Raw genomic sequence first — 82,152 nt, forward strand, 5'->3', positions numbered from 1 at the left:
CATTAAAAAGTTCATAACCATCCCCTCAATACAGGAACGGTCGGTGGGTATCATAAAACCCATAGAACCAAAATCAATAAAAATAATTTGTCCTCTTCTATTTACAAATACATTTCCAGGATGCGGGTCGGCATGGAAGAAACCATGTTGCAGCACCTGCTCCAAGTACAGATCCAAACAAGACTGCGCCACAACTGCCGGTGAAAATCCAAATTCCTTCAATCCCTCCAGATCATTAATTTTCACACCCGACACAAACTCCATACATAAAATATCATCGTTCGAATACTGCCTATATACCTTTGGCACATACACCGCTTTATTACCGGCAAAGTTTCTTCTAAAACGATCAATATTGTTTAGTTCACTTACAAACGAGAGTTCGCTCAATAAAGAGGCCGTAAAAGACTGTACAATTTCGTAAAGATTCATACGCTGTACAGATTCATATTTTGTACGCAAGAACTTTACCAGGTCACTTATAAAATCAAGATCCGCCTCTACAACCTCCCTAATTCCTGTCCGTTTCACTTTCAGCACCACCTCTCTTCCATCGAGCAACTTCGCCCGATACACCTGCCCTATAGAAGCGGCAGCAAGTGGCAGGCTTTCTACTTCGGCAAAATGCTCATCCACTACAATCCCTAAAGACTCTTCTATCTTCTGCCGGATATCCAGTTCTTCTGCCGGCACATTATCCTGTAGCTTGATAAGCTCCGCCCTCAGGTCAGCCGGAATAATATCCGCCCGGTTGCTTAACAATTGCCCGAGCTTAATAAAAGTAGGCCCAAGCTCTTCTATTGCCAAGCGCACGCGGACATTAAAATCATCCTGAAAAATTTTCTTTGTACTTTCATTCCATAAAAGCACACTATCCGGAATAATTCGGTCTATATTACTTCTTGAAAGAATTTCATCAAAACCATGTTTTGATAAAATCGTCAAAATCTGCCCGACCCTCTTTATCTTCTGTATACCGTACATAAAACGCCACTCGTCATTATTGTTTATTACTTTTATTCTTTAAAACCACCCTTGCGTAGCAGCCTAGAAAAAACGCATAGCGCCAGCCGACGCTTTCTTGTTACATGAAACAATAAAAGTATACGAATGTTTGCTTTTTATCCCGCTTATCAGTAAAACTAAAGGTAGCTCTTACTTTGCGGCCCTTGATTAAACAGAAGGTCAATAATACTTAAATCAGGAATAAAACCCGTCATACTTTCAAATACCTGATAATAGGGTGTATGCTTCTCCCACACACTATTTTTCTTCGGATGAATAGCTGTACGGTATTCATTCTCCGCTTTCATCGGGTGGAAGCTTTCCGACAAAGATATGGTGCGGTTTATCTTCAAACATTTCAATATCAACTCCAGTTGCTGTAGATTGAAATCCATCAAATACTCATATTTTGTTTCATAAAAACGTGCGAAGTCATCTTCATAAAACTCAAAGTAAGCAGAGCTTCTATAGGCCGTCTGCAAACTTAACCAATGCAAACGCTGCCAGTCAAACTCATAATTTATCAACGTATCTTTCATTGCCCTGCGCTCTCTTCTTCCGTGTACAATTGGCACAATAAGATCCAGCCGTCCATTTGCTGTACCTATTGTTGTTCGGGTTCGGTATGTCTGTTTCGGAAAATGTTCATGCTGATCCAATACAATAGGACTATCAGTCGTGTGAATAACATGAAAATACGAAACTGGGGGTAAATATAAAGCAGGTAAAAGCAACTGTGATTCCATCAAATTTAACTATTTTAGACAAAACTAACTTATTTTAAAGATATTTGTAAGAATAGCAAATAGAATTCGCCTTTTTCATGAAGCAAAAATTATTATCTATAACATTATACATAATCTCTTTACTCCCATTTTGGATCTTATACCGCTTCTCCGATCTTGCGTATCTCCTTTTGTACTATGTTATTGGCTACCGCAAGAATGTCGTTTACGAAAATCTAAGAAACTCATTTCCTGAAAAATCAGCATCAGAAATAAAATCCATTGCGAAAAAGTTCTACCGCTACTTCCCCGACATCTTGATTGAGGCTATCAAAATGAAATCCATGAGTGCCGCTCAAGTTAAGAAACGCATGGAACTCATTGATGAGGATGAAATATACAGGCATTTAGAAAAAAATAAAGGTGTCATCGGCGTTACAGCTCATTATGGAAACTGGGAGTTGGGCATACACCGTCTATCGCTGATGACCGATGCACCGGTTCTTATTATCTACAAGCCTCTAAATAATAAAGTCGTCAACAATGTATTCAACGAGCTTCGCTCTCGTTTTGGTGCTTTGATGATTCCTATGAAGCAAATATTGAGACATGTCATACGTTTAAAAGGCAAACCACACATCAGTATGTTCGTAGCCGACCAGACACCCATATATCAGGATTCAGACTATTTTTTAAACTTTTTAAATCAAGACACCCTCGTCTATACGGGTACCGAAAGGATAGCGCGTCTCACAAAAGACCCGATCGTATACTGCCATATCGGTCGAAAACAAAAACGCGGCCACTACTTCTGTAAATTTACTACCCTTGTCGAAGATCCAGATGTATACGAGGAACACGAAATAACAAAACTGCATAACAAATTTACAGAAGATATTATTAGAGAAACTCCGGAGTATTGGTTATGGTCGCATAAACGCTGGAAAAGAAAACGTAGAAAATGAAGTACTATCCAAAAGTAGCAGTTGTTATACTTAACTGGAACGGAATCTTCTTCTTAGAAAAATTTCTTCCTTCGGTTTACAACAGCACGTACCCTAATATTGAGTTCATCATTGGCGACAACGCCTCTGAAGATGGGTCTATCAAATTTATAGAAGACACTTACCCTTCTATTACCATTATACGCAATAGCGAGAACTTAGGCTTTGCAGGAGGCTATAACGCTGTTTTAGAACAGGTCGAGGCCGACTACTACGTGCTTCTCAACTCCGATGTGGAAGTTACTCCATCTTGGATCGAGCCCGTAATTGACTACATAGAATCAGAGCCCAATATGGTTGCTGCACAACCAAAGATTCGCGCCTACCATGCACGTGATTATTTTGAGCATGCGGGTGCTGCCGGCGGTTTTATCGACCGTTACGGCTATCCTTTCTGCCGGGGCCGTTTATTTCAGTCTGTAGAAAAAGACGAGGGCCAATACGACCAAAATATAGATATCTTTTGGGCCACGGGAGCCGCGCTATTTATCAAGTCCAGTGCTTGGAAAGCTGCCAAAGGCTTTGACAGCGATTTTTTTGCGCATATGGAAGAAATCGATCTTTGCTGGCGCCTTAAGAAAATGGGTTGCCGCATAGGTTACGTCCATAACTCCACCGTTTACCACGTCGGTGGTGGTACCTTAAACACCAGCAACCCTAAAAAAACATACTTAAATTTCCGCAACAACCTTGTTATGTTGCAGAAAAACCTCGCTTTTCTACCTGCTCTCTGGGTAATTTCCGTGCGCTTCTGGTTAGATTTTGCAGCCCTGTTTAAATTCCTTCTTGAGCGCAAACCTCAAGATGCATGGGCAGTGAGCCGAGCTCACCAATATTTTCTGATCAATATCTTCAGAAATGCTAGAAAAAGAAAGCAACCCAACAAGCAATTTAACGCAACCGGTTTTTATAAAAAATCTATAACATGGCAGCACTTTGTGAATAAAATACAGCGGTTCTCTGATTTAAAAGCGAATAATTTCAAATAAAAGACCTCTCATAGAACTTTACTAAAGCACGTTTTTCTCAACACTCTAGCTTGCGCATCCTTTGCAATAATTTCTTTTGTTTTATTGAAGCAAAGGACTTTTAAATGCTTATTTTTGTCCATTATGCTAGCAGATATTCAGAAAAAAATAGTCCAACTTACTGACGAACTTCATACATATAACTACGAGTATTATGTATTGGCAAATTCAGTAGTATCCGACTATGAATTTGACCTGAAACTAAAAGAACTGGAAGCATTAGAAAACCAATACCCCCAGTTTAAAGATCCCAATTCGCCAACACAAAGAGTAGGCGGTGATATCACACAAAAATTCAACACTGTCGCCCATAAATGGCCTATGCTGTCTTTAGGTAACACCTATAACGAGCAGGAGCTACGGGACTTTGACGAGCGTGTCCGCAAAATCATTGGTGACGATGTGCAATACGTCTGCGAATTAAAATTTGATGGGCTTTCAATTTCTTTAACCTACGAGCACGGAAAACTCATACAGGCAGTAACCCGTGGCGATGGGGTTCAGGGCGATGAAGTAACTGAAAATGTAAAAACAATCCGTAATGTCCCCCATCAGTTAAAGGTAGGTAACTACCCTGATCTCTTTGAAATAAGGGGCGAAATTTTCATGCATCATGCAGCCTTCAAAAGGCTCAATACCGAGCGGGAGCTCGCCGGCGAACAAACCTATGCTAACCCAAGGAACTTTGCATCCGGCACCATAAAACTACAAGACCCAAAAGAAGTGGCTAAACGTCCGCTGGACTGCTACCTCTACTTTTTATATGCCGACAACAGAAGGCAACTTTTTGCATCACATTGGGAAAGCTTAAAAGCTGTTGAAAACTGGGGCTTCCATGTCTCCGAGCACAGTAAACTTTGCCACAATGTACAGGAGCTTCTCGACTTTGTCCATTATTGGGACACCGCCCGTCATCAATTATCTTACGATATTGACGGTATTGTCATCAAGGTTAATGATTACGCACAACAGGAAGAACTAGGCTTTACCGCCAAATCTCCGCGCTGGGCGATATCCTATAAATTCAAAGCCGAACAGGCCGAAACTCAACTAATCGGGGTCAGCTATCAGGTCGGCCGCACGGGTGCAGTCACGCCTGTTGCCAACTTAGCAGCGGTTTCACTGGCCGGCACAACCGTCCGCAGGGCATCGTTACATAATGCCAACGAAATAGAACGATTGGGGCTGCACGAAAACGACTATGTATTTGTCGAAAAAGGTGGTGAAATCATTCCTAAAGTTATTGCCGTCAATACAGAAAAAAGGCTACCTACAGCGGTTCCTATAATCTATCCGACGGTGTGTCCGGAATGCCACACCCCATTAATTCGTGAAGAAGGTGAAGCTGTACACTATTGCCCCAATGATGAAGGCTGCAAACCGCAGATCGTCGGCAAACTACAGCACTTCATCGGTCGTAAGATGATGGATATTCAGGGGCTTGGTAATGAAACTATCGAAACATTTTTTAATCTGGGTTTACTGCGCAGTTTTTCAGATCTCTACCGTCTCCACGAGCAGAAAGAGCAACTGGAAACAATTGAACGTTTTGGCGAAAAATCCATTAAAAACATGCTAGAGGGCTTAGAGCTTTCCAAATCCAAACCTTTTGAAAAAGTATTATTTGCGCTCGGTATCCGTCATGTTGGTGAAACAATCGCTAAGAAACTTGCCGTACACTTTAAAAATATAGAAGCCATGTCGGCCGCCAGCATAGAGGAAATGTCCAACGTACCCGATATTGGCGAGCGAATAGCCCAAAGTGTGTACGATTACCTTCGTGATCCGCACCATATAGCCGAAATAGCCCGTTTAAAAGCAGCTGGCCTGCAGTTTGAAACTCTCGTAAACGAAACTACACCGGCTGGAAACAGCTTAGCCGGAAAAACATTTGTTATTTCAGGTGTCTTTGCCGACATTTCAAGAGAAGAACTAGCCGAGCTCGTTGTGGCTCACGGCGGAAAAATGGTAACCAGCATCTCCAGCAAACTCAGCTATTTGATTGCCGGCGATAAGATGGGACCATCAAAACTAGCAAAAGCAGAAAAATTACAAATCCCGATAATATCAGATCAGGATATATTAAACATGATAAATTAAATACATTAAAAAAATGAATGAGCTTCAAGGAGCAGGTGTAGCTTTAGTTACTCCCTTTAATGCAGATGGGACAATTGATTTCGATTCATTGGGCAACCTCATTGACTATCAAATCAACCAAGGAATGAACTACCTGGTATCTTTAGGTACTACCGGTGAAACAGCAACATTAAACGAGAAAGAACGAAAGCAGGTGTGGGATTTTACAGTGAAGCAGGTCAATAAACGGGTACCTATCGTTGCAGGCATAGGGGGCAATAATACGCAGGAAGTTGTTCATCAAATAAACAACTTTGACACCAATGGCTTTACCGCCTTATTATCTGTATCTCCATACTACAATAAACCTGTCCAAGAAGGTATTTATCAACATTATAAAGCGATAGCCGAAGCTTCAAAACTTCCTATCATCTTATACAACGTGCCTGGGCGCACCGGCAGCAACATGTCGCCGGCTACAACAGTCCGTTTAGCCCAAGACTTTCCAAACATCGTGGCTACAAAAGAAGCCTCTGGCAACTTCGCCCAATTCAACGAGATTATGCGTGATAAACCAGCAGACTTCTCCTTAATTTCTGGCGATGACCCCGTAACATTGCCTATGATGGCAATCGGTGCGATCGGAATTATTTCCGTTGTTGGTAATGCTTTCCCTAAAGAAGTCGCTGCACTAACAAAGGCTGTTGCTGCAAATGATTTCATTACCGCACGCAAACTCCACAATGCCTTACTAAAAATCACCGATTTATGCTTTGTCGAAGGCAACCCCTGTGGTGTCAAATACATCCTTCAAGCAAAAGGGATCATTAAACAGGATACTGTACGTCTACCCCTTGTTCCGGTTACAGCACAAACAAGGAAAGCAATAGACCAAGAGCTTACCAAGCTTCAATAAAACACAAAAAAGAGACTGCCTTTTTGAGACAGTCTCTTTTTTTATAGCATGGCGGTTACTGCTCTGTACTAGAACCCCGCTTTTATATTTTTATCAGCTGCCAATAATCCCTTGCAAATATTCCCCACCAAAGCAGGTCCCTCATAAATAAAACCAGTATACACCTGCACCAAACTAGCTCCTGCATTCAGTTTATCTATAGCATCCTGCGCCGAATGAATACCTCCTACCCCAACAATCGGAAAAGCCCCATTTGCTTTACGTGCAATATACTGTATCACCTCTGTTGATCTTTTGGTCAAAGGCGCACCGCTCACCCCACCTGCCTCACTCACCAATTTCGGGTCACTTCGTAACCCCGCTCTAGAAATGGTAGTATTTGTTGCAATCACCCCTGCGATCCCCGTATCCTGTACAATATCAACGATATCATCCAATTGCGAGTTTGTCAAATCTGGTGCAATCTTCAATAAAATAGGGCGTTGTATATGTTTCGTATGGTTTAGATCCTGCAATGTCCTTAACAGTTTTGTCAGCGGTTCTTTTTCCTGCAAATCGCGTAAGCCCGGTGTATTGGGCGAACTGACATTTACAACAAAATAATCTACATACTCAAACAAACTATTGAAACAATAGGTATAATCATGAATAGCCTCTTCATTGGGCGTATCTTTATTCTTCCCTATATTTCCACCTATAATCAGTCCGTTCCGTTCTTTCAAGCTCTTCAAACGAGCTGCTGCCACATCTGCCCCTTGGTTATTAAAGCCCATTCTATTAATGAGTGCATTATCAGCTACCAAACGAAACATGCGAGGTTTATCATTCCCTGGTTGCGGTCTGGGCGTTACCGTTCCTATCTCGATAAAGCCAAATCCCAGCCCGGCCATCTCCGAAATATACTCTGCATTCTTATCAAAGCCTGCAGCCAAGCCTACCGGATTTTTAAACTTAATACCAAACACCTCACGCTCCAAGCGCGGGTCTGTTACACTATAGATGGATTTAACAGCAGATTTAACACCCCAAATCTTATTTGCTTTACGCAAACCACCTGTCACTTGGTGATGGGCAGTTTCCGGATCCATGCTAAAAAACAAAGGCTTGACTAATTTGTACATATAGGGTCAAAAGTAACAAGTTAAGAGCTAAAAGCCAATAGCAATATCTAAAAACCGTTAACAATTAATTTCCCTACTCGCTTTGTTTTTATAATAATCATTTACAGATAATCGTTACTTTTGCTCACATAATGATATCTATTAATAATTTAACTTTTGAAATTGGCTCACGTGCTTTATACGACGAAGCCAGTTGGCATATAAAACCAGGAGACAAAACAGGACTTATCGGGGCCAATGGCACCGGAAAATCCACGCTGCTCAAACTGATTGTAGGCGACTACACCCCTACTTCAGGCAGTATATCTATGGCTAAAGATCTGAAAATCGGATATCTAAACCAAGATCTTTTGTCTTACCATTCTGATAAGAGCATTCTTTATGTAGCAATGGAAGCCTTTGAACGCCAAAACCAGCTGCATACAGAAATCGAAGCACTATTAAAAAAATTAGAAACTGATTACTCAGATGATATTTTAAATAAGCTCAGCGACAAGCAAACCGAATTTGAAGCCCTAGACGGCTACAGCATCGAGTTCCGGGCGCACGAAATTTTGGCAGGTCTGGGTTTTTCCGAAGAAGAGCAAAAGCGACCACTGGCGACCTTTTCCGGCGGATGGCGCATGCGTGTCATGCTGGCCCGTATTCTGCTCCAAGCGCCTGATATTCTTCTGCTCGATGAGCCGACCAACCACATGGACTTACCTTCCATCAAATGGCTAGAAGGCTATTTACAAGCTTTTGAAGGCGCCATCGTCATCGTTTCTCACGACAGGTATTTCCTCGACCGGATTATCAACAAAACAGTAGAATCCAGGAAAGGAAAACTCACACTCTATGCAGGCAATTACTCGTTCTACTTAGAAGAAAAATCTCTCCGTGAGGAAATCCAAAGCAATCAATACAAAAATCAGCAAGCAAAAATCAAACAGGAAGAGCGTTTAATCGAGCGTTTCCGTGCGAAAGCAAGTAAAGCTAAAATGGCACAATCGCGCATTAAAGCACTGGACCGTATGGAACGTGTTGACGATGTAGATGACGATAACCCGGAAGTAAACTTCCAATTCAAATTTTCCAAACCTTCGGGCCGACATGTGGTCACGTTAGAGAATATTTCTAAATCTTACCCTAATCTACCTATCCTGAACGAAACCGACGGACTGATTGAGAAAGGCGATAAGATAGCTTTAATAGGTGCCAATGGTAAAGGAAAATCAACGTTACTGCGCATCATTGCCGATGCCGACCCTGAATACACCGGCAAAAGCATCAAAGGCCATAACGTTTCGCAAACCTTCTTTGCGCAGCATCAGCTAGAAGCGCTTCACCTTGAAAACACCATCATCCAAGAAATGATCAACTTTGCGCCCAAGCATACCGAAACAGAGCTACGCTCTATTCTAGGCTGTTTTCTTTTCACGGGCGACGATGCTTTCAAAAAAATCAAGGTACTCTCTGGAGGCGAAAAATCACGTGTTGCGCTTGCAAAAGCTTTAACCGCCGATGCCAACTTTTTGGTACTCGATGAGCCGACCAACCATTTGGACATGGCCTCTGTTAATATTTTAATCCAAGCTTTACAGCAATACGAAGGAACCTTTATCGTCGTGTCCCACGACCGCTATTTCCTTGACCACGTAGCCAACAAAATCTGGTTTATCGAAAATCAGGAAATCAAAGAATATCCGGGCACCTACGAGGAGTATGAAGTATGGAATGCGCAACGTGTTGTAAAGCCCGAAGTTAAAAAAGCAGAAAAAAAGCCTGTGGTAAAAGAAGAACCCAAAGCTATAAAAGAAAAGTCGGCTGAAGACCCTTCCAAAACCCTGCAGCGAAAAAACAGAGAACTGACCAACCTGGAACAGCAAATAGCCGAAAAAGAAAAGGTTGTCAACAGTTTAGAATTAGACCTAGCGACAGAAGAAGTCTATAGCGACCCGCAGAAGCTTCAAGAGGTCACCCGAAATTACAACAGTGTAAAAGCCGAATACAAACAGCTGCAAACAGCTTGGGAAGTATTGGCCGAAGAAATAATGGGTCTAGAATAAGCCCTCACTTCCATTGCCTTTCCTGGTTTTTAAAGAAATCAGGAAAGGCAATTTTCGCTATAAAAAAACTATTACTATCTTGGTCCTGTTAGTTGCTGTATGTTTTTTTAAAACATACACTTATCAAATGTAGCCATGAATAGAAAAATCCAGTTTGCCTTCTTTCTCCTATGCATTGTCAGCCTGCAATCCTGCAAGTATGGCCGTTTCGCCTATTACAACTTTGCCAACATCACCGATCATAAAATATTCCCTGCGCGCCCACTGCACGCCAGCGCCGCACCTTTTGTTTTCCCTGAGGCTACCTCTCCTCTAGACAGCGAGTCGATTTATAGCGATAGCACGGGCAAAAGCTTTGATCAGGTATTAAAAGACAACCATAGCGTCGCTTTTCTAATCATCCAGAACGACAGCATACAATACGAGCGCTACTTTAACAAATACGATGAAGCATCTATTGTTGCTTCCTTTTCTATGGCCAAATCCATCACCTCTATGCTTATCGGTATTGCTATTGATGATGGTTTAATCCGATCGGTCGACGAACCTATCACCAACTACATACCCGAATTTAAAGCCAATGGCCTAGAAAATGTCACGATAAAACACCTGCTCCAAATGACAGCTGGCTTAAAATTCACGGAGAGCTACAGCAACCCTTTTGGCGATGCAGCCAACTATTACTACGGCACCAACCTGCGCAAAGCCTTAAAAAAAGTACATGCCGAGACTGCGCCCGGTCAGAAATTTGCCTATAAAAGTGGCGAAACCCAAGTACTGGGTCTTGTGCTAGAAAGAGCCCTAAAAGACCGCAGCATCACCAGCTACCTCGACGAAAAAGTATGGCGACCTTTAGGAATGGAATATGATGCCAGCTGGAGCTTAGACCGTAAAAAAGAGGGGCTCGAAAAAACTTTTTGCTGTTTAAATGCCCGCGCGCGCGACTTTGCCAAACTCGGGCGCTTATACTTACAAAAAGGCAATTGGAACGGCCAGCAGATTGTTTCTGAGCAATGGGTAAAAGAATCTACCAAAGTCGATACCACCGAAGGAAGTTCTTGGCGTTATCAATACCAGTGGTGGTTGCCCAGCAAAGACGGAGACTTTTACGCCGACGGTATGCTTGGGCAATACATCTATGTCCATCCTGAAAAGGATCTAATCATAGTGCGCTTAGGTAAAAAAAGAGGGGATATTCATTGGACCAAATTCATCCCCGAGCTAGCAGCTAAGCTTTAACAGCTGGCTTATTCTTTACATATACTGCTTTTTAGCTAGGCTTGTCAATCAGCTATACGCTGCTTTACTAGTAAAAACAAATTACCTTCCAAAGGCAGGTAACCATACTCGTATACAAAAAAGTATACCTGTCCTTTCGCTGTTACTAATTGTCCGGTAAACAGGTCCGTTCGAAAACCTTTTGCCAGCAGTTTGTCCTTATTCACTTTCACCATCTTCTCCTCCCCCAAACTCTGCTTCAGGATCCGCCTGTTCTTCTTCAAATCCCTATCCACTTTCCGCACGTAATTATTTGCCTGAACATGCAGCTGGTTATTATATAAATTACGGCAGTCACTATCACAAAAGCGTTTATCTATACGCCCCCGTAACACCTTTTCACAGGCTAAGCAAAATCGTTCTTCTATCATAATTATCCGTTTTCAAACGTTTTCAAACGCTTATAACCGTTTATAAGTGTTTAAAAACGATTATTTCCAAAAACACGCAACATCTTTGTATCAGTCAATCAGTTAGCTTTATTGACATATGAAGATAAGATATTAAACAGTGATGTACAATTAAATTCAAGAATATGCAATCATTAGTAAACTCTGTACAACTGATCGGTCGTCTAGGTAACGACGGAGAAGTCAAAACAACAAATTTAGGCTCTAAAGTGAGTAATGTCCGTTTAGCGACGCAGCAATTCTTTAAAAACAGATCCGGCGAATGGGTTCAGGATACCAAATGGCATAGCCTCGTATTTTGGGGAAAGCTTGCCGAACGGCTGGAAAAAAGTGCTAAAAAAGGAAGCCGCATTGCTGTTCAAGGGGCTTTATTGCAGCGCAGCTACATGGATAGCAACGACATTGAGCGTGAAGTCTATGAAATTAGGGTCAACCGCTTTATTGTTTTAGATAACGCAAAGGCAAAAACCGCCTCTGCAGCACTCCCAGAGTCTCAAACAGCCTAGTTAAAAAAGTCTGCCCTTTATTATTTATATAATCAAGGGCAGACTTTTATCCTTTACGCACCATGGCTAACCTATTAGCGCTATGTATCTTTAGCGCAATCGTGCCTGTGCGCAATTTTCATTTCTTTTTATGCTTTTTTTCTTCTTTCTTTTAACTATAAATCCAGACCAGCTAACTCCGCTATTTTTTTCGGAATATCTGTATTTTCCATTTTGTGCGTAAACACCTCCGCACCTGCTCCGATAGCAAATACAGGTATATAAGCAGCCGAGTGGTTTCCTGATGCCCACGCTACAGAACCTTGCTTATTCAATATTTTAATAGCTTCAGTCGCCAATTTACTATCTGTCGCATACAAACTTTTAGATGTCTCTTCCTTATGGTTTACAAAGCTTTTCTCATACAGTTCTTTCAACTCTTCTGCATCATCCTCTTTCACCTCTATCGCTGTAAACAACCCTAGATTAGCACTTAATAAGTTTTTCACCTCTTCCCAGCTCACTTCATTTTTAGACGCTCTCAATGTTGCTAAACGCTTGGATAACTCGCCTTGCGAGACCCGCTGATTGGCCAATTTTTTAGTATCCAGTCTGCTGCTGCCATTTCCTATAGCTATACCACCTGTTTCATGGTCTGCTGTTACAATAATCAAAGTCTCCTCGGGGTGTTTTAAATAAAACTCATAAACCTTTTTTACGGATTCGTTAAAGTCCAACATTTCATAAATCGTCGTTGTGGCATCATTGGCATGCGAAGCCCAATCAATCTTCCCGCCCTCTACCATCAAGAAGAAACCTTTGTCATTGTTTTTTGTCAAAGTCTCAATAGCTGCTTCTGTTATCTGTGCCAAGTTTAGATCGCCTTCTTCTTGGTCTATCGCAAACTTCAGCGCATCTGCTTCTGTTCCTTTATCGTTCATCAGGATAATGCGGTCTGTTTTATTTTTCACCGCTTCATACTCTTTCAATCCATACGCCAATGTATAGCCTGCTTTCTCAAACTGCGGGAATAAAGAAGGTGCTTGGCTGTTATCTGCTTTTCTATCCGGACGGAGGAAACTTGATCCTGCAAAAAAATCAAAATCCGACTTCAACAGATCCAATCCTATTTCATAATAATTATTTCTACTGGCCTGCTTTGCATAAAATGAAGCTGGTGTGGCGTGGTCGATACTTACAGAAGTCGTAATTCCTACTTTCATCCCTATTTCTTTTGCTGCTTCGGCAATACTTTTATAAGAAACTGTGCTTGCACTATCCATGCCCAACACACCATTTTTAGTCTTCTTCCCTACAGCCAAAGCTGTTCCTCCAGCTGCCGAGTCGGTCACTCCGTGCGACAGAGAGTAAGAAGTCGCAAATGTCGCATAGGGAAATTTAGAAAAAACCAAAGGAAACACGGTATTCCTATCTTCCTGCGCTGCCAAGAATACTTCTGTCAAATTAATCTGATTGAGGCCCATTCCATCCCCTATCATATAAAATATATACTTAGGCTTTTCAGCAGCAAATCCTGCAACTAGGAATATAAAATAAAAATAAAAAACTAATAGTGTCTTTTTCATATGTTTATTATTTCATGAGCATGCAAGCTCGGTTTGTTTTTTTTCACCTCCGTAAAGATAAACAGTTCATATAAACTTAATGTTAAATCAGGTTATTCACTGTCAATTCTAAACATACATATAAAAGTCGAAAGCTTTCGTCACTTTGTTGACACATCATCTATCATGTCAATGAACAAGAAATCACTTCATAATTTTAAATTAATAAGTATTTTTGCGTCATGACAGATACGCAACACGCCATGATTATCGGAGATTTTGAAAAATACATGCGCCATATATTAGCTAGCCAACATGCTTTCAGTTTAGAATCTTTTGTTACTTTTTCCTCCTCTTTGGTTAATTTTTATCAGGGCAGCAACTTAATAACAGAATCCGAGCGCATCGAAACCGCCCTGATACTCAGCCGCTCTTTTAATGCAGGCATGAGCAACCGCATCACTACAGATGATTTAAACAGCATTGCCGAACTAATTATTTCTGATTTATCGATTGATTATTCCGTTTTAAATCCTATATTTGTCTAAATTCTAAAAAGGGGGATTAGCTCAGCTGGCTAGAGCGTTTGGCTGGCAGTCAAAAGGTCATCGGTTCGACCCCGATATTCTCCACAAAGCCTGAGAAAGTTTCTCGGGCTTTTTTTATATATCAATTTATCCCCCATGGCAATAGTGCCGCACATATTTCATTGCCTCCACCCTACAATCCCTATACCTTGTAAGCCTCTTCGCGTTCCTCTTCTACCCAACATACCGTTCAAGTCAACAGCCAGTCACTCTTTATTCTCAATTTAGAAAAAGTTTACACCTTCAACTCTAATCCATTTAGTTAGGATTAAACCCTCACAACCGAACATCTACAGCATTTTTTAATAATTAAAATATTTTTTCAAAACAATTATTATCTTCAATTGTATTTAAACTACACCAATTTAATGTCAAACATATGTAATTGTGAATTGGCCTATGAAAAACAGTTTTATTTATTTAGCGGCAGTTTTACTCGCCGTGCTGCTTCCGTTTTCAAAAATTTACGGCCAGGTGCCCGATAGCACCTGGGGCAAACATTTTGAAAACTACCCTACTTTTAAATTTAAGGGACTGTTTCAGGCCCGTTATGTAGTAAGTGCAAAAGACGATGTAGATGTGGGCGGGCTCCATCATGCCGACCATTCGGGTGTCAGCAATTCATTTGCGCTCAAATATATGCGGGCGCAGGTGCAGGCTCGGGTCAGCCAGCGCACCGAGGTTGTCGCTTTAGTCAACTTGGCCGATTTCAAGAACGACCCCAAAACCAGAGTTTTAGAAAATGCTTACCTCAAATACACCTTCAGCCCTAAAGCAGCCATCACGGTCGGGCAATTTAGACCCTGGTTCGGCATCGAAGAAACCTACCCTGCCGACATTATGAAATCTCTCGATTGGTCTAACCAATACAGCGAATTTGGAAAAAACGGGTGGACAAGCTTCCAGATCGGAGCTTCCATCGGCGGCACGCTACACTTGGGCAAAATGCCCTTTCAATATGCGGTATCGGTGGTCAATGGAAACGGAAAAAACCAGGTCTCCGACAACGATAACGGCAAACAATACATGACACGCATGGTATTTGGTTTATCCAAAAAATACGGCGTCAATATTGGTCTCAATGGCGGTGTCGGCGAGGTCATCAAAAAACAAGTATACGCTTGGGGCGCAGATATAGTGGGCAATATTCCCTTTTCTCAAAAGTGGTACCTCGATCTGCAGCTCGAAGGCAAGCAAGCAACAAACCATGCGCTTTACCTCTCGACCCCCGAAGCAGAAAGAACCGACAACATCAACAATTACCTTATGCGCGGTTTTTATTTTTTGCCCAATCTTCGTTACCAGATCCGTCATAAAAACCTAGGTTCTATTGAAGCATCCTGTCGCTACGAATATTTAGATCGCGACTTTAACCGTACTTCCAACCCCAGACAAACCATCACCCCTATGTTGGGTTTAGAATTTCTAAAGGACTACGGGGCGCGTATACAGGTAGGGTTACAAATGGATCGCTACAAACATCAATATGCAAATACAACGACCTACAATGGCAACTTATTTATCATACAGGTACAGAGCAGGCTTTAACAAAAACAACTTTAACAATATAAACCACCAACTATGAAAGAAATTAATATTAAAAAGGTTGGCATCACCTTTTTAGTTGCCTTGGTTCTCTGGTTCATCCCCACTCCTGAAGGGGTCGCTCCGGAAGCCTGGCACCTATTCGCAATCTTTGCTTCTACCATTCTGGGCATCATCCTTAAAGCTGCTCCTATGGGCACTATGTGTATGATGGCTATAGGCTTTACCGCCTTGACACAGGTCTTAGCGCCAGGCAACCCAGGGGCTTCTATTACCAAATCCCTCAGCGGTTTCGGCGATAAAGTAATCTGGCTTATCGGTATCTCCTTTTTCATCGCCCGTGGTTTTATCAAAACGGGTCTGGGCAATCGGATTGCTTTCCTTTTTATCAAAATTTTCGGCAAAAGCTCTCTAGGTCTTGCCTACGGTTTAGGCCTAGCCGATATGTGTCTTGCTCCGGCAATTCCCAGCAACACGGCCCGTGGCGGAGGTATTATCTACCCCATCATGAAATCTATGGCCATGAGCTTTGGTTCTGTCCCAGACAATCCTGCTACACACCGAAAACTAGGTTCGTTTCTAACACTCAACAGTTACTACATGAACCTCATCACCTCGTCGATGTTTTTAACGGGCACAGCGAGCAACCCCATGTGTCAAAAATTTGCCGCCAACCTGGGGGTAGACATCACCTGGATGTCCTGGGCTGTTGCGGGCTTCGTCCCCGGCCTTGCGGCATTTATTATTGTTCCTTTGGTGCTGTACAAACTTTATCCACCTGAATTAAAAAAGACGGGCAACGCTGCAAAAATGGCCGACGACAAACTCCGGGAAATGGGACCCATCACTACCCATGAATGGTTGATGCTCGTTGCTTTTTTTGTTCTACTTTCGCTCTGGATCTTTGGTGGTTCGCTATCTATCGATGCTACGACCACTGCCTTTATAGGCTTAACGCTTCTCTTACTCACCTCGGTATTAACCTGGGAAGATGTCAAAGCCGAAAAGGGAGCTTGGGACACCATCGTTTGGTTTGCTGTTTTGGTCATGATGGCCAGCTCGCTCAATGAACTTGGCTTCATCGGCTGGTTCAGCGATTTGGTTAAAGTCCAGATCGGCGGGTTGGATTGGGTGGTTGCTTTCCCAGTTATCATCCTGGTGTACTTCTTCAGCCATTATATTTTTGCCAGCGCCACTGCCCATGTTGCAGCCATGTATGCTGCCCTGCTTGGCGTGGGTATCTCGCTCGGTATTCCGGGCATGCTTCTAGCCATGATGCTGGGCTTTATGGGCTCTATATACGGCGTGCTAACGCACTATGGCCATGGTCCGGCTCCTGTGTTTTTTGGTAGCGGCTATGTCGACCTTAAAGCCTGGTGGCTCCGTGGTTTAGAGATCGGGATCGTCCTGTTGGTCATCTATATGGCTGTAGGCGGTTTATGGATGAAAGTAATCGGTTACTATTAAAATTACACGACTATGTTAACGACCTTATCCCGTAAAATGCTTTTATGCCTTACCGGACTATTTCTTGCCTTCTTCCTCCTTATCCATCTATTGGGTAACCTGCAACTTTTCCTGCCGGCCGAAGAAGCGCGCTTACAATTCAACTGGTATTCTCAATTTCTCTCGGGCAACACCTTCATAAAGCTTGTGTCATACATCTTATACCTGAGTATTATTGTGCATGTTATCGACGCTTTGCTTGTCACGATAAAAAACAAAAAAGCGACAGCCCCTTATAAAAAAGATAGCAGAGGCCGTGCTAGCAAATGGTACAGCCGCAATATGGGCGTACTTGGCACACTTGTTCTGATCTTTCTGGTCATACATTTCCAAAACTTCTGGTATGTCTATAAATTCGGCACGCTTCCGCTGGATAGTGCCGGCAAGAAAGATCTTTATCAGCTCGTTGTTACTACATTTCAGGAGTGGTGGTACGTCATCATCTACGTTTTATCCATGGTTGCGCTGTGCTACCATTTAATTCATGGTCTGCACAGTGCTTTGCGGACTTTGGGTGTGTTCCATCCAAAATATGTGCGCTGGTTTAAAATTATCGGAGGTGTCTACGCTGTACTCATCTGTACAGGCTTCGCCTTGATGCCCATCTATATCTATTTTACAACGAATTAAAATTAAAGCAAATGAAATTAGATGCTAAAATTCCTGCAGGTTCGTTAGAACATAAATGGGATAATTTTAAGAAAAAAGCCAAGCTGGTCAACCCCGCCAACCGCAAAAAGCTCGACGTCATTGTCGTAGGCACGGGATTAGCCGGTAGCTCCATTGCTGCCTCTCTGGGCGAAATGGGCTACAATGTCAAATCCTTCTGTTTTCAAGACAGCCCACGCCGTGCACATTCAGTCGCTGCTCAGGGCGGAGTCAATGCTGCCAAAAACTATAAAAATGACGGCGACAGTGTCTACCGTATGTTTGTCGACACCTTAAAGGGGGGCGACTTCCGCGCACGCGAAGCCAACGTATACCGCATGGCAGAATGTTCGCTTAACCTCATTGACCAGGCCGTGGCGCAGGGTGTCCCTTTCGGCCGAGAATATGGAGGCTACCTCAACAACCGCTCGTTTGGCGGTGTGCAGGTGAGCCGCACTTTTTACGCACGTGGTCAAACCGGGCAGCAGCTACTTTTAGGAGCCTACCAAGCCCTCATGCGCCAGGTAGGTAAGGGTGCTGTCCAACTATTTGCCCGCCACGAAATGCTCGACCTAGTCGTTATCGACGGGAAGGCCCGCGGCATCATCGTCCGCAACCTCGACAATGGCGAAATAGAAAGACATGCCGCACATGCGGTTGTCCTGGCTACGGGCGGTTATGGAAAAATCTATTACCTCTCCACCTTGGCTATGGGCTGCAACGGTTCTGCTATCTGGCGGGCCCATAAAAAAGGCGCTTTAATGGCCAGTCCAAGCTGGATACAGATACACCCCACTTCGCTGCCACAATCAGGCGACTACCAGTCTAAGCTTACGCTTATGTCCGAATCGTTGCGTAATGACGGCCGTATCTGGGTACCTACAAAAGCGGATGAAACACGCGAGGCAAATACTATCCCCGAGGACGAGCGCGACTACTACTTAGAACGCCGCTACCCTGCTTTTGGCAATCTGGCCCCTAGGGATATTTCTTCTCGGGCCGCCAAAGAAAGAATTGATGCCGGCTTCGGGATCGGCCCTCTTAAGAACGCCGTATACCTTGATTTTGCTAAAGCCATCAAAGAACAGGGGCACGACAAGATTAAAGAAAAATACGGTAATCTTTTCGACATGTACCGCAAAATTACCGGTGTCGATGCCTACAAAGAACCCATGATGATTTCGCCTTCAGCGCATTTTTCTATGGGCGGTCTGTGGGTCGATTATGAACTGATGACCACCCTGCCCGGGCTGTTTGCCCTTGGCGAAGCAAACTTTGCCGACCATGGCGCAAACCGGCTGGGTGCCAACTCCTTGCTGCAAGCATCTGTCGATGGCTATTTTATCGCTCCTTATACAATTGCCAACTACCTCTCGGGAGATATACATACCGGCAAGATCAGCACAGACCATCCCGAATTTGCCCGTGCACACGAGGCCGTAGAAGGCAGCCTACAGCAATTAATAGGCATTAACGGCAGTAAAACAGTAGATTATTACCACAAGACATTGGGTAAAATACTTTACGATTATTGCGGACTGGCCCGTCATGCTGCCGGCTTAGAACTGGCCATCCAGGAAATCCGCAAGCTGCGGGAAGACTTTTACAAAAATGTAAAAGTACCAGGCAACTTAAGCAGCATGAACAGCGAGCTGGAGAAAGCCGGCCGGGTGGCTGATTACCTCGAAATAGGCGAGCTCATGTGCTTTGATGCATTAACCCGCAACGAATCGTGCGGTGCACATTTCCGTGAAGAATATCAAACCGAAGATGGCGAGGCACTGCGCAACGACAGCGAATATCAGTTTATTTCGGCCTGGGAGTGGCCGGGTATGCAGGGTGAGCCCATTTTACATAAAGAAGAACTAACTTTTGAAGTTTTACAGCCTATAGTACGTAGTTATAAATAATGTATGAGCTACCCTATGCAGCCTAAGCTTCGAAAAGAGAAACAAACGCCATTTGGACACTCCAATTGGCTATTGAAAATCAAAACAAACTACAGATGAAACTTAACCTTAAAGTCTGGCGCCAAAAAGACCGAAATTCTCAAGGTCAACTGGTTGATTATACCTTAGATCATTTAAACCCCCATATGTCCTTTTTGGAAATGATGGACACCTTAAATGAAACCCTAATACTCAACGGTGAAGAGCCCGTGGAGTTTGACCACGACTGCCGAGAAGGTATATGCGGGCAGTGCGGCATGATGATCAACGGCATAGCCCATGGCCCTTTAGAAAACACCACCACCTGTCAATTACATTTGCGGTCTTTCCAAGATAACGAAACGATCTTCATCGAGCCCTTCCGCTCGGCGGCATTTCCTGTCAAGCGTGACCTACGGGTGGATCGGTCGGCATTTGACCGCATCATTTCCAGTGGCGGTTTTGTATCGACCAATACCGGACAAGCGCCTGATGCGCATAGTCTGCCCATAAGCCACCAACTCACAGAAGAGGCTTTTGACGCTGCGGCCTGCATAGGTTGTGGTGCCTGTGTTGCTACCTGCAAAAATGGAAGTGCGGCATTATTTACTTCTGCCAAAATCAACCATTTGGTCTTGCTTCCGCAAGGTAAAGAAGAACGGCAAGAAAGGGTCATCAACATGGTGCAACAGATGGATGCTGAAGCTTTTGGGCATTGCTCCAACACCGAGGCCTGCGAAGTAGAATGTCCACAGGGTATTTCGGTTCTGAATATTGCACGTATGAACTATGAATACAACCGTGCATTAATTACCCGCAAATAAGCCGGTTTTACCTTATAACAGCACAAGACGCCTTTTATAGACGTCTTGTGCTGTTATATTTATTAACGATAGTTATTTTAATCCTGCGCGTTAATCCTGCACGGTCCACACCAGCTTATCAATATTATAGCCCGATCGCTGTGCAAAATCCAGGTATTTATCTTTTACCTCTTTTCTTATTGTTTTCTCTCTGGATAGTATCCACATATAATCCAGGTTATCGCCAAAGACCAGCGCCGACTCATAATCGCCATCCACCATCATGACATTATACCCTGAATAGAATGGGCCAAAGAACGACACTTTCAACCCCCCTCTATCTTCACTTCCCACAAAATTGGCTTTGCCCACACTTTGCTTCCTCTTCTTTTTCACCATATCATAGCCTTGATTATCCACCCTGATCAAGCCATCTTCACGCATGCTATACGAAGCCATCACGTTTTTAAGATTTTTCTCCCAAAAAAAATCAAGCCTAGCTATTTCATACCAATCGCCCAGGTAGCGGTTTAATTCAAACCCCTCCATGGCTTCCACGTTAGACTTTACGGGTTTTAGAATATTGTATAGTGTTGCTCCCGCTGCTACGGCAGTCAAAAGTAAAAGCGACTTTTTCTTATCCATCATATTCTTCTAACAAAATTATGGCGCTAAAGTTTATGATTTATTGATAGTTTTGCAAGAAAAAAAGTGTATTCACGAGAAGAGGCAAGAAAATTAAAAGAAAAATTCTGGACCAGCTACGGCCAATACATGAACCCCATTCCGTCCGATGAGGGTGGCAAAGCCAATTGGCTGAACTACAAAACAGGTATCAAACATCTGTATTTCCGGCTTGACGCCGATAATAAAACAGCAGCCATCTATATCGAAATCAGCCACCCAGACGCCGGTATACGGCAGTTGTTATTCGAGCAATTCCTCGAATATAAAAACCTCCTGCACGCCGAGCTTGAAGAGGAATGGATATGGCATCCGCTTTACCACGACGCTCATGGCAAAGCCACTGCCCGTATCATGTATACACTAGATAAGAAGGTTTCTGTTTTCAAACCAGAAGACTGGCCTGTGCTTATTTCTTTTTTCAAGCCGCGCATGCTTGCGCTAGACCGCTTTTGGTCATCCGCTAAATATGGATTTGATATTTTTAAATAAAAAACAAAACACCTATGCAAACTATTTTTCAAAAACTCACCTTCTTTTGCATCTTAGTCCTTTCCTACAATTCTGCAGCGGCCTGGGGTATGACCGGGCACAGGATTATTTCGGAAATTGCAGAAAGGCACCTCAACAAAAAAGCACGCAAAGAGATTAAAAAAATTATCGGCGACCAAAAACTTGCCTACTGGTCCAACTGGGCCGACTTCATCAAGTCTGACCCCGACCCTGCCTTAAACAGCACCGGCACCTACCATTACATCAACACCTCGGCCAACCTATCCAAGGCAGACTTCGTGCAGGAACTTCAGGCCTCGCCCGAAGAAAACCTTTATAAAGCCTACCAGCGTATCCGTAGAGAAGCCCTGCAAAAGAATACAGACCTACAGACGCGGCAGCAGCAGCTTTACTTTATCGTGCACCTACTGGGCGATGCGCATCAACCCATGCATGTGGGGCGTGCAGAAGACTTGGGCGGTAATAAAATAACGGTCGACTTCTTTGGCAGAAAAGCAAATATCCACCGCATCTGGGACTCGGACCTCGTGGACAACGAAAAATACAGCTATACAGAATATGCAGATGTGCTGGACATACACCCCAAAAGCCACTACCGTCGCTATTTAGATAGCGACTTGGACCAATGGCTCTATGAATCGCACGAACTTGCCAATATAATATATGCAGAAGTTGCCCACAATGCCAACTTAAGCTATAACTACATTTATAACAACAAGTACCGTATGGAAGAAGCACTTCTTAAAGCGGGCTTACGCTTAGCCCAGGAGCTTAACGCTATTTACGGGAAGTAAATTTAAGCAGCCAGCGGGGCAGCACATACTCTTCGAGCAAATGTGCCATTTTATACTGTTTGTAGTTATGGGGAGTCAGCCAGACGATCTCTTCAATTTCTGCCTGCGCTTTCGCTATTTCCTTTTCGGTTATAGCTAAAGCATATACATAGCCTTTTATCTGCGTTTTCTGTTCGTTCACAGCCTCAGTTTGGTGTGTCCCTAAAAATTGCAGGTCATGCTCTTCCGCCGCTATACCAACTTCCTCTTGCAGCTCGCGTATTAAAGCCTGTACCGGCGACTCTGTTTTCTCTATTTTGCCGCCCGGCATCATATAAAAAAGCGATCCTTTTTTTCTCACCACCAGCAAATGGCCTTCCGCATCTGTCAGCATAGCGCCTGCAAAATATATTTGATTCATGGGTTTCACCTGGATATTACATGTCCAAGGTACAAAAAAGCCATAAATATTGAAATACGGCTCATAAAAACAGCTCTAGCTGAATCATTTAAAGGCAACAAAACAAAGTATTTAGTTCTTTTTTCTTTTCTCTTATAAGAATATGAATGTGTTTGTTATTTTTGCAAGCAAGATGTCAGATTTAAAATACAACCAAAGAGGTGTTTCCGCTGGAAAAGAGGATGTACACAATGCTATCAAGAATATAGATAAAGGTCTTTATCCAAAAGCCTTTTGTAAAATCATTCCCGATATATTAGCCGGCGATGAATCTTGGTGCAATATCATGCATGCTGATGGGGCGGGCACAAAATCATCTTTGGCTTATGTTTATTGGAAAGAAACGGGTGATGCATCAGTTTGGCGCGGTATTGCGCAGGATGCTATTATCATGAACCTCGACGATTTATTGTGTGTAGGTGCCATCGATAATATCTTATTATCTTCTACCATTGGGCGAAATAAAAACCTGATTCCGGGCGAGGTTATTGCCGAAATCATCAACGGCACGGAAGACGTCCTTGCCGAACTACGTGACCTAGGTATAGGCATTTACTCGACCGGTGGCGAGACAGCCGATGTGGGTGATATCGTACGCACGATCATCGTTGACAGTACTGTTACCTGCCGCATGAAACGTGAAGACGTTATCTCGAACCACCGTATACAAGCGGGCAACGTTATCGTAGGTTTGGCTTCTTATGGGCAGGCGACTTATGAGCAAGCTTATAATGGCGGTATGGGCTCAAACGGGCTTACTTCTGCTCGTCATGACGTTTTTCATAAAGCCGTAGCCGAAAAATACCCAGAAAGCTACGACCCTGCTGTTCCATACGAGCTTATTTTTGCGGGCAGCTGCGGTTTAACCGACAAAATAAAAGTAGAAACAGGCGAAGAGATCGATGCAGGGAAGCTCGTGCTTTCTCCTACGCGTACGTACGCTCCGGTTATCAAAGCTGTTTTAGACAAATACCGTAAGCAGATTGACGGTATGGTACACTGCTCGGGCGGTGCACAAACTAAGGTTTTGCATTTCATCGACGAGAACCATGTCATCAAAGACAATTTATTCCCTATTCCGCCGCTTTTTGACCTGATACAGAAACAGTCCAATACGCCATGGGAAGAAATGTATAAAGTATTTAATATGGGGCATAGAATGGAGCTTTACGTTCCGGAAGCTATCGCTGCCGATATTATTGCTATCTCTGAATCATTCGGTATTGCGGCGCAGGTTATCGGCCGTGTTGAAGCTTCAGCGACGAAAAAAGTAAGCATACGCTCTCCGTACGGCGAGTTCATTTACACCTAGATGGCTATTCTAAAGGAAAAACGGATCATCGGCAGTATTGAAACTGTTGACTTACCGGAAATCGGTCTGTACCAAATTTTGGCTAAGATCGATACCGGCGCTGAGACGTCCGTTCTTCACTGCGAGCGTTATGTTGTTTTTGAAGAAAACGGACATCGTTTTATCCGCTGCTTTATTGATGGTCATCCCGAAAACCATTCGGGGCAGCTTATCGAAGTTACGTTCCCTATATACCGGGAACGTACCGTTAAAAGCTCGTTCGGTCAAGCGGAAACCCGTCATATATTTATTACCAAAATAAAATTGCACAACGAGCTTTTTGATATTAAATTATCCGTACGTGACCGGTCTTCCATGACCTACCCCATGTTACTGGGCCGGAACTTTATCAGCGGAAAATTTCTTGTTGATGTTTCTAAGAAGAACTTGTCTAAAAAATCATTATAAAAACTAATATCAGATTCATCTGTTTAATTAATAAAACTTTACGTGAATATCGCCGTATTATCAACGAATAGAAACCTCTATTCTACCCGACGCTTAGTAGAAGCAGCACAATCGCGTGGACACAACTGCGAAGTTATTGACCACAGCAAATGCTATGTAGGCATACAGCAGGGTAAGCCCACTATACATTACAAAGGTCTAGACCTTTCGCACATCGATGCTGTTATACCGCGTATCGGGGCTTCACTTACTTTTTATGGGTCGGCGATTGTCCGTCAATTTGAAGTTATGGGTGTTGTCTCTGCCAACCCCAGCCAAGCCATCACCCGCTCGCGGGACAAGCTGCGCTGTATGCAGATTTTATCAGGTGCCGGTTTAGGCCTGCCTATTACGGGCTTTGCACGTTCTGTATCGGACGTGGACGACCTCATCAATATGGTAGGCGGTGCGCCACTGGTTATCAAGCTACTGGAAGGCACGCAGGGCATCGGGGTGGTTCTTGCCGAAACAAAAAAGGCGGCATCATCTGTTATCGAAGCTTTTTACGGCCTGGGCAATAACATACTGATACAAGAATACATCAAAGAAGCTAAGGGCACCGATATCCGTGCTTTTGTGGTGGATGGTAAAGTCGTGGGCGCTATGAAACGGACTGCCAAAGAAGGCGAATTCCGCTCTAACCTGCACCGTGGCGGTACGGCCGAGATTGTCAAACTTACGCGTGCCGAGCGCGCCACTGCTATATCGGCAGCCAAAGCTATGGGCTTAACCGTGGCGGGCGTGGACATGCTGCCATCGTCGCGTGGGCCTTTGATTCTGGAGGTCAATTCTTCGCCAGGCCTAGAGGGAATAGAAACGGCTACTGAAAAAGATATCGCCATCGAAATCATCAAATATCTGGAAACGCAGCACGAAATCAATCAGGCGTTAAAATTAACAAGCAAGAGAAAAGTTAAAAAAGAAAGCAAGCTCTAAACATAAGTTTAGCCTAGGCTACGGCTTCAAATGCTAAAAAATGTTAAAATAGTTGCACAACATACAATTAAGCCTTATATTTGTGGTATCATAATTTAGGTTTATAATTGGTTAGTTTAAAAGGTTTTCATTCTCCCCGTTTGAAAACCTTTTTTCGTTTATCAGCCTATTTTGCCGCTCCCGTTTAGCACTTTATTCATCTTTATTTTTAGGTTTATGCAGCTGTTTGTTGAGCAGGTAAAACACTACTGTACCCGAATAAGCGCCTGTAATTCCTTTTAAAAATCTCGCCATTTTTTGATTCTTTTAAACTGTTAAACCATCGTCTACCTGTAAACTACTTCTTGACATCAACAGCGAAACTAGGCTCTTATCACCTAAAACATAAAGCAATGGAACAACATGGGACTATACGGGACAGATTGTCCCAAAAACAAAAGAAAAAACTGTTCTGTAAGTAGATTCATACAACCAGCTTCGACTATCCTTCGAGTGGCCTTCGAGTGCAAGTCGCAGAAAAAGTCTATAAGCTTAATTAGATTCTACCTTGTCGACCAATGCTAAAATAGATTAACTTTATTTCTTTTTAGACAAAAAAAAGATATCAAAAAAAAACGTAACAATCAATAAATCTAGCACCTTGAATAGACAGAAAAGTAATGCATATATTCGATCTGTGAAAATAAAAGTGCTTGTTTTCTCAACATATTTTCTCTTTTTGGCAAGAGTACTGTGAATTTTGGTCAAAATCCGCTGTAACCGAAGTACATATTCTTGTACTTCGACCATTTTGCCTACCTGAAGCCATTGTAACCAAAAGATACTGTTTTTAATTTTGACAACACAGACTTTATTCCACCTACTTTGTAAAACAGTCATCTATCCACATTATGAAAAAAAGTTTACATATCAATTTACGCGCTTACTTTGGCCGAGCTCTAAACCCGAGCACAGTCGGTCTTAGAAAGCCCGAAGTGTTAATCCGTCATTCGAAACAAAAGCACTATAAGAAAGATTCCGATTGGGCCATTACGCAAGAGTTCGATGGCAGATATGGCTATCTATATTGCCATGAAATAAGCCTAGAGCAAGAAAAAACTATTCCTATCAAGATCAAGAAAAACGATCTACATGTGCTCTACCTAATACAGGGCCAAGGGATTGAATTATATGCTAAAAATAAAAAAGACACAAAAATAGTTTTATCTGCAAAACGTGCCCGCTACTTCTACCTTCCGACAGGGCGATATTACCTTGTACTGTCCAAAGGCAGAAGCCTACTCTTTGGTTTCTATTTTGACGGTAAGATATTCCGCAGAAATTATGAATTACAATTTGATTTTCTTCTGCCCCTACTGCATGCACAGCGCCAGCAACTCTCAGCGCCTGTTGCCAGCATTGATTTTAAAGTAGCTGAACGAACACATGCTTATATCGAGCAACTCTGCGATGAATTGACCGATGTTGACCTATCCAACGAAAGCACCATATTGACACATTATATTGCCTTGATCAAACTTTCGAAAGAAAAGGTGTTTGATGAGTATAAGATAGAAAGCGCAGACAAAAATTTGGCCACTAAAGCACACAAACTACTTGTGCAAAAGGTACAACACTTGGGGCAAGAGTATCGTGTGCATGAGCTTGCACAGTTACTGGATCGAAATGTCGACTATCTCAACAAAATCCATAAAATATATTACGGCTGCTCGTTAAGCGAACTAAAAGACACCACATTACTCGCTATGGCAAAAAAGCTATTGGCCACCTCGCCCTCCATAAGCTCCTGCGCCTACGCTTGCGGTTATAGCTCGGTGTCGGCCTTTACACGTTTTTTCCAGAAGCAAACAGGCAAGACGCCCAGTGAGTTTCTTAACTATACTAAAAAAATGCGTTAACTAAGGGAGCCTAACTTTAAGGAATATGACAAGCAAAACCTCTTATTGCAGAATTGACGCAAGGAAAGGGAAACGGGATATCCACCAAAGAAAGAATACTATCTTTTATAAGCCTATAGTACGCCCCTGAGCGCTACCACGGAAACTGTATACTCAAGACCACGGATTTGGTCAACGCTAGCCCAACAACTGCTATTATCTTTGCTTTAGCTACATACAAGAAAACCACAAGATTTTCTTGGCTGTATAAAAACAAAAAGACAAAGAAACATGAAAGTATTAGCAGGCGATATTAACAAACATTTCAGGCAGCATCTGACAATCTATCTAGACGCCCTGGCGGTGCTCTGTGCTGCTCTGCTGATCTATCTTTTTGTACAAACAGCTTTGAGCAAAGTATTGCACCATGCGGTGTTTCGTATTCAGATGGGCAAACAACCGCTCCCGGGCTGGTCAAAACCATTATTGGTTTATGCACTGCCAGTTATTGAATGGGCGACGGTGCTGCTGCTCTTACTTAGGCGGACACGCCTTTGGGGGCTTCTGCTTGCAGGATCTCTGCTATTTGCCTATACCGTATATGCCTACCTGGCTTATAAAGAAGTGTATGGCTATGTGATCTGTGCCTGCGGGAAAGTGTTTGAAGATATGGGCTGGCGCGAACACTTTTATTTTAACGCCATACATACGCTGGTGGCGCTGGCAGGATTTTATTTCGTTTATAAAAGCAAAACATTAAAAGCAAACAACAAGAAAGAATAAAAACAAACTATGCATAGTGGCTTTCGACGGGAAGCCGCAAAAAGGGTCTTGAGGACCGGGGAAATAAAGGTAGAACCTTTTGGAATTGCGACAATTTAGGTATCAATCTCCGCAAGGAAAAACATAAGAACAGGCAAGTTGCTAAAACGTTCTACCAGGCTTTCCCGCTCTCTGACCAAATATTATAAACAATTAAATTTTTGAAGCTATGAAAAAGCTCATTAAACTTGTGCCTGCGATGGCACTACTATTAGCATTAGGTGTTTACACAGTAAACGCTAAAATGAAAGCAAATGTTGCGCAGACGGAAGAAAGTTGGGTTTTAAAAAATCACGATGACGACCCGACCGAACCGTCAAATTACGAACGCTACAATGGTGATATCTCGCAGGCCTGTGGTGGTGATACCAAAGTTTGTGGTATAAAGGCACCGGAAGACGGAACTACAGACATGCCTGAAATATCTCCGGAACTGTTGGAGGAAATTAATTCTGGCAGCTCTACTTTACGTGTTTTCCTACAACCCTTACCGTAAAAAGTAACGTACGGTTTGTTAGTAGAAAAAGAGGGAACTGCAGGATTGCAGTTCCCTCCTTTTTATTATCTATCATTTTGAATTAGTCCTCCCAATTGAATTACATTTCTTGGAATCAGATAAACGAAACGATTGTCACCAGCAGGTAAGTCGTAGAAATTGCCTTCCACCTTTCTCCTTAAGCTGATCTTAGCATCATATTGTTCATTCAATCTTTTAATATCGCCCCATCGTATACCCGCTCGAAAAGCTAGTTCTTTCTTCCTCTCCTCTAATACAAAAGATATCAGGTCCTGCTGTGGGAGATCGATGTTCGGTATATGATCTATGGCATAGCGATGCTCTAAAAACACTCTTAAATAATTACGTGCTTCTTCTAACAACCCCAACCTTGATGCAGACTCCGCTTTGATTAAAAACATCTCGCTAACCGATATACCACTAAAAATCAAACTGTTATTAACTCCAGAATAATTACCCTTAAAAGCATATCCATCATCATTCATCTTCTTATAAAAAACCTTCTTTCTAAAATCCGAATCGAGATAACTGGCATATAATACACTATCGACCCTCACATTTGCATCACTAAAAAGGTTATTATTTGAAATCATCGTATTATGTAAAATAACTTCGTCATTGAACTGACTAAAGGGAAGTATAGCTGCTGCGTCAATTTCAGCATAATCAATTAAACTACTATTTATTTGCAAGCAAGAGTCTGCATATAAGTGTGCCTGCTGATTATCTCCCATGTATAAATATGCCCTGGCTAATGCGCCATAAGCGGCCCCGCGGGATGGACGGGTCGGTTTTACCGGAACGTGAGGTAGCAAAGACACAGCTGTTTTCAAATCATCTGTAATTCTCAAAAATGTTCCTTTTAAGCTAGCTCGCTGAAAACTGACATTGATATCGGCCGTTGTTCTAAGCGGCAAGCCCAACCTGTTATCGGCCGTTGTTTCTTCAAAGGCAGGTGCATAGATTATCGCTAATGTTAAGAAAGACCAACCTCTAATAAAATAGGCAATTCCCTTCACTCTATCCCGATCCACTTCGCTCAAACCGTTCAATTCCACATTATCTATTTCTTCAATGACCAAATTAGCATTGAATATTTTTTTGTAACCATCAAGCCAATCCGCATCGTAACTCTCCGTTCCGGTAAACAGATACCCTTCCTGAATTCTCGCTGGTAGTGCCTGTAATCTCGTATCATTCACATAGTGGTAGTCAGCTCCCACATCACCTGCCATCGGATAACTTAATACCGAGTTTAATTCAGTGTCCATAATTGCTTGGAGGTCTTTCACGCTTGACGGTATTGCGAGCGACATATCCGACTTCTTGTCCAGATATTGTTCACAACTCGAAAAAAAACATATCATTCCTACTAATGCTATAAACTTTTTCATTCTTAATTTCTTTTAAAATATCATGTTAATACCCATAGATAAATGAAGTGGTAATCGCATACTGATGCTATTCGGGTCGACAGGTGTCTTCGTATGTTTCCATATAATACCAAGATTCTTTGCGTATGCCTGTAGCACTAAGCGATTAAACATACTTTTTTTTGGAGATAGTGAATAACTTATACTGACATCGTGCAGCGTTATGTTATCCCCTTTTTCGACCAATATATCGGCGTAGGCATATATCTGATCCCGTCTGGAATCATTTGGATAAACAAAAGAGGGGATATTAGTCGACTTTTCATCTCCTGGTTTTTGCCATCGATCATAGAAGTCAATATGGGCTGCCTCACCCCCAATCATCGTTGCATAATTTATCGATTCCCTCCTAAAGAAGTGTCCAAATCGATATCCTATCAACGCTGATACACCCCAAGGACCGTAGGAAAAACTATTTCTAACGCTTCCATAATGTTCCGGAATGGCAGATCCATGAAATACCAGATCAGAAAGAGACACTTTGTTCCGTAAATCAACGTAATTCGAGTATGCTTCCCCATCCACACTGAACTGCGGATTACCTTCTTCTGGTGTAAGCCCCATATAACGATAGCTAACCAAATTGTAAGCTGAATGCCCTTCGATAGCAATCAAGTTACTTCCTTGACTAACCAAACTGTAGGGCAGTGACGTAACGTACAGAAGTTTTTTAACGGTACTCTTATTATAAGCATACATCCAATCCGTCTCCCAATTTAATTTACCCGATAGATTGGAAGTCGTTATCTGTGCTTCCCAGCCATGTGTTTCCATCGTCGCACTATTTTTATTAACAACCGAGAAGCCTATAGTCGGATCAGCATTGACAATCGCTAAAAGATCTGTTGATAGTTTATTGTAGTATTCTATCGATCCCCGTATGCGGTTATTTTTAGTACCAAACTCTACCGCCCCATTAATCTGCCTAACATTTTCCCATCGCAGATCGGGATTAGGTGGACCATTTACATAAGCATTTATAAATTGTCCTGTACTCGTAGCAAAGGAGTTATACGTAATTGTCGTTTGCGCTGGTACACTATTGTTGACGTTTCCACTGTGTCCATACGTGAGACGCACCGCTAATCGCGGCATGGCGTCCCATTTGTAAAAGCTCTCCTTATCGATATTCCAAAGTCCCCCGACAGACCACAAAGGTTTCCATTTGTTATTCGTGTTCACTCCGAACAGATTGGATGCGTCTCGACGGGCGGAAAAAGATAAAGTATATTTCCTGCCCCAAGCATAGGCACCATTTAGATACATAGAAACAAACCGGTCACTTAACTTTCTATCCGCATGGAGGTAGGGTATTGTTCCCGATCCCAGTTCTCCATAGTAATTATATCTAGTTGTATAATCTACAGGTTGCATAATCAGTGTCTCAGCGTCGTAACCATACCAGCGTATATTACCAGCTGCCGTTACGTTCTCACGCATCTCTCCCCCCGCCAATATATTTAACTCACTATTGATGAAACTTTTTTGATAAGTTAGTTGCCCCCGGATAGCGTGTGATCTCCTTTCTGAATTCGCTCGATCTAATATCGAACCAAGCGGTATTGCACGTTCAATGGTATTACCATTAATCTCACTATATTTATTGATCAGATCACGAACAAAAAAACTCTTTTCATCTTGCAAATGATCTTTTATGCTGTTTGAATACTGATACTGATATCGAAATTCGGAAGTCAAGCCCTCTAGTAGCTCATACTTTGCCCCTAGATTCATTGTCAACGCTTTAGAACGCGTATGGTTATTGTTCAAATCTCGGTCTGCTAATGGAACGTAGGTCCAATCCAATAGCTGCCCCCCTCCGACGGTATCTACAAAACCTGTTCGATAATTCTGGACAAGACGAGCTGGATTTCCGTTGTCGTCGACTAATTTTGCATATGGATAAAGCGAACCTGTGAGACCTGGCCTGACGGATGTTATACCATTACTTTTTGCATTAACAGCCGAATACAGCACTCCAGTTTCCAGAAATAATTTATCCACTGGTTTCCAGCTATGTGATAATCTCATTGTTAGGCGATCATTTCCGTTTCCAACAACTTGGTCTCGGTTTTGATCATATCCAATCGAAGCCAACGTTGACGTCTTTGAGCTACCTCCGCTAAGTTGAACGACGTATTGCTGATTAATAGCCTTTTGCCTTAAATATCTGGATATATCACTACGGATATCACCTTCCCTTAGCTTCTTTAACCCTTCTAATAATACATCTTCAGTAATGTCTTCTTCACGAAAACTATTTAATAATTCTACAGCAGGGCTTACGACAGGCCATGTACGTTGATTATTCAAATTTGAATCATAATATCCCCTATCAAAAAGAAATCGTTCCATTTCGATATACGTATCGTTAGTTACCTGTTTCCGATAAAACGCATCTTCTTTATCAATTATAGAAAGATTACTTTTCGCCGTAAGCCGAAAAGGAGAGTCGGTTCTGCCTTTCTTTAATGTAATCACAACCACACCATTTCCTGCCTTTGCTCCCCAAATTGATGAGGCCGCAGCATCTTTCAAAACCGTAATATTTTCAACGTCGTTCGGATTTATATCGTTGATGTCCCCCTCGTACGGAAAATTATCTACAACGACCAGCGGTGCTTTCATACTACTCGTGATCGTACTGAGTCCGCGGACGCTAAAGTTTCCTTCGGCTCCATTTCTTTTGTCAAAAAGTATTGCGGGACTCAGCCCTTCCAGTTTACTGATAATATCCGGTGCAACCTGTCGCTCGAGGAGACTATTTTCTATAAAATCAAAAGATCCAGTAACACGTTCTTTTGAAATCATTTGATATCCCGTAGAAACGAGGACTTCTTCCAATTCCTGTGAAATCTCGTGCAGCCAAACCTGACCAGCTTGTAATTCAAGCTGTCGGAAACTTATTGTATCCCGGCCATAACCAATTAAATGAAAAGCAAAACAATCCTCGCTCTTTTTCTTATCCAAAAGGTATCCCCCTTTCGAATCTGTTCTACCGACATACTGACCGTCGCAATCCGATATCGACACGCTGGGAAGAGCTTCCCCGGAATTACCATCCCTTACAACCACCCTTATGGACTGGGCGTACGATCCTGAGACATATCCCACATATAAGACAATCAAAACTACAATCGCTCTCATAAACCTACCTCCTCTTGGTTACGGTATACATACCCGCTAGGTGTCAATGCCAATTCTGCAGAGGGTCTTTGATAATTTGGATCTTTCAAAACGAACATCATGAGTTCGCGTTCTTCTTTTTCTATTTTAATTCCCTGCAGAAGTAAGACCTCCTCTAGTTTATCGAAATCGGATAGCTCGTCAACAATATCAAGATCTAGGTTTTTATAGACACCTGTCTCATCGATTACGAATGGTGTTTTTCCATCACCTAATTTGTTTAACATATAAACCAGTTGCTTGATTGGATAATTCTGCATATACGACGATGATCGAGTTCGAATAGGGTGATCAAGCACTTCATAACCTTCATTAAGTACAGTTACCCCTCTCCTTACAAGCTTTCTCTGGCTTCCTTCTTTTGCATAGGGCAATCTAGATGTATCCGATACCGTCAGGACTAGACACGGAACTTTGATTTTTTCTAAACCTGCTTGTAGAGCAAATTGGAACTCTAGGTCATTCTTCATCTTCCTTTTTGCTTCGGTGATCGTCGTTTTGAAGGGCATGATCGATTCATACGTGAATATTACCTTCTCTAGAGGATATTCATTATTATTTTGGTCGTATAGTGCAGGTTCTGCCACTTCCAAAATCCGTCGTGAAGGTAGTAGATGGATACCTGTGTGTTTTACGTTTTCATCTCCAACAAAAACGGTTTGCCCAAATAGCTTAATAAGCCGCGTATTTAGCGAATAATAATGAGCATGGCCTTTTGCACTATCTGTCCTGAACGACGCGGTGAAAGGCATAGCCGCGTTATAGGCCAGGAACGCACTATAGTAGATACCGTTCGTACCTGCAACATCACTCAAAAGAGGAGAATCTATGGTATTCACCCGTTGACGGACTGGCTGTGCATTTCCATCTGCTATCATTTCTTCCAAATTCTCCACGTTCAATGCCGACGGCACGGAAATAGCTCTTACAATCCCTTTTGCATCTAAAACGACAACATGGGGTATACTTTTGCTTGGAAAGTAGGCATCTAATACCTTACCGTCTACGATAGAACTAAAACTACTTTTTATAGCGGTAATAGTTGGAGAAATACTTTTATTTAAAAAATCAAGAATCGTCTTATTATCTTGAAAGGTAATAGGTAGCACTTTTGCCTGTTCCCCCATCTCGGTCTGTAGTTCGTGCATATAAGGCATACTTGCCAAACAACTCCCACACCATGTCGCCCAAAAATCGAGTATGATCAGTTTCTTATCTCTATATTCATTTAGCGTAATAGTTTCTTTCCCTTCGGGGTGGTTCACTACCTGCAAAGGCATATTCCATATTTCCTCAGGTACGGTATCCCCTATTTCTAAAGGCTTGATCTCCCCTATCCCAGTTGCCCCGCCTGGGCGGAGCTCCTGAGCTTTCACTTCCATAGTGGAAGCAAAATTAAACAACACACAAAATATCGCTATAAGCTGTAAGCCATAGACCATAGGTCTTTTAATATCGTCAGCTCTTTCTTTATCAAGCAGAAAACCACCCGATTCATTTAAGCCGTTTTGAGAGCTCCTTTTATCTTTAACTAACATAGACCCCACTTTACCTCTAACCACCCCGCAAAACGACTCAAACCACCTTAAAACCAATTGATTCATATAGAGATCATTCACGATCTTCCCATCATTGCAAGTAAAACGTGGTGGTCTATTCGCCAGTTCTTCGACTCGGCTTCGGGAGTTGTTCGGCAATCCTTCGAGTGCTCTTCGACAGTCCTTCGACTGGGCTTCGACTCGGCTTCGACACTTGTTCGACAATCCTTCGGGTGCTCTTCGACTCGCCTTCGACTGGGCTTCGACTCGCACTCGAACAGCACTCGAACAACACTCGAACAGCAGTCGAACACCAGTCGAACAAATGTGCACCAAAGTACGACCCAATCTCGAAGCCATCCCGAACCATCCGGCTACCCTAGCCGAAGCGGTCTTAGTGTATGGCCTAAGTATTCTCCAAGTATGCGTGAAGTAGTAACAGTGTATAAGGAGTGTATTAAAAGACATTACACTAGCCATGCTCCATGATGGCTTCATGACTGCTTGTTTCTTGCTCTTTTCCCCCTCGCCAGTTGTCCCGCGGGCGCGGGACAACTGAACATTACAACTAAACTGATAATAAATTGTGCCGAGAGGCAGCAATAAACATTGAAAGCTATTTAGAGATAAGTAATATCTTTTCTTTATAGGTTTTTCTAGGGCATAACAATCCCCTTTGCGTAAAAATCGCATCATAGTAACATAGATTTATAAAATTCATAAATGGTTTATAAAAAATAAAAATCCTATATCGGGGCGCCCTCTTCCATAGGAATACATCATCGTAGTCTAGCAAATAGACTACGATACCCCATTATTCTGGAGGGCAAAAAATCTTTTGAAGGAATTGTTTTCTTTCCATTGTTCATCTTGGTTAGGGCATAAATGAACAACAGTATCTATATAAGAAGAGGTGCTATCTGAAAAGAGATGGGACTTACCTCATTCCTTCAGAAGGCCGTAGGAAGCCCGGAGAAAAGAACAAGAGCAAGCACCCATCTCTCCTCACAAAGATAAGAGAATGGGGCTTCGACTCCTGAGCCTTGTTTCTCCTGAAAATTTCCTACGTTTTCTAAACAAGATGCAGCGTCATTCGCCTAGTTATTAGCAGAAATACAAATAGTTAATCAGCTAACAACAATACAAATATAACACATATAACACAAAATTACAAATTCATTACTTCACCATGTTGTTTTGCTAAAAAAGGTTATTTGCGAAATGAGACGAGTAACACTTTCAGCTATATACAGCATAAATAAGGTTAAGTTTTGTCGACTTGTTAAAAACCTTTCTGCAAGAGCACTTTCAACAGCCATTGGTAAAGTTCCTGAATATGTAAGTAATGTAGAAAGCAATTCAAAAAAGACTCAATACCCACACGATGTTTTAATAGCTATTTCTAATGTTTTCGATTGTGATGTAAGAGACTTTTACCCTGCTGACGAAGAGCTGCTGGAAAGTGATGGGAGTAGATTTGTCAAAGAGATTATCAGCCTATCTAATTTTGATGATTGCATTTTAGTTTTAAATGGAATGATAGTGGCCGACTGTTTCAAACATGGGATGAGTTTTGAAGAAACAAGTATCCATTTACATGAACAGGGGAAGCCCAACTCTTTAGTTATCGAGAATGCCTTAGAAGCATTAGAGAAGACCAGTAAATTAAGCCTTCGCAACGGCAAATACTTTTCTAAATAAAAAGCTTTATTGTCTCCCATCGGATAAAACCTTATTTTAGGGTTTTATTAATCTAAATTGGGGAACGTAAAGAAAAATACCAGAGTAAAAAGTCCGCTTGTCATCATGCTCCGGAGCGATTTCGAGGTGCTTCGCAACGTGTACCATCTTTTACAAGATTCAATACTGTCAGATGAGGACGTCTCATTTCTATTGGGGAAAACTGATGGTTATCTTTTTGAAATATTAGATCCAACGAACAAGAAGAGATTCAAGCAAGATCTGTGGACGCTTTTTGTCCCGATATTCCAAACTTCTTTTACAAAGGTTATGCCACCTCCTTATGTAGGATCACAAGAAGAAGTAAAGCTTAATAGTGCAGCCAACCATAATAAAAAAACGACTATATACCGTTTTACGGTAAACTATGAAGATCGTACGGAGGATAAAAATGCTGTTGAACACAAGATAGCCGTAGAACCTGAATACCTGAAATGGAAAAAGAAGGTGGTTACGGGTGAACGAAAAGTTGAAAACAAACCGCTGACTGATTACTTAAAGTTTTTGATCAGCGAGGGGTTCTTTTTTACACCCAAGGCTTCCCTATTCATTCTTATTCATCTACGTAAGTACTTTGATAAACCATTCACAGCTGAAGATCTAGGCGTCTCTATTAAAAAACTGTGTAGACGGCAGGCCGGAATTGAGACATTACTCCAACGGAATACAGATAACTCCAGATACTCCTACTCTGAGCTTTTTGGCATTTCGGCTTTGGATAAAATATCAGAGCTTCCAGAAGTACTACTTGAAATGGCTAGTAGCTCCACCGTTACTGCCCGATTCAAAATTACACATGCAGCACGTGGTATATTAGGCTTTATTGAGCTTAACGAGCGAGAACTGGTGAATGTAGCTGTCCATCCCAATTTTAGAGAGATGCGTATGGCAGCTAGATTACTTGATTATGTCATGGCTCTAGATAAAAAGTCGCCATTGACGATCGAAATCGATGTAAAATCTCCCCATGTCGAATATCTTGAAAACTGCTCATTCATAGAAAGTAAAGAAGACCGGAAATATAGGAAAGATAACAAACTGTTAATAATTAAGCTAAAAAGAGGAACTAAGAAGGAGGAAGAAATCGATCTATAAATACATATAAGAATCAACTCACATTTTACAAAAAACTTAATTACAATCGTTTATAATCAATAATGATTATAGTTTTCGCATACCTTAAGTTAAAATTATTCTATCTATTCTTTAACATTGATATATCAGTATATCTAAACACAACGGATATCCTAGAGAGCCTCAGTAGCAAGCTAGATCAATATATTGCAACGAAAAATTGCCTGACTGCTGACCAAGAAAAATAAAATCTGAATGGTTGCTTAAAATCAAACCGAATTAGCTAGTCCGTTGCCCCTCGTTATAGATACTTCGCCTAGTCTATGATCTCGATAGCCTGGTACTGTTAAACGATTTAGTTTTAAAGAGGTGTTTTACAGCCGATGCTACCGCAACTATTCACCCTCTTTTGTTTGAACAATGGTAAGGTATATATGAATTCTTACCCATTGTCTACAAATAATTTTCTAAAATTTATTATTGAAAAAGATATCTACTATGTGTTGGTCTTGCGGGAAGTTAAATACTTCCTTTATCTTACCATTTTCAAATTTCCAAAGCAGACAAGACATGTTATTTAAGTTATCTGCATCCTCTAGTTCGGTCCAATTTCTATGACAATCAATCACATAATCATCATTAGCGCCTATAACAACACCTTCAGCTTTAAAGTTAAATCTATTTAATTTATTTAGATACTCGACGATTTCAGAAATTCCATTTTTAATTCCACTTAAGGGATGGTTGCCAGGTATATGCCATTTAATGTCTTCGTGAAAGATGTCTTTCAATTCGTGAATGGAATTAGTTGCGTAAGCTTCAAAAAATCTATTCACTACTATTAAGTTAGGGTGGTTATTCATAATATAAATTATATTTTTTTATTTCTTGACAAGTATAATAATTCCTGTAGACCATTCTTGTTTTGTAAGCACAGCTCCTTCAATCGCCTCTAACTCGTCAATCAGTGTGAGTACTTTTTTATCGTGATCCAATGGCCAATTGGGTTGCTCGCTCATATCATCTATCAAATAAATACCTCCTTTATTAAGCATTGAAATTGTTTCTTTCAACAAGTTATATTTTCCTGGCCAAGTATCAGCAAAAATAAAGTCAAAATTCATCGAGGAGTTCGCTCTAATCCAGTCTTCCCCATCAATATTTAATAGTGTAAGTCTTTTATCTGAACTCAAATATTTTACAGCAATATTCTGGAAATCTACTGCATTATCTATTGAAATAAGCCTGGAAGAGTCATCCATTCCATCAAGAATCCAAGAAGTGGAAAGTCCAGTTCCTGTTCCCAATTCAAGAAAGCTGCCATTGGGTTTGCTCATCGCCAAAGTACGTAATAAACTACAGGTCTTCAAATCTGACGGCATAGTGAATCCGCGTTTCATAGTTTCATCCAAAATTCTATTATAGACATTCGGAATTCCTTTAATTTGACTATCGTTCATTTTTACCTTTTTAATGCTTGTTGAAATCTAATTTTTTCGCATAGTAATTATTACTACATAATGTAAATATAAAAATTTATTCATGCCCTTTAGTTATTAAACATAATGAATATTCGACCAAATAGCGATAAAACTGGTTGAAACTTTAAAACATAAACTTTAATCTAGATAAATTTACGAAGTATCTAAAACCATTAAAAATAGAATTCAAAATCAAATCTAATGAAACGTCAACAAAATTTTTCAATACTGATCGCATTGAATTTCGAAAAATATTCTCAAAACATATTTTAGTCGCTGAATATAACGGAGAAAATTGGGGAGATCGAAAAGTTTCCTGAGCACTTCAACACCTTGGTGGGGCGCTACCATACGCATTTACCGAACACGGTGTGCTCATGTTGGACCGAGATCTAGCCGAGTTGTATGGAGTACAAACTAGAACATTAAAGCAGGCAGTTCGTAGAAACATAGATAGATTTCCAGAAGAGTTCATTTTCAATTTATTGTTTTTAAAAGGCAAAATGGATTCCTGTGGAATTTATGTTTGAAATGTCTAAAGAAGAATTTGAAAATTGGAGATCACACTTTGTGATCTCCAATTCGGACAAACTAGGTTTGCGATACGCCCCCTTTTGCTTTACTGAACAAGGAGTCGCAATGCTATCAAGTGTGCTAAAAAGTAAAGCGGCCATTCAAATCAACATACAGATCATGCGGGTATTTACAAAGTTAAGGCAGTTTCTGACAGACAATACTAATATACAAAACGAAATATTAGAAATAAGACTAGCGATGGAAAAGCTAGCGAAAAAACAAGAAGGACAAGAAAAAAACGTAGAACTGATATTTGAATATATCGAGCGACTGGAAAATAAACTAGAGACCCCTGCCCTACCACAAAGAAAAAGAATCGGCTATAAAGTAGGGAAAGATGGATGGTCTACAATAAAAGACATTGTGTATAGACGAATATGATCATGCTGTAAATAATAAAAAACAATAATGATATTTAATTAGATATTAAAAAACACCAATTGCGGTATTTTTCATCATTATTGTGCGTAACCACAATACAAATTTATGGTATGATTGGTATATGGTATGATTGGTATAGTGTTATACTTGTAATCGGATAGTTTTTATAATTATTTCGCTATCCATAAAGTATTTACCACTAAACGTCTAATTTACAAAACAATACTTATATTAGCCTCACATTTAACGAAATATGCATATAGGTAGCGTTTTACGAACCGACAGGAAGGAGTTCTACGTAGTAAAACTGCACTGTATTTTGTTTCGTAAAAAAACAATGTTAGCAGAAATTATAAACAAACCGTATGGAAATAATTGAACTAAATAAGAATGATAGTAATATAAAAGTAAATAACGCTATTGAACAATTTAAGCAATTTATTAAACTGCTAAGCGACAAAAAATTGCCAATCAGCATTATTGAGAAAATTAACTTTGATATTGCAGAATTAAATTCCTCACAATTGGTCGGCAATTCTCTATCACATTTAATTAAAAAGAAGCAAAATAAAATAATTAGATTAACAGAAAAAGAGTTAAAAATTGTTCCTAAAAATTATTATCGAAATTTGTGGATGGTTTTAGGAATGAGTGGTTTTGGATTACCATTAGGAGTAGCTTTCGGATTAAGCATGGGAAATATAGGGTTATTAGCAATTGGATTACCTATAGGAATGGCTATAGGAGTTTTAGTTGGTTCAAAATTAGATAAAAAAGCATCTGAAAGCGGAAAACAATTAGATATTGAACTAAAATAGAAGAACTACCGCTAACAAGGTATTGCCAAAAGCCAGGGATAAAGTGCAAATTTGAATTTTTCGCCTATTTATCCGCCAATACTCAGCCCGTTACCTGCAAACCAATTTAAACAACATACTAAAACAAAATTCCTTACAACCGACATAGACAGACTTGTCTGTATATATTAGTTTTTATATCTTTGTAAGACATTTAAGGAAATATGAGTTTACCAAGAGAAAGAATATTAGAACAAGCTTCAATTTTATTTCATCAGCAGGGATATAATAGTACAGGAATTAATCAAATTATAAGTGAAGCAAAAGTTGCAAAGGCTAGCTTTTACCAACATTTCAAATCTAAGGATGATTTATGTGTTGAATTTCTGAACATAAGACATAAATATTGGTTTGGTGAACTCTCAAAGTTCACTTCAAAGTTCGAAAATCTGAATGAAAAAATTATTTCTTCATTTGATTTCATTATAGATATTAACAAAAAAGAAAATTTCAGAGGTTGCAGTTTCCTTAATATCTTATCCGAAATTTCAAAAGAACAGATAAGTATTCTTAACGTTATCCAAGCTCATAAAAATGATTTAAGGGATTTTTTTAAGAAATTAATTAAAGATGAATTATTGGCAACTCATATTTATCTTCTATTTGAAAGCTCTATCATAGAAAGTCAACTATTCGAATCAAACGATATCGTAAATCAATCAAAATCAATCATAAAAAGTTTAATCTAAAAAAATGGAACAAAAACATCCGCTTCCACCTTTTACATTGGAAACCGCAAAACAGAAAATTCAAATGGCTGAAGATGCCTGGAATTCACAGAATCCTGAAAAAGTTTCTTTAGCATATACCATTGACAGCGAATGGAGAAACCGGAGTACATTTGTAAACGGAAGAGAAGAAATTGTAAGATTTTTAGCTGATAAATGGGAAAAGGAATTAAATTACAAACTCAAAAAAGAATATTGGTCGCATTCAGAAAATAGAATCGCAGTTAGATTTGAATATGAATATCAAAGCAAAGATGGAAAATGGTTTAGAGCTTATGGAAATGAAAACTGGGAGTTTGATGAAAATGGCTTGATGAAAAAAAGGTATGCAAGCATAAATGACCTTGAAATAAAAGAATCTGAAAGATATTTATAGAACGGCCAACAGGTAACATGCAGTTTGGCAAAACAACAGCTTTTCGGCTTCGATTTTCCGCTCCTGCGCCAAACTGCCTAACCGTTAGCAGCACTATTAAACGAACGCACTTCACAAATATAAATATGGAATTACCAAAATTTAAGTATAGCCCAAACGCATATAGACTTGACCTTTTTGAAAATGTTGAAGGTGTTTGCTCTATATGTAACGAAAAGAGACAAATTAAATATATTAGTTCATTCTATAGTATTGAAAACCCTGAATACATTTGCCCTTGGTGTATAGCAAATGGGAAAGCGTCCGAAAAATACAATGGAGATTTTAACGATTATTGTGGAATTGAGGGTGTTTCGCCTGACCCAAAAGACCCTGAACCAAGTATTAAAAAAGAACATTTAATTGAAATTACAAACAGAACACCAAGTTATACATCTTGGCAACAAGAGGTATGGTTGACTCATTGTAATGAGCCTTGTGCTTTTATTGGGTATGCGGATAGTAAATTGATCGAACCATTTTTAGACGAACTTAAAGATGATATTGAAAATTCAGGCATTCCAACAGAGTACATAACAAAAGGACTTACAAAAGACAGCGACTTAGGGGCTTACTTATTTCAATGTTTAGAATGTGGAAAACATAGACTTCACGTTGACTTTACATAAAGAATAACAGCTCGCTAACAAGGTATTGCCAAAAGCGGAGCTAAAGTGCTAAATTCACAGCTTGCATTTCTGCCACCGCTAGAACGAATCATGTTGATTTTATTTGCTAAATTTATCTCCTATCAATGCGTTTTGGCTAGCCTCGGTGGAAAATCGAAATTCTCGCTTCGAAATCTCTCCTCTTTCGGCAATACCCAAACCGCTACCAGCCATTTTAAAGCGACACTGCAACGAATACACAAAAAAAGTTATCCGGCAAATATTGGTTTGTCGTAGAACTAGACAGATCGCTCGATAAAAAATAAAATCAAAAAAAAGCCATTCAATAAACTGAACGGCTATGTATATTTTTTGCTGATGCTCTCGTTAGAGCTTTTCTACCTCTTCTATAGACAAGCCCGTACCTTTAGCAATATCAGCAATAGGCAAACCCATTTTCTTAAATTCTAAAGCGATAGCGATAGCTTCTTCTCTTTTTCCATCAGCTTTTCCTTTTTCCAGTCCGGTCTGCATTCCTTTTTCTAGTCCAGTCTGCAGGCCTTTTTCTCTTTCCTGTCTTTTGATTGTCTCTATTACACCCATTTGTATTGTGCCTCCTGTCACTTGATAAATGTATTGATCAAAATTACTATTTAAATCCTTATCTCGTATAAAAAGAAAACTTTTTAAAAATACTAAAAAGCTCATTATACGATCTTTACTATATTTATTGGTCTCGATTAACGCACGCGCTATCGTACTCCGCTGCTCGGCAAGCTCCTCTTCAGCAATCTTATTTTCCGAAAGTGCTTTCTGACAAGCCAGTACAATATACGCAAAAATATTGTCCATAACAAGAAGCTCATCTTCCTGATGGTCAAAGATCTGGTAGGTAAGATAACGGAACGTTAGCGAAGTACCGAATACAAAATAACCATATTCGCCAGGCCGGCCTTGCGTCTGCCCGCCTGTAAATACAGCAATGGTCTCCACTGGTACACGATACCGATCCAACAGGCGGTAATGGTACTGAAACATGCGGTATGGAAAACCATCATCATTGCCTCCTTCGATCTCGGTATGTGCTAAGATCCACTTCTGGGTTCCGTCTTTCAGATACACTTTCACTAAAAGATCAGCAATACGCCTACCCTTTTTACGTTCTCGGTCAGGCATGATCTCGAGCAGCTCTTTGTCCATAAAGGTAAGCCCTTTCTCGAAATCAAACATAGTATCTGCTTCAGGATACATAAAGCGGAGAAAGTCGGGAAAGTTCTCTTCAAAAATAGCCTTGAGAAGCTCATCGCTTTTCTTGAACGGCACACTTCTTTTGGTTAACTCACTCATAATTAAGCTTATTTAATTAATTAAAGATAGTAAAAAAAGAAGTAAATTACCTTAAGTAACTAAAAGCTAGATAAATTATATATTTACACAATACATTTTAGATAAAAGTATTGGTATATCTCCCAACAATAGAAGACATATACAAAACCTTATACAATTTAATTGCGTGGTTAGATCCGAAGTTAACTCCATTCTTTTCCGACATTGACAATGTGCCAAGCAAATTAGAGCTGATCAAGAGTTTATCAATCAATTCACCACGCTCCAATCAGATGTTACGCATAAAGCCCACATAGAAAACACAAGATTTACAAAGGTACTGAATCTTAAAGCGAAACACTTTTATGCTTATGAGGTATATCTAATAGCGTCTTCGCAGGGTATAAGTCCCCAGAGTGCTTTTAAACAATTGTATAAAGAATACACTTAAAGGTGTCGCAAAATGCGATACCTTCACGTCGACACCTTGGTGGGCGCTACCATACGCATTTACCGAACACGGTGTGCTCATGTTGTCGAATGTTTTGAAAAGCGATCTAGTCACGAAAATGAGCATCAAGCTGATCGAAATCTTCGTATAATTACGCAGGAGTCTTAACTCCTATTCCGAATTAAATCCTGCACTTTTTTTTAGCAAAAGCTTTAATCTCAGCAATCGAAATATCATTAAGCAAATGATATTTACTCATATAATCTAAAAATATTTGTGCGTAACCACATAATAATAGAAATAATATAAAGCCAAATTATTAGATTAGGATGTCAAAATTAGCGTTTATCTTTAAGGCATGATTACAAAAGACGTATTAGAGAAAAAGCAAATACAGATTTACATAATCACTCTCCTATTTGCAGCATTGACTGGGTTGACATGGAGTAATAGCGCATCACTACAGAATACTATAGAGCCTATAATTGGTATTCTGCTATATAGTATGTTCTGTCAGATTCCTTTTTTAGAAGTCAAAAAATCATTTAGAAATCCTTCTTTTTTTAAGGCGCTTCTATTCGGTAATTTTGTGCTGATTCCGCTACTAGTATGGATACTCATCCAAGTATTCGCATTAAATACACTGACCACTATAGGTGTACTACTGGTTCTATTGACCCCCTGTATAGATTATGTTATCGTATTTACACATTTGGGGAAAGGAGACTCCAACTCGGTACTCGCGGCTACACCTGTATTATTTATTGTTCAGATGTTGCTCTTACCGCTATTTTTATGGTTTTTTATTGGACGTGAATCTATCGATGTATTCGAAGTTACTCCGTTTGTAAAAACATTCTTCTACCTAATAGTAATACCTTTCGCTTCAGCGCTGATCACGCAATGGGCTTCAAAAACTACGCGTATAGGTGGTAAGATGATGGACCTGTCTAGCTGGCTCCCGGTTCCATTTATGGCGCTGACCTTTTTCGTGGTCATAGCATCACAGATGAGGACACTGAGCACCAATCCACAGCCTATCTATGATGTCTTACCTATTTATGTCATATTCGCTATAATCGCTCCGTTGGTTGGTCTGCTTTCTTCGAAGATATTTAAATTGCCTACCGCTCAAGCCAGAGCTGTAGCCTTTTCTTCGAGCACAAGAAATTCATTGGTGGTCCTTCCATTGGCACTTGCTCTACCTGCACCAGAAAATCAATTGGTTGCTGTCGTTATAGTCACACAGACCGTAGTAGAAATCCTCTTCGAATTGCTGTACATAAAGATAATCCCCAAAATGATCCGTGGTAATGACAAATAGAACAGATTCACCCTGTATGCTAACTAGAAAAATACACATCATGGAAATAAGAAAATATCAATCTAACGATATTAAAGAAATAGCCAGACTACTCTACGAAACTATCTATACGATAAATAAAAAAGACTATTCTAAAGAACAACTGTCTGTATGGGCAACTATACGGAAAATTAAGCTGGAGCCGTAACAGAACTATAATGAGAGTATTATTATAAAAGAAATGAAATGGCTACAATATTAAATTTGATCAATATTATTATATACTAAAATGAGACGAACTACCATATTACCTGTGCTATTGCTTATATTAGCTTCAGTAATAGTACAATTTATTGTAGCCTATATTCGATACCTTTTAGGTATCGAATATAGTACAGTAATAAGCTTTATTTTTTATGTCTTAACCTATTACTTGGCAATAAATCGATATAAAGAGTTAAATAAAAATATCGTAATGTTCGCAATATTATTTCCTATACTGGCGATAAACATACCTCTTAGAATAACTTCCTTTCAAGATAGTCTCAGTACATTTCCCGAATTTATAGTCCATATTTTTGCGGTATTAATTGCCCGAGGAAGTTTATTTTTCCAAAAGCAATTTAGCAGAGTATCTTTTTTAGCGTCGATTACGCTATTAGTCTTGCTAGGGAGTGTTTTTTTATATAAACATTGGTTAAATTATATCAATTTTTCTTCTTTTACAGGTGTAGTTTTCGAGCAAAACCATGTTCCTATACAGGGCAAGGACCTAAATGGCGAAATAATTTCAATAGAGGACCAAGCCGATTTGTGGGTTTTGGATTTTTGGACTACAAGCTGCAGAGTTTGTATTAGAGAATTCCCTAAAGTTCAAAAACTAAATGATCAATATAAAGATTCAAAAGACGTCAAAGTAATCTCTATAAATATACCTTTAAAACGTGATACCGATAATACTGCTTTTAACATACTGACGTCAAGAGGATACACGTTTAAGAATATAATAGCACTAGATAGCTCTCTTGATAAAAAATTGGGGATAGAGGTGTTTCCAACGACATTGTTATTAAATAGGAACGGACAAATTCTTTTTCGGGGAAGTGTTAGTCAGATTCAAAACAGAATTCAAGAAGTTTTAAAAAACGGAACGAAATTTTAAATATTCCACCAATTAAAATGAAAAGTCCGAGATCAAATGAAATTGTAGATAGAAAACTTGAATTTGGTAAACAGCTAATCAAGTAGAGAGAACTCGAAACTACTTCTTTAATTCATAAATACCTTCAATATCTAAATAAATAATACCCTCGGAAGTTAAAGCTTTTTGTTGCGCCTTAAATTTCAGCCGCCCGGTTTCATCTATATATATGTACTGTGGAAAGATAAACGTCCGATTCAAATCATTTTCTATAGCTTGATATGGGCGAAACACTCCCTCATCAGTGATACGATATGAGTAGGTATTTTTGACAGGGTAAAATCTCAAAAGCATATCTTCTGAATATTGGTTAGGTAGTATACCTAATGGGAGATTATCAATACGCGGCTCTTGCCAAAATATTTTTATTCTCTTTTTATCATAATCAATCATTAAAGGATCATCCTTTAATGATGGCATCTCCAAGAAAAGGTTGGTGTTGTACTGCCCGTCCATATTTATATCTACAGCTTTGGACACAACAATATCGCTAGGGTAATATGTATGAATTCCACTTACAGGCATCGCATTCCGTTCTTTTTCTTTCGAACAAGAAAAACCAAACAAAATGAAGACGAAAAATATTATTTTAAATGTATGTTTTGGATAGACCATTATTTTAAAACTTATAAACTGACAACATAATTACTTCAAAAAAAACCGTCTGTTTAAGTAACAAACGGTTTTGCAATAGTATTATAGTGAAACTCTAGTTAGAGCTTTTCAATCTCTTCTATAGATAAGCCCGTACCTTGAGCAATATCAGCAATAGGTAAGCCCATTTTCTTAAATTCTAAAGCGGTCTCTAAGGCTTTTTTACGCTCTCCTTTTTCTATTCCTTTAGCTAAGCCTTGTTCTAAGCCTTGCTCTAAGCCCTGTGCTAAACCCTGTGCTAATCCCTCAGCACGACCAGAACGCCTTGCTGTATTAAGAACACTTTCTGTATCACGCTTATGTTTTAAACTTGCTTCGTATGACATAAGATCCTCCTCTTTTAGTTTTCCTACTTCACCTATAGCAAAGATAAGCTCAAATATCCGTTTATCCAAAAATGAGGGAAACTTATCCATGGTACTCAAGTGTTTAAGTAAGTATAGCCATTGATCCATTAAAGTATTCAGCTCTTCAGGCTTTTTATTAAACATCGGCAAAGAAATCATCTTATAGCCCAGCTTATCGTAGAAAATCTCATTTGTCAGCTTATCGCATAAAGCCACATCGTAGAAATAAGGACGATCTGTAACTCCTCTGTTATCCTCCAGACTAAACTCCATAATACCGATAAAGTAAACCTCTGGCAAACAATAATTATTGCTCTTTTTGCCTCTAGCAAGCTGTTTATTGATCAGCCGGGAGGTGTAATATACGGTACGGTCCTTAAAAAACTCCTGAAAGAGTTGCTGCATCTCGATAATGAATATTTCTCCATCATTGCCGACGCAATGCAAATCAAACACAACGCGCCTTGTTTCTTCATGATCGCCATCCTGCTCGACAGGCTTGTAAGCCAAGTCTGATATCACCTTCTCTCCCTCAAAGAGACTATTAAGAAATTCGATCAATAGAATTTTATTTTCTTCCCTACCGAAATAAAACTTCCAGCCAAAGTCTGTGCGGGGGTCAACGTACTTACCGAGATGCTTTTTTGATCTAGACATAATTATTATACATTTGGTTACTAAGCAAATATAACTATAAAAAAGTATATTAGCTAAAATAATTAGTAATCAAGTCGAGCAGATAACATGTTTCTTTGAGAAGCTGTTTAAGTATTGGCTAGACTAAAACTAAAATAAAGGCTGAAAGATAATAGTAGCTACGTCTGCATTGTATTTATTAGGTGATACCGAATGTTGACACAGGGATATTGAGACAGCGCATGTAGCTAATAAGTATTTTCCAGTCCCCCCTTGTTCTACCTTCTCGATTTATAAACAGGTTTTGCAGGGTATATTTGGGGAGGGATAACCATAAAAACCAGAGTATATTGTTGGCTATTTTATCACATAATTTCAGTGATTGTTTGGGGACTTTATCAACAATTATTAAATAAAATTAAGAAGCACTGCAGATAACAAGGTATTGCAAAAAGCAGGACTAAGGTGCTAAATTCAACATTTGTGCTTTTTATCTGCAAAAACCATTTTTCTTTTACTCTTTTTTATAATTTAGCAAAAAGAAAAAATGGTTTTGCTAACGTATGTACAAAGTTGAAAGCTCAGTCTTTCTATTCCGCCCCTTCGCAAAGCCCCAAAACATTAGCTGTCAGGCAACGAGCAACCGTGCCAAAAACAAACGAACAGAAAAATTAGACGAATATGTCAATAACAAGAGACGAAGAGCTTATCGGAATGAAAAAAGCGAGTGAAGCTGTAGCTTTGACTTTAAAAGAAATGCGGAACTACGCAAAACCCGGTATGACGACAAAACAATTAGACAACTTTGGAGCAAAAATCTTGTCAGACTTTGGAGCAAAATCAGCGCCTTATTTGACCTATGGTTTTCCAGGTTGGACCTGTATTAGCGTGAACAATGAATTTTGCCACGGTATCCCGTCCGACAAAAAAATATTACAAGAAGGCGATTTAGTGAACATAGATGTTTCAGCCGAACTTAACGGTTTTTGGTCGGACAACGGTGGCTCATTTGTACTTGGACAAGACATCAACCAACATCAAAAGTTAATAGAGGCTTCACAAGAAATTTTGTATAAAGCAATTTATAACATTAAAGGCGGAGTGAAAATTTCAGACATTGGACACATAATGGAAACCGAAGCAAAGAAAAGAGGTTTTAAGGTTATTAAAAACCTTGGTGGACACGGTATTGGCAGAAGTTTGCACGAACAGCCAGACGAATTAATGAATTATAAAAACCGATTTGACCAAAGACGATTTAAGAAAAATTCAGTTGTAGCTATTGAAACATTTATATCAACGTCTTCAACTTATACAACAGAACTTAATGACGGCTGGACAATGGTTGGAAACAAAGGTGGTTTTATGGCACAACACGAACATACAATTGTGGTTACAGACGGAAAACCAATTGTACTGACTGAAATGAATGAAATTTGGAATTGACAGCTTCCCCCTCGAATTGGGAGAAACCAACGAAAAGGGTTACAATACGTTTTTAATTTCTAATGTCACATTGGCATTTAGCAGGATTACGTACGAAGCGAAGCAACTCATCACTTCTACGAACATTCAACAATATAGGAGTTTAATCTTGACTAACGTTTAAACAACTATTTATTTGTCAAATAAAAGTCGTTTATCCAATCTTCAATATGTGAAATAAGAGGTAGCATTGATTTCCCTTTTTCACTTAGTCCGTAAAAAACTTCTGGAGGAAAGGAATTTATCTGTGTACGTTTTACAACTCCTGCTATTTCAAGCTCCTTTAATTGCTCTAACAAAACTTTTTTAGAAACTTTAGGAATGTTTCTCCATAGTTCAGTAAAACGGATATCACCACTTTGAAAAAAATGGTATAAGATTAAGGGTTTCCATTTTCCTGAAAACAGTTTTAGAAAAATATTTAAATGACAATTTTCAAAATCTTTATAATTCATAGGTTACAAATTTGTAAATAGTTCACCTAAAAGTTCATTTCTTGTTACTTGTGCACAAGCGTACTACGTTTGTAGTGAACAAATTTAAAAATTTTAGTACTATGAAAGTAAGGTTAATAAGAAATGCTACGTTATTAATAACCATTAATGAACAAACATTATTAATAGACCCAATGTTGGGACATAGAGGTGCATTAGGTAAGTTTCCTTGGATAGATGATATACGGGAAAACCCTTTAACAAACCTTCCGTTTGATGATTATGAATTACAAAGAATTATTGAACAAACCGATGCCGTTCTTTTAACGCATTTGCATCCCGACCATTGGGACCCTAAAGCACAAGAAATTATTCCCAAAAACATTCCAATTTATTGCCAGCCAGAAGATGCTCTAGTAGTCGAACAAGTAGGTTTCAAAAATGTTATTTCTGTCGAAAAAAAAATTGATTTCAATGGAATTGAAATATTTAAGACTGATGGAAAACATGGGTTAGGCGAAATTGGTGAATTGATGGGGAAAGTAAGTGGCTATATTCTACGATATAAAAAAGAGAGCTTATACATAACAGGGGATACAATTTGGTGTGAAGATGTTATCAATACAATAGATGAATTTAAACCAACTTTTATAATCGTTAATGGAGGTGGAGCAAAATTTAATATTGGTGAACACGTTACAATGAACACTTCTGATGTTGGAAAATTATTAGAGTATTATCCTAATAAAATAGCGATTGTACATCTCGAAACGGTTAGTCCTGCATTAGAAAGCAGACAAGATATTGTAAAATTTTTATCAGATAATAATATAACAGATAAAGTAATTATACCAAATGATGGAGAAGAATTTATGAATAAGTAAAGGTTTGAAATGACATTGCGTAATTAAAATTAATTATGTACCCCTGTACTAACAGTACCCATTTTGCATACCATAAGAACTGCAGGTGGGTCATTTTTTTTATATAGCTATGTCAAATAAACCTGCAAACAGCGTAGCCGACCAAATTTCACTTTTGAAGCAACGAGGAATGTTGTTTAAAGATGAAGGCAATGCACCTCACTTTTTAGAAAACATCAGTTATTACCGCTTAAAAGGTTATTAGTGGGACACACAAAACGATTTTGAAAATCACACTTTCCACCCAAATACTTATTTCGAGGACATCATCGGCCGCTACAATTTCGACCGTCATTTGCGATTAATTTTGTTTGATGCTATTGAACGTATTGAAATTGCTCTACGAATAAAAATGATTTATCAGTTTTTTATGGTGGATTATGGTCTTTAAATGCTTCGCTTTTTAATTCCTCAACTATTACAATCAACGGAGTCAATAAAACAATTTATCAAAATACGATTGACGAACTGCAAAAGGAATTTAACCGAAGTCAGGAAATTTTCATTAAAGACCATCGTTATCGCTAACCGAACCAAGATGCTGATGCTTGGAAAATATTGGAAGTTGCTTCTATGGGAACACTTTCCAAATTATACAAAAATTTAAAACAGCAACTTCCCGAAAAAGCAGCAATTGCCAAAGAAATGGGATTGAATTTGCATAAAAAATTATCCAGTTGGTTGGAAGCGATTACTTATGTCCGAAATATCATTGCACACCATTCTCGATTATGGAGTAAAAATATGGTAAAGCGACCAACGAAGAACCTGAATAATCCAATCGGCCAATGGTTTGATAATCCTTTGACACAGGTGCAGACTAAAAAACCGTTTTTGATAATTTCTTGTATGGTTTATTTATGCAATGAAGTAACGCCAAGACACCAAATCACAACCAAAATCTTAGACCTTTTCAATACCAACCCAAACATTCTGATTTACAAACTCGGTTTCCTAAATAATTGGGAAAACTAACCATTATGGAAATAAGGGCAAACACATAACAAGCGTTTTGTGAAATGGCGGAAAAACGGCGCCGATTGAAACTTTTTCGCTAATTTTGAAGTCGATGCTTTGATAGAAAGTTAGTGCATGAAATCCGCCTTCGCCAAACTGCCTAACCGTTAGCGGCACTATTAAACGAACGCACTTCACAAATATAAATATGGAATTACCAAAATTTAAGTATAGCCCAAACGCATATAGACTTGACCTTTTTGAAAATGTTGAAGGTGTTTGCTCTATATGTAACGAAAAGAGACAAATTAAATATATTAGTTCATTCTATAGTATTGAAAACCCTGAATACATTTGCCCTTGGTGTATAGCAAATGGGAAAGCGTCCGAAAAATACAATGGAGATTTTAACGATTATTGTGGAATTGAGGGTGTTTCGCCAGACCCAAAAGACCCTGAACCAAGTATTAAAAAAGAACATTTAATTGAAATTACAAACAGAACACCAAGTTATACATCTTGGCAACAAGAAGTATGGTTGACTCATTGTAATGAGCCTTGTGCTTTTATTGGGTATGCGGATAGTAAATTGATCGAACCATTTTTAGACGAACTTAAAGATGATATTGAAAATTCAGGCATTCCAATAGAGTACATAACAAAAGGACTTACAAAAGACAGCGACTTAGGGGCTTACTTATTTCAATGTTTAGAATGTGGAAAACATAGACTTCACGTTGACTTTACGTAAAAAAAAACAGTTCGCTAACAAGGTGTTGCCAAAAGCGGGGCTAAAATGCTAAACTCACAGCTTGCATTTCTGCCACCGCTAGAACGAATCATGTTGATTTTATTTACTAAATTTATCTCATATCAATACGTTTTGGCTAGCCTCGGTGGAATATCGAAATTCTCGCTTCGAAATCTCCCCTCTTTCGGCAATACCTAAACCGTTACCAGCCATTTTAAAGCGACACTGCAACGAATACACAAAAAAACAATCGACAATGACGGAATTTTGGGAACAAGCATTTAAGGATAAACAAGAAATGTGGGGTTTAGAACCCACGAAGTCAACTGTTTTGACAAAGGACTTTTTCGTTGAGCATAAGGTCAAAAATGTGCTAATTCCAGGAGTTGGTTATGGACGAAATGCACAAATTTTTATTGAGAACGGAATAACCGTAACAGGCATTGAGATTTCTCAGACCGCTATTGAGTTGGCTCAAAAGCATTTTGGAAATGAATTGAAAATTTACCACGGTTCTGTAACAGATATGCCTTTTGACGAGAAGTTATATGACGGAATATTTTGCTACGGTTTAATTTACTTGTTAGATAAGGAAGAAAGGGCTAAACTTATCCAAGACTGTTTTAACCAATTGACTGAAGACGGATATATGTTTTTTACAGCTATAACGAAGGACGCTCAAACATATGGACAAGGAACACAATTAAGCAAAGACCGTTTTGAAATGTTTGGCGGAGTGAAAATATTCTTTTATGACAAACAAAGTATTGAAGAAGAATTTGGCCACACAGGACTTTTTGAAATAACTGAAGTGACTGAAAACTATCCATTTTACTTGATAAAATGTAGAAAAAGAAAAATAACTGCTAACTAACAAGGCTGGGACTCCTCGTCCAGTGCTTTGAACTTCTACCGAAATATTTACAACACTAAAAAAAAAACTGTTTAACGGACGAAAAAAAGGATAAAAACGCAACGAAATTATTTTCCCTTTATCTTCTTTCGATGTTTCAAACCAAAACCAATCAATGCATTGACGACAGCCTCTGTTTCTTTGGCGTGTGGAGTAAGTGCATACGAAACAGTAACAGGTTTTGTGTTATTAACCGTTCGAGTAATGAGCAAGTTCTCCTCCAATTCCTGCAAGGATTTGGACAGAACTTTTGGCGTTATGCCCAAAGACTTTTCTTGCAAATCCTTAAATCTCAATGTTCCATAATTAGATAGATTATGTAGAATACAGAATTTCCATTTCCCACTCAATAATTCAAGGGCATCTTTAAGAGCCAATATATCTTCTTTGTGTAAATTGCTTTTTTTACTCTTCATTTTATAGTCACTTTCCAAAAGGTAATCAATAGTAAATGTATAGTTTATTTCAAATAATTTTGTAATCAGAACTTTAAAAATATAATTCATTATGAAAGTAACAGTAATAGCAAACATTTCGGCTAACGGAAGGCTTTTAGTATCGGATAATCCTCATCATCAGTTGCCAGCAGAAGCCATGGAGTTTTACGTGCAATTTGTAAGGCAAGTAGGAAATGTTGTGATAGGATTAAAGACCTTTGAAAATTTTCTAAATTTCCCTAAAGAGGTAAAAGAACTTTTTAATGGAGTAGAAATCGTGATATTATCCGACAGTCCCTATCAAGCCGATGGCTACACGATTGTTGGAAGTCCAGAAGAAGCCATTGCATATATATCGGCGAAAAACTTAAAAGAAATAGCCGTTGGTGGTGGGGTTGGCACTTTTAATGCTTTTATAGATAAAGATTTGGTAACGGATATTTATTTCAACATCAATCCTTTAATAACAGGAGTTGGTGGCATTTTAGGGAGTAACAGCGAACTTAACTCAAAGTTTAAACACAAAAAACACGAACTTAATGACGGTTTTCTTCAACTGCACCTAACGAAAGATAACTAAAGTATGTCTAGTAACAAGGGTTTGGCAAAATGCGCGGGATAAAATGCAAATTTGAACTTTTCGACTTCGATTCTCTGCCCCTTCGCCAAACTGCCTAACTGTTACACCTCATTGTAAGAACGACCGTCGGAACATACATCAACTAACAAAAGGACTTAACCAAGAAGATTTTTTTGAGGAAAATGAAGATTTAGTAAAAACAAACCTTGCATTTGCCTTGTGTGCAACACATACAAGACGGTGATATCGATCAAATTGTGTCTTTTAGGAAAATCGTTTCTAATCATATCAAACTGCAACAGCTATAGCAAAATCGCATAAATAATGAACAAACTACAATTGAAAAATGCTGCAAATCGACTTCGATTAGACTATGGGGTCGGATTAAATGAACTTATCCGTATAAAAGGCTGGATGCTTAAATTAGAAGTACTAGGCGTCTTCAAGCCTTTATCTGTTGAATTTTCTGGAATGGCTTTCAAACAAAACAAAAATCGCTTTACGCTAGTAAATCCAATCAGCGAATGGTTAAGTAGCATTTTACAGTAGCTCATGAACTCTGCCATCTGTTTTAAAGAACGATAAGAATTTATTGCTAGCTACTAAAATAGTATACACTTTATATCCACCCTGTTTTTTTTCTCCAAATATTGTATTCTTTATCTTGACTATCTATAAGTTCAATTTGATCACAATCAGGAACGAGCATTATTTGTTCATCAGACAAAATGGGTAGACCAGCTTCTAATCGATAGGCATTTATTTCCGAAGGGTTTTCTACAGGAAAAAGTACATCATTACTGATCATTTGTGTTCCGTATTTCTGTGGCTTACTTTGATAGACTAGGATCCTATCGTGCAAATAAGCTATATTTTTAAAGTCTAAATCGTCCTTATTTTCGAGCATTAAAACATAACAATTCTTCATAAAATCGGGTTCACCTATAGCATGCTGTACAATAAGCCAAGCTGCACCACTAGCCTCACGCCCCACCTTACTTATCGTAGGGTAGCCAATTTCAGAAATAATTATTTTTAACGCTTGACTATTAGCTTTATGTACTGCTTCCATTTCTGGATGATAACCTTTAGAAAGTTCTCCATCCATTAACAGCTTCTCTCTTACAGATAAATCATTGTCGGCTAACTGGATTAACCTGATTGCTATTTCTTCATATAACATATAATGAGTTTTAGAAGTATTTTATAAGTTGAATGATGTTAAAAATAATAGTAGTTGTTAAAACTATAAAGCCCTATCATTTTGATTTTTAATATATAAAAAAAGACTGAATAGCTTTCACTTAATAATAATCCTATAAAAAAGGCATCTCCAAGAAAAGGTTGGTGTTGTACTGCCCCTCCATATTTATATCTACAGCTTTAGAAACAACAATATCGCTAGGGTAATATGTATGAATTCCACTTACAGGCATCGCATCCCGTTCTTTTTCTTTCGAACAAGAAAAACCAAACAAAATGAAGACTAAAAATATTATTTTAAGTATATGTTTTGGATAGACCATTATTTTAAAACTTATAAACTGGCAACATAATTAAACACAAGACTGCATAAAATGCGTCTTTTCAACTCATAATGCAGTTTAAAAATGACTGATAAACTGGGGAGTTTTTCTTATTTACGTTTCGCATATAGGGCGCTTAGTCTCTTGGGTAAATGTTGAATATTTTGCTCGCACAATTTATATAATTCAAGCCCCTTTTCTGTAAAACCGTATTTTTCAATATAGGCCTGCACAAAATCTCCTTGTAAACTCTGATGTTCGCCATCGCAAATTCGCAAATAATCACAAAGGAGCGGATGATAAGCTTCACCTAAGAGGCCCAATGCAAATACAGCGAAGGTGCCTGGCATAGCGCAGTACTCGGCTTCTAGATCGTTGTACCACTCAAATTCTTTCATGGCTAATTTTGCATACGCCTCGATCTGTGGGTGTAGGGAGGGCCAATTTACGGCATTGGCAAAGAGCTGATGGACACCTTTTTTAGGTAGAGATTTGATAAAAAGCCACTTTTTTTCAGGACTACTAAACTTGACGGAATAGGAAGATGGAAAACCGAAGGATAAAAGCTGACATAGAAAATCCAGAACCTGCCTATAGGCTTCTTCACTTTCTTCCTTGACACTGATCTTGATCGTAGCGAAGACATCATTGGCCGAACAGGTGACAATAGCACTTTTATATTGCCTTACTTCTAATGGTAGGTCTCCTGAACCATTTTTCTTTAAGTTTGCCGGCATCTTACTACCAAGAGCAGTAACTATTTTAAAAATACTTCCAGCTGCGTACTGTCCGTCGCCACCTTTATATTTCACATTACAGACGGCAATATAGCAGGCAAACTTCAAATAGCTCTCCGGTAGCTGCCAGCTGGGTTCGCCCACCTTTAGCGTCCACTCGGGATAACCTTCTGTGCTTTTAACCTGCTCGAAAAACGGAGCCCGTATGGTGCGCTCTACCCAATAACGCAAAGTGGTGTCTACATCCCAGCTCCAGCCACATAGCTTCCGTATTTTTTCGGTGAATGTGACCGCTTTGTCGTAATCAAAATCGGCACCGCCTATTTTAAATAGATAATATTCAAAAGCAGCATTGACTAATATCTCACGACCTTGAACTCTAAAGCATGGATAAGATGGATAGCCTGGCTAATTACGGGTTTTTGCTAATCGGGCTTTGTCTTCTAAAATATCATCCACACAAGTATCAAAAATACCCCGTAATGAGGGCTCGTTCTTTATATCTTCAAAAATTAAATACTTTCTATCGTTTGCCATAGTTGTAGTACGAGTTCTTTCTACTTAGAATTACAATAATAAGATAATCTATACGATTCTCAATTATACGATATAAAGAAACATTTAGCTTTCACCTTACTTTTAGTTATAATCATTATATACTAGCTATCTATCTACATTATTACTCATTTTAACAAACCATCAATCATCTCTTTTACTTTTTCATTTCCTGGAAAGCCTGTAAATTTCTTCACTAGCGTACCTTCTTTATTATATAATACATACGAAGGAATCCCCTCGAACCCGAAATGATTCATCATATAATACCACTGATCCTTGTTAAGATAATAATGGTCGCTGCCAATTCCTTGTATCTTTGCTTCCCATAGCTTTTGGGGAGAAGACCCATTTGTGATATATACAAACACAACATTCTTATCTTTGAATTGCCCCTTTGTATCACTGAATTGATTCATTGCTTCCAAGCAAGGTCCACACCAGGTTGCCCAAAGGTCAATAAAAATCACCTTGCCCTTATATTTAGAAACAATATTTTCGATAATCTGGTCTTGTGCTACGGTTGAGACATCATTGACAACAACAGGTGATTTTACTTTGTCTAGTTCGACAACCCGCTCGTTGTTTCTAAAAAGTATTTTTGCAATCTCTCCTACTTTCCAATAGTGGGCTATATGTGCTTTTTGCTTTTCGGTTAAGGGTTTTACCTGTTCATTGAGTTGCTGGCTATAAGCGTTGGCTGCCAAAATATCATAATACAGTCCATCCTCGAACCCGACTAAATCAGCTAAAATAACTTTTACCCTTGCTAGCCAAGAAGGAATGTCACTTTCTCCGATTGGAGGAAGATCTAGTATTTCATTTTGAAGAATAGTTTTCTGCATTTCAGGAAATGCAAACCTTTGCTGAACGTGTGGGTCGTTGAAGTTGAAATCTTTCAAGAAACTGAAGTACGTTCGCTCAATCTTTTGAATTGTAGGCTTACCAACGGTATCACGAGTTGTGTTACGATAATTCATTTTCATATAATCTTCGTATTCGAAGGCCGAATACAAATAATGATATAAACGATATTCTTCAGATATAATACGTTTGACTTCTTTTGAAAGTAAAGAGTCTTTATCTACAATAACCTCTGATTTCTCGGACACCACACTCTTAGTATTATCAAGAAATTCGTCTAAACTTTTATCATATAACGGTGTAGGCGATCTCCCATATGCCATCATTTTATTTAAGACATCTACTATCCGGATTATTTCTGGTTTACTAAGGCTAGGATTAACCTCGACATTTTTTACTTCAAGATGGGAGTCATACGTTATATCAAGATTAGTGACACCACCATTTACAGCTTCGACCATGAAAACCTTGTTAAAATTGAGGTCCGTGTATAGCAAAACAAATGTTGTATCAGTTTCCACATCAAAGTCCAGAGAGAACTCGCCAGATTGGTCAACAAGACAATCGTATGTACTGTACTGTCCTGAAATCAGAAGTGGAATTTTAAATTTAACTTGAATATCATTCTCACGAATGTCATCAGGAATTATGATTTTCCCTGTGATTTTGGAAGTGCCTGCAACTACATTTGTTGTGCTTGTATCCATACCTATTGTCTGATTACATGACAAAAAGAATGCAATACAGCATAGAAAAATAAGCTTTATCTTAATCATTGCTACTTAGGTTTAAACTCTGCCTAAACTTTTTTAAGCCCAACCAGATTATATTGTTTATCTTATAAATATTTGAACAGTACAAAAGAATTCAATAAATTCTTTTGACACCATAATTTGTCTTTTAATTGTATTCGTGATACCGCAAGTAGTTTCTTTACTGTTATAAAAATACTTATTAATATGTGAAGTTACAAAAGACCAACAAAGTCAAAACCTTATCGCATGCTATGAAAAATCAAACACAAAAGAAGTGAATTAACGCAACTTTTATATCTAGCTATTGAAAAAAGGCTTATAGAACTTACCATTCCAGCAAGCTCCGGTTATCCCGCACTAAAATAGCTGCACAGTTTACCGTACAGCTATTTTAGCCTATAGATGTTTCTAAATAATTTATACCTTTACTTTTATTCATAACAGACCATACCATGATAAAAAACCTATCAACATTAGTTTTATTGTGCGGTATTTTGATGACAAATGCCCAAGAAAAAACAACAGTTGAGAAAGACTATGTTGCCTATCTTTTCAGTTACTTTACAGGAAATGCAGTTCATGAAGAACAAGTTCATTATGCTATTAGCAACGACGGCTACAATTATATTGCATTAAACGACAATAAACCCGTTATTACCTCAAAAGACATCAGTTCGACGGGTGGGGTAAGAGATCCTCATATCTTACGAAGAGATGATAATAAAGGTTTTTATATGGTACTGACCGACATGACTTCTTCCAAAGGCTGGGAGTCCAATCGTGCTATGATTTTGTTAAAATCCGAGAACCTGACAGATTGGACCTCAAGCGTCATTAATATTCAGGAACGATATAAGGATCAAGAGGATCTGTTGCGCGTATGGGCCCCTCAAACAGTTTTTGATAAAGAAGAAAACAAATACATGGTGTTCTGGTCTATGAAGCACGGAGATGGGTCTGACATTATCTACTATGCTTATGCAAATGATGAATTCACAGACTTTATTGGAAACCCTAAGCCCTTATTTATACCCAAGAACAAAAAATCTTGTATTGACGGCGATATTATTTACAAAGATGGATTGTACCATTTGTTTTATAAAACAGAAGATGATGGAAACGGCTTAAAAAAAGCGACAACAACAAGCTTAACTTCTGGGAAATGGGAGGAACACACCGACTATAAACAACAAACGACAGAGGCTGTTGAGGGCTCAAGTATATTTAAGCTAAACAATACAGAAAACTATATATTAATGTACGACGTGTATATGAAAGGGACTTATCAATTCTGTAAAAGTGAAAATTTAGATGATTTTCAAGTTATCGATGAAGAGGTAAGTATGAATTTTCATCCGCGACATGGCAGTGTGATCTCTCTAACGAAAAAAGAACTAGAGCATTTATTAACAACTTACGGCACACATGATGGTGTAGAAAGCGGACAAGAATAGATCCTGATGTATTTCAAGATCCAGCAACTGGAAAATTCTATCTGTAATGGGGGAATGGCTATGGAGCTGTTAATCAATTAAATAACGATATGATTTCATTAAAAGAAAATACTATCAAAGAAATGACTCCAGATTTTAAAACATCACTCTTTACAGTAACTTGATAACGACTTTGACCAAAACTATAGGTTGCTAGAATGGTCATCAAAAAAATATTTATAAAAAACGCTTTCATATCAATATTATAGTTTTTAATCAAAACCTGGCTGAACTGTTATTAATTAAAAGGGTATACTTGGTTACCAATTCCACGACCATACCTACCGTCACTCTCACCCATCAAAGATATCTTTCAATTGTTTTACCTGTACTAAATTGAGCTTTTTAATAAAACATCTTCCTCTCTATCATCTTATTGATTAAATACATTCACTTTATTTTAATTAACAACCCCATCCTCAATCATATACAAAACAACTGATCGTCGTACGTAAGGCATTACACTAATGTAATAGATATACACATCAAAAAAAACGCATGTTTAAGTAACAAGCGTTTTTATGTAATAGAATTATTAATAAAGCTCTAGCTGGAGCTTTTCGATTTTACTTTATTGAGCCCTCTTGGGAATTTTTCCGTTAACAAACTAGTACACCTATCACTTAAGCGCTTGTAGTATCCCTACAAGCGTTTAGCACCGGCTCTGCCCCATTGTATGGACAGCCCCAATTCGTGTGTGCTGTTACTGATAAAGCGGTTTAGCTCGCTATTTTTCAAATTCTGTTGATAGCTGTAGGCAAAACGGATATTCTTTAAGTTAAATTCGGCATGCCCCATCAAGTCACCGCGCTGCCTATAGCCGCCACCGATACCAAAGTTAGGCGTAAAGAAAATGAGGGCCGAGAAATCGAACTGTAAGCCTGTCACTTCCCGATAGCTGCTCAAAAGATTGGGGCGGATATAGATATTTTCGTCCAAATCAAAAATGGCAGCGGCGGATACATAAAACGTGTTATCACGACCAAACTGACGCACATAATCAGAATCGTTGGAACCAAAGATAGCCCGAGGCATAGCAAAGCCAACATAATAACGGCCAGGCCGAACCAAAGATGCCGAAAGGCCGTAAAGCAAGGTGCCATACTGCATATCGCCAAAAGCAGGGTCCGAGGGATCCAGCGAGCTGTAATCGCCGCGCTGCTGGGTATAACCCAAGTTTACACCCAAACCAAGATACTCCGACTCGGAAATCCGAAGCGTTTTGGTAAAATTAGCAGAAGCTTCGGTGCTCTGCTCCACACCTATTTTAAACTGTTTAGCATTTATACCTAAGACAATCCCCTGACTACCTAAAGCCATATTTGCGTTAAACCATATACTTTTGGGAGCTCCCTCCATACCTACCCATTGATGGCGGTACAATAACGAGGCATCGCCTTCCCCTTGCTCCAAAAGTGAGTTAAAACTGGGATTCAAGGTTTTTGAAAATGATCCCGACAGTGCCGGGTCTATATACTGTTGTGCAAAACTGCTATTAGAGCAGACGAGCACTATCCATGCTACAAATAGGAAACCGTAAAACCCTTTATTACTTTTTATCATTACTGCTATTTTCTTATCGTGTCTAATTATTTTCTCACTACAAAATACCCTTTATCATAAAGCCACTTTCCGTTTATCTTCACCTCAAGCACATAAAAATAAGTGCCGTTAGGAACAGGCCGACCTGCTTTGGTTCCGTCGAAAATAATGGTTGCATTGTCATAGCCTTCAAAACTTTGGATGACCGCTCCGTTGGCGTCAAAAACAACAAATTTATTCTCTGGATACTGTTCTATACCTTCAATACGCAGAAATTCATTGATGCCGTCGCCGTTAGGCGATACTGCTGGATGTACACGCACAGGAAGTTTGGCTTCTTTATCATTTAATACACGTAACTCTCGTATGACAGGATCAGCTGCGTGATAGTTTGCATCCCCATCCTGTTCGGCCCGGACCATCGTTACACCCACTCCCAGAACCTCTACCTCCTGCCCTGCGGTCACTATAGCCACCAAGTCATTATCACTGTATAAACGGATAGGGAGAGGGTTGTTACTCTGTATATCCAGCTGTAAGGAACCCACATCCCGACTTACTGGTGTGATCTCTGCAAATTGAAGAAAGCTAACTGCTTTTTCAATGCGCAGCTTGGCTGTCAATATAGAATCTTGGTAATTGTTACCACCATCGATCATAGCCGTAACCGTATATTCGCCTGCTTCAGTTTTACCGTTTTCCCTATAGTCGACGTAAGTCCCCTCAGGTAGACCAATCACTTTCAAAGCCTTGACTGAACCATCATACACAAAAGCCCCATCCATAAAGGTAAGAGCAGGCAATGCCGCTTTGGTAATAGTCAATTTTGCAACCTGTGACCCGCTTATATAGTTAATCCCGCCAGCTATAGTAGCCGTAACCGTATATTCGCCTGCTTCACTTTGCTTATTGTTACTGTAGGATACAGAAACGCCATCGGGCAAGGTACCCTCTATAGCCAGGGATTTCGCTGTACCGTCGTACACAAAGTGGGCATCGCCGAAAGTAATGCCTGCGATAGTAGCTGGCTCAATGCGCAGCTGGGCTGTCAATATAGAATCTTGGTAATTGTTACCACCATCGATCATAGCCGTAACCGTATATTCGCCTGCTTCGGTTTTACCGTTTTCCCTATAGTCGACGTGAGTCCCCTCAGGTAGACCAATCACTTTCAAAGCCTTGACTGAACCATCATACACAAAAGACCCATCCATAAAGGTAAGAGCAGGCAATGCCGCTTTGGTAATAGTCAATTTTGCAACCTGTGACCCGCTTATATAGTTAATCCCGCCAGCTATAGTAGCCGTAACCGTATATTCGCCTGCTTCACTTTGCTTATTGTTACTGTAGGATACAGAAACGCCATCGGGCAAGGTACCCTCTATAGCCAGAGATTTCGCTGTACCGTCGTACACAAAGTGGGCATCGCCGAAAGTAATGCCTGCGATAGTAGCTGGCTCAATGCGCAGCTTGGCTGTTAGTATAGAATCTTGGTAATTTTTACCTCCATCGATCATAGCCGTAACCGTATATTCACCTGCTTCACTTTGTTTATTGTTACTGTAAGAAACAGAAACGCCATCGGGCAAGGTACCCTCTATAGCCAGAGATTTCGCTGTACCGTCGTACACAAAGTGGGCATTGCCGAAAGTAATGCCTGCGATAGTAGCTGGCTCAATGCGCAGCTTGGCTGTCAGTATAGAATCTTGGTAATTTTTACCACCATCGATCATAGCCGTAACCGTATATTCGCCTGCTTCGCTATGCTTATTGTTACTATAAGATACGGAAGCACCATCGGGCAATGTACCCTCTATAGCAAGGGATTTTGCTGTACCATCGTATACCAAGTGGGTATCGCCGAAAGTAATGCCTGCGATAGTAGCTGGATCAATGCGCAGCTTGGCTGTCAATATGGAATCGTGATAATTATGCCCCCCAGCTATAGTAGCCGTCACCGTATATTCGCCTACTTCGCTATGCTTATTGTTGCTATAAGAGACGAAAGTGCCATCGGGCAATGTACCCCCTATAGCTAGGGATTTTGCTGTGCCATCGTATACCAAATGGGCATCGTCGAAAGTAATGCCTGCGATAGCAGCTGGATCAATGCGCAGCTGGGCTGTCAATATAGAATCGTGGTAATTGTTGCCACCATCAACCATAGCCGTCACCGTATATTCGCCTGCTTCGCTATGCTTATTGTTACTATAAGATACGGAAGCACCATCGGGCAATGTACCCTCTATAGCAAGGGATTTTGCTGTACCATCGTATACCAAGTGGGTATCGTCGAAAGTAATGCCTGCGATAGCAGCTGGCTCAATGCGCAGCTGGGCTGTCAATATAGAATCGTGGTAATTATTGCCACCATCAACGATAGCCGTCACCGTATATTCGCCTGCTTCGCTATGCTTATTGTTGCTATAAGATACGGAAGCACCATCGGGCAATGTACCCCCTATAACTAGGGATTTTGCTGTGCCATCATACACAAAAGACGCATCCATAAAGGTAAGAGCAGGCAATGCCGCTTTGGTGATAGTCAATTCTGCAACCTGTGACCCGTTTATATAGTTAATCCCGCCATCGATTACGGCCGTGACCGTATAGGTACCTGCTTCGGTCTGACCGTTGTCTATGTAATGATCTACTTTAGCACCGTCTGGTAGTCCATAAGCCGTCAGCGAATGGGCCGAGCCATCGTATTCAAATGTATCACCTTCAAAACGGAATACGGGTAATCCTATTTTATCGATCGTCAATACACCTGCTGTGTAAGTTATACTATAATTTCTTGACAACAGTCCCTTTGGCAGGATACTATAAGTGCCTGCATCAATCGCTCCCTGGCTATCGCCGGTATAGCTCAACCGACCATCCAGTAATGCCTCCGTTTCCCCATCAACAAACCCCTCATAATCTACACTGTTCCCACCGGAATACGCCACACCGTCATAATCTTTAGTATCCGCCCTAGCTGTAACTTTTAATGCAGCTGGTGTAACAACCCCGATATTGGCCTTCAGCGCCAACGTATTACCGATGACATAGTTTGCCTTATCGGCACCTTCTAGGGTCAGGTGGCTCAGATCCAAGGTGAAGATCTTGCCGGCTCCGACGACTTTCGTAGCGTAGCGCACAGCCGTATTGCTCAAGACCAGCGTTACCTCGTCATCATCTAGAATATCATCATCCGCAAAACTCAGATCACTAGCTGCTATCACCCCCAAATCCGTTCCATCGTAAACTTTATTGACTGCTGCCGTTGGGCGCACACTTACCGTTACCGGTTTAGGAGCTATTGTAAGATCGAAGTCCTTGGACGCGGGCAGGTAGCCATAGCCCCCCGCCTGACTCGCCGTGATCGTAACTGTACTTGCCTTTTTAACTTTTATCTTCCATTTGTTACCATCATTCACATCCTGATAGACTTCGGCAATGGAATTATCAGCTGTAGTGTACGATAGTGGTTTTTCCGAATCTACCGTAGCTCCGGGTTCAAAATCAGCGTCACCATATATCTTACGGATAGCGGCAGCTGTAATCTCCTGCGCCACCTCCTGTTGAAATTCGTAAGCTCCCATGTCAATGGTCACTCCGAACAAGCGAGGATTTCCGGCCAGATCTGTATCCGTCTGGATATCCCCTACGCTGTACAGATCATTATTTCCTGTTCCAATGGCCACAGCCCCGAGTTTCAAGCTATAATCGTCTGCAGCTGCATCGGTAAAGATATCGCCAGCTGTCACATCTGTAGCATTGATATTACCGTCTGCCGTACTGGTTTCGCCCTGTACCAAACTGTACTGCATGGTTTTTGTCGGCGTACCACCAAGTGTACTGCTAGTATTATCTGTTTTTGTATTAGCTAGTATTAAACTGTTATTTACCTTAAACACACGTTTTCCACCAGCAAAGTTGATATAAGTTTTGCCTATATTACCTACCACTGTACTATTGTTAAGCGTGATGCTGTTATTGTCCGAGGTTGATGAGGGAGCTATAGCATTAATCGCGGCGCCGGCCTCTTTCGTACCATTAGCACTGAATTGCGTATTGTTTGCTTCTATGGACAACGCTTTGGAACTATTGACAAGAATCCCACCACCGCTATTATCGGCCCAGTTTCCTTCGATACGTGAGTGATTAATTAGAGTGTTGACATCCACACTACCACTGCCATAAGAAACAGCATCCGTATATACTCCACCACCGAAACTGGCCGAATAGTTATCACGGACAGTTGACCGATCAAGCGTCAAATCAGAAGTAATCGACTTGGAGTTACTTGCTGCATTAATATATGATCTATGGTATAGTCCGCCACCGCTATTCCCAGAATAATTGGCTACGACATGCGCATTGTCGAATATAATCGTAGAATTCGGAGCGTCTGAACCAGGGAAAGGTGCATTAGGAAGCAAATAGATCCCTCCCCCGTCATCGGCTGCCCTATTCCCGCTTACACGGGAGTTCATGAGATCGAGTGTTATAGCACCGTATGTAGCCATGTAGATTCCTCCTCCCTGCCCCTGCGAGACACTCGAGAATCCTCCCGATGATTTAACAGAAATACTCTCCTCACCATCGGCATTTCCGCCTTTGATCTCAAAACCATCAATCAGTAGTTTGATGTCTTCTTCGCCATTTACCGCTGTGACGACATGATAGGCATTCTCACTGTTATTGCTGATTTTCAATGTGGAGCCACTGCCCGATACAGCGTCATCACCGTTAAAATCCCCACTCAGAATCGTTCCTGTTGCTCCGTCTGTCGGCAGCGTACGCTCAGAGAGATCCGCTTCCTGTCCGTCGAATCCACCGTAGAGCTCGACGTTCTGGACCATCAGAAATGTCTTATCGCGACTGTCCGTCGGATTTTTTGGATCAGCGAGATCATCCTCGTACGAGTAATTAGGATGATAGGTACCTTTAGCCACATAGATCTTTAGCGGTTTTGCGGCAGACCAACGCTCTCTATTATCATGCGTCCATTTCAGCGCATCGGCCAAATCAGGTACTGCATTGGCCCAGCTATTGCCGGATTTATCGCCGCGTGCTACCTTTTGGTTGACATATACGATATTGTCCGCGCTGGGTGTGATACAGATTGCTCCTTGATTGCTCTGATTCTCGAAGGCTCCTATATCGATATTACAACCTGATAAACGGGGCTCGCCTGCCAGGTCTTTGTTATCAGCGAGATCCAGCTCGAGATCCAAATACAAATTGAACATAGGATTTAAATATTCTTTATCGTAGTAATGATACAATGTGCTATAATGATAGAGACTACGGTCGCCTGCATCGATCAGCGGGCTTACTGCCTGCAGGTTATAGTCTCCATTGGCGGCATCGACAAATAAAGGATCGGTGACACCGACCAGGTTAGCGTTTTCCAGGTCTTGATCTGGGTCTCCCTGCAACAGACTGTTTTTAAAGGAGACATTATCTTCATCGCGATTGACTCCACTGAACCAATCGGCATCGGTATAGGGTACTCCGTCCGAGTTATTATTGTTATATACTATACTGTTAAAAAGCTGAACTTTCTTTTGTAAATTCGTCTTCCTATCGTTATCTTCTATATTAATCAGGTGCTTCCCTTTATTTCCGATGATATTGGAGTTTAACGAAATCAGTTTATGCTCCCTCTCTGAGTCAAGTTTCTCATTTGTGGCATCCGTGTGAAATACACTGCCATTTTCTGCTGTATTATTATTGACCGAAGAATTGCTTAAAAGAATATTCGCTTTGTAAGTAGGATTAGCAGGTGAGTTCGCATATACCGATTTGTATGCTAAATTAACATCAATGGCTGCTCCTGCGCCTATGCTTTTATTATTATTGACAGAGGAGTTGCTCAGACTTACCAGCCCCATATTATCTGTTTCCCCAATGGTATTGGAATTCATTAGATCCGAAAAAAGAGCTATTCCACCGCCTCGCCCAGCCGTGGTATTGCCATTGATCGTCGAGTGGCTCAACGTCACGTAAAGAGTACTATGGCTTTTGACAAAAGAATTTGCAGCATGAATTCCTCCGCCTCTTAACCTACTGTTATTGTCATCGACATTGGAACGATCTAGCACGACACCAGTAGAGGTATATCTAGTAACAGGGGCATCTTCACTAACCCTACCCTCTAGCTGGTTGGAGTTTGTCGTTGAAATCCCTCCACCATGAGATCCGCTATAGTTTTTATTGACCTTTGAATTTATCAAAATAGCGGAAGTTTTTACACCTTCCACACTACGGACTGAAATCCCACCTCCATTTTGCTGAGCGCGGTTACTATAAACTAATGAATTATCCAATTTTGCAGCCACACAAGCAAATACACCGCCGCCTTGACTATTGCTGCTATTATTATGGACTAATGACCCGTTCAATTCTATAATTCCGCCAGCAAGACCTCCACCGCTGCCCTTACTTGAATTATTATAAACTATGGAGTTGTGCAGCATGGCCTTTGAAGGATTTACTTCATCTGTAATCCGCACATAAATTCCGGCACCATCGCCCGTACTTGAATGATGTATCACAGCTAGATTGCGTAAGGTATAACTGTTTTGACGACTATGCTGGAACGATATTCCAGCTCCTTGATTACGCTCTACATCCTGCCCAGCAATCTTTATAGGTTTATTATTGGCATTGGCATTGCCTCCTGTAATGGTGAAACCATCGACAACCAAATGCCGATCGGACATATTCCCTGCTCCGAGTACCACATGATAGGCGTTTTCATCATTTCCGCTTATACTGCCTGCACCTTGTATTGATGCGCTTCCTATATTATCATTCTGTTTAAAATCACCGCTTAAGATCGTACCAGCTACTTCGGAGTCATCTTTAGTCGGTACAATGCGTGCATGTTCCATCGCTGTAATACCCCTGGCCGGATCAAAACCACCATATAACTCTACATTATTGCCTAGTATAAAAGTAAAGTCTCTACGCTTTGCGGGATCAGCAGGATTGGATAAACCATCCTCTGGCGAGTATTTTGGATAATAAGTCCCTTTGGCTACATAGATTAATAGCTTATCACTGCCCCGCTGCTCATTATTGTCCCAAGCCCACTTCAGTGCATCGGCGAGTTCGGGCACTGCATTGGCCCAACTACCACCATTTCTATTGCCGGCTTTTACATTCTGGTCGACGTAAAGAATATGACTGTTATCAGGCCCGGGAGCTGGAGCAAGGCAAGCCCCTCGGGGTTTGGTATGATTTTCATAAGGCCCTGCATCGATATATGTACAGCCCAGTCTAGAATTTCCTGCTAGATCTTGATCTTTCTCTAAATCGCCGCCATTGTTTTTATAATACACATTCGCTCCAAAATCTACAGCAGGGCTATTGTCGGGTAAGGTAAAGTCGTTTTGAGCCAAATTGGTGAATGGCGATGTGTCTACCTTTTTCCCTACGCCATCATCCTGTGTGATAGTATTGTAGTAAATGACCTCATTGCCATGATCATAACCTACGGGCATCGATCCACTCGCGGCATTGTGAACATTCGCAGTCGCTGTACCGCCCGGTTTGGTATTTCCCCAAATAATACTGTTATAAGCTTCTACCTTCGAACCAACAAAATTATATATTGCAGGACCAGTTACTGCTTCGTTGTTGGCTATGGTGACATTCGTCAATTTAGGTGTAGAAGGCCCCCCCACTACAGGAGTGTTGTAACTATTGCTTGTCGGATCCCAGATCAGTCCAGGAACAAACCTAGTATTGACCATGGCCCCACCCCGGTTGCCATACAGCACGGCATTGACTAATTGAGGAGAAGCGTTCTCATTGTACATGCCTGCCCCGCGGGGAGTGTCGTCTCCAACTCCCCATGGTTCTGTTTCCTCTTTATACCCTGCTGTTTCATTATCGTAAATCATTACATTTTTTAATCGTGGAGATGAGTTTACATTATACATTCCAGCCCCCCTATCATTATGGACGTTCTCCCCGTTGACTGGCTTAGATCCACCATACGGATGATAGGTCAGCCCGCCTGTTATTGAAAAGCCATCCAATCCGGCATTCTCCACATCACCAGCAGAAATAACAACGTGAAGTTTTATTTTATTTCCGTTCAGTATCGTACCATTTTTCCCAAATATCCGTTTATGCTTTAGTTCGGTTATTCCTTTATCAGGGTCAAAGCCGCCATAGAGCTGGACATTTTTCACCAAGACAAAGGCATCCCCCTCGGGGACAAAAGTCCCTTTGCTCACGTATATCTTTAAAGGGGTTTGAGACGAAAATCTGGCGTTATTTGCTGCTGCCCACTCGAGTGCGCGAGTGATACTATTCGTGGCTTTCGCCCAACTGCTGCCGTCATTACCGAACCCCCCATTAACTTTAACATAAATAATATTGTCGGCACTGGGTGTAAACTTATCCCACTGTGCATATGCAGAGGTCCCCCAAAATAGTGATACCACTAGTAAATAGGTGGTATAAATAATCGTGTTTTTCATAATTTCCTGCTTTTAGCTCCCCGCTCCTGAATCTCCTCTTATTCTTATTTTAATCTAATGAATGTGATAATCTTCGAAAGTAACCCCTTTTATCCATAAAGTAGGTGTTTTGGGGGTGGACAAAGGGGGGACAAATGACAAAACAAGGAAAAAACAACTATCGAAAAGGAGAAATCTCTAAAAGCGGCTTACCCGTGTGCTAAAAGCAACGAACAAATTTTTATAGAATAACTTAAACAAGAATATCAAATTACAGATCGAGAAACTGAAGCACTGACTTACTTATGGAAAAGACATGCAAACAAAGAGATTTTCGAAAAACTTCGTATATCTATACAATACGGCAAAGTATCACATAAGCCGTTAGTATGGCAAACTGAATATTAATAACCGTAACTAGGCGAGAGCCTTAAAAGAAGAATAGTTTGTTTTTAAAACTGAGGCACCTGTAGTTGAACAAAAATTTACAGATATTGTATTTGCTTTAATGCTATTGGTTCTGTTTGAAATGATCCATCTGCCGCTTAGCTTCTTCACGGATTAATTCTAACTCACGATCAGACTCTTTCTTTATTTCCTCTAAGCTTTCCTGCATAGACTTCCTCAAAGCGTCAATATCTTTCTTAAGTTCTAGAGATTTTCTTTTATTAAACCGCTCTAAATAATATCCTGCCGCCGCTATGACTACAGAAACAATTATTCCCATCAAAACCAAGAGATAGTTTAACGTACGATGAAACTCTTCCATCCCTTCTTTGTGGAAACTTATAATGTCAGCAACATTTTGTTTGCTCAGTTCTAGGTTGTCTTCCTTCAGGTCGAGCTCTCTGAGCTTAGCATCTATCTTATTTTCATAGAGCTGCATTTGAGCTTCTATGATATCTTTATCCAAAACAGTAGATTGCTGTCCGTAACTGATAATTGACATAAAAAAAGAAAAGAATAAAACTATAGAAGCGTGCTTCATAACCCAAGATATTAAAAGTTAAAATTCATACGAATATAGAAAAAAAAACAATTTCCAACACTTTTATTCTTATTAGCCAGTTGCTACTGATTAAATCTTCGTTCTACTAATATAGCTCTAAAAAAACAGATAGGTGCCGCCTGGGAAGCGGTCACCTATTCTCTACCTATGAAAATTTATACCTTAACGGTATGTTGAAAACATATATTAATATTCAAGAACCTCAACCTCCGTACGGCGGTTGGCCTGATGTTCTTCAATCGTACACGCGACACCATTACTACACTTGTTTACCAAGCGGGTCTCGCCGTAACCTTTCGCTACCAAACGATCACGGGCAATACCACGGCTGATCAGGTATTCGACCGCCGAGTCGGCACGACGCTGCGAAAGCTTCATGTTGTAGCTGTCGCTACCACGGCTATCCGTATGGCTCGAAAGCTCGATACGCAACGTAGGGTTATCACGCATCGTACGAACCAATTCGTCCAGGATAACAGCAGCATCTTTACGGATGTTGTGTTTATCAAAATCGTAGTAGATGTTCTCCAGAACAAATTTATCACCAACCGTAAACACAGGCTCTAAGTATAGCGCAACCTGGATAACAGTATCACGCAAAGGGTTAACACCTGCTATAGACACAGAGTCGGCATGGTAGCCTTCTTTGTTAGCCAGAACACGGTAGTAGGTGTCTTTGTTCAGATCAAATCCGAACGAACCATCCGCACCACCAACCTTGCGTGAAACAATCTGACGCTCTGCTGTATACAGCGTAACACCCGCTCCCGGGATAAGATCGCCAGTTTTCTTGTTATACACCAAGCCTTCCAGACGGATCTGGATCTTGGGCTTTACAAAACCGAAGGAGTAGATATCATCCCCCCCAACACCACCTACACGGTTGGAAGAAAGGTAACCGTAGATACCCTCTTCGTTGTCTTCGGAAACGTAGTAAGAGAAGTCATCACCCGCCGAGTTGATCGGGAACTGTAGGTTATGCCGTCCACTAAAAGAAGATTTTGCACCATACGCGCAGAAAATATCCAAACCGCCCATACCCGCAAAACCGTTGCTCGAATAGTAGAGTTCTTCGCCTAAGATTGTAGGAAACATTTCATCGCCGGCAGAGTTTACTTCGCTGCCCGCATTCTGGGGCGCACCCCAGCTGCCGTCAGCCTGTAATTCAGAATACCAGATGTCTACACCCCCATAGCCACCCGGCATGTTCGAGGCATAGTAAAGTGTCTGTCCGTCCAGGCTCAAACTGGCATGGCCAAGCGAATATTCTTTAACATTGTTATAAGCAAAGTCCTCCTCGGCCCAGCTATCACCCTGACGGGTGTAGATCTTAAGTTCCAGGTTGTGGCGCTTAGCACGGTGACCAAGTTCTTTATGGGTCTCTGTGTCGCTGCCCGGGTAGGTACGTGTGATATACAGCACATCACCCGCCATGTTTGTACTGATCGGGCCAACGTGGTAGGCCGATTCGTTGAAAACATCCAGCATCATAACAGGCTTGGTCAGGCTCACCTCCTGGCTTAAGCGCTCGGTAGAGTAGATCTTAAGGTATGCCTGTCCCGTCATGCCGCTGCGCTTACCAAAAACTGTAAGCGGCTCGCCAGCATAAACGGCTGCTCCACTGCTGGTCGGGAATAGCCCAAACTCGTTAAGCGAAGTGTTCACTTCTTTTTCGTTGACAATACGGTGGCTCGTAGGGTTAGCCATCCAAAGCTGTGCTGAGTCGCAGCCTGCAATAGCAAGCTCGATGGCCGCACTGTTGCCCGACTGCGCTGCATATTTCTTGTACTGTTCTTTTGCCTCGACGTATTTACCGTTCTGTTTCAGAACCTCGCCGTAGTGCCATAAAGAAATAGCTTCATGATCCTTAGCCTGAACAGCACGTGCATACCAGTTTTCTGCAAGCTCATAGTTCTTTAAATACATGTAGCTCGAAGCCAAACGCTCGAAGTCTGCTGTACGAGGTTTCTTGCTATCGGCAAGTTTACTGTAAAGGTCTATCGCATGTGCATACTCATAGCGCTCATACTGCTGCTCGGCACGCTTGCGCAAGCTCGGCTGTTCCTGCCCAACAGCATCGCCCAGGCTAAAAAGCAAGGCGATCGAGAGCAGGCCTGTCGTATAATATCTTTTGTTCATCTTCTTCTTTTCTGTTTACAATTATACCCTAAAGGGATACTTAGAAATAACGCGGACTCAAGATCTGGCGCAGAGATTGCCCGAAGGTAATACCGAGCGTGATCTCGTGTGTACCGTTCTGAAGACCGCTCATTTTGTTCAGCATCAGATCATACGAGTAGCCGATACGGAAACGATCAGTAGCATAAAACTGGGCAATGCCCGTAATTGCGTTCGTTGCGCTAAGTTTCATCGGCGAGTTGTCAAAGTAGTCACGTTTGAACAAACGTGCACGTGTACGGTAGCCCCCGCCGATCCAGAATTTATCGTTGAAAATAAACATCGCGTTAATATCCAGGGAAGTTGGGCCTTTGAAGTCGTCTTTTACTAAAATGCTGGGACGCAGGTTCAGGCCTTCTTCCAGCTCGAAAAGTGCACCCGCAATAAAGTAAGCGCTGACGTTACGGTAAAGGCTTTCCAGCGAGTTCTCGTTGAAGCGGAACTCGTCGTTTTTACTCGCATTGGAGAAAAGATCCTGAACAGCCAGACCTGCATACCATTTTGGGTTGTAGTAGTACACACCTAAGCGGATGTCGGGACGCCAGTTGCTGATTTTGCCCGCAGGGATAGAAATATCCCCCGTTTCAACAGCCTGAAGTTTATTACCGTCCAGGCCGTACTGCGTTACCCCAGCAGCAACACCTAATGACAGTCGCTGCGTATCTTCATCATCCAGCTGCAAACGAAGCGCGTAGTTGGCAAAGATAGAGGTAGCCGATTGCGCGCCTAATTTATCGCCCGTAATCTGTAGGCCAACTCCATGGCGGCGGTTCTCATCAAGAACTCCGTCAATAGATACAGAACCAGTTTTTGGAGCTCCCTCCCAGCCTGTCCATTGGCTACGAAGACCAGTCTGGGCAAACCACTCCTCTTTATAACCCGTGTAGGCAGGGTTAACGCTGATCGAGTTGAAAATATACTGCGTAAACTGGATGCTCTGCTGCGCAGAAAGTCTAACAGAACTGATGAACATAGCTGTCATTAAAACAGCTATGAGAAATATTTTATGTGGATGTCTAGACATTATAGTATTCTTTCTATTTGATAACCGTAATATAGCCTTTATACTGCTCGGTGGACGCACCTTCGTATGTATTTAATATGTAGTAATAAACTCCTGCGTTTAAACCTGTTGCATCCCATTCGTTTCGATAATTATCGTTGCTATAAACCTCATTACCCCAACGGTTAATTATGGTAATGGACACACGACTAAATGCTTCGATACCTACAATTTCGAATTTATCGTTCACACCATCCGGATTCCCGGGAGTAATAACGTTTGGAATAAACAGGGTACGATGTCCTAGTTTTGTAAAGTAGGCATCATAGTCAGACCCTAAAGAAACCAATTGTATATCTTGTGTCGTTTGATGTATACCTTCACCAAGGCGTACACTTTCTAACTTATTCCACCCTCTTTGCTGATCTGCCTGATGGATAAAAGCCCGACTATCTTGATAATCCATACCGTTTGTATTCGCATTATGAATCAAGCCTAATAAGCCCGTTACCGAACCACCAGGAGAAAAAACATTCCATATACGATCCATACCCCGCTCACGCTCTGTAGGTGAAAAAGGAACAACATGATAGTCTTCTACACTGACATACACTTTGCCTTTGCCTACAGCATCGAAACGAGCCGGCGTATAATCGCCTGCAGCTATACCAACCGGAAAGTTAAACATGCCTGAGTTGCCAAAATGTTTAATAACATGGGCTTTGGCGCTGTTGTTGGTAATAACCATACGTTTGGCACTTGCATTTTCAATCGTAGCCGATTCTCCAAAACCCAAGTTTGAACCATTCAAATCAACATGCGCTCCGTCGACAGCTAAATCTAATGATCCTCCGATATTAAATTGAGCGGACTCGCTGCCCCCTGGCGAATCAACACCGTAGCCTGGATCTTCCAAATCTTCTAAAATCAAGCGGTTTGCATTTGCATGTTCTACGATTAAATCTAAGAAAGCACTATTATTACCATCTACATGAGTAGCACCATTTGTACTGTTGTTATAATAAGGGCTATCGCCCGGATTATAGAAAACAATACGCCCAGTACCCGAAAATTTGGCTGTAGGTGCAATCCACACTTTCTCGCTCCATATTTCTAAAGTTCCGTCAATTACCCAATTGGCATTTGGCCCGAAATAAGTTTCTTGCGAAAAACGCATTTCAGTTGTTCCGGTAGCAATAGTAACTGATGAGTTTTCGACAGTCATGCTGCCTTCTTGGGCATTCCCCTTAAAACAAAACCCTAGGAGAACGAAGCAAAAAGTTAGAAAAAACCGAACAATTTTATTGTACATTATATGATTACTATTTTTTAATTCCTGTATCATGATAGTCCTCATTATTTCGTCCTTTGATAAATCATCGGATTCGTGATTAACAAACCGCTACCTTTTAAAGGCACAAAGGTATGAAATGGACGGTCTGGATCCCACCCTTCATCACCTTCTTTATAAGGAGTAGGATCTGTAGAATCCTCATTTATTACCTGAGTTGGTTTGTTGCTATTAGGCAATTGTCCAATCCCCGTCACCGTGGCACGATTGTACACACCTTTTGTTTCAAAAACATCTGTAGCCGTTACCTTATATTTAACTTTAAATGTCCATGTCTCACTACGATTTAGCACACCATTACTATTATTATCCCCCTCTAGAGTAACTCCTTCTTGTGTCGGTTGATGCGTATTTTCATCTAGTATGATGTTAAAACCAAATAAAGGATCTATTATTTCAATATCATAAATATCCATATCTCCTGCATTTTTTACATCAAAAGTATAACTAATGGTTTCGCCTACATGAGCAAATCCGTCATTATTATTATCATCAAAAACTCCCTCTTTTTCTATGGTGCACGTTTCACAGTCTTTCTCATTTTGCCCATAACCATAAACCGTCATGGCTGTAACAGAAACAACTTTTTGAGAAACTTTAACTTTGTTTGCTGTAGGATCAGTGGATTCTGTAACCCAGTGTACAACATTCAGATTGTCTGTTAAACCTGTTGTCGAATCAAACACCTCCAATTCCTCCAAATCTCCTTCTTGTGTTCTTTTCCCATACAACTTCACATTTCCCCATTTATCAATGCGCACGCGAATAGCCGGAGTAGGGTTACTATGTATATCATCAAAATTTATATCTATTATATCGAAGCTAGTGCCACCAGTACCTATTGTATTCATTCTCCAAATAGGTGGAATATTATCATTCTCCCACATTTTTTTATCAGACTTAAACCTTACGTTCTGTGGCGACTCTGAAACTCCGCTCTGAAACTCTAATTCTTTTTCATACAACGGAGCACCGTTTATTTCCATGTTGAAAGAATTATCCAGATAGTAAATATCCATGACAAAGCCTCCGTTGGTTGCAGGTTGTTGAAAATTTTCTGATATAGAACCTGAAGCTTGCCCCGTGCCGTAATACCACTTATAGCCTTTACCTGATATATCTGTATAACATGCATCTGCACAAGAAATCGTGGAAGCAGGAATATCACACGATCCATCTGCAGAACGTCTCGAAAAACTTATGTCATCAATCAGGGTGTGACCAAACCCTTTCCCACTTTCTAAAGATCTATCCTGACTGCCACGTATAGCAATCTTAATCTCTTTGCCACTCACACTCTCTTCACAATCTTGATTTTCAAATTTAACACTAGCTTGAAGTGGTACCCAACCTAAACTAAACCCTTCTGGACTTGCTCCTGGCGGTAGCCCCTGCCCTGTATATTTTAGAGGCACAGAAGCATATACGTGTCCACTGTTTTTATCGACCACGTCCATAATCATATAATCCTTGTCGTGATAAGTCACGTAAGAGTATAGTGATAAAGTGTATGTCTGCCCATCTTGTATAGTGCCCGGTACGACAAACTCATAAAATGGTTTTATACTTTGCGATGCCGAGGCGGCTCCTCTCACATGAAAGGCCGCACCATTGACAGCTCCCGATGCATCTCTAATAGCATCCGAAGTATTCCAAGCTGGAGTCCAATCGTAGTTACTGTTCGGTAAGTTAGGATCATTAGAAGGTGCATTTGGCACCCACAATCCTTGATGCCAAGAATCCGTCGTCGGTATCCCCATCTGCACGTAGCTTGGCGGGTTCACCGAATAATAGCCATTTTTAATTCGAGCAACAGAAATTGAAGCACTGTGCGGAGAAACATTTGCCGCAGCGTATCTACTGTCATTGACGCCAGGAGCAAATAGGTAAGAACCTGTTGCTCCGCCGGCAGGCCCGCTTCTTTGAATTATACCATTGCTAGATGTCGGCAAACCTGTAGTAGCGTTAAGACCTATGGATGCTTTCTGAGACCAATCTGTCCGCCCGTCATTAGTAGCCCAAAAACCTCTTGCAAAGTCTTCATAGTATAAATATTCTTCGGTACAATCCTGTAGCAACATAAAAGTTACTTCCTGTATATTATTACAGCCTCCTGTAGAGCCTCCTCCATCAGCATTATTATAACATTCATAATGTGGATTTGTAGGCGGAGTATCGATATCACCGTTCGTGGCATCTGGATCATAAACGTCTGCCGGCCTTAAAATCGTAGACTCTGCTGTTTTTAATCCTAAAACACCACTTAATGTTCCTGTAAATGTATAGGTAATGGAACAACCGTTAGGTAAATCTAACATCGAAGAGAACGTGCGTGTCTTTTCATTATAGACTAAACTTTCAGATTGCACAACCGTTCCATTATTACAGGATGTCGTAAAAGAAATATTATCTGTGTTGCTAATATCGACTCCAACAGGTACAGTGAAAGTAAACTTACTACCTTTTATATCACTTGGCCCCTTATTACCTGCAGTGACATTGTACTCTATCGTGTTTCCGACCTCACCAGAGGAAGCTGTATTTTGATTATTAACTTTGTATTTTATGTCAGTATATAAATCAGCGATCTTTACATCGACGTCGAAACTTACAGTAATAGCTTCTCCTTCAATGAAAGTCCAAGTGTCTACCCCTTTCTCATCTCCCCATGTCCCACTTGTAGCCGTACTATTTGTACTCCATTTATGCCCGTTAGTATTACTTGATGTTCCTGCTGGAATAACTATATGACTGGCGTTTATGGGATCTGCTTTACTGCCTGTTACAGTGCGATTAATTTTTGTATCGTCCCAGAACACCTTATCTGAACGCACTTGATTAGTATTTTTATATAAAAGTTCAATAATAATACCATTAGCATTTTGTTCAACATCAATGTATGGAAAGTGTACTTCAGCTCCTCTTAACTTAAGTTCTACATTTACGTCTGAAATTCCGTGTGGTAGATTATTGCCATTGCCATCTTTACCATCCCAATGGATTTTGTTGTGCCCCACAACACTAGGTCCTGTTAATAAACGTTCAGGAAAGCTATTACCAGAGCCAGGTTTTGGTTTTATGGTAATGTAATAATCACCCCCACTTTCATTTGTAAACTCAACATAAGCTCCTTTGCTACCTATCTGATTATTACTACCTTCCGCCCCCATCACTTTAAGATCTGTCACATTCAAATCTTTCTGGGGTATACTCAACCAGGTTGTTCCTCCAGGTACGGCTCCTACTGAAAATTCTGGCATGTCTGATGCCGGATAATCGTAAAATATCTTTTGTGTAACAACCGACCCTTGATCAGCTACCCTAGGGTCACTATATCGATTATATGCGTGTTCAGGATCAGTTAAGCTTGACCCATTCACACTACTATAAGAAGGGGTATTGGGATCTCCAACCTGATGAAACCCTCTATTATTGACCATAAATGTAAACACTAACCCGTTTTGACCATTATTATCCACATTATATACATAACCATCTCTGGTCAATATTTTCACTTTTCCATAAAAACCATTTGGGTTACGACTATTAGCACCTGTGAATGTTTGTTGGTTATTATCCATGTTCATTACAGTAGTATACACCCGTCCACTAACCCATCCATTCTTAGCAGTATTGGCTACAGAGATATCCCATGCCCAAATATAATTAGAGTTATTTTCTTGCGTCCAACTACTATTGGCCATTAGGCCATCTGTAGAACGCCCCCCCTCAGTAGAAGATGTTCGTGTTCCATCAAGCTCTACTCGATAAATACCTTCTACTGTTACAGTATGATAAATAGCTTGATATCTATTACTGCCAGCAGCCTGCCCTGGTAAGCGTGGTCCTGCTAATTCAGCATTACGGTTTGAAATCCGTCCATTAAGACTTGATGAAGTTCCATAATTTAAATTTATCTGACTTCCATTAGGTCCGTATAGTCTAATTAAGTCTCCTTGATAGTATGTATTTCGCCCCGAGGTATAACTATTCCATTGTGCAGATGAAGCTAAAGCTATAGTTTCCCCTACTTTCGCATATACATAATGCACACCTCGAGTAGGGAAAGGCTTGTTAATAGAAGGCGTTACACCAGAATATAAAGAAGCACGTCCACCTTTCACGCCACTAGGATACAAATCTTTAGAACCTTCTGCCCATACAGTTCCTATGCTGAAAAGCATAAGAAATATAAAGGGTACGTAGAGCCTTAGATTTTCTTTTATTTTATAATTTCTTTTTATCATTCTTATAGTATTTGTAATTACATGTAGATTGTTGTAATAAACCCTCGATGTACTATCAAGTAATCGAGGGCTTTTATTGATCTTTTTATTTGATCACAAATACAATATTCATATATGAGCTTGGTGTAGCTCCTGCTTTAACTGTGTATGTTAGTTTACCTTCTTCTGTAATAGAAAGATTTTCAAACACAGTCTCATCGTAATAAGTTACGTAGTAATAAAGCTCATCATTTTCAAACACCACAATATCATCAGGAGCTCCTGCACTTCCAACAATCCCTCCCGCATACTGAACAGGTGTAGTACCCGCTGGACCGTGAGAGATAGGGTAAGTTTCGTTTCCAGCCCCTACTTTTCCACCAGTAAACTGATTGACATATTCCTGATATAGGTCACGAGTGGCTGTACCTTGTTTTGAGGTATCAAAGATAACTGCTGGCATATAGAAGAACTGAGGTGCTACTTTTTTAGCATCTTTCCAAACCGGTTTTTTATTATCTCCAGTTACTAACACCTGATTAGCTCCTGCTTCTGCAATATCCTCTGGTTTAATAGTACCATTTTGGATATGACCTGTCGTGATTGACTCTTCTTTAACTCTAAGGCTAGTTTCTACTAATACAGCCTTCTCACCACCAGTAACCACTTCGATAGTAGATTTATCTAAAGCAGGATCTTCATCGTAATCAGCCGCTGTTAAATCTTTAGCGTCAATTCCATCCACTCCCACTTTCTTGTAAGTAATCGTTCCATCTGCATTAGCAACTGGCACCATTCCTTCTTCTGAACCATCCTCTGCTGCTCCCATTTTGTTAGCCGTTACAGCCCCATCTGCTAACTTAGCCGTAGTGATAGCTCCGTCCTCGATAGAAAGAACAATATCTTTTAACAAAGCATCAACACCATCACCCGTAATAACAATACCATTACCTGTTAATGTACCAGTTGTGT

The 82,152-nt window shown here is 40.4% G+C and carries 70 protein-coding genes, 1 tRNA gene and 2 pseudogenes (1 of these 73 running past the window's edge); 43 read left to right on the forward strand and 30 right to left on the reverse strand.

What is annotated here, in order from left to right; translation table 11 throughout:
• Positions 1–984, reverse strand: the 5' portion of a protein-coding gene (locus tag ORI89_RS12520) for an ABC1 kinase family protein (protein ID WP_268230830.1). Its footprint begins 672 nt before the window's first position; the window shows 984 of its 1,656 coding nt (coding positions 1–984); it begins with the start codon at positions 982–984; its stop codon lies off the left edge, out of view.
• Positions 985–1,142: 158 nt separating this feature from the next.
• Positions 1,143–1,751 carry a WbqC family protein gene (locus tag ORI89_RS12525; RefSeq protein WP_268230831.1) on the reverse strand — a complete coding sequence of 203 codons (609 nt, stop codon included), beginning with the start codon at positions 1,749–1,751 and terminating at the stop codon, positions 1,143–1,145.
• A 77-nt stretch (positions 1,752–1,828) separates the two neighbouring features.
• Between ORI89_RS12525 and ORI89_RS12530 the strand changes: the two genes are divergently transcribed.
• The 4 genes from ORI89_RS12530 (at position 1,829) to dapA (ending at position 6,757) form a co-directional block, all read left to right on the forward strand.
• Positions 1,829–2,695 carry a lysophospholipid acyltransferase family protein gene (locus ORI89_RS12530; protein WP_268230832.1) on the forward strand — a complete coding sequence of 289 codons (867 nt, stop codon included), beginning with the start codon at positions 1,829–1,831 and terminating at the stop codon, positions 2,693–2,695.
• Entirely contained in the window at positions 2,692–3,723 is a 1,032-nt protein-coding gene (locus tag ORI89_RS12535) for a glycosyltransferase family 2 protein (RefSeq protein WP_268230833.1), read from the forward strand. Before ORI89_RS12530 ends, ORI89_RS12535 begins: the two co-directional genes overlap by 4 nt.
• A 120-nt stretch (positions 3,724–3,843) precedes the next feature.
• Positions 3,844–5,862, forward strand: coding sequence for an NAD-dependent DNA ligase LigA (gene ligA / locus ORI89_RS12540; RefSeq protein ID WP_268231060.1), 2,019 nt, complete (start codon positions 3,844–3,846; stop codon positions 5,860–5,862).
• A 13-nt stretch (positions 5,863–5,875) separates the two neighbouring features.
• The gene (gene dapA / locus ORI89_RS12545; RefSeq protein ID WP_268230834.1) at positions 5,876–6,757 is read left to right on the forward strand and encodes a 4-hydroxy-tetrahydrodipicolinate synthase; all 882 of its coding nucleotides are present in this window, start codon (positions 5,876–5,878) and stop codon (positions 6,755–6,757) included.
• 68 nt (positions 6,758–6,825) lie between these two features.
• Here dapA and ORI89_RS12550 read toward each other — a convergent pair whose 3' ends face one another.
• On the reverse strand, positions 6,826–7,878 hold the full coding sequence (locus ORI89_RS12550; protein WP_268230835.1) for a quinone-dependent dihydroorotate dehydrogenase: 1,053 nt from the start codon (positions 7,876–7,878) through the stop codon (positions 6,826–6,828).
• 131 nt (positions 7,879–8,009) lie between these two features.
• On the opposite strand from ORI89_RS12550, the gene ORI89_RS12555 reads away from it, so the two are divergent.
• Both ORI89_RS12555 and ORI89_RS12560 read left to right on the forward strand, forming a co-directional pair.
• Positions 8,010–9,926 carry an ABC-F family ATP-binding cassette domain-containing protein gene (locus ORI89_RS12555; protein WP_268230836.1) on the forward strand — a complete coding sequence of 639 codons (1,917 nt, stop codon included), beginning with the start codon at positions 8,010–8,012 and terminating at the stop codon, positions 9,924–9,926.
• A 135-nt stretch (positions 9,927–10,061) separates the two neighbouring features.
• Positions 10,062–11,165 carry a serine hydrolase domain-containing protein gene (locus ORI89_RS12560; protein ID WP_268230837.1) on the forward strand — a complete coding sequence of 368 codons (1,104 nt, stop codon included), beginning with the start codon at positions 10,062–10,064 and terminating at the stop codon, positions 11,163–11,165.
• 44 nt (positions 11,166–11,209) lie between these two features.
• Here ORI89_RS12560 and ORI89_RS12565 read toward each other — a convergent pair whose 3' ends face one another.
• The gene (locus ORI89_RS12565) at positions 11,210–11,575 is read right to left on the reverse strand and encodes a hypothetical protein (protein ID WP_268230838.1); all 366 of its coding nucleotides are present in this window, start codon (positions 11,573–11,575) and stop codon (positions 11,210–11,212) included.
• A 164-nt stretch (positions 11,576–11,739) separates the two neighbouring features.
• On the opposite strand from ORI89_RS12565, the gene ORI89_RS12570 reads away from it, so the two are divergent.
• On the forward strand, positions 11,740–12,120 hold the full coding sequence (locus ORI89_RS12570) for a single-stranded DNA-binding protein (RefSeq protein WP_268230839.1): 381 nt from the start codon (positions 11,740–11,742) through the stop codon (positions 12,118–12,120).
• Between the two features lie 155 nt (positions 12,121–12,275).
• On the opposite strand, the gene ORI89_RS12575 is transcribed toward ORI89_RS12570, so the two are convergent.
• Complete coding sequence (locus ORI89_RS12575; RefSeq protein ID WP_268230840.1) at positions 12,276–13,685, reverse strand: alkaline phosphatase; 1,410 nt, start codon at positions 13,683–13,685, stop codon at positions 12,276–12,278.
• Positions 13,686–13,906: 221 nt separating this feature from the next.
• Between ORI89_RS12575 and ORI89_RS12580 the strand changes: the two genes are divergently transcribed.
• The 7 genes from ORI89_RS12580 (at position 13,907) to ORI89_RS12610 (ending at position 20,702) form a co-directional block, all read left to right on the forward strand.
• The gene (locus ORI89_RS12580) at positions 13,907–14,212 is read left to right on the forward strand and encodes a hypothetical protein (RefSeq protein ID WP_268230841.1); all 306 of its coding nucleotides are present in this window, start codon (positions 13,907–13,909) and stop codon (positions 14,210–14,212) included.
• Between the two features lie 10 nt (positions 14,213–14,222).
• Positions 14,223–14,296 (forward strand) — tRNA-Ala (locus tag ORI89_RS12585).
• Between the two features lie 354 nt (positions 14,297–14,650).
• Positions 14,651–15,799, forward strand: a complete 1,149-nt coding sequence (locus ORI89_RS12590) for a porin (protein ID WP_268230842.1) — start codon at positions 14,651–14,653, stop codon at positions 15,797–15,799.
• A gap of 33 nt (positions 15,800–15,832) precedes the next feature.
• Positions 15,833–17,263 carry an anion permease gene (locus ORI89_RS12595; protein WP_268230843.1) on the forward strand — a complete coding sequence of 477 codons (1,431 nt, stop codon included), beginning with the start codon at positions 15,833–15,835 and terminating at the stop codon, positions 17,261–17,263.
• Positions 17,264–17,275: 12 nt separating this feature from the next.
• On the forward strand, positions 17,276–17,932 hold the full coding sequence (locus ORI89_RS12600) for a succinate dehydrogenase cytochrome b subunit (protein ID WP_268230844.1): 657 nt from the start codon (positions 17,276–17,278) through the stop codon (positions 17,930–17,932).
• Between the two features lie 11 nt (positions 17,933–17,943).
• Positions 17,944–19,860 (forward strand): fumarate reductase/succinate dehydrogenase flavoprotein subunit, encoded by a 1,917-nt coding sequence (locus tag ORI89_RS12605; RefSeq protein WP_268230845.1) that lies wholly within the window; start codon positions 17,944–17,946, stop codon positions 19,858–19,860.
• Between the two features lie 95 nt (positions 19,861–19,955).
• Complete coding sequence (locus tag ORI89_RS12610; protein ID WP_268231061.1) at positions 19,956–20,702, forward strand: succinate dehydrogenase/fumarate reductase iron-sulfur subunit; 747 nt, start codon at positions 19,956–19,958, stop codon at positions 20,700–20,702.
• A gap of 90 nt (positions 20,703–20,792) precedes the next feature.
• Here the strand turns inward: ORI89_RS12610 and ORI89_RS12615 are convergent, their stop codons facing one another.
• Positions 20,793–21,329: a lipocalin family protein gene (locus ORI89_RS12615; RefSeq protein ID WP_268230846.1), complete on the reverse strand. Its 537-nt coding sequence runs from the start codon at positions 21,327–21,329 to the stop codon at positions 20,793–20,795.
• A 63-nt stretch (positions 21,330–21,392) separates the two neighbouring features.
• On the opposite strand from ORI89_RS12615, the gene ORI89_RS12620 reads away from it, so the two are divergent.
• Together ORI89_RS12620 and ORI89_RS12625 are read left to right on the forward strand one after the other, a co-directional pair.
• Complete coding sequence (locus ORI89_RS12620; protein WP_268230847.1) at positions 21,393–21,857, forward strand: DUF4268 domain-containing protein; 465 nt, start codon at positions 21,393–21,395, stop codon at positions 21,855–21,857.
• A 14-nt stretch (positions 21,858–21,871) separates the two neighbouring features.
• A complete protein-coding gene (locus tag ORI89_RS12625) occupies positions 21,872–22,672 on the forward strand; it encodes a S1/P1 nuclease (RefSeq protein ID WP_268230848.1) in 801 nt (266 codons plus the stop codon).
• Here the strand turns inward: ORI89_RS12625 and ORI89_RS12630 are convergent.
• Entirely contained in the window at positions 22,656–23,072 is a 417-nt protein-coding gene (locus tag ORI89_RS12630; protein ID WP_268230849.1) for an NUDIX hydrolase, read from the reverse strand. The genes ORI89_RS12625 and ORI89_RS12630 overlap by 17 nt on opposite strands.
• A 172-nt stretch (positions 23,073–23,244) precedes the next feature.
• On the opposite strand from ORI89_RS12630, the gene ORI89_RS12635 reads away from it, so the two are divergent.
• The 6 genes from ORI89_RS12635 (at position 23,245) to ORI89_RS12660 (ending at position 29,040) form a co-directional block, all read left to right on the forward strand.
• The gene (locus ORI89_RS12635; RefSeq protein ID WP_268230850.1) at positions 23,245–24,423 is read left to right on the forward strand and encodes an AIR synthase related protein; all 1,179 of its coding nucleotides are present in this window, start codon (positions 23,245–23,247) and stop codon (positions 24,421–24,423) included.
• The gene (locus ORI89_RS12640) at positions 24,424–24,870 is read left to right on the forward strand and encodes an ATP-dependent zinc protease family protein (protein ID WP_268230851.1); all 447 of its coding nucleotides are present in this window, start codon (positions 24,424–24,426) and stop codon (positions 24,868–24,870) included.
• A 42-nt stretch (positions 24,871–24,912) separates the two neighbouring features.
• Positions 24,913–25,845, forward strand: coding sequence for a 30S ribosomal protein S6--L-glutamate ligase (gene rimK / locus ORI89_RS12645; protein WP_268230852.1), 933 nt, complete (start codon positions 24,913–24,915; stop codon positions 25,843–25,845).
• 890 nt (positions 25,846–26,735) lie between these two features.
• Positions 26,736–27,743, forward strand: coding sequence for a helix-turn-helix domain-containing protein (locus tag ORI89_RS12650; RefSeq protein ID WP_268230853.1), 1,008 nt, complete (start codon positions 26,736–26,738; stop codon positions 27,741–27,743).
• Positions 27,744–28,013: 270 nt separating this feature from the next.
• A complete protein-coding gene (locus ORI89_RS12655; RefSeq protein ID WP_268230854.1) occupies positions 28,014–28,505 on the forward strand; it encodes a MauE/DoxX family redox-associated membrane protein in 492 nt (163 codons plus the stop codon).
• 208 nt (positions 28,506–28,713) lie between these two features.
• A complete protein-coding gene (locus tag ORI89_RS12660; protein WP_268230855.1) occupies positions 28,714–29,040 on the forward strand; it encodes a hypothetical protein in 327 nt (108 codons plus the stop codon).
• Positions 29,041–29,105: 65 nt separating this feature from the next.
• Here the strand turns inward: ORI89_RS12660 and ORI89_RS12665 are convergent, their stop codons facing one another.
• The 3 genes from ORI89_RS12665 to ORI89_RS12675 are packed head-to-tail and all read right to left on the reverse strand — an operon-like array spanning position 29,106 to position 35,914.
• The gene (locus ORI89_RS12665; RefSeq protein ID WP_268230856.1) at positions 29,106–30,455 is read right to left on the reverse strand and encodes a RagB/SusD family nutrient uptake outer membrane protein; all 1,350 of its coding nucleotides are present in this window, start codon (positions 30,453–30,455) and stop codon (positions 29,106–29,108) included.
• A 12-nt stretch (positions 30,456–30,467) separates the two neighbouring features.
• Positions 30,468–33,641 carry a SusC/RagA family TonB-linked outer membrane protein gene (locus ORI89_RS12670; protein ID WP_268230857.1) on the reverse strand — a complete coding sequence of 1,058 codons (3,174 nt, stop codon included), beginning with the start codon at positions 33,639–33,641 and terminating at the stop codon, positions 30,468–30,470.
• On the reverse strand, positions 33,638–35,914 hold the full coding sequence (locus tag ORI89_RS12675) for a TlpA family protein disulfide reductase (protein WP_268230858.1): 2,277 nt from the start codon (positions 35,912–35,914) through the stop codon (positions 33,638–33,640). The genes ORI89_RS12670 and ORI89_RS12675 overlap by 4 nt, the downstream gene beginning before the upstream one ends.
• Positions 35,915–36,439: 525 nt before the next feature.
• Between ORI89_RS12675 and ORI89_RS12680 the strand changes: the two genes are divergently transcribed.
• Positions 36,440–36,919, forward strand: a complete 480-nt coding sequence (locus ORI89_RS12680) for a helix-turn-helix domain-containing protein (protein WP_268230859.1) — start codon at positions 36,440–36,442, stop codon at positions 36,917–36,919.
• 57 nt (positions 36,920–36,976) lie between these two features.
• Entirely contained in the window at positions 36,977–38,053 is a 1,077-nt protein-coding gene (locus ORI89_RS12685; protein ID WP_268230860.1) for a hypothetical protein, read from the forward strand.
• A 446-nt stretch (positions 38,054–38,499) separates the two neighbouring features.
• Here the strand turns inward: ORI89_RS12685 and ORI89_RS12690 are convergent, their stop codons facing one another.
• Both ORI89_RS12690 and ORI89_RS12695 read right to left on the reverse strand, forming a co-directional pair.
• Complete coding sequence (locus tag ORI89_RS12690) at positions 38,500–38,895, reverse strand: nuclear transport factor 2 family protein (protein ID WP_268230861.1); 396 nt, start codon at positions 38,893–38,895, stop codon at positions 38,500–38,502.
• Between the two features lie 18 nt (positions 38,896–38,913).
• Entirely contained in the window at positions 38,914–39,492 is a 579-nt protein-coding gene (locus ORI89_RS12695; protein ID WP_268230862.1) for an O-methyltransferase, read from the reverse strand.
• Between the two features lie 398 nt (positions 39,493–39,890).
• Here ORI89_RS12695 and ORI89_RS19290 point away from each other — a divergent pair, with 398 nt between their 5' ends.
• From ORI89_RS19290 to ORI89_RS12720, 6 genes are all read left to right on the forward strand, one after another.
• On the forward strand, positions 39,891–40,043 hold the full coding sequence (locus ORI89_RS19290; RefSeq protein ID WP_442800884.1) for an ORF6N domain-containing protein: 153 nt from the start codon (positions 39,891–39,893) through the stop codon (positions 40,041–40,043).
• 1 nt (position 40,044) lies between these two features.
• Positions 40,045–40,470, forward strand: coding sequence for an ORF6N domain-containing protein (locus tag ORI89_RS12700; protein ID WP_268230863.1), 426 nt, complete (start codon positions 40,045–40,047; stop codon positions 40,468–40,470).
• 365 nt (positions 40,471–40,835) lie between these two features.
• Positions 40,836–41,288 (forward strand): hypothetical protein, encoded by a 453-nt coding sequence (locus tag ORI89_RS12705; RefSeq protein WP_268230864.1) that lies wholly within the window; start codon positions 40,836–40,838, stop codon positions 41,286–41,288.
• A gap of 203 nt (positions 41,289–41,491) precedes the next feature.
• A complete protein-coding gene (locus tag ORI89_RS12710) occupies positions 41,492–42,016 on the forward strand; it encodes a TetR/AcrR family transcriptional regulator (RefSeq protein ID WP_268230865.1) in 525 nt (174 codons plus the stop codon).
• A 4-nt stretch (positions 42,017–42,020) separates the two neighbouring features.
• On the forward strand, positions 42,021–42,431 hold the full coding sequence (locus ORI89_RS12715; protein WP_268230866.1) for a nuclear transport factor 2 family protein: 411 nt from the start codon (positions 42,021–42,023) through the stop codon (positions 42,429–42,431).
• 125 nt (positions 42,432–42,556) lie between these two features.
• Complete coding sequence (locus ORI89_RS12720; protein WP_268230867.1) at positions 42,557–43,099, forward strand: CbrC family protein; 543 nt, start codon at positions 42,557–42,559, stop codon at positions 43,097–43,099.
• Between the two features lie 366 nt (positions 43,100–43,465).
• Here the strand turns inward: ORI89_RS12720 and ORI89_RS12725 are convergent, their stop codons facing one another.
• Positions 43,466–44,425, reverse strand: a complete 960-nt coding sequence (locus tag ORI89_RS12725; RefSeq protein ID WP_268230868.1) for a hypothetical protein — start codon at positions 44,423–44,425, stop codon at positions 43,466–43,468.
• 788 nt (positions 44,426–45,213) lie between these two features.
• Between ORI89_RS12725 and ORI89_RS12730 the strand changes: the two genes are divergently transcribed.
• The 3 genes from ORI89_RS12730 to ORI89_RS12740 all read left to right on the forward strand — a co-directional run bounded on the left by ORI89_RS12730 (position 45,214) and on the right by ORI89_RS12740 (position 47,320).
• Positions 45,214–46,179 (forward strand): arsenic resistance protein, encoded by a 966-nt coding sequence (locus ORI89_RS12730; RefSeq protein ID WP_268230869.1) that lies wholly within the window; start codon positions 45,214–45,216, stop codon positions 46,177–46,179.
• 40 nt (positions 46,180–46,219) lie between these two features.
• A complete protein-coding gene (locus ORI89_RS12735) occupies positions 46,220–46,366 on the forward strand; it encodes a hypothetical protein (protein ID WP_268230870.1) in 147 nt (48 codons plus the stop codon).
• A gap of 267 nt (positions 46,367–46,633) precedes the next feature.
• Entirely contained in the window at positions 46,634–47,320 is a 687-nt protein-coding gene (locus tag ORI89_RS12740; protein WP_268230871.1) for a TlpA family protein disulfide reductase, read from the forward strand.
• Between the two features lie 99 nt (positions 47,321–47,419).
• On the opposite strand, the gene ORI89_RS12745 is transcribed toward ORI89_RS12740, so the two are convergent.
• Positions 47,420–47,974: a hypothetical protein gene (locus ORI89_RS12745; RefSeq protein WP_268230872.1), complete on the reverse strand. Its 555-nt coding sequence runs from the start codon at positions 47,972–47,974 to the stop codon at positions 47,420–47,422.
• A gap of 98 nt (positions 47,975–48,072) precedes the next feature.
• The gene (locus ORI89_RS12750) at positions 48,073–49,017 is read right to left on the reverse strand and encodes an Rpn family recombination-promoting nuclease/putative transposase (protein WP_268230873.1); all 945 of its coding nucleotides are present in this window, start codon (positions 49,015–49,017) and stop codon (positions 48,073–48,075) included.
• 660 nt (positions 49,018–49,677) lie between these two features.
• Between ORI89_RS12750 and map the strand changes: the two genes are divergently transcribed.
• The gene (gene map / locus ORI89_RS12755; RefSeq protein WP_268230874.1) at positions 49,678–50,442 is read left to right on the forward strand and encodes a type I methionyl aminopeptidase; all 765 of its coding nucleotides are present in this window, start codon (positions 49,678–49,680) and stop codon (positions 50,440–50,442) included.
• 167 nt (positions 50,443–50,609) lie between these two features.
• On the opposite strand, the gene ORI89_RS12760 is transcribed toward map, so the two are convergent.
• Complete coding sequence (locus tag ORI89_RS12760; protein ID WP_268230875.1) at positions 50,610–50,936, reverse strand: winged helix-turn-helix transcriptional regulator; 327 nt, start codon at positions 50,934–50,936, stop codon at positions 50,610–50,612.
• A gap of 101 nt (positions 50,937–51,037) precedes the next feature.
• Here ORI89_RS12760 and ORI89_RS12765 point away from each other — a divergent pair, with 101 nt between their 5' ends.
• The 6 genes and pseudogenes from ORI89_RS12765 (at position 51,038) to ORI89_RS12785 (ending at position 54,420) form a co-directional block, all read left to right on the forward strand.
• Positions 51,038–51,799 carry an MBL fold metallo-hydrolase gene (locus ORI89_RS12765; RefSeq protein ID WP_268230876.1) on the forward strand — a complete coding sequence of 254 codons (762 nt, stop codon included), beginning with the start codon at positions 51,038–51,040 and terminating at the stop codon, positions 51,797–51,799.
• 109 nt (positions 51,800–51,908) lie between these two features.
• Positions 51,909–52,043, forward strand: coding sequence for a hypothetical protein (locus tag ORI89_RS12770; protein ID WP_268230877.1), 135 nt, complete (start codon positions 51,909–51,911; stop codon positions 52,041–52,043).
• A 33-nt stretch (positions 52,044–52,076) separates the two neighbouring features.
• Positions 52,077–52,229 (forward strand): annotated as a pseudogene (locus ORI89_RS19295) (Abi family protein); the annotation flags it as partial.
• A gap of 158 nt (positions 52,230–52,387) precedes the next feature.
• A pseudogene (locus tag ORI89_RS12775) lies at positions 52,388–52,813 on the forward strand (Abi family protein); the annotation flags it as partial.
• 190 nt (positions 52,814–53,003) lie between these two features.
• A complete protein-coding gene (locus ORI89_RS12780; protein WP_268230878.1) occupies positions 53,004–53,546 on the forward strand; it encodes a CbrC family protein in 543 nt (180 codons plus the stop codon).
• A gap of 256 nt (positions 53,547–53,802) precedes the next feature.
• Complete coding sequence (locus tag ORI89_RS12785) at positions 53,803–54,420, forward strand: class I SAM-dependent methyltransferase (protein WP_268230879.1); 618 nt, start codon at positions 53,803–53,805, stop codon at positions 54,418–54,420.
• Positions 54,421–54,527: 107 nt separating this feature from the next.
• On the opposite strand, the gene ORI89_RS12790 is transcribed toward ORI89_RS12785, so the two are convergent.
• A complete protein-coding gene (locus ORI89_RS12790; protein WP_268230880.1) occupies positions 54,528–54,875 on the reverse strand; it encodes a winged helix-turn-helix transcriptional regulator in 348 nt (115 codons plus the stop codon).
• 91 nt (positions 54,876–54,966) lie between these two features.
• On the opposite strand from ORI89_RS12790, the gene ORI89_RS12795 reads away from it, so the two are divergent.
• Together ORI89_RS12795 and ORI89_RS12800 are read left to right on the forward strand one after the other, a co-directional pair.
• A complete protein-coding gene (locus tag ORI89_RS12795; protein WP_268230881.1) occupies positions 54,967–55,476 on the forward strand; it encodes a dihydrofolate reductase family protein in 510 nt (169 codons plus the stop codon).
• A 324-nt stretch (positions 55,477–55,800) separates the two neighbouring features.
• Entirely contained in the window at positions 55,801–56,025 is a 225-nt protein-coding gene (locus ORI89_RS12800) for a hypothetical protein (RefSeq protein WP_268230882.1), read from the forward strand.
• A gap of 70 nt (positions 56,026–56,095) precedes the next feature.
• Here ORI89_RS12800 and ORI89_RS12805 read toward each other — a convergent pair whose 3' ends face one another.
• The 5 genes from ORI89_RS12805 to ORI89_RS12825 form a co-directional block, all read right to left on the reverse strand.
• Positions 56,096–56,659: a DUF6624 domain-containing protein gene (locus ORI89_RS12805; RefSeq protein ID WP_268230883.1), complete on the reverse strand. Its 564-nt coding sequence runs from the start codon at positions 56,657–56,659 to the stop codon at positions 56,096–56,098.
• A 133-nt stretch (positions 56,660–56,792) separates the two neighbouring features.
• Positions 56,793–57,002, reverse strand: coding sequence for a hypothetical protein (locus ORI89_RS12810; RefSeq protein ID WP_268230884.1), 210 nt, complete (start codon positions 57,000–57,002; stop codon positions 56,793–56,795).
• 110 nt (positions 57,003–57,112) lie between these two features.
• On the reverse strand, positions 57,113–58,102 hold the full coding sequence (locus ORI89_RS12815; RefSeq protein ID WP_326494316.1) for a DUF6138 family protein: 990 nt from the start codon (positions 58,100–58,102) through the stop codon (positions 57,113–57,115).
• 45 nt (positions 58,103–58,147) lie between these two features.
• The gene (locus ORI89_RS12820; protein WP_268230885.1) at positions 58,148–58,276 is read right to left on the reverse strand and encodes a hypothetical protein; all 129 of its coding nucleotides are present in this window, start codon (positions 58,274–58,276) and stop codon (positions 58,148–58,150) included.
• Between the two features lie 146 nt (positions 58,277–58,422).
• Positions 58,423–59,865, reverse strand: coding sequence for a TlpA family protein disulfide reductase (locus ORI89_RS12825; protein ID WP_268230886.1), 1,443 nt, complete (start codon positions 59,863–59,865; stop codon positions 58,423–58,425).
• 500 nt (positions 59,866–60,365) lie between these two features.
• Between ORI89_RS12825 and ORI89_RS12830 the strand changes: the two genes are divergently transcribed.
• Complete coding sequence (locus ORI89_RS12830) at positions 60,366–61,367, forward strand: glycoside hydrolase family 43 protein (RefSeq protein ID WP_268230887.1); 1,002 nt, start codon at positions 60,366–60,368, stop codon at positions 61,365–61,367.
• A 681-nt stretch (positions 61,368–62,048) separates the two neighbouring features.
• On the opposite strand, the gene ORI89_RS12835 is transcribed toward ORI89_RS12830, so the two are convergent.
• From ORI89_RS12835 to ORI89_RS12870, 8 genes are all read right to left on the reverse strand, one after another.
• Complete coding sequence (locus ORI89_RS12835) at positions 62,049–62,969, reverse strand: PorP/SprF family type IX secretion system membrane protein (RefSeq protein ID WP_268230888.1); 921 nt, start codon at positions 62,967–62,969, stop codon at positions 62,049–62,051.
• Positions 62,970–62,995: 26 nt separating this feature from the next.
• Positions 62,996–71,434 carry an MBG domain-containing protein gene (locus ORI89_RS12840; RefSeq protein ID WP_268230889.1) on the reverse strand — a complete coding sequence of 2,813 codons (8,439 nt, stop codon included), beginning with the start codon at positions 71,432–71,434 and terminating at the stop codon, positions 62,996–62,998.
• A 490-nt stretch (positions 71,435–71,924) separates the two neighbouring features.
• On the reverse strand, positions 71,925–72,401 hold the full coding sequence (locus ORI89_RS12845) for a hypothetical protein (RefSeq protein WP_268230890.1): 477 nt from the start codon (positions 72,399–72,401) through the stop codon (positions 71,925–71,927).
• A 207-nt stretch (positions 72,402–72,608) separates the two neighbouring features.
• A complete protein-coding gene (locus ORI89_RS12850; RefSeq protein ID WP_268230891.1) occupies positions 72,609–74,561 on the reverse strand; it encodes an OmpA family protein in 1,953 nt (650 codons plus the stop codon).
• A gap of 40 nt (positions 74,562–74,601) precedes the next feature.
• The gene (locus tag ORI89_RS12855) at positions 74,602–75,624 is read right to left on the reverse strand and encodes a PorP/SprF family type IX secretion system membrane protein (RefSeq protein WP_268230892.1); all 1,023 of its coding nucleotides are present in this window, start codon (positions 75,622–75,624) and stop codon (positions 74,602–74,604) included.
• A gap of 13 nt (positions 75,625–75,637) precedes the next feature.
• Positions 75,638–76,948, reverse strand: coding sequence for a gliding motility-associated C-terminal domain-containing protein (locus tag ORI89_RS12860; RefSeq protein WP_268230893.1), 1,311 nt, complete (start codon positions 76,946–76,948; stop codon positions 75,638–75,640).
• A gap of 11 nt (positions 76,949–76,959) precedes the next feature.
• Complete coding sequence (locus tag ORI89_RS12865) at positions 76,960–81,201, reverse strand: DUF7507 domain-containing protein (protein ID WP_268230894.1); 4,242 nt, start codon at positions 81,199–81,201, stop codon at positions 76,960–76,962.
• A gap of 85 nt (positions 81,202–81,286) precedes the next feature.
• On the reverse strand, positions 81,287–82,152 hold an 866-nt coding region (locus ORI89_RS12870; RefSeq protein ID WP_268230895.1), incomplete at its 5' end, for a hypothetical protein.

It is taken from the genome of Sphingobacterium sp. UT-1RO-CII-1 (genome assembly GCF_026711005.1).
Classification (GTDB): domain Bacteria; phylum Bacteroidota; class Bacteroidia; order Sphingobacteriales; family Sphingobacteriaceae; genus Sphingobacterium.

What these genes read in the sequence shown, in the direction of transcription:
- ORI89_RS12800 (WP_268230882.1), top strand. Translation starts at nt 55,801, where the DNA reads ATGAACAAACTACAATTGAAAAATGCTGCAAATCGACTTCGATTAGAC.
- ORI89_RS12600 (WP_268230844.1), top strand. Translation starts at nt 17,276, where the DNA reads ATGTTAACGACCTTATCCCGTAAAATGCTTTTATGCCTTACCGGACTA.
- ORI89_RS12780 (WP_268230878.1), top strand. Translation starts at nt 53,004, where the DNA reads ATGGAATTACCAAAATTTAAGTATAGCCCAAACGCATATAGACTTGAC.
- ORI89_RS12635 (WP_268230850.1), top strand. Translation starts at nt 23,245, where the DNA reads ATGTCAGATTTAAAATACAACCAAAGAGGTGTTTCCGCTGGAAAAGAG.
- ORI89_RS12725 (WP_268230868.1), bottom strand. Translation starts at nt 44,425, where the DNA reads ATGAGTGAGTTAACCAAAAGAAGTGTGCCGTTCAAGAAAAGCGATGAG.
- ORI89_RS12860 (WP_268230893.1), bottom strand. Translation starts at nt 76,948, where the DNA reads ATGATACAGGAATTAAAAAATAGTAATCATATAATGTACAATAAAATT.
- ORI89_RS12615 (WP_268230846.1), bottom strand. Translation starts at nt 21,329, where the DNA reads ATGATGGATAAGAAAAAGTCGCTTTTACTTTTGACTGCCGTAGCAGCG.
- ORI89_RS12680 (WP_268230859.1), top strand. Translation starts at nt 36,440, where the DNA reads ATGAGACGAGTAACACTTTCAGCTATATACAGCATAAATAAGGTTAAG.
- ORI89_RS12770 (WP_268230877.1), top strand. Translation starts at nt 51,909, where the DNA reads ATGTCAAATAAACCTGCAAACAGCGTAGCCGACCAAATTTCACTTTTG.
- ORI89_RS12660 (WP_268230855.1), top strand. Translation starts at nt 28,714, where the DNA reads ATGAAAAAGCTCATTAAACTTGTGCCTGCGATGGCACTACTATTAGCA.
- ORI89_RS12675 (WP_268230858.1), bottom strand. Translation starts at nt 35,914, where the DNA reads ATGATGCGATTTTTACGCAAAGGGGATTGTTATGCCCTAGAAAAACCT.
- ORI89_RS12865 (WP_268230894.1), bottom strand. Translation starts at nt 81,201, where the DNA reads ATGATAAAAAGAAATTATAAAATAAAAGAAAATCTAAGGCTCTACGTA.
- ORI89_RS12840 (WP_268230889.1), bottom strand. Translation starts at nt 71,434, where the DNA reads ATGAAAAACACGATTATTTATACCACCTATTTACTAGTGGTATCACTA.
- ORI89_RS12735 (WP_268230870.1), top strand. Translation starts at nt 46,220, where the DNA reads ATGGAAATAAGAAAATATCAATCTAACGATATTAAAGAAATAGCCAGA.
- ORI89_RS12835 (WP_268230888.1), bottom strand. Translation starts at nt 62,969, where the DNA reads ATGATAAAAAGTAATAAAGGGTTTTACGGTTTCCTATTTGTAGCATGG.
- ORI89_RS12565 (WP_268230838.1), bottom strand. Translation starts at nt 11,575, where the DNA reads ATGATAGAAGAACGATTTTGCTTAGCCTGTGAAAAGGTGTTACGGGGG.
- ORI89_RS12855 (WP_268230892.1), bottom strand. Translation starts at nt 75,624, where the DNA reads ATGTCTAGACATCCACATAAAATATTTCTCATAGCTGTTTTAATGACA.
- ORI89_RS12605 (WP_268230845.1), top strand. Translation starts at nt 17,944, where the DNA reads ATGAAATTAGATGCTAAAATTCCTGCAGGTTCGTTAGAACATAAATGG.
- ORI89_RS12740 (WP_268230871.1), top strand. Translation starts at nt 46,634, where the DNA reads ATGTTCGCAATATTATTTCCTATACTGGCGATAAACATACCTCTTAGA.
- ORI89_RS12690 (WP_268230861.1), bottom strand. Translation starts at nt 38,895, where the DNA reads ATGAATAACCACCCTAACTTAATAGTAGTGAATAGATTTTTTGAAGCT.
- ORI89_RS12595 (WP_268230843.1), top strand. Translation starts at nt 15,833, where the DNA reads ATGAAAGAAATTAATATTAAAAAGGTTGGCATCACCTTTTTAGTTGCC.
- ORI89_RS12665 (WP_268230856.1), bottom strand. Translation starts at nt 30,455, where the DNA reads ATGAAAAAGTTTATAGCATTAGTAGGAATGATATGTTTTTTTTCGAGT.
- ORI89_RS12820 (WP_268230885.1), bottom strand. Translation starts at nt 58,276, where the DNA reads ATGGCAAACGATAGAAAGTATTTAATTTTTGAAGATATAAAGAACGAG.
- ORI89_RS12695 (WP_268230862.1), bottom strand. Translation starts at nt 39,492, where the DNA reads ATGAACGATAGTCAAATTAAAGGAATTCCGAATGTCTATAATAGAATT.
- ORI89_RS12525 (WP_268230831.1), bottom strand. Translation starts at nt 1,751, where the DNA reads ATGGAATCACAGTTGCTTTTACCTGCTTTATATTTACCCCCAGTTTCG.
- ORI89_RS12655 (WP_268230854.1), top strand. Translation starts at nt 28,014, where the DNA reads ATGAAAGTATTAGCAGGCGATATTAACAAACATTTCAGGCAGCATCTG.
- ORI89_RS12730 (WP_268230869.1), top strand. Translation starts at nt 45,214, where the DNA reads ATGATTACAAAAGACGTATTAGAGAAAAAGCAAATACAGATTTACATA.
- ORI89_RS12805 (WP_268230883.1), bottom strand. Translation starts at nt 56,659, where the DNA reads ATGTTATATGAAGAAATAGCAATCAGGTTAATCCAGTTAGCCGACAAT.
- ORI89_RS12810 (WP_268230884.1), bottom strand. Translation starts at nt 57,002, where the DNA reads ATGGTCTATCCAAAACATATACTTAAAATAATATTTTTAGTCTTCATT.
- ORI89_RS12750 (WP_268230873.1), bottom strand. Translation starts at nt 49,017, where the DNA reads ATGTCTAGATCAAAAAAGCATCTCGGTAAGTACGTTGACCCCCGCACA.
- ORI89_RS12575 (WP_268230840.1), bottom strand. Translation starts at nt 13,685, where the DNA reads ATGAAAAAGACACTATTAGTTTTTTATTTTTATTTTATATTCCTAGTT.
- ORI89_RS12650 (WP_268230853.1), top strand. Translation starts at nt 26,736, where the DNA reads ATGAAAAAAAGTTTACATATCAATTTACGCGCTTACTTTGGCCGAGCT.
- ORI89_RS12700 (WP_268230863.1), top strand. Translation starts at nt 40,045, where the DNA reads ATGTCTAAAGAAGAATTTGAAAATTGGAGATCACACTTTGTGATCTCC.
- ORI89_RS12765 (WP_268230876.1), top strand. Translation starts at nt 51,038, where the DNA reads ATGAAAGTAAGGTTAATAAGAAATGCTACGTTATTAATAACCATTAAT.
- ORI89_RS12825 (WP_268230886.1), bottom strand. Translation starts at nt 59,865, where the DNA reads ATGGATACAAGCACAACAAATGTAGTTGCAGGCACTTCCAAAATCACA.
- ORI89_RS12570 (WP_268230839.1), top strand. Translation starts at nt 11,740, where the DNA reads ATGCAATCATTAGTAAACTCTGTACAACTGATCGGTCGTCTAGGTAAC.
- ORI89_RS12760 (WP_268230875.1), bottom strand. Translation starts at nt 50,936, where the DNA reads ATGAATTATAAAGATTTTGAAAATTGTCATTTAAATATTTTTCTAAAA.
- ORI89_RS12710 (WP_268230865.1), top strand. Translation starts at nt 41,492, where the DNA reads ATGAGTTTACCAAGAGAAAGAATATTAGAACAAGCTTCAATTTTATTT.
- ORI89_RS12790 (WP_268230880.1), bottom strand. Translation starts at nt 54,875, where the DNA reads ATGAAGAGTAAAAAAAGCAATTTACACAAAGAAGATATATTGGCTCTT.
- ORI89_RS19290 (WP_442800884.1), top strand. Translation starts at nt 39,891, where the DNA reads ATGTTGGACCGAGATCTAGCCGAGTTGTATGGAGTACAAACTAGAACA.
- ORI89_RS12720 (WP_268230867.1), top strand. Translation starts at nt 42,557, where the DNA reads ATGGAATTACCAAAATTTAAGTATAGCCCAAACGCATATAGACTTGAC.
- ORI89_RS12850 (WP_268230891.1), bottom strand. Translation starts at nt 74,561, where the DNA reads ATGAACAAAAGATATTATACGACAGGCCTGCTCTCGATCGCCTTGCTT.
- ORI89_RS12640 (WP_268230851.1), top strand. Translation starts at nt 24,424, where the DNA reads ATGGCTATTCTAAAGGAAAAACGGATCATCGGCAGTATTGAAACTGTT.
- ORI89_RS12705 (WP_268230864.1), top strand. Translation starts at nt 40,836, where the DNA reads ATGGAAATAATTGAACTAAATAAGAATGATAGTAATATAAAAGTAAAT.
- ORI89_RS12610 (WP_268231061.1), top strand. Translation starts at nt 19,956, where the DNA reads ATGAAACTTAACCTTAAAGTCTGGCGCCAAAAAGACCGAAATTCTCAA.
- ORI89_RS12530 (WP_268230832.1), top strand. Translation starts at nt 1,829, where the DNA reads ATGAAGCAAAAATTATTATCTATAACATTATACATAATCTCTTTACTC.
- ORI89_RS12580 (WP_268230841.1), top strand. Translation starts at nt 13,907, where the DNA reads ATGACAGATACGCAACACGCCATGATTATCGGAGATTTTGAAAAATAC.
- ORI89_RS12625 (WP_268230848.1), top strand. Translation starts at nt 21,872, where the DNA reads ATGCAAACTATTTTTCAAAAACTCACCTTCTTTTGCATCTTAGTCCTT.
- ORI89_RS12535 (WP_268230833.1), top strand. Translation starts at nt 2,692, where the DNA reads ATGAAGTACTATCCAAAAGTAGCAGTTGTTATACTTAACTGGAACGGA.
- ORI89_RS12795 (WP_268230881.1), top strand. Translation starts at nt 54,967, where the DNA reads ATGAAAGTAACAGTAATAGCAAACATTTCGGCTAACGGAAGGCTTTTA.
- ORI89_RS12845 (WP_268230890.1), bottom strand. Translation starts at nt 72,401, where the DNA reads ATGAAGCACGCTTCTATAGTTTTATTCTTTTCTTTTTTTATGTCAATT.
- ORI89_RS12555 (WP_268230836.1), top strand. Translation starts at nt 8,010, where the DNA reads ATGATATCTATTAATAATTTAACTTTTGAAATTGGCTCACGTGCTTTA.
- ORI89_RS12630 (WP_268230849.1), bottom strand. Translation starts at nt 23,072, where the DNA reads ATGAATCAAATATATTTTGCAGGCGCTATGCTGACAGATGCGGAAGGC.
- map (WP_268230874.1), top strand. Translation starts at nt 49,678, where the DNA reads ATGTCAATAACAAGAGACGAAGAGCTTATCGGAATGAAAAAAGCGAGT.
- ORI89_RS12785 (WP_268230879.1), top strand. Translation starts at nt 53,803, where the DNA reads ATGACGGAATTTTGGGAACAAGCATTTAAGGATAAACAAGAAATGTGG.
- ORI89_RS12670 (WP_268230857.1), bottom strand. Translation starts at nt 33,641, where the DNA reads ATGAGAGCGATTGTAGTTTTGATTGTCTTATATGTGGGATATGTCTCA.
- dapA (WP_268230834.1), top strand. Translation starts at nt 5,876, where the DNA reads ATGAATGAGCTTCAAGGAGCAGGTGTAGCTTTAGTTACTCCCTTTAAT.
- ORI89_RS12830 (WP_268230887.1), top strand. Translation starts at nt 60,366, where the DNA reads ATGATAAAAAACCTATCAACATTAGTTTTATTGTGCGGTATTTTGATG.
- ORI89_RS12590 (WP_268230842.1), top strand. Translation starts at nt 14,651, where the DNA reads ATGAAAAACAGTTTTATTTATTTAGCGGCAGTTTTACTCGCCGTGCTG.
- ORI89_RS12745 (WP_268230872.1), bottom strand. Translation starts at nt 47,974, where the DNA reads ATGGTCTATCCAAAACATACATTTAAAATAATATTTTTCGTCTTCATT.
- ORI89_RS12550 (WP_268230835.1), bottom strand. Translation starts at nt 7,878, where the DNA reads ATGTACAAATTAGTCAAGCCTTTGTTTTTTAGCATGGATCCGGAAACT.
- ORI89_RS12560 (WP_268230837.1), top strand. Translation starts at nt 10,062, where the DNA reads ATGAATAGAAAAATCCAGTTTGCCTTCTTTCTCCTATGCATTGTCAGC.
- ORI89_RS12715 (WP_268230866.1), top strand. Translation starts at nt 42,021, where the DNA reads ATGGAACAAAAACATCCGCTTCCACCTTTTACATTGGAAACCGCAAAA.